The 115343-nt window shown below is 54.9% G+C and carries 87 protein-coding genes, 1 tRNA gene and 3 pseudogenes (2 of these 91 running past the window's edge); 52 read left to right on the top strand and 39 right to left on the bottom strand.

Annotated features, from left to right (window positions below; all coding sequences use genetic code 11):
• On the top strand, nt 1–1304 hold the 3' portion of the coding sequence (locus KRAC_RS62295) for a molybdopterin-dependent oxidoreductase (RefSeq protein ID WP_007911267.1). It extends 316 nt beyond the left edge of the window; 1304 of the gene's 1620 nt are visible here — the last part of the coding sequence; the start codon falls outside the window, past its left edge; its stop codon occupies nt 1302–1304.
• A gap of 64 nt (nt 1305–1368) precedes the next feature.
• Here the strand turns inward: KRAC_RS62295 and KRAC_RS23080 are convergent, their stop codons facing one another.
• From KRAC_RS23080 to KRAC_RS62290, 6 genes are all read right to left on the bottom strand, one after another.
• Nucleotides 1369–2322: a glycine betaine ABC transporter substrate-binding protein gene (locus KRAC_RS23080; protein WP_007911265.1), complete on the bottom strand. Its 954-nt coding sequence runs from the start codon at nt 2320–2322 to the stop codon at nt 1369–1371.
• An 84-nt stretch (nt 2323–2406) separates the two neighbouring features.
• On the bottom strand, nt 2407–3075 hold the full coding sequence (locus KRAC_RS23075) for an ABC transporter permease (protein WP_007911264.1): 669 nt from the start codon (nt 3073–3075) through the stop codon (nt 2407–2409).
• Between the two features lie 24 nt (nt 3076–3099).
• Nucleotides 3100–3756: an ABC transporter permease gene (locus KRAC_RS23070; protein WP_007911262.1), complete on the bottom strand. Its 657-nt coding sequence runs from the start codon at nt 3754–3756 to the stop codon at nt 3100–3102.
• 70 nt (nt 3757–3826) lie between these two features.
• Nucleotides 3827–4846: an ABC transporter ATP-binding protein gene (locus KRAC_RS23065; protein WP_007911260.1), complete on the bottom strand. Its 1020-nt coding sequence runs from the start codon at nt 4844–4846 to the stop codon at nt 3827–3829.
• A 253-nt stretch (nt 4847–5099) separates the two neighbouring features.
• Nucleotides 5100–5477: a cupredoxin domain-containing protein gene (locus KRAC_RS23060; RefSeq protein WP_007911259.1), complete on the bottom strand. Its 378-nt coding sequence runs from the start codon at nt 5475–5477 to the stop codon at nt 5100–5102.
• Nucleotides 5478–5851: 374 nt separating this feature from the next.
• Complete coding sequence (locus KRAC_RS62290) at nt 5852–8308, bottom strand: serine/threonine protein kinase (protein ID WP_007911258.1); 2457 nt, start codon at nt 8306–8308, stop codon at nt 5852–5854.
• Between the two features lie 594 nt (nt 8309–8902).
• Between KRAC_RS62290 and proS the strand changes: the two genes are divergently transcribed.
• Both proS and KRAC_RS23045 read left to right on the top strand, forming a co-directional pair.
• A complete protein-coding gene (gene proS, locus KRAC_RS23050; RefSeq protein ID WP_007911257.1) occupies nt 8903–10354 on the top strand; it encodes a proline--tRNA ligase in 1452 nt (483 codons plus the stop codon).
• Nucleotides 10355–10440: 86 nt separating this feature from the next.
• Complete coding sequence (locus KRAC_RS23045; protein WP_007911256.1) at nt 10441–12177, top strand: proline--tRNA ligase; 1737 nt, start codon at nt 10441–10443, stop codon at nt 12175–12177.
• Between the two features lie 139 nt (nt 12178–12316).
• On the opposite strand, the gene KRAC_RS23040 is transcribed toward KRAC_RS23045, so the two are convergent.
• From KRAC_RS23040 to KRAC_RS62285, 4 genes are all read right to left on the bottom strand, one after another.
• On the bottom strand, nt 12317–13153 hold the full coding sequence (locus KRAC_RS23040; protein WP_007911255.1) for a phosphodiester glycosidase family protein: 837 nt from the start codon (nt 13151–13153) through the stop codon (nt 12317–12319).
• A 151-nt stretch (nt 13154–13304) separates the two neighbouring features.
• Entirely contained in the window at nt 13305–14108 is an 804-nt protein-coding gene (locus KRAC_RS23035; protein WP_007911253.1) for a type 1 glutamine amidotransferase, read from the bottom strand.
• A 6-nt stretch (nt 14109–14114) separates the two neighbouring features.
• Nucleotides 14115–15584, bottom strand: coding sequence for a MurT ligase domain-containing protein (locus KRAC_RS23030; protein WP_040444054.1), 1470 nt, complete (start codon nt 15582–15584; stop codon nt 14115–14117).
• A gap of 224 nt (nt 15585–15808) precedes the next feature.
• Nucleotides 15809–17710, bottom strand: a complete 1902-nt coding sequence (locus KRAC_RS62285; RefSeq protein WP_007911250.1) for a D-alanyl-D-alanine carboxypeptidase family protein — start codon at nt 17708–17710, stop codon at nt 15809–15811.
• Nucleotides 17711–18274: 564 nt separating this feature from the next.
• Between KRAC_RS62285 and KRAC_RS23020 the strand changes: the two genes are divergently transcribed.
• The gene (locus KRAC_RS23020; RefSeq protein ID WP_007911249.1) at nt 18275–18898 is read left to right on the top strand and encodes an RNA polymerase sigma factor; all 624 of its coding nucleotides are present in this window, start codon (nt 18275–18277) and stop codon (nt 18896–18898) included.
• Nucleotides 18899–19074: 176 nt separating this feature from the next.
• Here KRAC_RS23020 and KRAC_RS23015 read toward each other — a convergent pair whose 3' ends face one another.
• Nucleotides 19075–19782, bottom strand: a complete 708-nt coding sequence (locus KRAC_RS23015) for a phosphotransferase enzyme family protein (RefSeq protein ID WP_040444050.1) — start codon at nt 19780–19782, stop codon at nt 19075–19077.
• Between the two features lie 72 nt (nt 19783–19854).
• Here KRAC_RS23015 and KRAC_RS23010 point away from each other — a divergent pair, with 72 nt between their 5' ends.
• Together KRAC_RS23010 and KRAC_RS23005 are read left to right on the top strand one after the other, a co-directional pair.
• Complete coding sequence (locus tag KRAC_RS23010) at nt 19855–20463, top strand: IS607 family transposase (RefSeq protein ID WP_007904019.1); 609 nt, start codon at nt 19855–19857, stop codon at nt 20461–20463.
• Nucleotides 20432–21883 carry an RNA-guided endonuclease TnpB family protein gene (locus KRAC_RS23005; protein ID WP_040444049.1) on the top strand — a complete coding sequence of 484 codons (1452 nt, stop codon included), beginning with the start codon at nt 20432–20434 and terminating at the stop codon, nt 21881–21883. The genes KRAC_RS23010 and KRAC_RS23005 overlap by 32 nt, the downstream gene beginning before the upstream one ends.
• 127 nt (nt 21884–22010) lie before the next feature.
• Here the strand turns inward: KRAC_RS23005 and KRAC_RS23000 are convergent, their stop codons facing one another.
• Nucleotides 22011–22358 carry a phosphotransferase gene (locus tag KRAC_RS23000; protein ID WP_007911243.1) on the bottom strand — a complete coding sequence of 116 codons (348 nt, stop codon included), beginning with the start codon at nt 22356–22358 and terminating at the stop codon, nt 22011–22013.
• Between the two features lie 195 nt (nt 22359–22553).
• Nucleotides 22554–23963 carry an ISKra4-like element ISKra2 family transposase gene (locus KRAC_RS22995; RefSeq protein WP_007911242.1) on the bottom strand — a complete coding sequence of 470 codons (1410 nt, stop codon included), beginning with the start codon at nt 23961–23963 and terminating at the stop codon, nt 22554–22556.
• Nucleotides 23964–24626: 663 nt separating this feature from the next.
• Here KRAC_RS22995 and iscB point away from each other — a divergent pair.
• From iscB to KRAC_RS22960, 7 genes and pseudogenes are all read left to right on the top strand, one after another.
• Nucleotides 24627–25916: an RNA-guided endonuclease IscB gene (gene iscB / locus KRAC_RS22985; RefSeq protein WP_007911240.1), complete on the top strand. Its 1290-nt coding sequence runs from the start codon at nt 24627–24629 to the stop codon at nt 25914–25916.
• A 32-nt stretch (nt 25917–25948) separates the two neighbouring features.
• On the top strand, nt 25949–27334 hold the full coding sequence (locus KRAC_RS22980; protein WP_007911239.1) for a glutamine synthetase family protein: 1386 nt from the start codon (nt 25949–25951) through the stop codon (nt 27332–27334).
• A gap of 208 nt (nt 27335–27542) precedes the next feature.
• Nucleotides 27543–27713: pseudogene (locus KRAC_RS62280) on the top strand (IS607 family transposase); the annotation flags it as partial.
• Nucleotides 27714–27790: 77 nt separating this feature from the next.
• Nucleotides 27791–29086, top strand: coding sequence for an RNA-guided endonuclease InsQ/TnpB family protein (locus KRAC_RS22975; protein ID WP_007911236.1), 1296 nt, complete (start codon nt 27791–27793; stop codon nt 29084–29086).
• A 206-nt stretch (nt 29087–29292) separates the two neighbouring features.
• Nucleotides 29293–29949: an NUDIX domain-containing protein gene (locus KRAC_RS62275; RefSeq protein WP_211221312.1), complete on the top strand. Its 657-nt coding sequence runs from the start codon at nt 29293–29295 to the stop codon at nt 29947–29949.
• Nucleotides 29950–30321: 372 nt separating this feature from the next.
• Nucleotides 30322–30915, top strand: a complete 594-nt coding sequence (locus KRAC_RS22965) for an LOG family protein (RefSeq protein ID WP_007911230.1) — start codon at nt 30322–30324, stop codon at nt 30913–30915.
• A 277-nt stretch (nt 30916–31192) separates the two neighbouring features.
• Complete coding sequence (locus KRAC_RS22960; protein WP_007911228.1) at nt 31193–31603, top strand: response regulator; 411 nt, start codon at nt 31193–31195, stop codon at nt 31601–31603.
• A gap of 60 nt (nt 31604–31663) precedes the next feature.
• Here KRAC_RS22960 and KRAC_RS22955 read toward each other — a convergent pair whose 3' ends face one another.
• Entirely contained in the window at nt 31664–32158 is a 495-nt protein-coding gene (locus KRAC_RS22955; RefSeq protein WP_007911226.1) for an LURP-one-related/scramblase family protein, read from the bottom strand.
• A gap of 263 nt (nt 32159–32421) precedes the next feature.
• Here KRAC_RS22955 and KRAC_RS22950 point away from each other — a divergent pair, with 263 nt between their 5' ends.
• Nucleotides 32422–32982 carry a pentapeptide repeat-containing protein gene (locus KRAC_RS22950; RefSeq protein WP_007911224.1) on the top strand — a complete coding sequence of 187 codons (561 nt, stop codon included), beginning with the start codon at nt 32422–32424 and terminating at the stop codon, nt 32980–32982.
• 93 nt (nt 32983–33075) lie between these two features.
• Here the strand turns inward: KRAC_RS22950 and KRAC_RS22945 are convergent, their stop codons facing one another.
• Entirely contained in the window at nt 33076–34449 is a 1374-nt protein-coding gene (locus KRAC_RS22945; protein ID WP_007911223.1) for an NAD-dependent succinate-semialdehyde dehydrogenase, read from the bottom strand.
• Nucleotides 34450–34700: 251 nt separating this feature from the next.
• On the opposite strand from KRAC_RS22945, the gene KRAC_RS62270 reads away from it, so the two are divergent.
• The gene (locus KRAC_RS62270) at nt 34701–36119 is read left to right on the top strand and encodes a winged helix-turn-helix domain-containing protein (RefSeq protein WP_007911222.1); all 1419 of its coding nucleotides are present in this window, start codon (nt 34701–34703) and stop codon (nt 36117–36119) included.
• Nucleotides 36120–36228: 109 nt separating this feature from the next.
• Nucleotides 36229–37197: a LysR family transcriptional regulator gene (locus KRAC_RS22935; protein WP_007911221.1), complete on the top strand. Its 969-nt coding sequence runs from the start codon at nt 36229–36231 to the stop codon at nt 37195–37197.
• Between the two features lie 6 nt (nt 37198–37203).
• On the opposite strand, the gene KRAC_RS22930 is transcribed toward KRAC_RS22935, so the two are convergent.
• The 5 genes from KRAC_RS22930 to KRAC_RS22905 form a co-directional block, all read right to left on the bottom strand.
• On the bottom strand, nt 37204–38100 hold the full coding sequence (locus KRAC_RS22930; RefSeq protein WP_007911220.1) for an HpcH/HpaI aldolase/citrate lyase family protein: 897 nt from the start codon (nt 38098–38100) through the stop codon (nt 37204–37206).
• A gap of 15 nt (nt 38101–38115) precedes the next feature.
• Nucleotides 38116–39309, bottom strand: coding sequence for an acyl-CoA dehydrogenase family protein (locus KRAC_RS22925; protein WP_007911219.1), 1194 nt, complete (start codon nt 39307–39309; stop codon nt 38116–38118).
• 284 nt (nt 39310–39593) lie between these two features.
• Nucleotides 39594–39815 (bottom strand): hypothetical protein, encoded by a 222-nt coding sequence (locus tag KRAC_RS22915; protein WP_007911215.1) that lies wholly within the window; start codon nt 39813–39815, stop codon nt 39594–39596.
• Between the two features lie 289 nt (nt 39816–40104).
• Nucleotides 40105–40800: a GNAT family N-acetyltransferase gene (locus KRAC_RS62265; protein WP_007911213.1), complete on the bottom strand. Its 696-nt coding sequence runs from the start codon at nt 40798–40800 to the stop codon at nt 40105–40107.
• Between the two features lie 135 nt (nt 40801–40935).
• The gene (locus KRAC_RS22905; RefSeq protein WP_007911212.1) at nt 40936–41631 is read right to left on the bottom strand and encodes a dienelactone hydrolase family protein; all 696 of its coding nucleotides are present in this window, start codon (nt 41629–41631) and stop codon (nt 40936–40938) included.
• Between the two features lie 561 nt (nt 41632–42192).
• Between KRAC_RS22905 and metG the strand changes: the two genes are divergently transcribed.
• Nucleotides 42193–43806, top strand: coding sequence for a methionine--tRNA ligase (gene metG, locus KRAC_RS22900; protein ID WP_007911210.1), 1614 nt, complete (start codon nt 42193–42195; stop codon nt 43804–43806).
• A gap of 49 nt (nt 43807–43855) precedes the next feature.
• On the opposite strand, the gene KRAC_RS22895 is transcribed toward metG, so the two are convergent.
• Both KRAC_RS22895 and KRAC_RS71555 read right to left on the bottom strand, forming a co-directional pair.
• The gene (locus tag KRAC_RS22895) at nt 43856–45634 is read right to left on the bottom strand and encodes a CocE/NonD family hydrolase (RefSeq protein WP_007911209.1); all 1779 of its coding nucleotides are present in this window, start codon (nt 45632–45634) and stop codon (nt 43856–43858) included.
• Nucleotides 45635–46168: 534 nt separating this feature from the next.
• Entirely contained in the window at nt 46169–46333 is a 165-nt protein-coding gene (locus KRAC_RS71555) for an RNA polymerase sigma factor (protein WP_007911206.1), read from the bottom strand.
• Between the two features lie 330 nt (nt 46334–46663).
• Here KRAC_RS71555 and KRAC_RS62260 point away from each other — a divergent pair, with 330 nt between their 5' ends.
• Nucleotides 46664–47350 (top strand): FHA domain-containing protein, encoded by a 687-nt coding sequence (locus KRAC_RS62260; protein ID WP_007911205.1) that lies wholly within the window; start codon nt 46664–46666, stop codon nt 47348–47350.
• Between the two features lie 97 nt (nt 47351–47447).
• On the opposite strand, the gene KRAC_RS22885 is transcribed toward KRAC_RS62260, so the two are convergent.
• Together KRAC_RS22885 and acnA are read right to left on the bottom strand one after the other, a co-directional pair.
• Nucleotides 47448–48284 (bottom strand): nucleotidyl transferase family protein, encoded by an 837-nt coding sequence (locus tag KRAC_RS22885; RefSeq protein WP_157506980.1) that lies wholly within the window; start codon nt 48282–48284, stop codon nt 47448–47450.
• Nucleotides 48285–48354: 70 nt separating this feature from the next.
• A complete protein-coding gene (acnA, locus tag KRAC_RS22880) occupies nt 48355–51186 on the bottom strand; it encodes an aconitate hydratase AcnA (RefSeq protein WP_007911200.1) in 2832 nt (943 codons plus the stop codon).
• Nucleotides 51187–52001: 815 nt separating this feature from the next.
• On the opposite strand from acnA, the gene KRAC_RS22875 reads away from it, so the two are divergent.
• The 3 genes from KRAC_RS22875 to KRAC_RS22865 all read left to right on the top strand — a co-directional run bounded on the left by KRAC_RS22875 (nt 52002) and on the right by KRAC_RS22865 (nt 56541).
• Nucleotides 52002–53663 carry a tetratricopeptide repeat protein gene (locus KRAC_RS22875; RefSeq protein WP_169460931.1) on the top strand — a complete coding sequence of 554 codons (1662 nt, stop codon included), beginning with the start codon at nt 52002–52004 and terminating at the stop codon, nt 53661–53663.
• A 264-nt stretch (nt 53664–53927) separates the two neighbouring features.
• Nucleotides 53928–55589 carry a protein kinase domain-containing protein gene (locus KRAC_RS22870; protein WP_169460930.1) on the top strand — a complete coding sequence of 554 codons (1662 nt, stop codon included), beginning with the start codon at nt 53928–53930 and terminating at the stop codon, nt 55587–55589.
• A gap of 202 nt (nt 55590–55791) precedes the next feature.
• On the top strand, nt 55792–56541 hold the full coding sequence (locus KRAC_RS22865; RefSeq protein WP_420795828.1) for a GNAT family N-acetyltransferase: 750 nt from the start codon (nt 55792–55794) through the stop codon (nt 56539–56541).
• Between the two features lie 70 nt (nt 56542–56611).
• On the opposite strand, the gene KRAC_RS22860 is transcribed toward KRAC_RS22865, so the two are convergent.
• Both KRAC_RS22860 and KRAC_RS22855 read right to left on the bottom strand, forming a co-directional pair.
• Nucleotides 56612–58003 (bottom strand): serine/threonine protein kinase, encoded by a 1392-nt coding sequence (locus tag KRAC_RS22860; protein WP_007911188.1) that lies wholly within the window; start codon nt 58001–58003, stop codon nt 56612–56614.
• A gap of 436 nt (nt 58004–58439) precedes the next feature.
• On the bottom strand, nt 58440–60320 hold the full coding sequence (locus tag KRAC_RS22855; protein WP_007911187.1) for a HEAT repeat domain-containing protein: 1881 nt from the start codon (nt 60318–60320) through the stop codon (nt 58440–58442).
• Between the two features lie 193 nt (nt 60321–60513).
• Between KRAC_RS22855 and KRAC_RS22850 the strand changes: the two genes are divergently transcribed.
• From KRAC_RS22850 to KRAC_RS22840, 3 genes are all read left to right on the top strand, one after another.
• Nucleotides 60514–61905, top strand: coding sequence for a GAF domain-containing sensor histidine kinase (locus tag KRAC_RS22850; RefSeq protein WP_007911186.1), 1392 nt, complete (start codon nt 60514–60516; stop codon nt 61903–61905).
• Between the two features lie 212 nt (nt 61906–62117).
• The gene (locus KRAC_RS22845) at nt 62118–62504 is read left to right on the top strand and encodes a response regulator (RefSeq protein WP_007911185.1); all 387 of its coding nucleotides are present in this window, start codon (nt 62118–62120) and stop codon (nt 62502–62504) included.
• Between the two features lie 512 nt (nt 62505–63016).
• Nucleotides 63017–63214 carry a KGG domain-containing protein gene (locus tag KRAC_RS22840; RefSeq protein ID WP_007911183.1) on the top strand — a complete coding sequence of 66 codons (198 nt, stop codon included), beginning with the start codon at nt 63017–63019 and terminating at the stop codon, nt 63212–63214.
• A 249-nt stretch (nt 63215–63463) separates the two neighbouring features.
• Here KRAC_RS22840 and KRAC_RS62255 read toward each other — a convergent pair whose 3' ends face one another.
• Nucleotides 63464–64654 (bottom strand): M23 family metallopeptidase, encoded by a 1191-nt coding sequence (locus KRAC_RS62255; RefSeq protein WP_007911181.1) that lies wholly within the window; start codon nt 64652–64654, stop codon nt 63464–63466.
• Between the two features lie 334 nt (nt 64655–64988).
• Between KRAC_RS62255 and murJ the strand changes: the two genes are divergently transcribed.
• Together murJ and KRAC_RS71550 are read left to right on the top strand one after the other, a co-directional pair.
• Nucleotides 64989–66539 carry a murein biosynthesis integral membrane protein MurJ gene (gene murJ / locus KRAC_RS22830; protein WP_007911179.1) on the top strand — a complete coding sequence of 517 codons (1551 nt, stop codon included), beginning with the start codon at nt 64989–64991 and terminating at the stop codon, nt 66537–66539.
• 557 nt (nt 66540–67096) lie between these two features.
• Nucleotides 67097–67342 carry a flagellar biosynthesis anti-sigma factor FlgM gene (locus KRAC_RS71550; protein ID WP_157506977.1) on the top strand — a complete coding sequence of 82 codons (246 nt, stop codon included), beginning with the start codon at nt 67097–67099 and terminating at the stop codon, nt 67340–67342.
• 113 nt (nt 67343–67455) lie between these two features.
• On the opposite strand, the gene KRAC_RS22820 is transcribed toward KRAC_RS71550, so the two are convergent.
• The 5 genes and pseudogenes from KRAC_RS22820 to KRAC_RS22800 form a co-directional block, all read right to left on the bottom strand.
• Nucleotides 67456–68463: a radical SAM protein gene (locus KRAC_RS22820; RefSeq protein WP_007911174.1), complete on the bottom strand. Its 1008-nt coding sequence runs from the start codon at nt 68461–68463 to the stop codon at nt 67456–67458.
• Complete coding sequence (locus KRAC_RS22815; RefSeq protein ID WP_007911172.1) at nt 68460–69173, bottom strand: TIGR04282 family arsenosugar biosynthesis glycosyltransferase; 714 nt, start codon at nt 69171–69173, stop codon at nt 68460–68462. Before KRAC_RS22815 ends, KRAC_RS22820 begins: the two co-directional genes overlap by 4 nt.
• Nucleotides 69146–69877, bottom strand: coding sequence for a glycosyltransferase family 2 protein (locus KRAC_RS22810; protein ID WP_007911170.1), 732 nt, complete (start codon nt 69875–69877; stop codon nt 69146–69148). Before KRAC_RS22810 ends, KRAC_RS22815 begins: the two co-directional genes overlap by 28 nt.
• A gap of 817 nt (nt 69878–70694) precedes the next feature.
• Nucleotides 70695–71267, bottom strand: coding sequence for an SMI1/KNR4 family protein (locus KRAC_RS22805; RefSeq protein ID WP_157506974.1), 573 nt, complete (start codon nt 71265–71267; stop codon nt 70695–70697).
• A 105-nt stretch (nt 71268–71372) separates the two neighbouring features.
• Nucleotides 71373–72983, bottom strand: a pseudogene (locus KRAC_RS22800) (ISL3 family transposase).
• Nucleotides 72984–73031: 48 nt separating this feature from the next.
• On the opposite strand from KRAC_RS22800, the gene KRAC_RS22795 reads away from it, so the two are divergent.
• Complete coding sequence (locus KRAC_RS22795; protein WP_007911168.1) at nt 73032–74090, top strand: recombinase family protein; 1059 nt, start codon at nt 73032–73034, stop codon at nt 74088–74090.
• 285 nt (nt 74091–74375) lie between these two features.
• Nucleotides 74376–75818, top strand: a complete 1443-nt coding sequence (locus tag KRAC_RS22790) for a putrescine aminotransferase (protein ID WP_007911164.1) — start codon at nt 74376–74378, stop codon at nt 75816–75818.
• 79 nt (nt 75819–75897) lie between these two features.
• Here KRAC_RS22790 and KRAC_RS22785 read toward each other — a convergent pair whose 3' ends face one another.
• Both KRAC_RS22785 and KRAC_RS71545 read right to left on the bottom strand, forming a co-directional pair.
• On the bottom strand, nt 75898–76851 hold the full coding sequence (locus KRAC_RS22785) for a uroporphyrinogen decarboxylase family protein (RefSeq protein WP_007911163.1): 954 nt from the start codon (nt 76849–76851) through the stop codon (nt 75898–75900).
• 13 nt (nt 76852–76864) lie between these two features.
• Complete coding sequence (locus KRAC_RS71545) at nt 76865–77095, bottom strand: hypothetical protein (RefSeq protein WP_007911162.1); 231 nt, start codon at nt 77093–77095, stop codon at nt 76865–76867.
• Between the two features lie 275 nt (nt 77096–77370).
• On the opposite strand from KRAC_RS71545, the gene ade reads away from it, so the two are divergent.
• From ade to KRAC_RS62250, 6 genes are all read left to right on the top strand, one after another.
• Nucleotides 77371–79101, top strand: a complete 1731-nt coding sequence (gene ade, locus KRAC_RS22775) for an adenine deaminase (RefSeq protein WP_007911161.1) — start codon at nt 77371–77373, stop codon at nt 79099–79101.
• Between the two features lie 6 nt (nt 79102–79107).
• Entirely contained in the window at nt 79108–80094 is a 987-nt protein-coding gene (locus KRAC_RS22770) for an FAD binding domain-containing protein (RefSeq protein ID WP_007911160.1), read from the top strand.
• Nucleotides 80094–83042, top strand: coding sequence for a molybdopterin-dependent oxidoreductase (locus KRAC_RS22765; protein ID WP_007911159.1), 2949 nt, complete (start codon nt 80094–80096; stop codon nt 83040–83042). The genes KRAC_RS22770 and KRAC_RS22765 overlap by 1 nt, the downstream gene beginning before the upstream one ends.
• A gap of 172 nt (nt 83043–83214) precedes the next feature.
• A complete protein-coding gene (locus KRAC_RS22760) occupies nt 83215–84555 on the top strand; it encodes an ABC transporter substrate-binding protein (RefSeq protein WP_007911157.1) in 1341 nt (446 codons plus the stop codon).
• A gap of 188 nt (nt 84556–84743) precedes the next feature.
• Nucleotides 84744–85283 carry a DUF402 domain-containing protein gene (locus tag KRAC_RS22755; protein WP_007911156.1) on the top strand — a complete coding sequence of 180 codons (540 nt, stop codon included), beginning with the start codon at nt 84744–84746 and terminating at the stop codon, nt 85281–85283.
• A gap of 441 nt (nt 85284–85724) precedes the next feature.
• Nucleotides 85725–87851 carry a serine/threonine protein kinase gene (locus KRAC_RS62250; RefSeq protein ID WP_007911155.1) on the top strand — a complete coding sequence of 709 codons (2127 nt, stop codon included), beginning with the start codon at nt 85725–85727 and terminating at the stop codon, nt 87849–87851.
• Nucleotides 87852–87920: 69 nt separating this feature from the next.
• Here KRAC_RS62250 and KRAC_RS22745 read toward each other — a convergent pair whose 3' ends face one another.
• From KRAC_RS22745 to KRAC_RS22735, 3 genes are read right to left on the bottom strand one after another with little or no spacing between them, the layout of a single operon-like run.
• Entirely contained in the window at nt 87921–88721 is an 801-nt protein-coding gene (locus tag KRAC_RS22745; RefSeq protein WP_007911154.1) for a class I SAM-dependent methyltransferase, read from the bottom strand.
• 17 nt (nt 88722–88738) lie between these two features.
• Nucleotides 88739–89404 carry a response regulator gene (locus KRAC_RS22740; RefSeq protein ID WP_007911153.1) on the bottom strand — a complete coding sequence of 222 codons (666 nt, stop codon included), beginning with the start codon at nt 89402–89404 and terminating at the stop codon, nt 88739–88741.
• 16 nt (nt 89405–89420) lie between these two features.
• Nucleotides 89421–91400: a sensor histidine kinase gene (locus tag KRAC_RS22735; RefSeq protein ID WP_007911152.1), complete on the bottom strand. Its 1980-nt coding sequence runs from the start codon at nt 91398–91400 to the stop codon at nt 89421–89423.
• A 559-nt stretch (nt 91401–91959) separates the two neighbouring features.
• Between KRAC_RS22735 and KRAC_RS22730 the strand changes: the two genes are divergently transcribed.
• Both KRAC_RS22730 and KRAC_RS22725 read left to right on the top strand, forming a co-directional pair.
• Nucleotides 91960–92382: a hypothetical protein gene (locus KRAC_RS22730; protein WP_007911151.1), complete on the top strand. Its 423-nt coding sequence runs from the start codon at nt 91960–91962 to the stop codon at nt 92380–92382.
• Between the two features lie 378 nt (nt 92383–92760).
• Nucleotides 92761–93780 (top strand): tyrosine-type recombinase/integrase, encoded by a 1020-nt coding sequence (locus KRAC_RS22725; RefSeq protein WP_007911150.1) that lies wholly within the window; start codon nt 92761–92763, stop codon nt 93778–93780.
• Nucleotides 93781–93851: 71 nt separating this feature from the next.
• Here the strand turns inward: KRAC_RS22725 and KRAC_RS22720 are convergent, their stop codons facing one another.
• Nucleotides 93852–94508 (bottom strand): hypothetical protein, encoded by a 657-nt coding sequence (locus tag KRAC_RS22720; RefSeq protein WP_007911149.1) that lies wholly within the window; start codon nt 94506–94508, stop codon nt 93852–93854.
• 51 nt (nt 94509–94559) lie between these two features.
• The gene (locus KRAC_RS22715) at nt 94560–96026 is read right to left on the bottom strand and encodes a ComEC/Rec2 family competence protein (protein ID WP_157506971.1); all 1467 of its coding nucleotides are present in this window, start codon (nt 96024–96026) and stop codon (nt 94560–94562) included.
• Between the two features lie 135 nt (nt 96027–96161).
• Between KRAC_RS22715 and KRAC_RS76225 the strand changes: the two genes are divergently transcribed.
• The 16 genes and pseudogenes from KRAC_RS76225 to KRAC_RS22635 form a co-directional block, all read left to right on the top strand.
• Nucleotides 96162–96488, top strand: coding sequence for a hypothetical protein (locus tag KRAC_RS76225; RefSeq protein WP_244422228.1), 327 nt, complete (start codon nt 96162–96164; stop codon nt 96486–96488).
• On the top strand, nt 96427–96864 hold the full coding sequence (locus tag KRAC_RS76220) for a hypothetical protein (RefSeq protein ID WP_040444031.1): 438 nt from the start codon (nt 96427–96429) through the stop codon (nt 96862–96864). The genes KRAC_RS76225 and KRAC_RS76220 overlap by 62 nt, the downstream gene beginning before the upstream one ends.
• A 582-nt stretch (nt 96865–97446) precedes the next feature.
• The gene (gene ltrA / locus KRAC_RS22705; RefSeq protein WP_007905969.1) at nt 97447–99243 is read left to right on the top strand and encodes a group II intron reverse transcriptase/maturase; all 1797 of its coding nucleotides are present in this window, start codon (nt 97447–97449) and stop codon (nt 99241–99243) included.
• On the top strand, nt 99236–99817 hold the full coding sequence (locus KRAC_RS22700) for an IS200/IS605 family accessory protein TnpB-related protein (protein WP_052568522.1): 582 nt from the start codon (nt 99236–99238) through the stop codon (nt 99815–99817). Before ltrA ends, KRAC_RS22700 begins: the two co-directional genes overlap by 8 nt.
• A gap of 646 nt (nt 99818–100463) precedes the next feature.
• Nucleotides 100464–100535, top strand: a tRNA-Arg gene (locus KRAC_RS22695).
• A gap of 729 nt (nt 100536–101264) precedes the next feature.
• Entirely contained in the window at nt 101265–102614 is a 1350-nt protein-coding gene (locus KRAC_RS22690; RefSeq protein ID WP_040444030.1) for an ISL3 family transposase, read from the top strand.
• A 793-nt stretch (nt 102615–103407) separates the two neighbouring features.
• Nucleotides 103408–103989, top strand: coding sequence for a TetR/AcrR family transcriptional regulator (locus tag KRAC_RS22675; protein WP_007911144.1), 582 nt, complete (start codon nt 103408–103410; stop codon nt 103987–103989).
• Nucleotides 103990–104079: 90 nt separating this feature from the next.
• Nucleotides 104080–104757: a cysteine hydrolase family protein gene (locus KRAC_RS22670; RefSeq protein ID WP_007911135.1), complete on the top strand. Its 678-nt coding sequence runs from the start codon at nt 104080–104082 to the stop codon at nt 104755–104757.
• 94 nt (nt 104758–104851) lie between these two features.
• Complete coding sequence (locus tag KRAC_RS22665) at nt 104852–105154, top strand: muconolactone Delta-isomerase (RefSeq protein WP_007911133.1); 303 nt, start codon at nt 104852–104854, stop codon at nt 105152–105154.
• 147 nt (nt 105155–105301) lie between these two features.
• Nucleotides 105302–106039, top strand: a complete 738-nt coding sequence (locus KRAC_RS22660; RefSeq protein WP_007911130.1) for an SDR family NAD(P)-dependent oxidoreductase — start codon at nt 105302–105304, stop codon at nt 106037–106039.
• 547 nt (nt 106040–106586) lie between these two features.
• Complete coding sequence (locus tag KRAC_RS22655) at nt 106587–109145, top strand: PAS domain S-box protein (protein WP_007911128.1); 2559 nt, start codon at nt 106587–106589, stop codon at nt 109143–109145.
• 787 nt (nt 109146–109932) lie between these two features.
• Nucleotides 109933–110493 (top strand): RNA polymerase sigma factor, encoded by a 561-nt coding sequence (locus KRAC_RS22650; protein ID WP_075164338.1) that lies wholly within the window; start codon nt 109933–109935, stop codon nt 110491–110493.
• Nucleotides 110486–112054, top strand: a complete 1569-nt coding sequence (locus tag KRAC_RS22645; RefSeq protein WP_007911107.1) for a PQQ-like beta-propeller repeat protein — start codon at nt 110486–110488, stop codon at nt 112052–112054. Before KRAC_RS22650 ends, KRAC_RS22645 begins: the two co-directional genes overlap by 8 nt.
• A gap of 1016 nt (nt 112055–113070) precedes the next feature.
• On the top strand, nt 113071–113727 hold the full coding sequence (locus KRAC_RS22640) for a DedA family protein (RefSeq protein ID WP_007911106.1): 657 nt from the start codon (nt 113071–113073) through the stop codon (nt 113725–113727).
• Nucleotides 113728–113896: 169 nt separating this feature from the next.
• A pseudogene (locus tag KRAC_RS62245) lies at nt 113897–114037 on the top strand (MerR family DNA-binding transcriptional regulator); the annotation flags it as partial.
• A 77-nt stretch (nt 114038–114114) separates the two neighbouring features.
• On the top strand, nt 114115–115343 hold the 5' portion of the coding sequence (locus tag KRAC_RS22635) for an RNA-guided endonuclease InsQ/TnpB family protein (RefSeq protein ID WP_007911105.1). Its footprint extends 67 nt past the window's final position; only the first 1229 of its 1296 coding nucleotides appear in the window; the start codon lies at nt 114115–114117; its stop codon lies off the right edge, out of view.

Genomic DNA, 115343 nt, shown 5'->3' with positions numbered 1-115343 from the left:
GCCTGGTGTATGCCTTCCTGGTCCGGGTGCGGCTCCCCGCGCAAGGTGCGCGACCTGGGCGTAGAGAGTGGGTTGTCGCGCTGCTGCTGACCCTGCTTATGACCCTCACAGGCGTATTGCTCTTCAATGACGAGGTGCGACAGAACCACTACGGTCTACCTGTCCTATGGGCAACCTTCGTGACTGACCTGGCGTTCCTGCTCGATTTCGCTGTGTACGGTATCGCGCTCTGTCTCCTCTACCGCCTGCTCCTGCCAAAGCAAGCGGCTGAGAATGAGGAAGAGGGTGTACGCAGGCGCAGGCAGGCGCTCTCGCGTGTGGGCATGGCTGCGCTGGGCCTGGTGAGCGCGGGCGGTGCGGCGGGCCTGCTACGGGGCTATCTCAACGAGTACGCGGCCTATGATGGCATCAAGACGGTCTCCAATGGGGAGAAGACTGTTCCCATTACACCTAATGACGGACACTACATCGTCACGCAGAACACTGTTGACCCTAATCCTAATATTAACCTGTGGCGCCTGGAGGTGAATGGGCTGGTCAAGCGCGGAGGCACCTATACCTATGATGAGGTGCAGCGCCTGCCCTCGACCTCGCGCGCGATCACCCTGGAGTGTATCGCCAATGGTCCAGGTGGGCATTTGATGGGAACCGCCATCTGGCAGGGAGTCACACTCAAAACCTTGCTTGAGCAACATGGAGGCGCGCAGCCCGAGGCCACGCATGTCGCCTTCTATAGCGTCGATGGCTATACTGTCAGCCTACCGCTCAAAGAGGTTCTGGAGGCGGATGCCCTGCTCGCCTGGCGTATGAACGGGGCGGAGGTTCCGCAGAAGCATGGCTACCCCATGCGTGTGTTGATTCCCGGGCGCTACGGTGAGGAGAATCCCAAGTGGCTCACGCGCGTCGAACTGACCAATCATTTTGTCGGCGGCCTCTATTCAGACCAGGGCTGGTATAATGGTCCGCTCCATATGACCAGTCGCATTGACTATCCGCGAGGAAGCGTTGCCGTGGGGGCAAGCGTTGAGGTTGGTGGTATCGCCTATGGGGGCGACAAAGACGTCCAGCGTGTCGAGGTTAGCACCGACGATGGACAGACATGGAATGATGCCACGCTCACCACGCGGCTCTCCAAAGATGCCTGGGTCTTCTGGACCTGGCAGTGGAGGCCGCAGCAGGCGGGCCGCTACACGCTGGCCTGCCGGATGACCAACGGTTTAGGCGAGGTGCAAACGGGGAAGATCCAGGGCACAGTCCCCAAAGGCTCGACCGGCTACCACAAGGTCACTATTGAGGTGAAATAAAACAAAAAGAGAGGATGTGGAGGCGACGCTGCCCACACACCCTCTCTCTTTGTAATGTGTTTGCTTAGAGCAGGCCCTGCTGCTTCAGGAAATCGGTGGCGACCAGGGTCACAGCACGTGAGACCGAGGCTCCATCGCTTTTCTTCTGCGCCACCTGAGTCTGCAACTGAATGCTGACATCGGTGGTCAGTTTGGGCGCCAGGGGATTGAGCACCGAGGCGATATCAGGATACTTCTGGGCGATATCGTTGCGCACCACAGGGGCGGGATTGAAGGCCGGGAAGCCGTTCTTATCGTCCTTCAAGAAGACGAAGCCACCCTGGGGCACGGTCGCGTCCGTACCGTAGCAGACGGTGATCTGGGCCTTGTCGCTTTTCACAGCATCGAAGCCCAGGGCATAGTCGACGGTCTGGGTACTCTTGAAGCTCTTAGTAGTGAGACCATAGACCTTCTGTAGACCGTCAACGAACGAGACACCATCGCTGGGTGAGGTCAGCGCCAACTGCGAAGCCTTGGCCTTCACATCCGAGATAGAGGTGATACCAAGCTTCTGTGAGGTCTCTTTCGAGGTGCAGAGCGCATAGCCATCGTTGAGCGGGGCTGCATCCAGCCAGGTCAATTTATAGTTCTTATCGAAGCCATCCTTTACCGCCAGGTAATCCTTCTGGGGATCATAGGTGGTGGGCACCTGCAACTTGTTCAGGCCAGTGGCCGTGAACTCAGGATAGATATCGATTGAGCCACTACTGATGGCTTGAAATACGATATTGCTATTGCCCAGGGCGGGTTTCTCCGTGACCTTGTAGCCAGCTTTTTGCAGCAGGAGCGTATACATCTTGGTGAGCAATTGCGACTCTACGTCCAGTTTGCCGCCGACGACAAGGTTGCCTTTGGTGGTGCTGCCGCTGCCAGTGTTGCTGGAGGATGAATTGCCGCTTGTGCCACAGGCTGAGAGCAGCATCAGCAGGACCAGGATCAAGGCCCCAGCAGATTTGGTTTTTAGTGAACGTAAGGACATAAAAAAACTTCTCCTTGTTTGGAAAATCACAAAGAATAGATCGTGTTTGCTCTCCAGGGAAGGAGAGCAAACACGAGGGATCGATCAGGAAACCTGAGACTGCGGCGTGCTGCTCGACTCGCGCAACCCTGCGGGAGTGAGCACACGTTGCAGAATCTCCATGAAGCCCTCTACAATCAAGGCGATAATCGCGACCGGGATCGCACCAGCGAGAATCTCGGTGTTGTCGAGTTTGTAGAGGCCATCGACAATATAGACGCCATACCCATCGGCACCAATAAAGGCGGCAAGCGTCGCGGTAGCAATAATCTGGATCGCGGACGTGCGAATGCCGGCGGCAATAATGGGCATCACGAGTGGGGCCTGGACGCGGCGAATAATTTGCCAGGTGGTCATACCCATGCCCCTGGCGGCGTCGATCATGGCCGCATCGATGCTACGCAGCCCGGTATAGGTGTTGAGCAAAATGGGTGGAATGCCCAGAATGATCAGTGCCACCGCCGCAGGTGTAAAGCCCAGGCCTAGATAGGGCAGAACCGCGATTAAGAAGGCAATGATCGGGATGGCGCGCATCAAGCCACTAAGGTTGATGGCGATAAAGCCTAGAATGGCGCTGCGTGAGACCACGACCCCCAGGCCGACACCGATCACAATAGCGATCACAATGGTAAAGGCGCAGATTTGCAGGTAGGTCGTCGTCTCATAGAGAAAGTTATGCGACGGATCGGCGATATAATTCCAGATGCTGTTCATACGTAAGACCTCTCTTCCTCTCCCTTATGCCACCGAAAGCGCGCTACGACCACGGTTGAGCAGGGTTTGGACGCCCAGCAGTAGCAGGTCGGTCACAATCGCGAACAGGCTGAGCAGAATAGCTCCTGCCAGGACAGCATCCATATCGCGGCTGGTGATGTTTTTAAAGATCAGGTCTCCCAGGCCGCCCTCACCTACCAGGGATGCCAGGGCCGCGATACCGATAATGGTTACCGTTGCGATGCGTATGCCCGCGATAATTACCGGTAGCGCCAGGGGTAGGGTCACGCGAAAGAGGAGCTGCGTTCCGTTCATACCCATCGCGCGTGCCGTCTCAATTAAGAGCGGATCGATGCCATTGAGCGCGGCGGAGGTATTGCGAATCAGCACCAGTTGTGTGTAGAGAATGAGCGGAATAATAGCCGTCGTAAAGCTCAGACCCGTAATGGAGATGAGCACTCCTAGCAAGGCCAGACCGGGAATGGTATACAGCAGGTCCATAAACGTAATCACGGGCAGCGCCAGCTTGCGATAGCGCGACACCAGGATTCCAAGTGGGATCGCGATAACCAGCGAGATCAGCATACTGACTCCCACCAGGAAGGCATGTTGTGAAAGCAGGTTTGGGATGCTCTCTGGGTCCGTCAGATCATAATTGTAAGCGCTTAGTAAATAATGCATAACACTCCTCGTCCTTCAAAAGCGCAATGGAATACATCATCGCGGCATGTGTAAGCCTTGCGAGACAGAATCAGGCGCGAGACCCTTCTGGCTGGTTAGGCTGGGACTGCTGGCCGCGATGGCGTGAAATCTCGCGGTTAATGCTGGCAAGGGTGATGTTGCCTTGAGGTTGAGTGGAGTCAGAGCTGGTGACGGTGAGTGCGGGAGAGCCGGTGGAGAGGAGTTGAAGCATTGCATCAAGCAGAGTTGCATCTGGTGAGCAGGTAGCCGCATCGCCCCAGTGTGCCGACGAAACCGCCTCAGGCCGGTTATCAAGCGCTGTTGAAACGGGCAGGTATTGTAGCTGGCGCAGCGTATTATCCGCGCCCACGAGCTGACTGACAAACCCATTAGCAGGACGCGCGAGCAGTTCCACAGGCGAGCCGATCTGTACCAGCTTGCCCTCAGACATGACGGCGATCTGGTTGCCCAGCTTAAATGCCTCATCGATATCATGTGAGACGAAGAGAATGGTCTTATGTACGTCGCGTTGAATGCGCTGAAGTTCGTCCTGCATGCGCGCGCGTGTAATTGCGTCCAGGGCGCCAAAGGGCTCGTCCATGAGTAGAATCGCCGGGTCGGTAGCCAGGGCGCGGGCCAGGCCAACACGCTGCTGCTGTCCACCAGAGAGCTGGCGTGGGAAGCGCTTGCGATAATCCGCCGGTGGCAGCCCCACCAGGTCCAATAGCTCATCAACGCGCTTGTTAAGGCGCTGTTTCTCCCAGCCCCCAGCGATTTCAGCGGTGACGCGGACATTTTCCCCTACCGTCATATGGGGGAAGAGACCCACCTGCTGAATAACATAGCCAATGCGGCGGCGCAACTGGATAGTGTTCTCCTTGAGCACATTCTTGCCATCGATGATGATCGCACCCGAGGTCGGCTCAATCAAACGATTTACCATACGCAGAAGGGTGGTCTTACCGGAGCCAGAGGTGCCAACAAGCACGCAGGTACTTCCTTCAGGTACTTCAAAGCTAACGGCATCGACGGCCGGTTTTTGCGTCTTGGGATAGAGCTTGGTAATCTCTTGAAAGGCAATGGTCGCCATAAATAAAACAACTCCCTCGTCTTAGCTTACTATCTTTAAAATACCGAAAAGACCAATAGCCCCGGGCTAGCTGGCACAGAAAATTGCTCACCACAGTCTATAACACAATGGATGAGCCATTTTATGCCCAAAAAAACCTCTCTATATTATACGAAACGGCTTATAATTTGGTTGAGATATGTCGTTGCCTGGCGGCTAGCAAGCAAAAAGCAGCGGGAGGGGCTTGCCCCTCCCGCTGCTTTTTGCTTGCTAGCTATTTCACCACGACGGTAAGGTTCATCCCTGGATGGACGGTGCAGTAGAAATGAAAGGTTCCGGCGGTATTAAAGGGGCCAACGGCCTGGCTGTCGTTCCCATTAAATTGGACATTGACCTGGGGAGCGCCATTTTCGGTAAGGGCCTTGGCCGTGTTATCCTGCCAGGTCCCGTTCGCGATAACGTGTACCATGGAGACATCATTGACAATATTGACCTTCTCGCCTTTATGGATGGTGATGGAGGCGGGTTCAAAGGTCAGTTCTTTCATATGGACGCTATTGGGGAGGTTGCTCGTGTTGCCTCCCGTAGCGCAGGCCGCAAAGAGCGTGGCGACTGTGCAACAGAAGAGGAGTAGTGCGATCAGCTTTTTCACAGTTCAAGAATCTCCTGGAAATTAATAGAATGGCAGGGCCTACCCACAAGGCGGCACCCTGCGCAGATGATGTGCTTTTGTGGTCCTGGTCCTATTATAAGTATCGGTTAGCACCGGCGTCTACCTGAGAGATGTTCAGTTCGCACCTGAAAAACTCTCAGGTAAGCACCCGAGTAAATAGGAACGGACAAGTAGTGTAGTGGGTATGTACTGCTACTAATTAATGTGTTTCCCAAATGTAAGAGAGCAAGCGCCTGTAGGGTCTATGCTGGCATGGACTGTGAGCGAAGTGACCTTATCTGTGCCAGGGCATCGGCCCGCGGGCCGGGCGAGTCCTTGCTAGCATGGACCCTACAACTTGCCGGATGTACCAATTAGTAGAGGGTCCAGCCCACGAGGCGCATATCTGTGCCATCGGAGATATCCGCGAAGGCGGTCAGATTGCCCGTATCGAGGAGTCCATAGTACATCTTGCGGTTGGCGCTATGGGGATTGGTCTCTTGCAAGGCAAAAAGCTTGCTATCCTGTGAGACATTCGACCAGGCATACTGAGAATAGGGGCAGAGTGACTGACCGCCGGTTGTGTCATTAGAGAGGCGTGTGAGGCCCGTTCCATCGGTATTCATCCGCCAGAGACCGTTCTTGCTGGTATCCCCGCTGCCGTTCTCGACCAGGAGTAGCAGCGTGGTGGGAGAGATGGCGCGTAGCATGGTGACGACCTGATCGAGATGTGCGATGGGTTGCGGAGTGCCACCCGTTGAGGGCAGAACGCTAATTGTAGTTGGCTCGTTGGCTGAAAGTCCATTGCTGGTGTCGCAACTGGCGACAAAGAGCTTTGTCGTATCGTAGCTCACATCAAAACTGCCACAGTTCCAATTCTGGCTGAAGAGCTTTTGCAGGTTGGCATCATGTTGATCAGGGCCTTGCGTGATATCCAATGTATACAGGTCGCTGCGAGGAGCATCCGCGTTAGGGATAAACGAGGTCAAAAGGATGTGGGTATTGTCCAGCCAGGTGACTGGCATATACGCCAGGTTACTTTGTGGTTGCAGGAGAAGTTGTAGCTTCCCAGAAGCCAGGTTGAGCTGGTAGAGTGATGGCTTGCCGCCATTACTGGGGTACTGATTAAAGACCAGGTTCTGGCTATTGTATGAAAGCTGCATATCGCCTATATGAGTATTGGCAGGGGCACAATAGAGCGTCTGTTGTTCCTGCCCGTCCACGCGGACCAGGCGGAGTTGACTGATACCATTGGTACGCAAGATATAAGTGATCCATTGACCATCTCGTGTAAGTTCGCCCTCGTCAATATGCAGGTTGGGTATGCCTATGATAGGTGTGCCTCTGGCGTTATCATCGATATCACGGCGTTTGAGTGTTCCCCGGGTTGGAGCGCTGTCCGGACCTTCATTGACGATATACACAACCTGGCGATGATTACCCGGTGTGATCGATTGAATGCTTGCGGCCCGGGCGACGTTGCCAGCGGGACAGTCCGTTGTGATGGCGGCTGGTGCAGGTTTTCCCCCAATCGTAGGTGTGGAAGGAATGGAGGTCGGGGTGGTATGGGTTACGATTTGTGGTGTGTTGGATTGGCGGTTGCCGATGTAGCCAGTGCTGTAAAGGATGGCGGCGATACTGGTGGCAAGCGCGATCCCAATAAAGAGATAGGTGAAAAGCGGGAAGCGATTGGCTTTCTGCGCAGGTGGAGGTGTCGGCAGAGTAGATGCGGGTGTTGACTGCCTGGTTGAGGGTTGAGATTGGGCCTGTATGGCCGTGGCCTGCTCCTGTATCTGGCGTATCTCGGATGATGGAGGACGTGAACTATTCATCGATCCGGCGGGAGCAGGGACATGTCGGAAGGGCGTGCTGCCAGCATTGGGCAGCATGGGGGTTGCCAGCTGGGTCTGGAACGGGTTTACTGGAAGTGGCGTCCCATTGTTCAGTGCTGTGGGTGTGTTCGTGTGTGTCTTGATAGGTGTTCCAGTTTGAATCGCCTCTTCCAGGGCCTTGCGAAAGGCGGCAACCGATTGGAAGCGTCGCGCGGGATCTTTCTCCAGAGATTTGAGCACTACTGCCTCAAGTTCAGGCGAGATCGCAGGGTTCAGTATGTGGAGAGGGCGTGGAGGCTCATACAGGTGTCTCACCATGAGGGCGACTGAATCATCAGCGTAGAAGGGGCGCTGACCCGTCAGCAGCTCATAGAGCACGATACCAAGCGAGTAGATATCGCTCGTTTTATCAGGCCGGCTCTGAATCTGCTCCGGCGCCATATAATCAGGCGTGCCCTTGATGGCGAAGCTATCTGTGTGCGTGACATCCCCTGCCAGAGACTTATTTGCCGTGTGCTCTACAATCTTGACGAGGCCGAAATCGGAGAGCATAAGCGTCTTCTCATTCTTGAAGAGGATATTGCCAGGTTTAATATCGCGATGAATCAGACCTTGTTGGTGAGCATATTCCAGCGCATTGAGAACTTGATAGATAAAAGCGAGTGTCTGCTCAAGAGGGAGTGATCCCTGGTGTTGTTGTAGATACTCTCTAAGAGAGCCACCGGGCATATAGGGCATAGCCAGGTAGGCGCAAGTAGCCTGTTCGCCATACTCATACACTGGGAGAATGTGGGGGTGGTCCAGGCGTGCCAGAACGCGTGCCTCTCGCGTGAAATGAGCAAGGAATTCTGCTGTATTGGATGCCTGGTGGTTGGGTTCGAAGACTTTTACCGCGACCTGGCGATGTAGATGAATGTCTTCTGCCAGATAAACAGTCGCGGTACCACCTCGGCCCAGTTCGCTTAGCAGGCGATAGTGGCCTAATATTGTTCCTAGCATGCTCTTACATCCAGTTAATAGATAAAATTTAACTATCTCAATTCGCGTTTATTATAGCAGATATGTACTTAGCGTAAAAGAAAGGGATGCAGTTGTGCATCTTACTATAGCTATCTATTATGCGTAGATAACAAACGAAAACTCACATTCTTAATATTGAGTGAGGTGGTGTCGATTGACGGCCGCAGGCCGTCAATCGACACCACCTCACTCAATATTAACGCTATTGCGCTTGACAGGGGAGAATGAATTGTGTATGCTTGACCCTATACAAAACTAAAGAGCACAAAATCAAAGAGCGAACGCGCTGATCAGGATCAGTAGGCGTGTCGGTGTACTCTAGCAGCGAGCCGAGAGAGTGAAAGTCGGTAGAGATGCCTCGTCGAACCCACCTGGGAGCGTCAGTGATAAACTGACCGGAGTCCTTCACCGTTATACTGGAAGGGGCGGTTCAACAGCGACCGTCAGAGTGGAGATGTGCCGCGAGACATATTTCAAATAAGGTGGTACCACGGGCCAATAACCTCGTCCTTATCTAGGGCGAGTTTTTTTATTGTCTTTATTCTTGGGATTTGGACGCCGAGAGGGGATGCTATGAGCCAGAAGGAAAAGTTTGTCGAAGAACTTGTCGATCAAGAGGATGATTTCTCTGCCTGGTATAACCAAATTGTACGCAAGGCGGAGCTAGCGGACTACGCGCCTGTGCGCGGTTGTATGATTATTCGCCCCTATGGGTACGCGCTCTGGGAGCATATTCAGTCGCTGCTGGACCAGCGTTTTAAAGATACCGGCGTCATGAACGCTTACTTTCCCCTGCTCATCCCGCGCAGCTTCCTGGAGAAAGAGGCCGAGCATGTCGAGGGCTTCGCCCCCGAACTGGCCTGGGTGACGCGCGGCGGCGGCGAAGAACTGGAGGAACCCCTGGCGATTCGCCCGACCAGCGAGACGATCATCGGGCATAGCTACTCCCGTTGGGTGCAGAGCTATCGTGACCTGCCGCTGCTCATCAACCAGTGGAACAACGTGATGCGCTGGGAGAAACGCACGACCCTCTTCCTACGCACCTCCGAGTTCCTCTGGCAGGAGGGCCATACCGCGCACCGCACTCTGGAAGAGGCCGAGGAGCGCACGCGCATGATGCTGGAGGTCTACCGCGACTTTGCCGAGAACGAGGCGGCTATCCCCGTGATTCCGGGCCGTAAGACCGAGAATGAGAAGTTCGCCGGTGCCCTGCGCACATACTCCATTGAGGCCCTGATGGGCGATGGCAAGGCCTTGCAGTCCGCGACCAGCCACAACCTGGGGCAGAATTTCGCCAAAAGCTTCGACATTCAGTTCCTGGACGCCGACGGCGAGCGCAAATACTGCGCCACCACAAGCTGGGGCCTGAGCACACGTATGATCGGTGGCATCATCATGGTGCATGGCGACCCGTCTGGCTTGATTCTGCCGCCGCGCCTGGCACCGTTCCAGGTCGTTATCGTTCCTATCTGGCGTAAGGACCAGGACCGCGCCGTTGTCTTCGAGGCCGTCGAACGCTTGCAGAAGATGCTCAAGGGTAAGGTACGTGTCAAGGTGGACGATAGCGATAACACCCCGGGCTGGAAGTACAACGAGTGGGAGATGCGCGGTGTTCCCCTGCGCCTGGAGATTGGCCCCCGCGACGTGCAGAACAACAACGTCGTGCTGGTCAGCCGTCTTGATCGTTCAAAGGAGTTCGTCTCTATCGACAACCTGGAGACCCGCCTGCCCGAGAAGTTGGATGAGATCCAGAAGGCACTCTACCAGCGTGCCCTGGAGCATCGCGAGAAGAACACGCACTATACCGAGGACTACGAGGAGTTTAAGCGCATCATCGCCGAGAAGCGCGGCTTTGTGCGCGTCAAGTGGGCCGAGGATAGCGCCGCCGAGCAGGCCATCAAGGACGAGACCAAGGCCACCATTCGTGTCATCCCCTTTGACCAGCCCGAGGGCGGCGTCAAGGGCAAGTGTATCTACACTGGCAAGCCCGCCACCTGCGAAGCCATCTTCGCCCGCGCGTATTAATATGCTCTGAAGATTGAAGGCCCTGGTTGCCCTAGGGCAACCAGGGCCTTCAATCTTCAGAACGAATTTGGACTAGGAGAGAAATTATGCGTTATTCACAGCTTTTGGGGGGAACGCTGCGCGAGCGTGCACATGATGTTGAGAGTACGAACCTGGATCTATTAACCCGGGGTGGCTTTGTACGCCAGCTTACCTCTGGTGTGTATAGCATGCTACCACTGGGCGAGCGTGTTATGCGCAAGCTCACAGAGATAATACGCGCAGAGATGGAGAGGATAGGAGGTCAGGAGGTCTCGATGCCTGTGCTACAACCGCGCGAGATCTGGGAGGCCAGGCCGCAGTCGGGGAAGGCCAGTCGAGCGGAGGGGTATGGCCCGGTCCTCTTTAGCCTGCATGATCGCCGCGAGCGCGAGCTTGTCCTGGGGCCGACGCACGAAGAGATCTGCACTCTCCTGGCACAAGAGTTTATTCGTAGCTATCGAGATCTGCCGCGCCTGGTCTTCCAGGTTCAGCGCAAGTTCCGCGACGAGCCGCGTGCGCGTGGAGGTCTTTTGCGCCTGCGCGAGTTTCTCATGAAGGACCTCTATAGCTTTGACGCCGACGAAGAGGGCTTGAACGCCAACTTTGAACTCGTGCGCGAGGCCTATTGCCGTATCTTTGCACGCTGTGGCCTGGATTTTATCGTCGTCGAGGCCGATAGCGGCGCTATCGGAGGCAAGGAATCGCTGGAGTTTATCGCCCTGACTGAGGCGGGAGAAGACACTATTCTGCGCTGCACTGGTTGTGGCTACGCCGCCAACGTCGAAAAGGCCGAGTTCGTGCGCCCGGAGCGTGTCTCCGCAGAGGAGCAGACACTGGAGGAGGTCTACACGCCGAACTGCAAGTCGATCAGCGACCTGGCGGATTTCCTGAGCATATCCGAGGACGAGACCATGAAGGTGGTCTGCTATAGAGCAGGTGGGCAGTTGGTAATGGCCGTGGTGCGCGGTGACCTGGAGATCAATGAGATCAAGCTGACCAATGTCATCACAAAGCGGGGTCTCAACGCCACTGATTTGCGCCTGGCAACGGGGGAAGAGCTGGAACGTGCGGGCATCGTCGCGGGCTATGCCTCACCCCTGGGCGAGAACAAGGCCCTACTGATCGTCGCCGATCACTCCCTTCGTTCAGGCAACAATTTTGTCGCCGGAGCTAATCGCGCCGAGCATCACCTCAAGAACGTCAACTATCCGCGTGATTTCCGCGTTGATACCTGGGCGGATATTGCCTCAGCCTATGAGGGGGCCGCCTGTGTACGTTGTGGTGGACGCTTGCATGCCCTGCGTGGCTGTGAACTGGGGCATATCTTCAAGCTTGGCACCATCTATTCCGACCTCTTTAATGCTACCTTCCTGGATGCCGAGGGGCGCACACAGCCGCTGATCATGGCCTCGTATGGCATTGGTATCTCGCGCCTGCTGGCCTGCATTGTCGAGCAGCAGCATGATGCGCGAGGCCTAACCTGGCCGCTGGCGGTCGCGCCATATGCCGTCTCGCTGGTGGGAATTGATCTGGTGAAAGAGGAGATCGGTCGCGCGGCCGAACAGCTCTATGCCGATCTCTGCGCGGCAGGCGTCGAGGTACTCTTCGATGATAGGCACGAATCGGCGGGCATCAAGTTTAACGATGCCGACCTGCTAGGCCTACCGCTACGCGTCGTCGTCAGCAAGCGCTCCCTCAAACAGGGAGGCGTGGAGCTGAAGGTCCGCACAAGCCAGGAGAGCCAAATCGTTTCATTGAGTGAAGCACTGAACGAGATTCAACAAGTTCTGATGCAACTATAATTAACCTGGTATGCAAGATGTCGCAAAACGGGGTCCAGGGGCAGCGCCTCTGGCGGGGTTTGGGGTGTTCCCAAATTCCTTCTCCCTATAAAAAGAAACAGGGGCTTGCCTTGCGACAAGCCCCTGTTTCTTTTTATACCTATTTGACTGCGACGACGATGGGAAGGGCGGTTATTGCATCGATGGTGACCTTCTCATTATTGGCGCTATCCTTGACGTAGATGCCGGTGGAGGCACCTCCATCCAGGTTGAGTGCTGTCTGGAGCGAGAGGTCCGACGAGGCCAGCAGGTCTGCTGTCTCGTCCAGCGAGAACGATACCCCTGAGCTGATGATAAAGAGTAGGCGCCCCTGTTTATCCTGGGCCACAATGGTGCGGCGCTCGGTCGCTCCATTCGCGTTAAACTGGGTGCGCTGTCCATTCTCAATCATCATTGGCGAGGACTGCGTGGCTTGCTGAAGCTGTTCGTTGTCGGGATCATAGGGATGCGCACTCAGCGAGCGCAGGCGAATGTTTCCCTGGCTATCGACGGAGAGCATGCCGCCGAAGGCGCTATACGATTGGCCATGTGCCTCGCCGTTGCTAACAAGCAGCCCCGTAGGGTGATTGTTATTATCAAAGTAGCCGCCATTGATTAGCACGTGTGCGCCAGTCTCCTTGGTCCACTCGCGCACAGAGAGTGGCTGCGTTGGCTGGTAATGCACGCTGAGATGAATCTGGACTGGATTCATGCGTACGATGACCATCGTATCTTCGTTGTTGCTGGGACCCTTCCAGCGTTCGTAGCGCAGCTCTATGCCAGGCGAGACTGTTTGCCAGACATTGAGTTGTTGGTCCGAACCATTCGCCGAGTTCTGCGAATTGGTGATAGGTGTCCCATTCACGCTGATATTGGGCAGCGCTGAGCAGGCCATCAGGAGGCTGCCCAGCAGCGTGAGTACGCACGTAAGCAACAGTGTGCGCCTGGCGGCTGGCATGAGAAAATCCCTTTCTTGCATTATGCTGGAATGATGTGCAGGAATGGCAGGACGACGCTGCTAAAGCACGCGTCTACATATGACGTACCATGATATGTAGACGCGTGCTTTAGCAGCGTCGTCTTGCACTTTCTGCTTCCAGTTCAACTGGTTACCTGCGCCAGCCAGTTGCCTCGATGGCCGAGACAGTTCCCTTAAACTCCATCGCCAGCTTATATGCGGCGGCGTGAGCAGCCAGTTCGGTCTCATCGCTGAGCGGGGCCAGGTCCACCTTGCCGTAGCGGCGCTCCAGCGCCTTCATGATCAGGAAATCGGTGAACCAGGGATTCTTCGGCAGCAGAGGGCCATGCAGGTAGGTGCCATACACATTATTATAGTTTGCACCCTCGAAACCGTCTTTTCCATTATTGCCCCAGCCCGAAACAACCTTACCCAGGGGCTTGGCCTTGGGTCCCAAGTAGGTGCGTCCGCTGTGGTTCTCATAGCCAACCAGGATCTGTTTGCCCAGGGAACCCAGGTCGCATTCAAGCGCCATGTGCGTCATGAAGCGTTCGGGGTCGCCCTCGGTATGTAGATCGAGGACCCCTGCCCCCTTCAGCTCGGGACCATGGACGCTCTTATAGCTATGGCCCAGCAACTGATAGCCCGCGCAGACTGCCAGGAAGGCAGTTCCAGCCTCGGCGGCCTCGCGCAGGGAGGGGGCCTTCTCCTGAATGTCCTTGGAGGCAATCTCCATCTCGCGGTCGGCGCCGCCATGGAAAAGGATCATATCATATTGGGTAAAGTCAGGCGTCTGTTTGACGTATACGGGATCGACCTCGACCGAGATGCCGCGCCATTTGCTGCGCTTCTCAATCGAGAAGAGGTTTCCACGGTCGGCGGCCACGCACATCAAGGTTGGATAGAGGTGGGCGATCTTAATAACCATGCGTGAATCTGATGTCTGCTCGCTCATGTTAATTTACTCCTCCCAGTAGTGTTTGACCCAACCGTGTTTCTGCATTATTTTACGCAGTTCCTGTGTTGGTGTATAGCCGCTTAGGATATATAGGGAGCCACCCGGTTCGACATTTTTCAATGCAGCCTCTAAGGCACCCTCGTATTCATGGATGACAGAGATCTTACTGGGAGAGAACTCGGCATACTTCAAGCGCAGCGCCAGCTCCTCGGCCTTATTGCCACAGCAGATGGCATCAAGGACATCGGGCACGATCTCTTCAATATCGCAGTCCCAGAGCCAGGCAAAGTCCTGCCCATCAACCACGGTATGGCTCATCGAGAAGAGCATATGCTTCTTGCCACTATGCTTGGCGATCAAGCGCATGATCAGGTTGAAGGAGGTTGGATTCTTGACGAAGGAGAGGTAGATGTTCTTATCGCCAGCCTGAATCTTCTCCAGGCGACCAAAGGCCGGACGCAGGGTCGAGAAGGCTTGCGTGGCTTTCTCAATTGCGAACTCCGTAGCAAAGGCGGCGCCGATAGCGGCGGCGGCATTATAGACGTTATGGATACCAGGTAGCGGCACCGCGAACTCCAGTTCACCCAGGGGGGTGCGCATCGTCACCTGTGAGGGACCTTCGCCATCTTCAGCCAGGCGTGCGGATGTGACCGCGAAGTCGAGTTGGGGCAGGGTATAGCCGCAGGTGGGACAGCGGTAGAGGCCCAGGTGGGAGAGGTAGGCAACCTCGTACGCCAGGTCGCTATCGCAGTGGATACAGCGAATGATGTCGGCTGACTGCTCAGGCACGGGCGTGCCAACCTCTTTGGTCTCCAGGCCAAAGTAGAGGCGGCGAGCCTTGGAGTTGAGCGCGAAGTTGGCGACCTGGGGATCATTGCCGTTGAGCAGGATCGTCGAGGTCTCCGGCAGATTCTCAAGCATCTTGTTGAGCGCATTGGCGACGGAATACATCTCGCCATAGCGGTCAAGCTGATCGCGGAAGAGATTGGTAATAATCACCACGTCGGGCTGAATTTCGGGGACCGCTGCGGGAATGGTCCCCTCATCGATCTCAAAGAGGAGGACATCGCTATCCAGGCGCCCGAAGATGTCGGCGAAATTGACGGCGACCGATGTAACACCTTGCAGCAGGTTCGAGCCAGTGCGGTTCTGAGAGACGCGCTGCCCATTGGAGCTAGCCAGGGCGGCAGTCATGCGTGCCGTCGTCGTCTTACCATTACTACCCGTAATCACAATCTTCTTAGCGCTGCTGGCGCCAACTACTTCTTTTAATACATTAGGATCAATACGGCGCGCGACCATACCAGGGAGGCTGGTGCCACCGCCGATACGCAACAGGCGCCCAGACGCGCTTGCCAGTTTCCCTGCTGAAATAGCCAGGGCGAGACGCGCCCGGCCCAGGCCGGTGGGCGCTTGCGCCGCGTTGTCCTGCTCTGGTGCCTGCTTTGTCGAGAGTTCGTGTTCTATTTGCATAATACTTTTACCACCGTCCCTAATAGGCATCAAGGAGTTCAATGCATGAATATTAGGAGAATAATCCAATAGTGCAGCCTGGTGGCAGTATAGCAAACCAGGGGACACATCGACAAGGGACATAGTCACAATGGTAGTGTGAAATTACTTACTATGTTGTGGGTGTGGAGCGCCCTGGCAGGTAGCCTTTGGCTACCTGCCAGGGCGCTCCACACCCACAACATCTAGATCTTCCTGCATTGTTTGGCGCCGGAGGTGTTGCAGGCGATGGTTGCGTGCTCAAAATTCTGGCTGATGGTGGCGTTATCGTTTGGTTTGGGGCTGCTTATAGGAAAGCCAATTTTGTTCAGGCCACCATTTTTGTCAAAGAATTGTTGGATGGGGCCGCTGGTGCTATAGCCGGTGAAGACGTAGTAGCGTCCTCCATTGGCCATAGGGATAGTGTTCTCCTTCTTGTCCTTGGTAAAGTAGTTCCAATCGGTGTCATAAGGAATGGGGTGTTTGAGGTCTTCGATGGCGGGCGAGATCCAGTCATAGGTATTGAAGCCCCAGTTCATTAAGTCGCGCATATCAGTCCACCAGTCGCTGGTATGCAGGGTAACACCGATGAGGTGATGTTGATTGCGTACGCAAGAGATGACCTGGTTAAAGTTCTTCTCGCCATCCCAGCCTGGCTTGCCACCGTCGACGCCTGGATACCACCAGAGGAACTGGTTGCCGTTGTACATATCGTGGGCGGCATGGTCACCATTGCCTGGAATCAGATAGTGCTGAGTTGCGCTTACCTCGTGAATTAAGGGATCGCTCAAGCTGTATCTGCCGATGTACGCCAGGTCGTGCGCGCTTGAATAGTGGTTGGGCACGATTAAGCCATGGGGATTCATATAGTGCGTATTATGCAGATTCCAGGTTCCTAACTGCTGATTCATTTTAGCCACAAAGGCTGGAACATTGCCACTGAGTGCATCGGCGATAACGATAGCGGCATCATTGCCCGAGACAAGCATCAGGCCATAGAGCAGCTCTTTCAGGGTATAGGTCTCGCCCTTCTTCACCCCCATCAGGGAGCTATCGGCCGAGAGATCGTTCTGGAGATCTCGGTCAATGGCGTCGGTAATGGTGATGCGCTGATCAGGTTTTCCCATGTGCGCGGCCAGATAAGCGGTCATGAGCTTGGTTGTGCTGAGCATGGGGAGGTGCATTAAGGGATTTTGCGCGTAGAGCGTCTTCCCTGTATCGGCATCCAGCACATAGGCCGCATTGGCATAGACAGGTGGCGAGGGATGGTCAGTTGTGGGCGCTTCGACCACGACCTGGTTAGGATCCACCGTTGGCGTCATCGCATTGCCGAGATTAAGCGGATTGGGTAGGGTGATGGCAGAGGAATTATTGCCACGGATGTAGTTGAATCCCAGCGGCAGGAGCACCAGGATGAGGAGTGCCACGGCGATAAATAGAAGCACGTTGCGATCTTTGAAGAACGCGGGCAAAGGGAGCCGAGGCTCAGGCGCTTCTCGCAAGGGGCGACGATAGCGCGGCGCACGCGTAGGTGTAGGTGCTGTTGGCTCATAGACACTGGTATATTTACGTGCTTGAGGGCGAGGAGTGGCTACCGCGCGCTGGTGAGCCGTACGTGGGGTGCGAGGCAAGCGCGAGGGTCTGTCCTCGGGATCCTCCTCCTCTTCCTCTGGTAGCAAACGGGTTGTGCCGCTGACCACGACAAGGTCGCGCGCCTCGCCAGGAGTTTTACTGGTGGCATGAGTGTGTGTATCGGGTTCGACAAGCTCTTCCTCTTCAAAAGGAAGATCTATAGTCTCTTCTTCCTCGTCCGCGAAGAACTCTTCAGGTGCGTCATTATCTTCCTCATCATCGAAATCCTCTGCGTATGTGGCATTATCCTGCCCATAGGAGGCGCGTACCTGCTCTAGCGTTTGCGGGCGCGAGGCGCGTCTGACACTTGGCTGGTCGGTATATTCGCCCGTGTGATAGACATAGTGACGCCTGGGACGGCGGCGTGGGGTGGTCGCGGTATCCTGGTCCTCATATAGAGAGTCGTCATCGTCGTCTGTCGGGGCTGGTGGATAATATCTCGATTGCTCATCATCTTGTGATGGAATGTCAGGCATGAGCCGAGTCTCCTCAGATAAATTATGTCGGGTGTTCGTCGTTGTAAATAGATAAGTCCTGGCTATACCTGGGCTTTTAAATGAGTAAGAGGGTGCTCTAGATGTCTTAATATTTTGCCTATATTACCCGGGCTTCTGGCTATTGCCAACATTATATGCCCAGTAATGTATCTTATGCAATAGTGTTGCATCAGGTATCACTAGGATTCCTGAGTATTGCACCAGGTGTCACGGAATTCTTGCTTGTCCCTCCCCCTTGAGTACCAGCGCTTCCTTCTCCCCAGGTAAGTATTGTGTGGAAAATAGAGCTTCGCCTTATTTTCCACACAATACTTACCTGAGCGCCGCAGGCGCGAAGGGTTCCCTCTCTAAGGGAGTGTATAGTATTACCTTCTGGCTTGCATTTTTGCGGGTGAATACTATGACTTTTTGGAGAGAAAACGGCCTCATTTACAAAACTTTTTGAAGAACTTAAAAAAATCTTGAGGTTTGTCTGGTAGTGTAGGGGGTAGAGCAAAATGTCTATTCCAGAGTTCTGTCTGGCGACTATATTCAGGAAAATGTATGATGAAAACAACACACGCACATGTCTATGCTGCACCTGCGTCACTTGCAGATGATATATTGCTTGAACACATAGAGAATGGCGACCAGGCGGCCTTTGAAACCTTGATGCAACGCTATTCGGCCATTTTATGTAAGTTTGTCTATACGCATATCAGCGATTATGAGCAGACGCGCGATATTGTCCAGAGCGTCTTTATGCAGCTTTACATTTATGTGCCCAAATTGCGGGCCAACTGGTCGCGTCAGACCTCACACGCGCCCTTGAAGTCCTGGCTCTTCCAGGTCGCGGCCAATCGCTGTACCGATGAATTGCGCAAGCGGCGCCCGTTGCTCTTTTGTGAACTCGATGTGCCGCTGGAGGACGATGAAAACTCCTGGCCCTATACGATTGCCGATAATCATCCCCAGCCCGATGAAGAACTGGAGCGTAAAGATATACGCACGGCCCTTCGGCGCGCTATTCTGGCCTTACCCCCTCGTTTTCGCTCAATTGTACTTTTGCGCTATCAGGAAGAACTGACCTTTAGCGAAATTGGGCGCATCCTGGGCATGCCAGAGAACACAGCTAAGACCTACTTTCAGCGCGCCCGCCCTCTCTTGCGTGCCGCTCTCACCTCTTAAGGATGTATGTTGTGGAGGGGCGAATGTCATGCGCCGCAAGCGGCGCATGACATTCGCCCCTCCACAACATACACAGCGGGTGCGGCAAGTTTTTTGCACGGACATCGATGAGACTGCTTTCAAAATAGAGGCAAAACAGGCAACGTCTTTCACGTTCCTTTTTGTATCCCCTCTGGTCATACTGCCTGTACAAACAGATCAGTCAATTGGGTAACGTGTTCAAGTATCCAGTGCGCGTCTGTCATTTTTTCGACGTGCTTGATGACCTCGTTGGCAGGGTTGGGGAACACATGCGTTTCTGCAATCCAATACAAGGGAACACGTGCCATTTCCAGGGGGCGTGCTCGTATTTCCTGTGCCGTTAGTGGCATGAAGGTTGCTTCATTGTAGGAGGCAAGCAGTTCTTTGACTCGGTGCCAGCAACTCACGGCTGCGATGTGCCCCTGTCCCTGTTTGCTGAGCCACCAATACAAGGTGTAGGCAAGTTCAAACACTCGCTCTCTGATGCGCATGAAATCGAAGTCCAGCATCGCTACTGGCTGCTCATGGAGAAACAGCAGATTCCCTCCACCATAATCGCCATGGGTCAACTGCCTCGGGAGATGTTCTTGTGTCTTGTCCCACTGCTTTTGCAAAGTGATGAGCATTTGCATCGCCTCTGTATACAGAGAAAGAGCTTGCCGTGTTTGCTGAGTCTTGACCTGTTGGAGTAACTGGGAGCTTTCTTCTGCTGCCTGACGTGTCCAGGCGAGAAGCATCTCGGGAGTGCCATATTTGCTCACGACGGGATCGATCAGATGGATATTGGTCGCCTCTGTTCCCAAAAAGGCGTGTAATTTTCCTAGCAGGGAAAAAGCTATGACATTGCGTTCCCAGGTATCCATTTTGTATAAGCAACCATCACAAAGTATCATCATCTCTTGCATATCTCAAGCAGATAGAGTATACTTGGACGTATGAAGTTATCGAGTTATGCCAAGAAGATTGGGATCAGTTATAACAGCGCCTGGCGTATGTGGAAACGCGGCCAGATTCCCGGCTATCAATTGCCCACCGGCACCGTGATCATTGATCCGCCAGAGCTTCGCTCGGTTCCGGTCCACGCCGTCGCTGTGTATGCTCGTGTTTCAAGCAGCGAAAACAAAGACAACCTGGAAAGGCAAGCCGAGCGGCTGGTGACCTGGTGCAATGCCCAAGGCTGGTCGGTCAGCAAAGTCGTCAAAGAGTGCGGCAGTGGCATCAACGATCAGCGGCCCAAGTTTCTGGCGCTGCTGGCAGATCCCAAAATCGGGCAGATCGTGGTTGAACACAAAGATCGCGCTTCTCGCTTTGGCGTGGCCTATATTCAGACCTTGTTGGCTATGCAAGGACGGAAACTGGTCATCGTCAACACCGCTGATACTGCCGAAGATGATCTCATGGGCGATTTTATCAGCATCATTCCCTCGTTTTGCGCTCGTCTTTATGGTCGCAGACGAGCCAAACGCAAGACGGAACAAGTGCTAGCGGCTTTGCAGCAGAATGGACCCGCCCGTGAGCAAGAAGCCCCAAAAAGCCTCGCTTGATGAGAAAAAAAAGCGCAAGCGCAAAAAGAAGACGAAGCAGACCATCACTCGAGCGGTGACCCATATCCGTCTCATTGAGGCCAATCCTGGCAAACTTGAGGCGCTCGATCAGCTTGTGGCGGTTTACTTGCCGCTGTGCCAACAGTACACCACCCTGTTTTGCGAGGCCGAGACAAGCCCGGACAAGTACCAAGAAACCGTCTTCAAAACCGATCTTTCCGACCGCTTGCATCGAGTGGCAATACAGCAAGCCGCAGGCATTGCCAAAAGCGTTCGCACCAATCGAGCGAACGCCTATCAGGCGTACCTGGAAGATGTGGCTGATTACGCTCAGGCCAAGGCTCAGGCGGAAGGCCGGATGTCCGCCTTCAAACGCCGCGAACCGACCTGGACCGAATGGGATCTCCCTGTGCTGCGTGTGCCAGTCATCCAAGCCAATGTCAACGTGGTGGTGCTCGAGAAGTCGGAGGACTCCACGTTCGACTACTGGCTGCGCGTGTCCACCTTAGATGTCGGGAATCCGCTTCGAGTCCCAGTCAAACTCGCCTCCTATCACAAACGAGCACTCGAAGGCCGCACGCTCAATGCATCCACAACACTTCACAAGCGCAATGGAGTCTGGTGGCTGACGCTCTCCTTTGACGAGGACGTTCCTCTTCAAACCAAGCCTGACGCCCCTACAGTAGGCGTCGATGTGGGCATTGCCCATTTCCTCACGACCTCCACCAATAAAGCGTATGGCAGTTTTCATGGCAAGATGGCCCGACAGCACAAGCACGATCGGGAAAAGCGTCGCCGCAAGGCGAAACTGCGAGCCTGTCTGGAAAAGAAAGGCGTCCCAAAGGGCAAGCTTCCTTCGACAAGTTCTGAAACGTCGCAACGCTTGAGCCGTCACGTCAAGCAAGAGATCAACCGGGCGATCAATGCGTTGGTCAAAGATCATCGAGATGCCAGACTCATTTATGAGGACCTCAATGTGGCCTCGATGCGCTTCAAAGCAAGGGTGATGAACAGTTATCTGTATGCTTCTCACCTGGGGCATATCCCAGAGCAGCTGGCCTGGGCCGCCGCCAAACAGGGCATGGCAGCCCACACGGTCCGAGCCGCCTATTCCTCTCAGGAATGCCCCCGCTGCCATTATGTCGATCGCGCTAATCGGCCGAACCAGAAAACCTTCAAGTGCCTGGTCTGTGATTACGCAGACCAGGCCGACCGCAAAGCCGCACAGACGCTCGCGGGACGCTGGGGGGATCGGAAACTGGCGGCATGTCGCTCGACCTCGGAGGTCAAGGCGCTCCTCATGACGCGGCATGAAGCGTGGAAACAGCAGAATCAGCAGAGGATCCAGGATGCCGGGCCTCCCGTCCAGTTGAGCTTCTGGGATCCCCCAGAGATGTTCCTGGAATCATCTCACGAGTGAGCATCTCTCAGTAGAGAGAGGTGCATAGGATGCTCGTAGTGCATCCTCCCGCCTAGTCCGCTGTTTGGTAAACAGGCGTAGGTTAAAGTGAGAAGGATAATCATTGCAATAGATGGTTATGCTTTGATCAACTATCAGCTTCTCCATCATGAGCAATGAACGGCTCCAGCTCTAGCAGATGATCGTGGTAGCGCAGGATCGTCTCGCCAGAGATGGAAGGCTTTGGCAAGGGCACTGGAAAGCCTGCATGAGCCAGGAGACGCTTAACTTGATGCAGTTGCGAAAGACGCAACTGCGTGACCCAAGGGCGATAGAGACGAAGCACATACTTACCCCTCTCTGTTTGCAACAAGAGATTGAGATTGTAGGCTCCCCCTAGATCCCTGACGAGGCTCACCGAGCCGAGACGATACTGTTCACTAAGGAAGGAGACGTCACACAGTTGCGCTCTAGGGGCATATCCATCCTGTTTCATCTAAGTCCTTTTCCCACTCTATTGCACGTGATAGGCAGTTTCTGTCGTCTTGCCACAGTGTAGCACACGTGGGCAGGATATGTTACAGAGACATTGCCAAAAAGTTGGGTAAAATGACACAATGCAACGCGTGAAAGGATATGGGCTCAGTCTCGCGCAAAAAAACTTGCCACACCCATACACAGCGGGTGAGCGTCATCTTTTTGCAATGGATTTGGGACGACAAGCCAACACTCGTTTCCATGGATGATGGGTTGAAGGGCGTGAGGAACCAGGTAAGGTGGCAGCAGGTGCCATTGGACGAGGGGGAGGGGGAAGTGGCTTGGGAGTAGGGGAACGAAAGCGAAGGAGCGAGAGCATCAAGGAAGAGACCATCTGCTCAAGACGAGGTGTCGCTCGCTCGTTGCGACGCTGCTCCCGTTGACGGAGTTGCTCCTGCTCAATCTCTTGCCAGCAGAGATCCCATCGCTCATTACAGACGGCGTTGCGTAAGGTGAGCATGGGATTGACATGACTGGGCTCCCAATGCATACCTGCTCCTTTGAGGCGGGCTTGCACCACCACTTTATTGGCGCTTTCCACCATCCCTGACCCAATCGGCCAGCCTGCGGCTTGAAACTGGGGATACTGCATCAAGGCTTCGCGTTTGAGAAAATAGCCGACCTGTTCACGCACCCCTTCCTGTTGGGCGATCTGAGCTGGTAAACGAGCAAGCAGCCAGATGAGCAAACGGGGACCTCGATGTTTGAGTCGATGGCAGGCACGCTCCAGCAGGTCGTCAGGCAGAACGAGGCCGGCTTGTTGGAGCGCTTGGATGAGCAGATGGAGATGCTCTGCTGCATGAGGAAAATCCAAGATGCGCAACGCTTGGGGACAGTGGAGATTGAGGAAGCCCTGCAACCACTCGGCACCATCAGTGACTGCTCCGATTTCTTGAGCCTGCCGGACCCCTCGCTCTCGCATCTCCACATCAGCCAAAGTCGCAAAGGTCTGAGCATCACACATGCGAGAAAAATAGGAGAGATGACTGACCGTGACCTCTTGTGCTCCAGCCGGACTGGTGGAGGGTTCGACTTCTCCAAAAGCCACCGTTCGAACCTCTGCCCACTGCCCTTTGAGCAAAGGCACATAGGCCCCATCGGCGCTGATGGCCAGGCGCTTGGTAGGCTTGCTCACAGATGGTGACGAGGCGAAAGGTTCCGAGGCCAGAACCGTTTGCACCGCCAGGGCCAAGGCACCTGCCTGCTCACTCTGTCGACGCGCGCTCGCTTCACTGACCTGAACCCCGAGCAGACGTTGCATCATCTCAGCAGCTCGCGCAAAAGGCATCCAGCTCGAAAGATGGACCAGATGCTCGTGTTGCAACGATGTCAAGTTCCTCCCTCTTGGGAGAGCTAACTCCTCATCGAGGGGGAAAAAGCCCTGTCCCACACGTGGGGCAAGTTCCGTACGTTCTGCTGAGCGTGATCTCTTGTCCTCCTGCTCCTTGCAGACGGCGGGGTCGTTTCCCACGGGCTTGCAGTGGGGTGCCACACACGGGACAGGTGGGGCGCTCTTGGGCTGAGGTACCACTCCAGTCACGTTGCGCACTTGCTTGAGCTGCATCTTGAATCACTTGGGCTTCCAGTCGACTCAGGCGCTGATGCACTTCCTGTTCAATCTCACGTAAGGTCACCTTGGGATGGTCTCGCCGCCAGGCTTTGATATCAGTGAGAATCTGTGCGCTGAGTTGTTGCCAGCCTTGATCAGTCTCTTCGCTCATGTTTTTCCCTTCCCCTCTTGAGAATGAACACATCTTCGCAGAAGAGGGGGCTTTTGTCTAGCCCAATTGCAAAAACATGACGCTCACCCATACACAGATACACAGCCATCCACTTGACGGCTGATAGGCACCATGCTACGCTGCAATCATTAACTTCAATCTTTTTTCCAGAATAGAAGCACAGTCGCAAGAGGGCTTAAGAGCAGCCAAGCGTGAAGAAAGGATACAAGTGCTGGTCAGGTACCCCATGCCTCTGCGGCAGGGGCTTGTGAGAGCAAGCCTGAATCTGACCAGACTCAGCCCTGGGCCTTCTGCTTCGGTGGGAGGTTATCGAGCTACGATAGTATTGGGAAGTGTTGACGTTCCTACCTCCGGGTGCGTGCCAGCCTGGAGCTCTAGAATCTCTGGGTTAAACAGGTGGAGAGGGGTGAAGCCAGTGCTCAGAGAAAAGTACCGCCCACTATCTTTGTCGAGGCAACCATTACCCTAGCAATAGGAGGCTCAACTTGAGCAACGTGTTTGTCATTGATACAAACTACAAACCCTTAAATCCGGTGCATCCAGCACGTGCGAGGCTCTTGCTCACGCAGGGGAAAGCCGCCGTGTTTCGTCGATATCCGTTTACCATTGTGCTGAAACGGAGTGTCGAACAACCAGAGGTACAGCCATTGCGGCTCAAGCTTGATCCTGGCAGTAAAACCACGGGAATTGCTTTGGTTAATGATGCGAACGGAAAGATTGTGTTCGCGGCAGAACTTGAGCACCGTGGACACGCCGTCAAAGACAGTCTTGAGAGCCGCCGTGCAAGTCGTCGGGGGCGCAGGCAGCGCAAAACACGCTACCGAAAACCACGATTCAACAATCGACGGAGAAAGAAGGGATGGTTGCCACCCTCGTTAGAAAGTCGGATTGCCAACATTGAGACCTGGGTTGCTCGCCTCTGTCGCTTTGCTCCCATTCGTGCGCTTAGCCAGGAGCTGGTCAAGTTTGATCTGCAACTGATGGAGAACCCTGATCTTGCTGGCATCGAATATCAGCAAGGCACCCTGCAAGGCTATGAAGTCAGGGAATACTTGCTTGACAAATGGGAGCGCACCTGCGCCTATTGTGGGGCGCAGAAGGTTCCCTTGCAAGTCGAGCACATTTATTCTCGCGCCAAACATGGTACCAAGAGGATAAGTAACCTCACCCTGGCCTGTGAGCCATGTAATCTCGCCAAAGGAACGCAGGATATCACGGTGTTTCTTGCCACGAAACCGGAGGTGCTCAAGCGTCTTCTCGCTCAGGTCAAAAAGCCCCTCAAGGATGCAAGCGCTGTCAATAGCACACGCTTTGCTTTACTGGAACGACTCAAAGCCTTTGGTTTGCCGGTCGAGTGCGGCAGTGGAGGACTCACCAAGTATAACCGGACCACGAGGGGATTGCCCAAAACACATTGGCTTGATGCGGCTTGCGTGGGTAAGAGCACCCCTGTTGTGCTTTCGCAGAAGGGAGTCATCCCACTGCGGATCAAAGCCACAGGACATGGACGGAGGCAAATGTGTGTGCCTGACAAGTATGGTTTCCCCAAGCAACACAAAAAGCGCAAAAAGACATTTCTTGGGTACCAGACGGGCGATATGGTCAAAGCTAGAACCCCCAAAGGCGTGTTTGAAGGACGGATAGCCCTTCGCCATCGGCCTTCGTTTCGACTCGAGAAGGTTGATATTCACCCCAAATATATGCGGTGTGTGCAACGAGCTGATGGCTATGAGTATACACAGAAAGGAGGGTGTGATGTTGCTCCCCAGGTCTAAAGCCAGGGGTTCCCACATCACACAATTTTAAAATGGACCTTGCCGAGATTAAGCACCTTATCGAGGATGGGCAGATCGAGTATATCAAGTTGGGCACGCCCGATATTGATGGCGTCTTTCGGGGAAAGCGTGTAGACGCGCGCTTCTTCCTTGACTCTGTGGAGGATGGTTTCGCGCAGTCAGACGTTATCTTTGGCTGGGATATCGCGGAGAATGTCCTCCCCAATTTGCATATCAGCAACTGGGAGCGCGGCTTTACCGATTTTGTGATGAAGCCGGATCTCTCAACCTTTGCCCTGGTTCCCTGGGAGCAGAATGTGGCCTCCTGTATCTGCGATATGTGGAATGAGCAGGGGGAGCAGATCATCGTCTCGCCCCGGCATGTGCTCAAAAATATCATCGAGCGCGCCCGGCAAATGGGCTATGCCGCGATGGCGGCGTCTGAGCTAGAGGTCCGTTATTTCCGTGAAGACCAGGCCTCGCTACGCGACAAGAACTTTGGTACGCACCTGGTCCCCCTCAATCCCGGTACGAACTGCTACGTCATCAGCCATGCCACGACCGATGAGCCGCTGATCGGGCATATCGCACGCATGATGCGCGACTATGGCGTAGACATTGAAGGGTATACCCGCGAGCATGGTCCCGGCATGTACGAAATGAACATGCGCTACACCGATATCCTGACCGCTGGCGACCGCACGATGCTCTTTAAAAATGGCGTCAAAGAGATCAGCCATCAGCTTGGCTATCTCGCCACCTTTATGGCCAAGTGGAACGACCAGGAGGATGGTAGCAGCGGGCACACACACGTCAGCCTGTGGGATCTCAATAAAGAGCGCAACGTCTTCTGGGAGCAGGAGGCCGAGGGGCATATGTCGCAGACTATGCGTCACTTCGTCGCCGGTGTCCTGGCCAAGATGCCTGAGTTGATGGCTATCTATGCCCCAACCATTAACTCTTACAAACGCTATGTGGCAGGTTCCTGGGCACCTACTAATACGACCTGGGGCATGGATAATCGCACCTGTTCCATTCGCGTTATCAATACCCATAAGCGCGCTATCCGCATCGAGAACCGTGTGCCCGGCTGCGACGCTAACTTCTACCTGGTTTTTGCTGCCACGCTGGCCAGTGGCCTCTATGGCATTGAGCACCAGCTGGAATTGCCACCACGTCTGGATGGGAATGCCTACCAGTCTGGTAAGCTGGATCAGGCGCTCAAGCGTGGAGATATCAAGACACTGGCTCGCAACCTGAGCGAGGCCGCCGACCTGCTGGAGGGTAGCGAGATGGCTCGCGAGTACTTTGGTTCGTACTTTGTCGATCACTTTGTCACGACCCGCCGCTGGGAAGTCAGCGAGTTTGAGAAGGCCGTCACCGATTGGGAGCGCCGCCGCTACTTTGAACTGATCTAGTATAGATCTGGTAGTAGGTAGTGTGAAAGAGCCTGGGCAGCCGTAGACTGCCCAGGCTCTTTCACACTACCTACTACTCTCATGCTCTTTTTGTGCGCAAAAAGTAGAACTTATCGTGTTGTGCTACGTATATGAGAATTAAAGCGTATAAGAAGGAGATACATACCAGGTATTGACAACGTGTGTGAAAGTAAGTGAGAATAAGGAGATGTACGCAGTCGTACCGTTTGCCAAGCAGGTGGATGTCAGCGTGAAAACAGTGCAGCGCTGGGACCGAGAAAGCAGGCTCAAAGCCAAAGGAACGCTTTCTGGGCGTCGCTCCTCTCATGAGGTCGATCTGACCACGGCGCTCAACCTTCCGAAGCTGCCAGCCGCTCGCTGAACGATCGCCACTTGCCGGGTGTCGAGTCCTGCTCAACTGGAATTCCCGCAAAGCGGGAGAAAAGGCGCTCAAGGATGAAAACCGCGCACAAGATCCGGATGAACCCCACCCCTGAACAGGTGGAGTATCTCAAACGAGCCTGTGGCACGAGGCGCTTTATCTACAACTGGGGACGGGAGCAGTGGGAGAAGCAGTATCAGGCGTATACAGCTGAGCAGGAAACCGTTCCCCAAGAGCAGCGCGTGCTCAAACCGCCACATGCTCTCGCACTCAAGAAGCAATTCAACCAGATCCGGGAGCAGGAGTATCCGTGGACCTATCAGGTGACGAAGTGTGTGGTGGAGGGTGCGTTCGATGACCTCAAAAACGCCTATGACAACTTCTTTGCGGGCCGAGCGAACTACCCGCAGTACAAGAAAAAGGGGAAGTCGCACGAGTCGTTTTATCTCTCCAACGATAAATTCACCTTGGGAAGCCATTGGATCTCCATTCCCGGACTTGGCCGCTTCATCCTCGATCAGCGCCAAACGAAGAAGGACCGAGGCAAGCTCTTACGCAGACTGGGAACGGTGAACGTCGCCGAAAAACTGCGCTTCGTCGAAAAGGGGAAAGCCACCACTCCCACGAAGAAGCGAAACACGCGCAAGCACGTCGTGTGCGAACGGGTCAAGATCCTGGGGGCGACGGTCTGCTGTGAAGCGGGGCACTGGTACGTCTCCATCCAAGGAGACATCACACGGGAGCGCCCCACAACGCCCGAAGTAGTGGTGGGGGTAGATGTGGGCGTAAAGCACGCTGCTGTGGTGAGCGATGGGCGCAGGCTTGAGAACCAAAGGCCTTTAGCGCTCCATCTCAAGAAACTCGGCAAGCTGCAACGCCAACTCAGTAAGAAACAGAAGACGAAAGACCCGCAAACCAGGCGAACCGTGTTCAGTAAGAATTACGAGAAGCAACGACTCAAGGTCGCACGCAAGCATCAGCAGATCGCCAACATCCGGCGGGATGTGCAGCACAAGTTCACGACCGAACTGGCGCGCACCTGTGGGGCCATCGGCATCGAAGACCTCAACATCCTGGGGATGATGGCCAACCAGAAGCTCTCGCGTGCCGTGGCCGATGCCGCGATGGGGCAACTGTTGCAGTTCCTCAAGACCAAGGTCGCCAACGCCGGGGGCGGTCTCTTCATCGCCTCGCGCTGGTTCCCTTCGACCAAACGCTGTTCGTGCTGTGGGCAGGTCAAAAAGCGGATGCCGCTCAAACACCGCACCTATGAGTGCTTGGCCTGTGGGCTGGTCATCGACCGGGATCTCAATGCCGCCTTGAATTTGCTGTGGTTGGCAACACAACAGCTTCGCCAGCTTCACGCGTAAAGCTGGCCGTCCTGGAGAGTGGCTACCGCCGGACGTAAAATGCCTGGGGAGTTGATGTGAGACCAAAACGGGAGGGCTGATCCAAAGGTTCCCGTGCGCTGGCTATCGACGATGAAGCAGGAAGAACTGACCGTTCGGGGGTGTTTACACACCTTCGAGTATGAGAAAGGTAGCAGAAGCAATTGTCTCAAGAATGTGTTGAGAAGGTGACGGCGTTTATTACACGTGAGCACCGGGGGCGGAGAGAACTGCTTGTCTTTGACCACGGCTTGTCGGGGACCCAGGTTCCGGCGGGAACGGTGGAGTATGGCGAGGCGCTAGAGGCTGCGGTACTCAGGGAGGTACAGGAGGAGACTGGGTATAACGGACACCTTTTGCGGTATCTAGGTCAGGAAACGCTGGACCTGGGAGAAGCGCAACGCATGGTGGTCAAGCATGCATTGCTGCGCCAGGCTCCCTTCGCTGATGCTGAGGTGGTCGCGCCAGAAGAGATATTAGGCAATGCCCTACGTCGCGGTTTAACCGTGCGCCTGGAGCGCCAGCAGGAGGGCTGGGCCTATGTCTATCTAGAAGAATTTAATCTTGAGGTAGAGCCGCCACGTATCATAAGAAGCGTAGGAGGCTGGGTGCCGGGTGATACCTTATCCAGATGGGTGCGGCGCAGCTTTTTTCAGATCCAATTATATGATGAAACACCAGAGCGGTGGGAGCAGTTTGCGGAGGGACCAGAACAATATCAATATACGTTCCATCTCTACTGGCAACCCCTGGAGCCTATGCCGCACCTTGTTGCTCCACAGCAAGCATGGTTAGCTCGCTTTTATACTCACTTGTTTGAACATTCAGTAGGCTTGTCTAGTTGATTCTAGCGTCAAAGGAGGCCGCCATGAGCAGAGTTGTTATGTATCGTCTCTGGTTTACCTTTGTCATTCTGGCTGTGGTCGTACTGACATTATTAAGTCTCCTGGGCCTGTTACCTCACTTTTAGCTCTTGTTTAAACGTTTTGCAGGGGCTACCTATGTATGGAGTGTGGACTCTGTAGTGCGCTATGCCTTTATTTGCGGATGGAATCCTGCTTGCTTTCTGGATAACTGTAATGTCTAATGGAGGAAGAGTGCCTTGTGGTTTTGAACCCTGGAGCACTCTTCCTTCGTTTCAGTACAGAAGCGCTATCCAACACATGCCCTGCGGCGACGTGTTGCGCGTATAAGACCCTTTTCCCTGGAGGTAAGTTTTGCAAAGGATATGTGTCTATTGTGGATCGCATGCAGGTAACCGGACGGAGTATCAAGAAGCGGCCTATACGCTCGGCGCGGAAATGGCGGCGCGAGGCATTGGCCTGGTCTATGGCGGCGCGCGCGTAGGCTTGATGGGGGCCGTAGCGGATGGCGTGCTCTCTCGTGGTGGCGAGGTAATTGGTGTCCTGCCGCGCGCGCTCTTCGATATTGAGGTCGCCCATAAAGGGCTGACCCAACTCTATGAAGTGGAGAGCATGCATGAGCGCAAGGCCCTGATGGAGAAGCTCTCCGATGGCTTTATCGCGCTTCCTGGCGGCTACGGCACCTTCGACGAACTCTTTGAAATGATCACCTGGGCGCAACTGGGCATCCACAATAAACCGCTGGGCCTGCTAAACACAGCCGAATTTTTCAATCCCCTGCTGGCACTGGTTGAGCACGCAGCGCAGGAAGGCTTTATTTCGCAATATCATTCCTCTCTGCTCCTCGTGAATGCCGAGGGTGCAGCCCTGATCGAGACCATGCTTTCGACACCAGCCCGCCCCCACCTCTCAAAATTCGCCGACGAGCCACGCCCTATCGAGCCCTGAGCGCTGGATCAGCGTGTCTAGTAAAAGGTAGTGTTGTTGCGTGTGTTGCGGGCGGAGCCCGCAACACACGCAACAACACTACCTTACCCTTTGAGCACCGCAGGCGCGAAAAGAATAGTTTTTAAAAGCATGCAAGATGTGTTACAATGAAAACAAGCTTTTGCTATATACTCGCGAAAGCCTGCTGCATGCTCTCTTTATACGTCATACATGCATTAGTTTTATAATCTAGTACTACGTTGCATACATTTATATTCAGGTGAACAAAGGTTGAACAATGCGTGGCTCGACAGGAGGGCAAGAAGCGAGCAAGATCATTCTAGTCGTTGAGGACGATGAGCAGCATGCACTCGTGCTGGCGCAGATCATTTCGCAGCTGAGGCCGCATCGCGTTTTTCACGCTTCTGATGGACCCACAACGCTCAAATTTACGGAACACCTTAAGCCGGACCTGTTTATTCTTGATTATTGGCTCCCCACGATGAACGGGATTGAGCTGTATGAGCGCCTGCGTCTCCGTAAGGAGCTACAGGACATTCCCGTGATCATCATCAGTGGTTTCTTGCCATTGGACGAGATCCATGCCAGGGGGATCGAGAGCTTACCCAAGCCATTTGATTTGAACGAGCTACTATTGAAAATTGACACTTTATTGGGTGAGCAGCCAGAATCCTCTCCCCATGCTTAAGAAGCCAAAAAGCGCCCCTCACGAGTGATCCCAAGGGGCGCTTTTGTGTTGAGAGCAGGCTTAGTCTTTGCCGCCATCCTCGCGAATCTCATCAAGAATGACCGCGAGCGCAATGATGAAGGGCCCATCAACGCCTGGGGCGACATCAACCGTGTAGTGATCGCTCATAAAGGCAAACTCCTTTGTGATATGCCCCAGGAGCCGCCCATAGTGATCAATGATGTTAAAGTCCCACTCGTGAAACTGGCCCTGAATTTGCAGGACCATGCCATCGCTGGTCGTGACCTCGAAGCGCGCCCCATAGGTCGCCTCCTCTTTGCGATGCACGCTGCCAAGTTCCGCGCCCTGGCTAAAGAGATCGTAGTGGGTCGTGTAGTCCAGGAGACGCTGTCTGATTTCAATGACCTCTTCACCATTGGTAGCATCGACAATATGAAAATGATCTTTGATGCGAAATAAATGTCCCTTGACCTCATAGGCGACGTTGTTATGCTCGTCACGAACCACGAAGTCATCCTTGAGCGTGAGTGCTCGCTCTTTTACATGATAGCGCATGCGAATAGTACCTCCATATAGCTCGCAAACTGCCTGCGCCGTTTGCATAATTGAAAAGCCTCACTATATTGTACGCTCTCACCCAGTCAAAGTAGGGTATTGGCAGGACATATGTATTTCCACTCACTCCAAGGAAGCAGGCTAAGATACCCCTCTTGAGTGATGTTTTTCTCACGCTCTACACGTATACTCAGCACAGGTCTCTGGCAAGACACAGTGCTAGAGAGAGTCCACTGACCAGTGTGGGTTGCTAGGAGGAAATTATGGCAGTACAAGAACAGTTGGACGCGTTACTGGCGGATGAGGCGACGTGGCGGCGTTGGCGTGCTGAGCACCAGGAGGTGCGCCCGGACCTGTATGGTGCAGATCTCCGCCGGGCATCTCTGCGTGGTTTTGATTTGCGCGATGTCGATTTGGAGGCGGCGGATCTCAGGGACGCTGATGTCAGTGAGGCTGACTTGCGCTGCGCCAACTTGAAGGCGGCACAACTCATGCGCACCAATTTTCAGAACGCGGACTTGCGAGGCGCCTTTCTCTCGCGAGCCGAGTGCCATAACGCAAACTTCACGGGGGCCAACCTGGCTGGGGCCCACCTGCGCTTTACCTCGTTCTTTGGCGCGAATATGAAGGGCGTCGATCTCAGTGGCGCCGACCTCGTTGGCGCCGACCTCCATGAAGCCAATCTGGAGTACGCCAATTTCTCGAATGCCGATGTCGAGGATGCCGATATTAGCCGCGCCAAACTCGACGAGGCCGTGCTCAATAATGTCGATGTCAATGCCTTCCTCTATGGCTGGCCGGAAGGCCCAGGTCCCCTGGTATAAAGTGGATAAACTGATGAAACGAAACGGCATGCGCCGCAGGCGCATGCCGTTTCGTTTCATCAGTTTATCCACACCCAGTGTCTACTCACTTGCTTATCGCTTTGGACCAATCCATACCGTTTGTACATTGACGAACTCGCGAATGCCGAAGGACGAGAGCTCTCGTCCATATCCACTATGTTTGATTCCTCCAAATGGCAAACGCGGGTCGCTTGCTGTCATACCGTTCAGAAATATAGCACCACTTTCTAAACGGCTAGCGAGTTTACGAGCCTGTTCAATATCGCGTGTCCAGAGGTTGCCGCCAAGGCCAAAATCCGAGTTATTGGCCAGCTCAATCGCATGTTCCGTGTCGCGTGCGGTGACCACTGCCGCCACAGGGCCGAAAGTTTCCTCACGGAAGAGCGGCATCTCAGGGGTTACGCCTGTGACGATCGTTGGTGCATAGAAGTAGCCCTTGCCCTCCAGACGCTTTCCTCCAAGTAAGAGCCGTGCCCCCATCTCTAGCGACTTGCGCACCTGCTGCTCCAGGTTCTCGCGCAGGTCAGCGCGCGCCAGGGGACCCATCTGAGTCTCGCGTTGTAGGGGATCTCCAACTTTTAACTGCGAGGTGGCCTGCGCGAATTTCTCCTCAAAGGCTTTGGCGACAGACTCTACCACAATAAAGCGTTTGGCGGCGATGCAGCTCTGCCCGGCGTTTTGGAAGCGTGCCTTGACGGCTGTCTGCGCGGCGGCGTCCAGGTCGGCATCCTCCAGGACGATAAAGGCATCGGAGCCACCCAGTTCTAGCACCGTCTTCTTTAAAACCTGGCCGCTGGTAGAAGCTACTTGAATACCGGCCTCCTCGCTCCCGGTCAGCGTCACGGAGGCGATGCGTGGGTCCTTAATCAGGGTATGGGTTTCGGAGCCTGGAACGAGGACGGTTCTGAAGACGCCCTCGGGGAAGCCACAGCGCTGGAAGATGCGCTCAATCTCTAACGCGACTCCCGAGACGTTGGAGGCATGTTTTAACACCGCTGTATTGCCTGCCATCAGCGATGGCGCGGCGAAGCGAAAAACTTGCCAGTAGGGGAAGTTCCAGGGCATGAGCGCGAGCACCACACCCAGGGGGCGAAAGGCGACATAGCTCTCTTGCGCATCGGTCGCGATGCGCTCATCGCGCAGGAATTGTTCCGCGTTCTCCGCGTAGTAGGTACAGTTCCAGGCACACTTCTCGACCTCAGCCTCCGACTCGGCGATGGATTTCCCCATCTCGCTGGTGGCCAGTTGGGCCAGTTCGGCCTTATGCTCACGTAAATAGGAGGCTAAATGCTGGAAATGGCGTCCACGCTCAGCAAAGGAGAGGGCGCGCCACTCCCGAAATGCCTTGTGCGCCTGGTCCAGAGCCTCATTGACCTGGGCCTCAGTATACGGTGTGTATGTTTCAATAAGCTCTTCATTAGCTGGATTAATTGATTGCATACTCATGACTTGGCACCTCCTGTATTTCAGTTGCATTGTATCTCTTCGTCAAGAGAAGTTGCAATGTCTCGCAAGGAGAAAAAGAACCAGCCAAATTAGCCCTTAGGGATAACATTTTTTATCCTCTCATGAAAAGCGTCTAGGTAAGTGAGGGAGAATGTTTTTGTCATAAAATACCCTTAATACAATGTCTTGATAGAAGAGAGGAAATATTCTCTATGGTGCCATGCTAAGGTGTGAAAAAGGAATGAGAGACAGTGGATAACAAACTTGAAAGACCTTTGCAATTCCGCTGGCAGGATGCCGAAAATGTCATGAATGTCTTACGTGCTGGAAATTCCTGCGCTCTATTGGGGATGGATGGCGTGGGAAAAAGTCGATTCATGCAGCACCTGGTCATGCCCGCAGTGCTTGAGCATTATCTTGGTGAGAAGTCCAAACACATGCATTGCCTCTTGCTCAGTGCCCATGAACTGACAAGCATATCGGCTCTGGCCTGTTACCGGCGCATGGCCTTGCTCTTGAACGAGGTCATGCGCCGGTACGGTCTTCCACCTGCCGAGGAAAATCCTCTGCTCCTCACCAATGAGGATATCGCCAGTACACTCTTGCTCCAGCGCGTAGAGCAGCTTATGCAGCAGGATGAGCAACTGACACTGGTCTACTTCTTTGATGAGTTGGATAGTGTCTATACCCAGGTTGAGCCACAGTTCCTGCGCTTCTTGCAAGCTTTGCGCTACCGGGCGCAGGGGCGCGTCTGCTATGTTCTGGCGAGTAATAATCCGCCGAAATTGCTCGGTGAGACGCGGACACGCAAACAGATGAGTGACGCCTTCTCTGAACTGGTAAATGGGCGCGTGCTTGGCGTCAGGCCCCTTGAGCGGGAGGATGCTTATCTACTCATCGAGAGGGGACTACCCGCCGCCTTGCATGAAGGCTTTCCTCTTTCTCTTGTGACCCTACAACGCCTGCTCTTCGAGGTAACGGGTGGGCATCATGGCCTGTTGCGTACCACGCTGTTATTGCTTGAACAGGGCCAGGTGGCGCTTCAGGAACGAGAGAGTATCACGACCCTGAGCGAGAAGTTACTGCGCAATGGAACGATTAACAGTAAATGTGAACAGCTCTGGGAGAGTCTCAGCGAACCGGAGCAGCAGTGCTTAAAACAGTTGCAAAAGGGTCAGCTTGTCAAAGCCACGGTCTCGCAACAGTTAACCAATCGCCAGGTAAACGATATCTTCGCGTGGCTACAACTCAAGGGTGTGCTGGTGGAGTCGTCGCGTAGTAAGACCTATCGCTGCTTCTCCCCCCTCCTGGCGACCTATATATCACACCAATTCTCCGCCGCCTCGCCCGGGCTTCAGATTGATTTTACACGCTATCGTTGCTGGATTGATGGTGTGCTCCAAACCGATTACTTGCGCCCGCACGAGCTTCGCCTGTTACGTTACCTGGCAGACCATGCGGGCGAGGTCTGTTCGCGTCGCGACACTACGCGCGCCGTATACAACGAGGCATATAGTTCGGCGACGGACGATGCGCGCCTGGATGCCCTGGTGGAACGTACGCGCAGGCACATGGGTGACGATCCACGCGCGCCCCGCTTCCTGATCACAGTGCGCGGCGCGGGCCACCAGCTGAATGAATACCTATCACGGGACCCCCAGACTGAGTGAGGGAAAAGTTGCTCGGGGTGAGCACTCAAAAATACTGTGGGTGCCGTATTCCACGCGCGCGTAGCCGGGCGGGTGTGGTAAACTTCGATAGGAGAGGCATCTGGTTCTAGTGTTCCAAACGCAGGGGGTACGTGTGCGCAATATCAATCTGCATCAACTAGCCACCTTTCAGGTTGTCGCGAAACACTGTAGCTATGTACGGGCCGCCGAGGAACTGCATTTTAGTCAGCCAGCCGTCTCGGCGCAGATCCGCCAATTAGAGGAAATGCTAGGCGTTAAGCTCTTTGATAAAATTGGGCGCCGGACACATCTGACACAGGCGGGCGAGGAATTGTATCTCTATAGCCAGAAAATTTTTACTCTGATTGATGAGACACTGGATACGATGGAGGCGCTCCGTAGCCCCCACTATGGGCGTTTAAGCGTCGGCGCGGATACGACCGTGGGCACCTATGTCATCCCCAAGCTGCTGGGGAAATTTCGCCAGATGTATCCACAGGTTGAGATCACGTTGGAGGTCTTCAACCATAACTACCTGGTAGATGCGCTGGTACATAACCGGATCGACATGGGGATTATGGGACGTATTCCGAGCGATGTTCCCATGTTTGTCGCGCCCTTCGCCGCCAACGAACTGGTCATTGTCGGCACCCCTTCCCACCGCCTGGCAAATTGCGAGGGCGTTCCCCTGACTGAATTGGCACGCGAACATTTTCTCATGCGTGAGGAGGGATCGGGGACGCGAGCAGCCCTGGAAACGGTCTTTCGCGACGCGGGCCTGCCTCTGCTGGTGAGCATGCAGGTTGGAAATAATAGCGCTATCAAGCAAGGGGTTCAGGCGGGTCTGGGCATCGCCCTCATCTCGCGCGTCGCCATCGATATGGAGTTGGAGACCAATCGCCTGGTCATGCTGGATGTGGATGGCTTCCCCGTGATGCGCCAGTGGCGCCTGTTCCACCTCAAGGAGAAGAACCTTTCGGCCACGGCCCGCGCCTTCAAGCTCTTCCTCCTGCAACATACCAACCTTCCCCTGAATGAACTTCCGCCCCTCCTTCAAAAGCAGGTGCAATATCAATAGTGGCGTCTAGAGGCCGAGCAGGTCAGCTTTGCGCAAAGTATTCTGGATGCTGCGTACGATGGCCGCGTCAACCATCTTGCCATTGACGGCGATGGCACCTACGCCCCGGGCCTGGGCCTCGCGATATGCCTGGTCAATGGCGCGGGCCTCGGCGATCTCTGCGGCTGTTGGCGCGAAGACCTGGTTGGCGATCTCTAACTGGGATGGGTGAATGGCCCATTTGCCGACGAAGCCAAGCGCGCGAGCGCGTAAGCATTCGCGCCGGTAGCCTTCGGGGTCCTTGAAGTTCGCATAGGCGCCATCGATGGCGTCAATGCCTGCCGCGCGCGCCGCGATGGCGATTTTGTTACGTGCGTAATACCAGGTGTCGGGGTAAATCTCAAAGGAACCATCAATACCACGGCTATCTACGCCCTGCGAGGCGCTATAGTCGCCGGGGCCAAAGATCAAGGCCTCCAGACGTGGGCTGACGCGGGCGATCTCCTCTATATGCAGCATGGCCTCGACCTCTTCGATAAAGGCCTCTAGCCGAATGGGACGCGTGCGGTGCAGACGCTTTTCAATCTGGGTGAGCAGGACATCGACCCACCAGATATCGCGCGCGGCCTTGACCTTGGGGATGATTAAGATGTCGAGACGCTCCCCGGCCTCCTCCACGACGGTGATAATATCCTGGTAGGCATACTCGCTCTCCAGGTTATTGATACGCACGGCGCGCGTCTTCTTCCCCCAGTCAAGGGTGGTCAGGGCCTCAACAATTTTACCCCGCGCCTCGCCCTTGGCATCGGGCGAGACCGCGTCTTCTAGATCGAGGATGACCAGGTCGGCCTGGCTCGCCGCCGCTTTCCGCAGCATATACTCATTGCTGCCCGGCGTAGACAGCTCTGAACGTCGTAGTCGCATGCCTGTCTTCCTTACTTACTCTTGTTCCAGGGCATCTTTGGCGAGGGACGAGAGGGTCACATCATCCATGGGAGGATGATGCAGGCCGGCGCGCACATCGCGGTAGTAGCGCTGGAGGGGGAAGTTGAGCGAGAGGCTGGCCCCACCCACCAGGCGCATGGCCAGGTCAACGATCTCAACCGCGTGGTTTGTCACCAGGTACTTGGCGGCGGCGAACTGGCTCGCGGGCACGCTCTCGGGGTCCTGGCTGAACTGCTCGGCGATGCCGAAGAAGACGGCATTGCATTGCAGAAGTGCCAGTTCCATCTTCGCGATCTTCTCCTGCACGTGTGGGATGGCGGCGATGGACTGCTGCTTGATTGAATTGGGGCGGCGCCGGCGCGCGAAGTTGACGGCCTCGTTGCGCGCCGCCTGGGCAATACCCAGGTAGACCGCCACGGTGGGGAAGGACCAGGCGCTCAGGCGTAGTTTAGCCCCGGGATTGGCTGGAAGTTCGCGCTCCATATAGGCTTCAGCCGGAACACGGATATGCTCTAGAATCACGTCATTGCTGCCAGAGCCGCGCATGCCAACGGTGTTCCAGGTATCTTCAATACGCAGACCCTCGGCGGTGCGTGGAATCAGGAACTGGCCGCGCTCGGCCTCGATGGGTTCCAGGTTGGTCTCGTCTTCAATGGCGCAGCTCGTGAGGAAGAAGGAGAGGGCATGGCTTCCAGTGGTAAAGGTTTTGCGCCCATCGATGATCCATGAGCCATCTTCCTGGCGGCGCGCGACTGTTGTGGGCAGGCCTCCACGACTGGGACTCCCGGTGGCAGGCTCGCTCAGCGCGGCGTTAAGCATGGCTCCGTCTTCCACCACTGCGCGGCAGATATTGGCGAAGAACTCGTTGTACTCATCACCTGCGTTCTCGGCCATCTTCGCGATATTGGCGATATGCATACTGGCGGCCAACGCGGTCGAGGCATCGCCCTGAGCCAGGCGGTACTGTGCCAGCACCACATCGATCAGACTGGCCCCCAGGCCGCCATATTCTTTGGGGACGCTGAGTTTGAGATAGCCTGCGTCGCGCAGGTCATCATAGTTTTGCAGTGGGAAGATGCCCGCCCAGTCGTTCTCGTGGGCACGTTTGGCAAAGGTTTCAGCTAATTCTCCGGCGAGGGTAAGAAGGTACTGTTGCTGCTCCGTTTTGGGGTACAGAGGAAAAGTCATCTATGAAAAACTCCTTAGTTTGGCTCCATGAGGATAAGATAGTCGTTCTCTCTGCCTTATTGTATAACAATATCTGGGTAGGTGGTATGGCGGATGCTGCCAGCCACAGGCTGGCAGCATCCGCCATACCACCTACCCAGGCGAGCGCCGTAGGCGGGAGCAGTCACGCCAAAGAGGTAAAAAAAAGAGGGAGAAGACCTCCACCAGAATGGAGTCTCTCCCTCTTTTCTGAAAGTGAGGGCGCTGGGTAGTTCAGAACAGCACAAGAGATGGGTGCCTGCTAGTTATCCCATGACCTGGTTGTAGAGGTCATAGATCGCAAGTGTTGCCTCTGACTCACCGATATGTCGCGCTAATTGCCCTTGATACTGGTCCACACGTCTCATACGAAGATCCATAATCTCATGCTTGGCCGTGCCCCAGGCCAGTCCGTTGAGTCCCTGTTTGATCGCCTCATATTCTTCGGCGATACGCTGGCGTAGGAGGGCGATTTCGCTTTGATGCATAGGATGGTGCCTTCTTTCCTGGAAAAGAGCAGTGCGACGCTACCAGGATGTTGCCGCAACAACGGCGTTTGTTCGTTGTACTTTTCTAAACGGGGACTATACCATGTTTTTTCGTAATCTGCATGTTTTAGGGGTGTTTTAATACTATCTTTATGTTTGACTCCTCGCGCCTGCGGCGCTCGCAATAAAATAGTGTGGATGGTGAACGGCATTCGCCGTTCACCATCCACACTATTTTATTAGGTAAGTTGTAGGGTCCAAGCTAGCTTGGACTTCTCGGGGCTGGTGGTCAAGTGAGGGTGAGTTGGAGGGCGTGGGCGAAGGGGCGGTAGCCGGCGCAGTGAGCCAGGCGGAGGGAGGCGTGATTGCTGGCCAGGGCACTATAGATGGGAAGCAGGCCTTCTTGCGTGATGGCTTCGGCCCAGAGGAGAGTAGCCGCCAGTGCGTAACCCTTGCGGCGGGCCTCGGGAAGCGTCTCAATGCCGAGTTCGCAGGCGTCTGGTGTGTGCCGCGAGCTATGGGCTACGCTCACAAGGCGATCATGCTCCACAACGCCAAAGACTGGTTGCTGTTGGGGCGCGCTAAAATAGTCTACATCTTCTGGCAAGAAGGTAGCGATGATATGGCGTTCTTCGGGCGAGATGCGCCGGGCGAGCCTTCGTGCCTCAGCGAGATCCATAGTAGGCGTAGCTGTCTGTACAAGCGCGACCTCACGGCTGGCGCTCACTCCCTGTGAAACTGCCTCTACTTCTGTAGCTGCCTGTAGCTGCCTGACATGTTGAAGGAGTTGCTCGCCCTGTTGGGGAGTGACATCAGAGCGCCAGATGTAGAGCTGTTCATTAGTGGGCTGGAGTGTAGCGATGCAGAGGTGCCAGGGCGGTTGGTATGGCGCTGGTACGATGGTATGTGTCTGCGTGAGTGGAGGAATCTGGAAATACCAGACTGCCTCAAGGTGGCGACGCAATAGAGTGTGAGTATCAAGCATGAAATAGCGATCCTTTTATTTCTGATAGATGGTGTAGCACGCCCTGGTAGCCAGCGGCTGCCAGGGCGTGCTACACCATCTATCAGGGCAAGCACCGAGGCGCGAGGAGTTTAAGCCCAAAAGTTGCATACCAGGTTACTTTAAATGCTCTTTCAGGAAATTGATGGCCCGTGGCCAGGCGTCGGCGGCCGCCGCTTCATTGCCCATGCCGTGATCTGGATTGAGGAAGGCGTGGCCGGCGTCATAGACCTTAACGGTAAAGTCTTTCCCGGCATCTTTGTAGAGCTTCTCAATCTTCTGTATTTGCTCTGGGGGAATACCTTCGTCCTGGCTGCCATAGACGGCGAAGACGGGCGCATTAACGCGCGCGACCTCTTCAGACCTGGGATCATAGCCGCCGCCATAGAATGGCACCAGCGCGCCCAGGTCGGGATAGTGCGCCGCCGTGGTATATGCCAGGAAGCCTCCAAAGCAGAAGCCCATCAGACCCAGCTTCTTGGGTTCTACGTTATCCATATTTTTCACGGTGTTAAGCGCGCCAATGATCTCGTTGACCGCGCGATCCACATTTTTGCGTGTTGCCATCATCAGGCGCATAGCGTCGTTGGGTTCAGAGGCAATCTTGCCATGAAAGAGGTCAGGCACGGCGACGACAAAGCCTTCAAGTGCCAGTTTCTGCGCCAGGTCGCGGATATGAGGTTCGATCCCCCACCATTCCTGAATCAGGACAACGCCAGGATGCTTAGCATCGTCATCAGGCTGGGCGATGAAAGCATAGGCACCCTCACCATTGACGGGTAGCTTCACATGCGAAGTGTGAATTACAGCCATTGTCAGCTCCTTTTCATATAGGCGTATTAGACTGAAATAGCGTTATGGATAACAGAGGGCCAGGAATAAGCGCTTGGGCTGTAGTGTTATCCATCGCTAGATACACTTTTTACAGGTAGATTATATACTATGGAGACGATACAAATGCCCCTGGCGTGCACACGGCTCCCTCAATTTCTTCAGGTTTTGCGCCGATAACTCTTCATTCTGCTGCTTGACACTGCATGGCTTTGTCTGTACACTGAAGAAGGTAGGTAGATGTAGAGTTTTTCGTCAACTACCCTACCAAGAGTATAGCATTTAAGAGAGAACACGATGACCCTGCAACAGAAAAACATGTACATGTCAATGTGTGTTGCTATGGACCAGATGTCGATGATGATGGCATCGGGCCGGGTATCGCTGTTCCTCTCGACCCCTGACTACGCTCAGACCTGTTGAGGTGAGCGCAGGGGATAGAAAAGCAAAAGAAGAGGCGTGAGCGATACCGCTCACGCCTCTTCTTTTGCTTTTCTCCAGGTGATGTGACGCTAGTTTTTCTGGACGACAAGAGGTAAAACCATGAATGTGAAACAACCGCTAGAGAGTTTGTCTGAATGTGTAGAAGGAGTTGCCGGGACCGGGCGCTTCGGGCGCTTTTATATTACGACCGCGATTGATTACCCTAATGCTGCGCCTCATGTGGGGCACGCGCTGGAGAAGGTCATCGCGGACATACAGGCTCGCTATCATCGTTTACTGGGCGATGATACGTTTTTTAGCACGGGTCTGGACGAGAATAGTCTGCACGTTTTGCGCGCGGCTCGCGAGGCCAATGTCGAGCCTCATGCATGGGTCGCAGCCCTGGAGGCGCGCTTCCGCGAGGAGTGGCGCAAACTGGATATCAGCTATGATCGCTGGATTCGTACGACGGAGGAGGCGCACCGGAAAGTCGCGGAAGAGATTTTTCGCCGCGCCTGGGCGCGCGGAGATATCTACCGCACCACCTATTCAGGCTGGTATTGTCCCAACTGTAACAACTTCTATAAGGACGAAGATTTGCGCGACGGGCATTGTCCCGATCATCCTTCAATCTCGCCCGAGTGGCTGAACGAAGAGAACTACTTCTTCGCCCTCTCGCGCTACGAGGACCAGTTGCGCACATATATTGAGGAGCATCCTGACTTTATTGTTCCAACTTCGCGCCGGGCCGAGGTGCTGGGCGTGATCAAGCAGGGGTTGAGGGATTTCTCCATCTCGCGCCAGGTGCGTCCTGGATTGGAGAACTGGGGGATTCCCGTTCCCGAGGATCCACAGCAGGTGCTCTACGTCTGGTTTGATGCCCTGACAAACTACCTGACCACGATTGGCTTTCTCCAGGATGAGGAGCGTTTTGCGCGTTACTGGCCCGCGGACGCTCATGTGATTGGCAAGGATATCACGCGTTTCCACTGTCTCTACTGGCCCGCCATTCTCCTCTCGGCGGGGCTGCCACTGCCCAGGCAGGTTGCCGTGCATGGCTTTATCACGCTGGAGGGGAGGCGTTTCTCCAAGTCGTCGGGAAATGTTATCGCGCCGAGTGCGCTTGTGGACGTAGTTGGTAGCGATGCGCTACGTTATTACCTGCTACGCAACCTCTCGCTGACGGCTGATGGCAACTTCACGCGTGAGGGTCTCTTGCGCGCCTATAACGATGAACTGGGGAATGACCTGGGGAACCTGCTACAACGCCTGGTGGTACTCATCAAGCGCTTTCGTGGCGGAACCATTCCTCGTCCAGGTAGTGTGACGCCTCTGGAGGAAGAGGTACAGGCTCTGGTAGCACAGGGCGGAGCACTGGTGGGCCGCGCCCTGGAGGAATGGGAGCCAGGGCGCGCTCTGGAGGAGGCGTGGCGCTGTGTGCGGCGCGTCAATCTGTATATCGAACAGAGTGAGCCGTGGAAGCTTGCCAAACAGCCCGGGCAGGAGGAGCGCCTGGATACCGTGCTCTACACGGCGGCGGAGGCTCTGCGCCTGCTCTCGCTCTGGCTCGCGCCCTTTATCCCCGCCACCTCGCGCCGCCTGCGTGAGCAGCTAGGCCTGGAGCCTCTAGCGAATGGAGCATGGCGCACAGAGGGGCACTGGGGTGCATGCGAACTCACCCAGGTCGTTCCCGGTGGCGTACTCTTCCCCCGCCTGGAAGGCATTGAGGTATAAAAGATGACCATGAGGGTCTGGGCAATGCCCGGACCCTCATGGTCATCTTTTATGCACTTGCAGGTATGATGGGGAGCAGGATGTGAGAGGGGTGCTCAGTATCGTGCAGGATGGTCTGGTGTGCCTCCTGGAACTCGGCATCGCTTCCCAGTGGCTGGCCCGTGTTGGGGTTACGGTCCCAGCGCGGGAAGCTGCTGCTAGTGATGTCAACGCGGATGCGATGTCCTTGCTTGAAGAGGTTACTGGTGGCCCAGAGGTCGATGACGTACTCATAGGCCTTGCCAGGCTCGATTAGCGAAGAAGCCTCACCCTGAGCAAAGTTCCGGTGACGTGCGCGAATGATGCCATCAGTCAGGTTCTGCGCATAGCCATCGGGATGCACATCAACTAGGCGTGCCACAAAGTCCGTATCGGGCGCGCTTGATGTTGCCCACAGGTGAACCGTGATAGGCCCGGTGACCTCTACATCCTGCTCAAGCTCAGGTGTGCTATAGACCAGGACATCCTCGCGCTGCTCAATGGAGCGCTGATCGTAGGGGCCGGAGCGATACTCAGGTGTCATCAGCAGTGCGCCGCCACGGGTGGGCACTGGATTGGCTGGATCATAGATGTAGTTATCAGGCTCCTCGCTCTCAGGTGCCGTGGTACTGAGCGCGCCGTCGCCAGCAAGGGTATTGGCGTGTCCGGAACTATGCAGGTAGTAGCGCGTCTCGACGGCGCGTGCTAGCGGCCATTCCTGCTCGTCGCGCCAGGTGTTGGCACCCATCACAAAGAGTTTAATGGGGGCCTCGCTCTCAATGTCGTTCTCCACCTGTTTCAGGTAGTGGTCGAACCAGCGTACCTGGAGGCTGACCAGGTCGATCTTGAGGTCGATGAAGGCCGCGCTGGCTCCCATCCCAAAGTTAAGCTCCCCGATGGGATTCATCATCCCGCCATGGCTCCAGGGGCCAACAAGCAGCTTGCTCTGGCGTGCCTCGGGCGTGGTTCCCTGCTCACGCATAATTCGGAAGTTCTCGATGGTATCCTTGAGGAAGATATCATACCAACCCGCGATGCTGAAAGTCGGGACCGTTACCTTCTCATGCTGACCCAGAATGGTCATATATTCAACGCGCTCGCGCTGCATCTCATACTCAAACGCATCAAAGAAGGCGGGTGAGACATCGTTGCGCTTGAGCGGGGCGAACTCACTCAGAGGGAGCGAGGCATAACCCTGAGTACCCAGCGCGTCTATATCGTGAATAAGCTGGTAGAGCGCGGCCCCCAGTTTGCGCGGATCGGCCTCGCCCCGGTAGCGGCGCATCAAGACATCGATGCCCATCGACATTTGCCACTGGGCGGTGGTCCCCAGCTCCAGGGCACCTCCACGAAAGGTCACACCATTGAGAGGATCATTCCAAGTTTGCACTGGCACAGCGGCCTTCAGAGCTGGTGGCTGCTGGGTCATGGCCGCCCACTGGGTGAAGCCGAAATAGGAGATACCAAACATACCTACAATGCCATTGCTGTAGTGTAGCTTAGAGGCCCATTCTACCGTATCGTAGCCGTCCTCGGCCTCGAAGCGCATGGGGTCCCATTCGCCCCCAGAGGTAAAGCGCCCACGCGTATCCTGCACAATGACGACATAGCCCCGGCGCGCGACCTGGAGTGGATCTAGCAGCGAAGAGCCAATGGGGAGATCCTTGCCATAGGGGAGGCGCGTCAGGAGAACGGGCCATTTCCCTTCGCCGGCGGGTCGATACACATTGGCGCGCAAGATCGTGCCATCGCGCATTTGCGCTGGAACGTCAAAATCAATGGCAACCTGGTGCCCTGCTTGCTGTGTCATACGCAGTATGCTCCTTTGCAAAAAATGAGTAACTTCTTATATGAAAACTAACGGAAATGTCGCGCCATTATATGTATGTATATGCATCTATGTATCATACAACGCTCCGGGCAGAGGTAGCTAGCTTCTCTAGTACGAGTCTTCACGTCTACATAGTCTAGAGCTTATCCGAAAGAAGATATGGATCACCAGAAACAAAACACGAAGAGCAGAACACCTTGAGAAACATCTCAATCTGTTCTGCTCTTTCCCACTTCCCTATGGTAGAATACGCTCAAGCATTTTCACGACGACGCGTAAGCAACATATTTCTACCTCCATATAGTCAGTTACCCCACGTCTCAAGACAAGGATTTGAAGGGCTTTACGGCGCGTTTTGATACCTGTTATGCCGCTTTCGGCAAGGTGCTTACCTTGAACCAGGTTTTGCCGCCATCGGCTGTCCTATAAAAATCGATAACACTGCTTGATGTCTGTGTAAGAGCAAAGCCAGCACGTACAGTGAGAAAGCTATAATCAATAAGTGTTCCATTCCTATTCCAATGCGGCGACAAATACTTCTAGCATCAGGTCCTCCGCATCCTCTAACGAGGGCGTATGCAGGCGAAGGTAGCCAAGAATAGCCTTACCGTGCTGGTCAAAGAGCGTCGCATGGAGAGGAGTATATTGAATGTTTTCATCCCTTTGTTCTAGCTGCATGTGCGTTCCTTTGCTACACTAATTTCGCTAGTAATATCACCACAGAAAAGAAAACGTGACATTCCCCTACAGGCTTTGTATTGATGCATGCAAGGCGAACCAGGGCGTATACTAAAGGGAGCAGGCGAAAGTGATGCAATTGAGAGGGTGGCGAAGAGCGCATTATTATAGTCAAGAAACAATAAGTGTATTTTCTTGTAATAGCTAAAACGTACAATTTGGAAAAACTTGACACCCTTCGATGCAATTCGTTATACTCAGTTGGCATGTGACGATGAGGCCCTTGTGCCGGTATGTTTATCGGCGTTTAGCTAGCGTTGGTGGAGTGTTATGGATCAGGATTTTTCAACGAGTGCATATCTGCTCATCCAAAAGGGACCGCTCGTGGGGAAACGGGTAGAATTATGGAAGGATTGTACCACTATCGGGCGCAGTCGGGAGTGTGATATTTTTCTGGAAGATATTACTGTCCATCGGAAACAAGCCAGAATCCTGCGTCTCCCCGAGGGGTTTGTGCTACGTGATGATCATGGCAGTGGCGATAGCTTTGTCAACGATCAGCCTACGCAAGAGCAACTCCTCTCCAATGGCGATGAGCTTAAATTTGGCCATACTCAGATGGCCTTTTATGATAGCGAGGGGACCCGCCCCTTCAAACTGGCCTCCTCACGTGGACGAGAATCCCTTATTGGCAAGGAGCCTGATTCGCAACCCGTCTCGGCTGCTTACCTCTATCCTTCTGGCGGCCAGAGTTCCATGCGTCAATTAGAGGTTGTATCCAATATGACCATCGGACGGAGCCGGGAATGCGATATTTTTCTGGAAGACCTCGCGGTGAGTCGCCACCATGCCTCGATTCATGAGGTTGCCGGAGGTATGTACGAGTTAATTGATCAACGCTCCGCGACGGGAACCTATATCAATGGGCGACGCATAATGCAGCAGGTATTACGTGATGGCGATATTGTGCAAATCGGCTCGATCCGCTTTACCTTCCGCCAGGTCAATCCTTCATAAATATACGAGTGTTAGGTGTGACGCGGGTTGGCAACTGAAGGCTGCCAACCCGCGTCACACCTAACACTCTACTCCCATACCCTTTTGTATTCTTGCTTTAGCTTGGTGGAGTTCCTAGTAGACGAGTTAGCTCCCTTACGCGCTTCGCATAGACATCGATTGTCTCTCCATTTGTGGTATGAAGTGGAGGGGCATAGGCTCGCGTGCGCCACATAAAGCGCCAGACCTCGTGTGGAATAGCCTGAGTGTAGCCCGTGTCCTGGTTGCGGATGTGGGTCGCGGAGATCTCACGATAGGCATTGCTAAGTGGGAGTGGCTCGATGTAGCGCGCGAAGCGTGTGTTCTCCTCCTGCTGTAAAAGCGCCTGCAATGCCTCTGGCCCATCCTCTCCACGTGGTGCGACCAGGAGTTTGGCCAGGGCAAAGAGTTCCTGGAGCGCGGCGTCGCGATCCGTATAGTAGTGAGGATCGAGGATCTGCACAATCTTATCAAAGCCTATCAGAAAGTAAATCGTGCGCACGCGAGGAAAACTCTGCCGTATGGCCTGCGCCTGTTCCACGTAAAGGCCCCGGTTGAAGAGCAGAATGCCAGATCCGGAGAAGCGCCTCATTAACCGATCCAGGAGCGCGAGGCGATCCAGAAAGAGGGGGCGCGAGATATTTTCCTTATCGACGGTCTGCTTGCTCATCGCGGCATAGAGGCACATAGGCGCATGGCTTCGTGTATAAGAGTAAGCCTGCTTGAGCATAGCCAGGTGGGCCAGGGTCGGCGGATTAAAAGAACCAGTGAAAACAATGAGATCGCTAGTGGGCCTGGGGGAGCCGGGCAGCGGCAAGACGAGTGGTTTGCCCCGTGGATCAAGCGTATCAAGGCTCTGCTGGATGGCGCGCAGATAGCGCCGGTTATGTGGTGTCAGATAGAGATGTTCGCTCATGCTCTTAATACCGTTGTACATGAGACAAAGGCAGGACGCGGGACCCCGCGTCCTGCCTTTGTCTATACTGCTAGTCCTGCGCGAGGCGGCGTAGCACGGTGAGCAAGATGCCACCGTTCTTATAATAGGTGACGTCAATCGCGCTATCCAGGCGGGCGACGGTCTCGAAGGTGAAGGTAGAACCATCTTCACGCGTGGCCTTTACGGTCACGGTTTGGCGTGGTTTGAGGTTCTGCTCAATCCCCAGAATATCGTAGGTCTCGTGACCGGTCAGGCCCAGAGACTCTTTGCTCTCGCCAGAGCGGAACTGGAGGGGCAGGATGCCCATGCCGACGAGGTTGCTGCGATGGATACGCTCAAAGCTCTCGGCAATTACGGCCAGTACACCCAGCAGCAAGGGACCTTTGGCCGCCCAGTCACGGGAGCTACCGGAACCATACTCCTTGCCTGCGATGATCAATAGCGGTGTTCCCTCCTGCTGATAGCGCATAGAGGCATCATAAATGGTGGTCTCTTCGCCATCGGGCAGGTGAACGGTGTAGTAGCCCTCTTTGCCATTGGTCAGGCGGTTGCGCAGACGAATGTTGCCAAAGGTACCGCGCATCATCACCTCGTGGTTGCCACGGCGCGCGCCATACGTATTGAAGTCGCGGCGCTGCACACCATGCTCAAGCAGGTATTGACCAGCCGGACTATTGGGAGCAAAGCTGCCCGCGGGCGAGATGTGATCGGTCGTGATGGAGTCATCGAGTACGGCCAGCACGCGTGCGTTATGAATGTCCTTCACGGGCGTGGGCTGATCACTCATGTTCTGGAAGAAAGGCGGCTCGCGCACATAGGTCGATTCAGGATCCCACTCGAAGAGCTGCCCGGTTGAATTGGAGAGCGCCTGCCACTGCTCGTCGCCCTCGAAGACGCGGCTATAGTTCTCAGCGTAGACCTCGGGCGTAACCGACTTGGTCACTAGCTGGCGAATCTCTTCCTGGCTGGGCCAGATATCGCGCAGGTAGACCTGCTCGCCTTTGTCGTTGGTGCCCAGCGGCTCATGTGCCAGGTCGATATCGACAGTACCTGCCAGGGCGTAGGCCACGACCAGGGGCGGCGATGCCAGGAAGCTTGCGCGCACCTGGGGATGGATGCGTCCTTCAAAGTTGCGGTTTCCGCTCAGCACGGCGGCGACAACCAGATCATTCTCCTGAACGGCCTCGGCAACTGGCTCGGGTAGCGGACCGCTATTGCCGATACAGGTGGTACAACCATAGCCCACGAGGTTGAAGCGTAGCTCCTCAAGGGAGGAGAGGAGGTCCGCGTTGCGCAGGTAGTCAATAACTGCGCGTGAGCCAGGGGCCAGGCTAGTCTTGACAGCCGGGTTGACTTTGAGGCCTTTTTCAACGGCGCGCTTGGCGAGCAAACCTGCCGCGACCATAACGGAGGGGTTGGAGGTATTGGTGCAGCTGGTGATGGCCGCGATAGCGACCGAGCCATGACGCAGGTGTGTCTGCTGCCCGTCCAGGTTGACCAGGATATCTTTTCCCTCAAGCACGCTATGACCATTGCCATTGCCGTTGGCTAGCTGGCTCTCCGCGTCCTCTTTCTGCTCAACTGAGCTAGGAGTCGCGATGCCGCCTTCGTTGCCCAGGCGATTGATAGGACTCTCGACTGTCACATTGGTGGCGGCGGCCTTGAAGCGATCGGCATAGGCGTTGCGGAACGCTGTACCCAGCGACTGCATGGCGACGCGATCCTGTGGGCGACGGGGACCAGCCAGGCTAGGCTCAATCGTGCTCAGATCCAACTCCAGCAAGTCGTCGAATTGTGGCTCAGGTGTTTCATCGGTACGGAAGAGACCCTGGGCCTTGGTATAGCGCTCCACCAGGTCAACCAGCTTGGGATCGCGACCCGTGTCTCGCAGGTAGCGGATGGTCTCGGCATCGACCGGGAAGAGCGTCGCGGTCGCGCCAAACTCGGGCGACATATTAGAGATCGTCGCGCGGTCGGCCAGCGCCAGGTAGCTCAGGCCAGGACCGGTGAACTCGACAAACTTGCCTACCACGCCGCGTTTGCGCAGTATCTGCGTGACCGTCAGAACCAGGTCGGTCGCGGTCGCGCCCTCTGGCAGCGCGCCGGTCAGGCGCATACCGATGACTTCGGGAGTTAACAGGTAGAGGGGTTGCCCCAGCAGCACGGCCTCGGCCTCGATACCGCCGACGCCCCAGCCCAGCACGCCCAGACCGTTGATCATCGTCGTATGCGAGTCGGTGCCAACCAGGGTATCGGGATAGGCGACCTGCATCCCATCATCCTCTTTCATCATCACGACCGAGGCCAGGTACTCCAGGTTGACCTGGTGGACAATACCTGTTCCGGGTGGAACGACGCGGAAATTGCTGAATGCCTGCTGCGCCCAGCGGAGGAGGGCATAGCGCTCGCTATTGCGCTCATATTCACGCTCGACGTTCTGCGCAAAGGCCATGCGTGAGCCAAAGGCATCGACCTGAACCGAGTGGTCAATCACCAGGTCGGCGGGCACGAGCGGATTGATCTTCTCAGGATTACCCTGCATCCGAGCCACAGCCGAGCGCATCGCGGCCAGGTCGGCGACGGCAGGTACCCCGGTGAAATCTTGCAAGAGTACACGCCCGGGGAGGAAGGGATACTCGGCCTCATTTCCCGTGGCCTTACCAGGCGTCCAGTTAGCGAGCGAGAGGACATCCTCCGTCTTTATCAGGTCGCCATCAGCATGGCGGAGCAGGTTTTCGAGGATGATGCGTACCGTAAAAGGCAGGTGATCTAAATTCTGTACGTCATGCTGCTCAAGCGCGCTGAGACGGAAGTAGTGGGTGGTCTCGTGGGCGCCTTCGAGTGGCGTACGGGCGTTAAATACATCTTTGTATGCCGTCATAAAAAAATCCTTTAATGGAGTGAACTAATGGGGAGGGAGACTTGTCGTTGCAGAATGAGCTTGCGTAACAACTGGGAGCAACGGTCGCCCTGTGACCTTATATATCTATAACTCCTGTTATTATATAACAGTTCCACGCCAAGATGTACGCTTGTCATAGCTGTTCCTTTTCATCCTGGCTCGCAAGCCCACCGGGGTAAGAGGGATGGGTCTGGGGCACCGGACGGTGCCCCAGACCCATCCCTCTTACCCCGAGCGCCACAGGCTCAAAAGGTCAAGGACTGGCTTGAGCAGTGATCAGGAGGGATCATTGTAGGCAGTGGGCCAGAAGTGAGGAGGAGATGATGCACAGATGCAGCGAATGGCCTGGCTGTTTCGTATAACCAGTATCAGCCTTCCCAGGTTTGAAAAACAGGTCGTATCGAGATTCTAATTCAAGCAGATGTTGCCCCTCGCATATACTGAATAGAGGAGGGTAATCATCGAGATCGCTTGCAAGTGTGTCTGTTCCTTGCTATAGTCCTTGGTGAACAGTTATAAGCAGACCGTAAAAAGGCTGGGTGTGCAGGTCCATCTGCAAAAGTTCGACCTGCCAGACGTTTACCAGATAAGGTATGTGTCGGGCGAGGATGAGTAGTGGTGTATAATGCAGGCAAATATAGTATTTTCTTTCCTGTTTTCATAATGTACTACAAAGGGTAGCATATTATATTGACAAGGTCATAACGTTTTCGCTACAGTAGTGGCAATAAAGCCTTTTGTATGTCAATAGTTAGAAATAGTGCGCAGGCTAGGGAGGAAGCGTGTCTATGGGGATGTGTCTAGATTTAGAGGGGTGTGGCTTCGCCAATCGAGAAAAGGCGCGCTTTTGCGCCCATTGCGGTATTCCCTTAGAAGGAACATTTTTACAGGGACGTTATGAGGTCCAGGAGCTTGCGCTTAAAGAGCGTAAGACAGTCACTTTGTGCGCGCTAGATCGCCATCAGGGACAGTCTGTGCTCGTGCGTGCTTTAATACCCCAGAGCGCGACCGAGGACGAGCGTGAGGAGTTCCTTCAGGATGCCGAGCTTGCGGCCTCGCTCTCGGAGCGTGTTGAAGATCCGGGGAGTGTGCGTGTCCTGGATTATGGTCAGGATGGCCCCCTGGTATTTTTGATCAAGGCGGAACAGCGGGGGGGACGAGGAAATAGCCAGCAGGAGCACTCTCAACTGGCCTGGAATGCCTCGGCTGGTGGCGAAGAGTTCGCGCTGGATATCAATGGCGACGATGATGCCACCGTGCTACGTATGCCTGCGCTCTCGCAACTAAAAAACGCGAAGCGACCACAGGAGAGTCAGCCCGATCCATTAACGCGCGGCCATGTGGCGTATGAGCAGGGGGAGTATGAGGCCGCCTTGCGCTACTATGAACAAGCTATCGAGCAGGATGTAGTTTCGATTGAAGCCTGGGCGGGTAAGGGCGCGGCCCTTTTAAGCCTGGAACAACTGGATGAGGCTTTGTTGGCTTATGATCACACTATCTCGCTCTGCCCAAACGATCCAGAACTGTGGACCTCGCGCGCCAATGTGTTGCATGAGCTACGTCGCTTCGACGAAGAAATGGATTGCTATGAGCAGGCGTTGCGCTACGACCCGAACTATATTTATGCCTGGAGTGGACGTGGTATGGCCCTGGCGGAGCAGGAGAAGTCTGAAGAGGCATTGATGGCCTTTGACAAGGCGCTGCTCCTCGATCCCCGTCAGAGCGTTGTCTGGCAGGCCATGAGCGATACGCTCTATAGCCTCCACCGCTATGAAGAGGCCTTGATCGCTGTCAATCGTGTCTTTGAAATCGATGCCAACAATGTCTCCGCCCTGGACACCAAAGGCAATATTTTGCGTCGCCTGGGCGATGCGGCAGAGGCTCTCCCTCTACATGAGGAGGCCCTGGAGCTTGAGCAGGAGAACGCGACGCTCTGGTTTGATAAAGGCAATGACCTGCGCGACTTGAAGCGCTATGAGGAGGCCCTGGCGGCATATGACCATGCTCTGACGCTTGACCAAACTATGGCAGGGGCGTGGTATAATCGAGGAAATGTTCTTGCTGCTCAGCAGAAATTCGAAGACGCCCTGGCTTCTTATGATTATGCCCTGCAATATGACGACGGCCTGACTTCTGCCTGGTACAATAAAGGCAGCTTGCTGCACGAATTGCAACGGTATGAAGAGGCCCTTATGGCTTTTGACAGGGCACTGGCGGGAGATATCCACTACATTGCGGCCTGGAATAATAAAGGTTTGTCGCTGTATGCACTTGGCCGTTTGGATGAGGCACTGGCCGCGCTTGACCAGGCAACCTCGTTTGCGCCAGATGAGCCAGACGCCTGGTATAACCGGGCGGTTGTTTTACAGCGCCTGGGGAGGAAGCAGGAGGCCATCTCATGCCAGGAGTGGGCGCGCTCACTGGAGCAGCGAGCGAATGGAAGCGAAGCCTCATAACAGGCTCGTGGGTGGTGTGTGGAGCGTAGACCGAGCCAACATATCACTGGTGGTTGCTGCCGGACAGTGGATCGAATCAGGCTGCTTTTAGGTAGATGAGAAAAAGCATCTGCCCGCGGTAAATTTTGAACCTACGACTCGGAGGAGGGAATGCGACGCTGCGCCGATCAAGTTGATTGTGGCTATGAAAACCGGGACAGCGATTTATTTTGCCGTGCCTGTTCCTTACCACTCATACATACTATGTTAGTGGGTCGATACCGTGTGGATGCTTTGCTTAGTAAAGGCGGCTACGCGGCAGTTTTTCGTGGGGTAGATCGTAACCTCTCGCGCTATATTGCGATCAAGGTCCTGCTTCCAAGTCGAACGACGAACAGTGAGCACGAGCACTTCCTGCGCGAAGCCCGTATTGCCGCGACCCTCGACCATCAAAATATCGCGCCAATCCTCGACTATGGCCGCGATGGCCCTAGTGTATTTCTGGTGATGCCTCTCTATACAGCCGGCTCACTTAGAACGCGTCTCGCGCAGGCCAATGGCCCTTTGCCTCTCTCCGAGGCCAAGAGCAGTTTCTTGCAGCTTGCGGGCGCATTGAGCTATGCACATACTCGCCCGCGCCCGGTTATTCATCGTGACATCAAGCCAGAGAATATTTTGTTACACCAGGATGATCACCGCATGGTGATTACAGATTTCGGCATTGCGCGCGCGCTCGAACCGGGGGAGCGTGTCGGTCGAACGGTGACGGTGCGCGGCACGGTGGGTTATATGGCCCCCGAGCAGACCAGTGGCGTCGTAGATCCAAGAAGCGACCAGTATGGGAGCGCCATTGTCCTCTATGAGATGCTAACTGGCTACCATCCCCTGGACCCCGCCGGGGGAACGGTTCCTCCGGTTTCATCGCTCAATCCAGATCTGCCCCAGGCGCTGGACGAGGTCGTCATGCGTGCCATGACCTCTAAACCCGATGGCCGCTTTAGCGATATGCAGCAGTTTATGCAGGCTTTTGAGCAGTCCTTTACCACGAGCACCAAGATCCAGCGTGTTCGCTACCAGGTTTCGCCACAGCAGGTCCAGCCAGAGGCGCATACACAGCCAACCTCGCGCCCGGCCACGCGCTCCTCGTCGGCACCTCTGAACATGAGCAACACGGGCAAGTCGCAGAGCGTTTCTGCCGCGCAACGTCGCTCAAATGCCAGTACTGTGAGCATTACTGAAAAATGCCAGGAGGGCGATCGCTTTCTTGAGCAACAGCACTACTCACAGGCCTTACAGGCCTACGAAGAGGCCCTGGGCATGGATCCGCTGAATTTCTATGCCTGGAATGGCAAGGGCACGGCTCTCTATAACCAGGGATACTACCGCAAGGCCCTGGACGCGTATCTGTACGCGACGGAGATTGATTCAGGCAACGCGGTGGTCTGGGTAAGCGCTGGCCTGGTTCTGATGCGCCTCCAACGCTATCAGCAGGCCCTGGTCCACTTTGAGCGCGCACTCTCACTCGATGCACAGTATGTAGCGGCCTGGAACGGGAAGGGCGACGCACAACTGGATATGAATCTCCCGGAGGAGGCTCTGGCCTCTTATCAACAGGCGCTGGCGCTGGACCCCAGGAGCTTTCAGGCCTGGAACGGGTTGGGCAATGTGCATTCCAGTCTGCTCGACTACACCGGGGCCGTGGATGCCTATACGCGCGCGCTGACAGTCAACCCTCGTAGCGCGGTGGCCTGGTGCAATAAAGCCGAGGCACTCTCGCGCCTGGGCCATAACCGGGCCGCGCTGGATGCGCTCAACGAAGCCACCGAGATGGATAAAGGGTATACACGGGCCTGGCTCTTAAAGGCCGAGGTCTATGAATCCCTGGGTAATACACAAGAGGCGCAGAAAGCGCGTAAGCGTGCCAGGGCCTGGAGCATGAAAGCCTAGCAGGGTTATGGGATGTGGGGTGGAAATGCCACAGGCATTTCCACCCCACATCCCATAACCCTGCTCAGGACGCAAGCGCTGTAAGTACCTCTAGCGATGTTAAAGTAGTGGTGCTGTATGTTGAAAGGTTGTATAGCGACGATCTATGCATATTGAAGCTCTACATGATAAAGAGAAGATCGAAAAATATCTATTAAAGAATGTGGGTTTGTATCTCTATCATCTGGGTGACCTAGATGACTTCTTCTGGCCCTATACCTGCTGGTATGCCCTGGTAGAGGGTCAGGAGATCTACCAGTTGGCCTTGCTCTACATTGGTGGTCAGACCCCTGTCCTGCTGGCTCTGACCGACCAGGATGAGGAGCGTATGCGCCTCTTTATGCGCCTGCTATTGCCACTCTTGCCCTCGCAGTTGGATGCGCACCTCTCGCCCTGGGTACTGGATATAATAGAGGAGGCATATACGCTACGCTCTTATGGAAAGCATATGAAAATGCTTCTCCAGGATTCCAGGCGGCTGCAAACTATCAACACCTCCCAAACATTATCTTTAGGTCCGCGCGACCTTCCTGAAATTGAGGAGTTCTACCGGGTCAGTTATCCTAATAATTTCTTTGATCCAAGGATGCTTGAGACAGGCTGTTTCTGCGGTATTCGTGCTGCTACAGTTGGTGAGCGCGCGGGTGCATTACAGAGTATTGCTGGTATCCATGTCTATTCTGAACCTTATAAGGCTGCCGCTCTTGGAAGCGTAGCCACGCATCCCCAATGGCGAGGGAGAGGGCTGGGAACAGAGGTCTGTGCGCGCCTGAGTCAGGAGTTGCTCACGCGGGTAGAGCACATTGGCCTGAATGTCAAGGCCGATAATATTGCGGCTTTGCGCTGCTATGAGCGTCTCGGCTATCGAACTATCGCGACCTACGAGGAGGCATCCTTAACGCGTAAAGTGTAGGAATACAGAGCCATCTTACAGCAGGGGAGGCTGAAATCGTCGCACAGCGGAAGCTTGCTCCCCCGCTGTGTTATCTGCCATGGCCCAGCAGGAGCATGGTGAGTAGCATGCCTGTCGTGAGTAAAAGTAAAAAGACGAGGCCCACAATAATTACTCCAAAGGCCGTCGATTGCTGGAGCAAGTGCAGCGGGAGCGTTCGTAATTGGAGACTCCGAGAGGAGATGCCAGCAGGCAACATCGAGGAAAGTCTGGGATGCTGCTCGACAATAGTTTCCAGCGAGGACTGCTGTGGCAATGGTGCCTCCTCTTGTATGGCTGCTGCGTGCACGGTCGCGGAAGAGATGGTAGGTAGCTGCTCGGGACCATGGGCTTTGCCGATAACCTTGTCCAGGGGGGGCATGGGCAGCGTCGTCGCTTCGCGCTGTTTATCGATAACAAACGCGGCCTCCTCCATATGTATGTCGCCTCTACTGTCAAGGGCACGCCCCTGGGCGTACATCTTGACCTGCGTTCGCTCCTGGAGAACGGTGTCATAGGCCTGTGCAAATGCCATTATGTTGGGGTAGCGTTGCTCAGGTTTCTTTGCCAGTGCGCGAAGAAAGACTTCGTCGAGCTCTGATGGCAGTGAGGGGATGTGCGCGCTGGGAGGTGTTGGGGAGGTGTTATGATGGTGATGCAGGAGCTGTGACGCCGTGCCTTCAAAGACCGCGCGCCCAGTGATGAGCTGGTACATCATAACCGCCAGAGCGTATTGGTCCGCGGCGGGACCCACATACACCGAGGTTGCCAGGGTGGGATCATCGAACTGCTCCGGGGCCATGTACAGCGGTGTCCCAACCGAGCGATGCAGGGAGCGCCCATTGCGGTAGAATGCGGCCAGGCCAAAGTCGGCCAGGAGTAGCTTGGGTCGTCCATGAGGAAAGATATGTTGCAGATTGAGGTGCTGCATACCCTTAGGATAGCCACGCTCAACGCGAATCAGGAAGTTCGTTGGCTTAATGTCGCGGTGGATAATCCCATGATCATGTGCGAATTGCAGGGCCGCCGCCGCCTGTAACAGGTAGTAGCCACCCTCTTCAGCCGAGATAGGCCAGCCAAAGCCATACTGTTGTGTGCGCTTTTGTAGCCAGTTCCAGAGTGAGCCTTCGGACATAAAAGGCATGACGAGATAGGTAATGCCCTGCCCATCCTGCTCAAGGACCTCATCCCCAAAGTGATAGAGCGACAAAATATTTTCATGATCAAGTTCTGCAACCGCGCGTGCCTCACGTTCAAAACGTGCTGCTGCCTGCTTGCCTTCTGGTGTGTTGGGCACGGCCCGCAGGTCTCCACAAACGACTTTGATAGCCACTTTGCGCCCAATACGCATGTGCTGTGCTAAGTAGATGTCACCCATCCCTCCACTCTCGGCCAGGCGGATCAGGCGATAACCACCGAGAGTCTTCCCCACCAACATATTCATCCAACAATCCCTTATCTTCTTCTGCGGAAACCAACACCACGCTTGCCGTGCCCCCGAAGAGGGTAGACAGCGTAGCGCTCAAATTTCCGAATAGGCAGTACGCGCAGAAGATGAGAGCACGGTCCTCCATAAAGGCGCCTGCTCACATATTTGTAACAATACGCTTTTCTATAAATATTATACATTCGGTATGGAAAAATAGATATCAACAAGTGTGAAATTGTTACAAAAGTCACGGTATATGTTGGTAATAATCGATATCTGGAATTAAAGCATTTGATTTTAAAATATATACAAATACAGTCCATATAGAAAATAAAAGTATAGAGATCTATCATCTGGGGATGAAAACGGTCAATATTTCTCGCAAAATCGTGGCTATTTGTGGTGTGTGATGTGGAAAGGCCGCCGGCTTTTCCACATCATACACCACAAATTACCCCTCTTTTTTGAGCTGGTGGAGTGCCAGGAGGGCGGCTTGTGTCACCGCGGGATGTGTGATAAGCAGTTGTTGCAGGAGAGGTGCGGCTTCCTGGTCATGATACTGAGCGCTGACCTGGCAGGCCAGGCCGGCTACTGCCGCGTTCTGATCGCTGAGGGCCTGGCGAACGCTTGTCCGGCTTTGGGCTTCGCTGCCTGTGGCATCAAGGATACGTAGTGTCTCTAGAGCGGCCAGGCGTACACGTGGATCGAGATCGTTTAGCCCCTGATAGCTTAATGTTTGTGCTTCGGGCGTGGGAAGCTGGCGGCAGGCTTGAAGCATTGCCACAAACAGCAGGCTCCCCGCATAGTCTGTCGCCTGTGGCTCCAGGAGCGCCTCCTTGAGTGGAGAGCGCCGACGCCTGCCGGAGGGATCGATGACGTTCGCCATCAGCTTCTGTAGCGCAGGGACAGCGCGCAGGTCACCAAATTGTCCAAGAGCCAGGCAGACGCTGCTCAGCGCCCGAGCCTGCTCCTGGTGTCCCAGCGTACGGACGCTATCCAGGTAGAGCAATAGAGGGTCTACGGCGCGAGTCTCGCCAAGCTCAGCCAGGGCCTGGGCGAGGAGGGGCTGGAGGGTAGCCTGCTGGGAACAGAGGGCGGTAAAGAGCAGTTCGCGCCCGCTGTGTTGCATCCATGCTTCAATTTCAGGCATCATGGGGAGGCAGGGATAGATCTGAGCTACAAGATTGCTCTCCAGGGCATGGCCCTGGTTGATGGCCTGCCAGTAGCGAGCACAGAGCGCTCCCAGGGCATGAAGGGCGAGTGCTGCCTGCCATGATGGCAGCTGCCTTGCACTTTTGAAGAGCGCGCTGGCCTGGTCTGCGAGCGAGCGCGTAAAGAGGCGTGGGACCGCTTCCTGGTACGGGGATGGCTCTTTACTCTCCTCTATCACATAATAGAGCACAAGCGCCGCCTGCGCGGCGAGCCGGGGCTGCTGCCTGTTCTGCTCCAGGTAGGGTGCCAGGTCGAGCGCGTGATAGAGTGCGCTCGCCGCATAGTGCTCCAGGCCGGGCATCTTAGCGATCCCATGCGTCAGCAAGAATTCCGCAAATGGTGCATGCCCAAGGGCCAGGCATTGTTCAAGAATGGCGAGCCTGTTCCAGCCCCTGGTCTCGCAGAGAGTTTGCAACAGGACCTGTTGCGCCTGATTGTGCCCCAGGTGTGCCAGAGCCCGCGCTGCGTAGAATGAGGTCGAGGGATCATGGAGCAGGGCCTGTAGCATCGGCAGTGTGTCCTGGGCGTCTCTGGCGGGCGAGTCCGCTGCTGGTGTGCCTACCTGTTTATAGTAGCCAAGCAAGAGGATGGCGATGCGACGAGCGTAGTTATGAGGCTGTGTGGTAGAATCATCACCTGGTGTCTGAGAGGAAACATCGCCTTGCTGGATAAGATAAAGCCAGGCAGGAAGCAAGTGTCCCCGGCGGTCGATTTCAAAGAGGGTAGCGAGGAGGTGAGGGTGCCAGAGAGAGAAGGGGCCGACTGGTAGGAGTTCAGTGAGGCGCGCAGCGACCTCCTCGGGTAGCGCTTTCCGCCAGCTCAAGCGGGTCAGAAGACAGGTGATCTCTCTCCGCAAAGCATTCAAGCTGGCCTTGTGCACTGGTGTCTCTACATCAAGCAGAGGTTGTACCTGGTGGAGGAGTCTGTACTCCAGCGCGCCCGTTGAAAAGCTTGCCAGGTCGTCTGGTAATTCTGATAATGGCTCCCGGGCATGCTGTATGTCAGGGGCCTCTGGTTTAAGCATATGCACAATATGTGTATGGTCTTCAACTTCGTGTTTCTCCATCAGTGACGGTATATCAGCCTCTAGAGGCGCTTGTTTAGAGCTTGTATCTGGCATCCCCATCCTCCCCATCTCTTTTTGAATGTTGTATGTACAATTATAATTTTAAGGGAATATATGCTCATTGTACCTTTTTGGCTCGTTTCGGTCAAGAATAAAAACGAGGCGGAAATAGTGTTCGCTTGCCCTTATTTGCATTTATACTAAACTAGATAGAATTTGTACATGTGTGGCTGGTGCGAGGTATGATATGTCTTCGGCTGAAGCTCTATTCGCGCGCGTAATTGTGGAGATTCGCGCGCTCATTAATTGTGATATTGTTTATCTGGACCTGGTGTGTACTGAGACTGCACTGGCTCATCCCCTGCTTCAGCGTCTCTGCGCCCGAGAAGATCTTCAACGTACATATGGCAAACCAGGAAACTGGGATGAGGAGATGGAAGGTGCCTTGCGAGCGCTCTATGACATTACCACGCAGATGGGCGTACCCTGGATTAGCAATGCGGCGCGCTTGCCTGGTCAGGCGTCTGTTGGCAGTCTGGCGGTTGTCCCGGTCTCGAGTTCTGGTGGGGTGTTGGGAATGCTGGTGTGTTGCCATACCCGGCCTGAGTTCTTTCATCCCGGAATTATGCATCTCTTACAACACTACCTGGCGACCGGATCGCGCCGGCTGCTTGAGGGACTGATAGAATTGTATGGAGAGAGCTGTGTCAGGCGATATCAAGACACCAGCGCGCAGCTTATGCAAGAGCAGCATCATTTTCTCGCCCTTCTTTGCCATGAACTGCGCCGCCCATTGACGGCCCTCAAGGGCTATACCGAGCTTTATATGACCTATGGCGATGATCCAGGTGCGCAGGAGGCCAGTTTAGAGAGCTTAGATTGGCGCGCCTACTTACGCATGGTTCAGGAGAAGACACAGCAACTGGAGTTATTGCTAAACGATGTACAGGATGTGGCGCGAGTCAGCCAGGGGCAACTACGTATGAGCCTGGATGCGGTAGATATTGTGAGCCTCTGTCGGCAAATGATTACATCTGAGCAAGAGCGCCTGGACCAGGTAAGCCCGGGTCAGTATCGCCTTTCTTTGGAGGTCGCGGAAGTCGCGGAAGTCGCGCGCGAGATGCCACCTGCCTGGGTGGACCCAGCGCGTGTACGCCAGGCGCTGGCTAATTTGCTTGATAATGCCATCAAATACTCTCCTCAAGGAGGGTTGATCGAGATATTGGTGACCGATCATGCTCCCTATAGCGGATCTTCTTACTCCCTTGTGACAACGCATACAGAGCGTGAGCGCTCGGCGGAGAACCACTATCTCTATGTGACTGTCCATGATCACGGGGTCGGTATCCCCCGCCACCTGCAGCAAGCACTTTTTCGACCCTTCACGCGCCTGGAACACGATATGCATGAGCGCGTGCCGGGAAATGGGTTGGGACTCTACCTTGTGCAGAGCCTGGTTGAGCAGATGCATGGGCAGGTATGGCTTCAGAGTGACGAAGGGCGCGGCACGAGTATTACGCTAGCCCTGCCCATCGCGCCCATGCCTATGACAGATGAGAAAATGCCTCAACCAGAGTATCGGCAACCTCAACGCGCTAAAGCCCCGACTCCAGACGAAATAGTACTGCATATGCCATAAAGCAGCAGTACCTGGCCAAGGAACGCTCACAAAGGTATGTCTGGTGATAGGCTGGCGCTGCCAGCCTATCACCAGACATACCTTTACCCCTTCTCAGGCTAGATGGTAGAATGAAGTAGGCTCACGCTTGTTTGGCACTTGCTAAATAAAGCACAGTTTGTTATAGTGTGCGTGTATATTCCTCATATTTGATGTTTTCGAAGGGAAGAGTTATGCGAGTAGGTCTGCTTGAAGACGATATAGCCATTCAAGAAATGGTCATGCTCGTGCTACAAGATGAAGGCTATCTGGTGGCGGCCTATGCCGACGCTGAGGCATGCCTGGACGCCCTCACCAATACAGCATCAGACTTCGAACCCGTTGATCTATTAATCGTCGATTGGCGCTTGAATGGAACGATGTCGGGCTTCGAGGTGATCAAGCAGATGCGTGGCTTTCCCCACCTGGCCTCCTTGCCTATTATTTTAACTACCGCGGCAACGTTCACCGATATCGAGGCCCTGCGCGACCTCCGGGTCTCCCTGCTCGAAAAGCCTTTCTCAGTCGACGAGATTATTTCTCTAATTAAAAGTGTTACAGGACCACTGGCGTCGTCATAGCCCTAAATGTCCTATGCGCTTCGTCACGCACCCTCCTTCTAGCCTTAAAAAGCTTAGCCTTTTTTAAGTTTTCTCTGGCGCCTCTTCTCGCCTATGCCTTTTTTCTTCTCTCCTGACCATAGATACGTCCCTGTAAGCTCATCCTTTCCTTAGAAATGCTTAAGTAAACCTTAGAGAACGCTGAAAATTTTCTGGCAGGGGTTGCCCCCTCTTTGGGGTTGCTGTTATGCTTTAACTGTTAACGAACACAGCAAGCTGTTGTAAGTTCATCCAGGTGGACAGATAGTTGCTGGGTTTACGAAGAAAGCTTCACCTCTGCTGTATCCAAAACGTTACATGCGTCGTGTTTAGTGTATGAGGTATACAACAGCTTGACTCTAAAGTAAAAATAGAGCGAGCAAGGAGCTTATCTTCCATTGCGAGAGTTGGAGAGGTTGTCTGTTTCAGCTCTCTAGTGTGGTTCGCAAGCATTGACGACGAGAAGTCACTAGAAACTGAAGAGGAGAAAATCGATGCAGTCACAAAAAGGTCGCGGTCGTGGTTTCGCTTCTATGAGTCCCGAAAAGAAAAAAGAAATTGCGAGCAAAGGCGGAAAAGCGGCTCATGCTCTCGGCACAGCCCACAAGTGGACCAGTGAAGAGGCCCAGGCTGCCGGGCGTAAGGGTGGCTCAATCAGTCGCCGCCGTTCGAAGTACAACGTACAGGCGTAGCCTTTAGTGCTCATGTATGGGCATACGCATGCCTGTATTCGCATACAATACTGCTGCCTGTACTAAAGTAGAGCAATTCAAAAGAGGCCGATGCTGCTTTCCGGCCTCTTTTCTTTTTTCTCAGCTTACCCCATATGCAGGTTTTTCCTACCGCCTACGGCGGCAACAGAAAGAGGAATTGGGGACACCCAAACCCCGCCAGGGGCGCTGCCCCTGGACCCCGTTGCAAGCTAAGGAAGTGTCATGAAACTAAGGAAGTGTCATGTAAAGCGTCGGATCTTTAAAGTGATTATTATCCACCACCATAAAATGCACATGGGGACCAGAAGAGGCCCCGGTGCTCCCCTCATACGCGACGACATCCCCTTTATTGACGTTTTGTCCCACATGGACGATATAGCTAGCCAGGTGCCCATAGACGGTCGCGATATAGCGCCCATGATTAATCTTGACGGCATTCCCCAGGCCCGACCAATCCCAGCCTACCCAGATAACCTGCCCGCTATCAGATGCCATAACCGGGTTGCCATACGCCGTTGCCAGGTCGATTCCAGTATGCGGCTTGACGCAACTGCACCAGGTCTGATACTCGGGTAAGCCAAAGCCCTGGGTGATCCTCTCCCCTTTCATTGGCGGCTGCATATCGCCTGTGCCCATGACTCCACTGTCAGTGACCGCCGTGGCACAGATCCCCCACAGGCCCATATAAGGGGCATTGCAGGATCCCTCCAGGGTCGTCAAGGCAGGCGTGGCGGTGGGGGTCGCGATATGCTGGGCTGGACTGAAGGGATTTTGCGCGTCGCTCAACAACAGGTTGCCAATACCTTGCAGGAGTGGCGCGTTCGAGTTGCCAAGTGGTGTGGTGACGACCACAGTCAAGAGTAAAATAATCAGCATACTCACCATGGAGATAACAAACTTCCGTGAGCGGCTCCGTGGTGTGGGCACTGGTGGCAGTGGCGTGGTCTTTACGACGCGAGGCGTGCCGGGAATGTACGTGAGGGGACGTGTCCCCGCTTTAAACGTCGCGTGTCCCGATTGAGAGGACATGGTGCCGAGTGGGCGTGTGGTGAGCGGCGAGGTGGCGGAGCGAGGAGGGGTATTGAGTGCGGGGAGCGGCCTGCTCTCTTCGGTAGAGACGGAAGAGAGTTGGCGCGTGATTCTCTGCCCCTGCCTTGCTACTGGCGCATCCTGCGGTGTCTGTAAGGGGCCTCTGGGCGTCTGTTTTGGCCACTCTGCCATATCAGGCGTTCCTTGTGGTGCGCCAAAAGGGACGAGGGGTGTCCCGGGCATATATGGGGTGGGCTGTGGCGGCTGAAAGGAGGGAGAGGGCGCATTGCCCCATGGAGTTGGCATGGGGATTTGTGGGGGCACAGGCACAGGATTCTCGCTCTGCTTTGAGCGCGAGGCGGGCGTTTTTTTCTTCGTGGATGAAAACATAATTAAAATCCTCGCTGATGGCGTTGCCGTCGCGTTTTTCTTTTACCTTCTAATGTAGCTGATAAACTCGGCCTTTACTAGCCTCTCCGGCTATGGATAGCTGAAAAAGGCTATTTTGTTTCCTTATAAGGCCATATGTCAGAAAATGAAGATATATGAAAATAGCACGAGATGATGACGTTTTATTCATAGCTGCCAAAAATAATGGCGATCAAAGCTTGTTTAGGATGAGGTGAAACAGGGAAGGGAAAAGATCCTATTTGAGGTTGGGAGGCTATATACCCTGCTCTTTATACCCGCAAAGTAGGACAGGGAGAAAGTAATAATATTATTTATGCCTGAACAAAAAAAACAGCATGCGTTGACAAAGGTGTGGGGTGGTCGTGTCTTTCGCGTGTGGGGTGGCCGTGTCTTTCGTTTTAATATCCGCAATTTTCGTTTGAGTGGAGGGCTGACCTCACGACGCTTTAGTATCGTAGAGGCCGCTCTGCTCTTGATGATTGGTATCCTGGCTTCAAGGGGTCTGGGTGTCATCCGCCAGGGCCTTTTTAACGCCTTCTTTGGTACCGGTCCCGAGGCCAATGCCTTCTATGCTGCGATCCGTCTACCGGATGCTCTCTTCAACCTGATCGCGGGCGGCGCGCTGAGCCACGCCTTTATCCCGGTTTTTCTGGCGTATGAGAAGAGGAAGGGACAGGAGGCAGCCTGGAAGCTCTCCAGTCTGGTCTTTAATGTCATGCTGCTGGTCTTGACGCTTGTCGTGATCGGGGGCGAGTTTTTTGTACCAACCTTTACGCGTTCGCTCCTGGTCCCAGGCTATAGCGAGGCCGAGAAGGTCCTAACAATCTCGCTAACACGCATACTGCTCTTTCAGCCTCTATTGCTCTGCCTGGGAACGATTGTCACCGGCGTCTTAAATAGTAAGCGCCAGTTCCTGTTGCCCGCCTTCTCCATCGCGATTTATAACTTGGGCCAGATTGCCGGGTTGGCCTGTACGCGCTTCATTCCTGGCATAGGCATCTATGGCCCCACCTATGGCGTGCTGGTGGCCTCGTTCTTGCAGGTCGCGGTGCAGGCTATCCCGCTCTTCAGGCAAGGGGTGCGCTACTCGTTTACCTGGAATTTTCGCCATCCAGGTCTGGTGGAGGTCCTGAGACTCCTGGGGCCCAATTCGCTCGCGCTTGCCGTGGCCTACCTGGCCCTTATCATCGAGACTTATTTCGTCTCCTTCCTGCCCGATTCCGCCAGCCTGGCGGCGCTACATAACGCCGATATGTTACAGGCCCTCCCTTTCTCTCTACTCTCGCAGGCCATCGGCCAGGCGCTTCTGCCGCATATGACGATCCATGCCGCCGCAGGACGCTATGTGCGCATGCGCTACATGGCCTTGAGGGTCATGGGCGCCTCCATTTTATTGACGCTACCCGCGGCGATAGGCTTAGCCGTTACGGGTCAATGGATTATCCGCCTGATCTTCCAGCATGGAGCCTTCGATGCCCACTCGACCGCGCTGACCTACCTGGCGCTATTGGGATATGTCTTTGCCATTCCTGGGGTCACGGCAGGCGACATGATTAGCCGTGGCTTCCTGGCCTTGAAGGATGCCACGACCCCGCTCTTTACCGGTATCCTCTCCCTGCTCTGTCGCGTGGGCACCATTATCGTGCTCATCGGTGTACTACCACGCGCTTACGTCATTCTCGCGATCCCCCTGGGCTACGCGCTAGGGTCCTCGGTAGAAGCGTTCACTCTGGCCTCACTCCTGCTCTGGCGCCTGGGCAAGAAGGCCCGCCTGGATGCAGGGATGCAGCGCCTCCTACGCTATCGCCGCTACCTCGCCCGCACGCGCCAGGAAGTCCTCGCCAGCCCGTCCTCATCCCTCTGAGCAAAGGGCCAGCGTTCCCTTATCCCTCAGCACAAGGGAGATGTGCCGTACCTCTTTATCCCTTTGACGGATTGTAATATGAAGTGCGACACCAAGGGATAGTGTGTGGGCATGAGTTGCGGGCTCCGCTCGCAACTCATGCCCACACACTTTATACCTGTGAGCGCCGCTGGCGCGAAAGGAAAGGACCAATGATAGGGGCCTTCGCCCCTAGAGCTAAGGACCTTCCTCTCTACACACAAGGCATGTGCTTTTCTACACTGCTATTATAGGATCAGGGGCCGATATAGATAGGTGTGGGGAGAGATGGGAAGTGGACTTTTGGGTTATAGGTGTGGCCATCTGGAAGGTATGAGGTGTACAAGCCCCTGATCACCTTGGGGAGGGCTGCAAAAACACGATATAAGAAGATTGGGAGAAAGGAGTGTGCGGCTCAACTCCTGCCTATGCATTGCTCTTCGATGATAGAGAGCATAGGACAGATTAGGGGTAGCTGCTCTGTTAGTTACATGAAAGCACGCGCCGTACGTATAGATACAGCCGTTGAAACAACGGGAATGGTTTCATCACAACCACAGGCTAGGCTGCACTCCAGTCCACCTGTAGGGGAGAGTATCGCAGCCCTCCAGGTACGTATTCAAGTGCAACGTGATGAAAAGGCCCGCCTCGCCAGAGTGGAGCAAATCAAGTCACAGGTAGATGCGGGAACATATCAATTGGATAATCAGGCAACGGTATATGGCCTGTTAGGTTCGCCTCTTGACTGGGGCTTTGTGTGCATGAGTGCACCAGACATCGACTAATGCCAACAGCCGCACACAGGGAGACATGAACTTCCTTTCTTACAACGGGGATTGAGCAACGTGGGGACTGGCGAGAAGGGTATCCGCAAGGCGGGTACCCTTCTCTTTCTTTGCTAGTAGCTCCAGTTAAGGCCGCACTGGGAGCAGTGACGGGCGGGATGCTCGCTCTCAAAGGCGCGGCGGAAGGCCTCATAGCGTTCCCCAAACCAGATTTGCTCGATGGATTCCTGGAAGACATTGCCCAGCACGCGCTCCTCGCGGTATTCGCGCGCGCTGCGATGCCCAAAGGGAGCAAAGCAGCAGGAGAGCACATTGCCGCTGGAGGTGATGTAGGTCAGATTGTAGGGGCGTGTGCAGCCGGACCAGGGGCGCTCCCCAAAGTCGCGTAGAATACTCTGCATCGGCGTCGCGGACCCGGCGGCGTTGAAACGGATGCCCAGCTCTTTGCACAACTCTTCGCTACGGCGTACCAGGGCCAGCTCTTCCTGACTTGAGCGGCGGAAGAGCGACTGTTTTGAGGCCGCCAATCCCTCTTCAAAGTAGACCAGGCGCTGCATATAGACCTCGGGGATACCCGCCTCGGCCGCCAGCTCAACCAGGTGCGGCAGCTCGTGCAGGTTTTCGCGCATGGCGGTGAACCAGAGCGAGATGGCTGGCTTGCTGGCGTCACGCGCCTTCTGCAATTGCACAAAGGCTCGAACGTTGCGCCAGATTTTCTCAAAGGCATCGACGCCTCGCACATGCGCGTAGGTCTCGCGGCTGGAGCCGTCCATCGAGAGGCGATACTCGTCGAGGCCGGCATCGATAAGCTCCCCGCCCTTCTTCTCAGTCAGCGCGATGCCATTGGAGTTGAAGAGCACATAGGTGCCGCGATCCTTTAAATAGCGCACCATTTTAGGCAGGTTTTTATTTAACAGTGGCTCGCCCAACCCATGCAGCACGACGCGGTCGAGCACCGGAAACTGATCGACGATCTTGCAAAACTCGTCGAAGGGCAGATCGCGGTCCTCTTCACGCGAGAGCAGCGTGCGTGGACACTGCTGGCAGAACTCATTACAGCGGCTGGTGGGCTCGATATAGATGGAGCGTGGCAGCGTAAGAACAGGTGTCGTGATCGTCATACGGACTCCTTTGTGCGGCTAAAGGCCTTGGTGAGCGCGGGATGCGTGACTAAGTGAGCGGCAGTGATTGGCGCCAGGCCTGGTTTTGCCTGGAGTATCTCCGCTAGCTTAAGCAGGTCGGGTAGTTCATCTACGTCCTGAAGTTGTTCCACGAGGTGGACAGAGAGCCGCTGCCGGTGCGCGGCATCAATCGTCATCTGTGTTACCACATCGGTACTCATGGGAATGCCACTAAAGATGTCGTGCGCCTGGCGCATGCCCAGGAGGTAGTAACCACCATCCTCGGCTGGCCCCAGCACAACATCTGTTGTATTCAGGCGCTCGTTTACTTCATCAATAATTTGACGCCTGATATGTGGTGAGTCAGAGCCAAGCAGGATCGTCTTGTGAAACCCCCAGCGCTCCGTCCAGCGAAAGATATGATGTAAGCGTGTATTGAAATCCTGGCCCTCCTGGGGAAAGCTGCGCATGTGTTGTCCCTTGCCAGGAACAAGCTCCTCTAATAGCGCGTTGTAATCGACATACGCGGGCGAATAAGCCCAGTGTAAGGTATAGGGGGCATCGGTCTCACTAAAACGCAGGGCCAGGTCCTTCAAGAAGGCGCGATAGAGTAGCACTGTTGCCTCATTCCCAATGGAGCGTGCCAGGCGCGTCTTGGTTTTTCCAGGCTCGGGGGCGCGCGCTATAATGACGAGCGCTGTGTCATCCATGCAGTCCTCCTTGTTGATGCATACCGGAGCGTGGTGCTGAGCATATAGTAGGCTGCCTTGACGCTGCCAACAAGCGTACCTGCGACCTTGGAGCATCCATGACTGCGCTGGCGGTAGTGAATAGGAACCTCCAGGATGCGATAACGCGCCCGTGCTGCCTTGACCAGCATCTCCACAGGCCAGCCAAAGGTCATCTCGCTCATATTCAGCCGTGCCAGTTGCTCGCACCGAATGGCGCGAAATGAGCCGATATCGTGGAGGGTGGCATCATAGAGGAGGGTGATCATTCGGCTGACCAGCCAGTTGCCCAGACGGGCCTGGGGCGGGATCGCCCCCTTCTCTGCTTGTTTGCTTACGCGCGACCCCATCACCAGGTCGGCCTGCCGCGAGAGGATCGGGGCCAGCATCTCGGGAATATCGGCAGGATCATCACTGCCATCCCCATCCATAAAGAGGGCGATTTCCGCGCCCAGACGGCGCGCCTCCTGTAGCCCCCGAAAGCAGGCGCGCCCATAGCCACGCTCCGCCGTCTGAACGACGATAGCTCCCGCCGCACGCGCCACCTCGGCCGTTCTATCGGTGCTGCCATTATCAACAACAATCTGCCAGTTAATGGTATCGTGGGGGAGGGTTGGAAGCAGGTGCCTGAGGGCCTCCTCTTCATTGAGCGCGGGAATGATAAGCGCCACCTTTTGGGCTGTCATGAGCAACTCCTTACAAGACTACAAGCCAAATAGCATGATCGGCGCAGCGGATCACACCGCACCACTCTCTCCTTTTCACGTCCAGCCAGGAAGATTTTTACAGCGGAAAGCAGAAAACAGAAATTTCCTAGTGCAAAAACATTTGATCTATTCGGCTTTTCCTTGTTATACTCTTTTTGCTGATCCAGGCTGGATGCGGGAGGCGACTGCTGAGCTATCGGACTATTTCTTCGATCCGTCTGAGGATCCTGCACTAGGGCTATAACAGCCAGCCATGCTCTTCCGTTTCGTCTCGCAAGCTCGTCTCTGAGTAGGATAGATGGGCGTGCGGCACTCGCATTCGCGAGTGCCGCACGCCCATCTATCCTACCCTTGAGCGCCGCAGGCGCGAAAGCTGACCTTTGCTCCTCTTGCTTTGTGAGGAAGCGTGAGGTATACTGATATTATAGTAAACCTCAAGTAATCGATTTAACTTACTCCACTAAACAGGCTCTACAAGCTTATTTTCCCCTTCAACACTAATCACACATCATCCACATAAGTCTAGAAAAGACCAGCAAAATATATTGCATAAGGTGTCAGAATTAGGTGTCAATTTTATCCCTTCATAAAAGCTCCATAACACTTTATGGCAAGCCCTTTAAAGACCAATTACTATGCATGTCAAAGCACATAAAAATAACCGATACTGGACTAAGCCAAATATCGAGTAAGGTGTCATTAAGCTGTAAATCCCAATATTAAACGGATCTGTCCCACTTTTGGTGATGGCTGAGCTACCTAATACAAAGTGCGAGAGAAGCAAATGGATAGCTGGTCAATACCATTCTGAGGCGCTCGGAGGGGATTCTGGATCAAACTCATAGTTGTATGCCTCCATATCATCTGCGGCCTTTGCAACAAACGCCTGGAAACTGGGGGCAATGAGATCAGGCGTTTGAAGTGCGTGGGGGGCAAAAACGATCTGCCCAACCTGACCTCCTGGGCCAGGCACCATATCCAGACAGAAAAATTCACTTCCATATCCACCCCAGAGAAACGGAATTCGCTGAGGATGCCACAAAAAAGGTTGAACTGGCCAGGTACCATTATTGCCGTCGTCGTGCTTTGTTCCCGGCCTAGCTAGTGCCACTACCTCGCGCGGAATGCCTACTATCTGGTTGAGGGAGAGTGTTATATGCTCGCTACACCCGAGAGGAGCAAGTAAACACCCCCCGTTATGCAAGCGGTAGCACGTTTTGAAGTCCTCCGGAAGGGGAACGCCGAGTGCTTTTTCTGCCTGGAGCAGTTCCTCTTCAGAAGCCCCTGGACGAAGCAGGTCCAAGAGGTGAGGTGAGTGGGTGGCGAACCCCTGCTCAATCCGCTGCCACAGGATGCTCATCGATTCCATCGTCTTTCTGCCTTTCTTTTGCCCGAGCATGACCACATGCCTTTCTCCACCTTTCTTTTTCAGAACGCTCCACGTGGTCATGCTCTTCTCATCAAGACGGATTTTTTACAAAGCATGGAGAACCCGCTGGCGCAGCAAAGGAAAGCCAGCTCGCCCATAGCCCATACGGTTGATCAGCTTGAGTTTATTCACCTTTCCTTCAACGATCCCATTGCTTTCGGGTCGCGTCAGCCCCGCTTGCACCGCCGCTTTATCTCGTTCAATCCCCAGAACGAAGCTCTGAAATTCGGGGATCTGACTGGCAACGGCTTTGGCCAGCCACGTATCAAGGTTTTCTCCGGTGCGTGTGCGCAGCATTTTGGCAAACTCCTGCACGAGAGTGTACGTCAGATCCAATTCGGGATGGCTTTGGCGGAGCTGAAGAATGGTCCCTCGTTCCTCTTGATCCAAGTCTTCGGTTCGCCGCAGGAAAAGAAACATCACCTGCCGCACTGGGAGAGGAGCTGGGGAGAGCCTGGCTCCTTTGCATGTGTTCTTTTTGCCTCCGGGAAGCCGGCGAATCAGGTGATCCCGCACACTCGCATATGATCCCTTGTAGCCTCGCGCCACGATCTCTTGATGAAGGTAAACCATATTGTGGCATCCCGACTCCCACCGCTGAAACAGATACGGCAGATACGGGCCGATGCGGCTGACATAGGGGCCGCGCGTGGTTTCAGGATACGCGCCTGCAGCAAGCCAGTTACTGACCGTGCTCGAACTGATGCCCACACGCTCGGCAATAGCAGCTTGGCTCATTCCAAGGTTGCGCAAAGAGACCACCTGCTCATACCGGGCGAGGCGCTCTTCCCGGTATGCTTGTTGCTGGCGCTCGACCTTGGGAGAGCGTCTAACCGATTGAGGAGCTTGCTCAATGGGAAGGTGTTCCTCAAGGATGTCTTGGGTTTGAGCCTTTCGCTTCGCCGCCAGGTGGCGTGCCAAGCATCCTTCCACTGCCTCCCCCAAATTTTTCAATATATGGAAGCGATCGGCACACTGAACCGCCTGGGGAGCACCCGTAGCTGCGGCAGAGGCATAGTCTCCCCCACGATCCCGGCTCACCAGCTCGATTTCTGGGTGCGCCGCCATCCACGTCTTAGCCGACTCTTTGGTTCGATCTGGCAGCACGTCGAGCACCTGGTGCGTGTGAAGGTCCACAATGATCGTCCCAAATTTGCGTCCCCGCCTGAAGGAGAAGTCGTCAATGCCCATCTGTGGAACATGTCCGACGGCTTTGGGAGGCAGGGCCATGATCCGTCGCAGAATGGTCTGCCGTGAGGTCTGGATGCCTAAACGATCTGTGACCCGCAAGCCAAGCCTGCCGCCGGTCGCCAGACCAATGATCTGCACGAGTTGACACAGCCGCTTCGTCACGCGTGCAAACGGGTCAACAAACGGGGCAAGGCGCTCTGCAAAGATTTTGCGTGGGCAAGTGCTTTCCTCGCAAAAGTATTTACGGACACGAATAAGTAAATGAATGGATTATCCTGTGCAGGGCAGATCGGCAACGTGGCGTGTGTAATAACTATGCACACGCCTGGCCGCGCTCCTACACAACGGACAACACGGGAATACTTGAGTCGAAACCAGGGTCACGGTAAGTACATCGTCTCGTTTCTCGAGTCCCACCAAGTGGAATCCCTCGGGCAAGGCCAGAACTGGCTTCACTTCCCTCATCGCGCGTCTGATCCTCCTCTGAAGTACGGTCTCTCTCCAGAGAAGCATATGTCAATCGATGGGTTGAAGCAAACAAACAAGCGGCATCACCGAGAGTGTGCCAGATCCCACGAAGAATTCGATAAGGGCAAAGGCCCGCATGCACTCTTGCGGGAAATCACCGTAAAAGATCCCTCCCGGAAATGGACGAGAGGCGCTATCCACCAAATACTGGCAGACCCCCGCCGTACTGGAAAGAAAGCCAGGGCATTTACACGGCACCAGAAAGACGCTAAAAAACCGTTCGAGACGGTAGAGCTACCGGAAGGCACCTACCCAGAGATCATAGCGCCTGAACTGTTTGAGCGGAACCAGGCACGACTGAGCGTAAAACGGGCAGAGGCAGCGCGGCAATGTGAAGAACCTGAACGGTTCCTGTTGCGTGCTGGCTACATCAGGTGCGAAATCTGCAGCTGCAATATGCATGTGAACGCATCAAAGAGCAGGCACGCACCTATATACTTCTGCAAGGAAGATGGGCATAGCAATACCATCAACTCAGAAAAGATCGACACGCTCGTATGGGGCTACATGATTAAGCTGGCTGATGAAATAGGGCTGATTGAGCAGGCTATCCAGTTGGCGACTAATAATAACAGCAGCCTCCGTGAGATAACGGCCATTGAGAATAGCATTGTAAATTCCCAAAAAAAGATAAGCCAGTATACAGAAGACATTGCCAACCCCGCCTTGAAAGGACAAGCAAGGGATGTTATATTAGGATTACTTAGTGACGAATACACAAACCTACAGATAAAGCAAGAAGAAAAATCGCTTGTTGAAGCAGGCATAATTGATATGGAACGCTTAGCTGTTGAAGCTGAGAAAATCCTTACATGGTGCAAGACAGTCAAAGAAGCCAGGGAGGAACTATCCTACCAGGGGAAAAGAGACTTTTTACGGATACTCGGTATAAAAGTCTTTATCGGCAAGTCTGACAAGCGTCGTGATGACTTGATATGGAGGATAGAGGCTAACCTTCCAGAAATCCAGGAGCTGATTATGAGCAGTACACACAAACGGGAAAGCGTGGCTAGTGTCATGCACCTCTCCACTTGTTACCCCTGATCTCTTCATGCCTTTTCCCCATGCATAATCTCTCGGAATCCTGAGTACACAGAGCTATATAGCCGTGATGTAGGGTTCCGCTGCAGAAACTATTCTCCTACGCTATTCGATAATTAGGCGAGTGTGGCTGTGCACATTTGTGCGTGTGCACCTAGCCGGCTTGATTATATATCCATTTCCATAAGCAACCCTTAAGGAAACAGTCTCTGTTTTGCTGTTGTGTTTCCGGTGCGCGGTCCGGGATGGAATTGGTTGTGTTTGCTCGCGCTTCCCGAAAGGATTTTTATGAGTGATGGTAGTTTACTTAAGGCTTTAAATGTTTCACGTCGCTATCTCGATGTGGTACAAAAACCTCAACTTGAGCGCAAAGAGGCCCAGTGGTTGATCGAGACTACGGTCGAGAACTTTGCGAAGTATTACAATAGCGGTTTTATTGAATACCGCAAATCGGTCGCGGAGGCCGAAGATGTGGCCGCGGTGGAGTGGAATGGGCGGGGCGCCACCTTTAAAGATGTGTTGGGGCGCGAGTTCATTGATTGCCTGGGTGGCTTTGGCATTTTCAACCTGGGCTGGTCGCATCCAAAAGTTATTGCCGCGGTCCAGGCGCAACTGGGCAAGAGTGCTCTGCCCACACAGGAATTGCTTGATCCGTTGCGTGGCATGCTGGCGCACCTGCTGGCAGAGGTCACGCCGGGCGATATCCAGTATAGCTTCTTTGTCGGGAGTGGAACCGAGGCCGTTGAGGGCGCGATGAAGCTTGCCAAACTGTATACGGGCAAGAGTGGCTTTATCGCCGCGGTCCGTGGCTTCCATGGTAAGACGGCTGGATCGCTTGCGCTGACAGGGAAAGCGGTCTTCAGACGACCCGCGCTCCCGCTCCACCCCAATGTCTATCACGTCCCCTATGGCGATGCTCAGGCTGTCGAGCAGCAACTCCGCATCGCACGCGAAGTGGGCAACGATATCGCCGCCGTTGTGATGGAGCCCATTCAGGGTGAGGCGGGCGCGATTGTGCCCCCCGATGACTTCTGGCCGAGCCTGCGCCGCATCTGTGACGAATATGAAGTGCTTTTGATCGCGGATGAAGTGCAGACCGGCATGGGACGGACAGGCAAGTTCTGGGGTGTTGAGCACTGGAACGTGGCGCCAGATATTATTACTTCCGCCAAGGCGCTCGGTGGTGGGGTGATGCCCATTGGGACCTTTATGGCGACGCCAAAGATCTGGCAGGTCTTCAACGAAAATCCTTTCATTCATACTTCAACCACGGGTGGCAACCCCCTGGCATGTGCCGCCGCGCTTGCCGCGATCAATGTGACCCTGGAGGAGGGCATCGTTGAGCAGGCCGCGGAGAAGGGGGCCTACTTCAAACGCCAGTTGGAGGGCCTCGCCGAGCGCTATAGTGATATCTATCGTGGGATTAGCGGTAAGGGTCTCTTGCTCGGCCAGCATTTTGTCAATGATGAGACTGGCTATGCCGTGGCGTCGGGCCTCTTCAAGCGCGGCGTGCTTATCTCAGGGACGCTCAATAACTCACGCGTAATTCGCGTCGAACCCCCGCTGATTATCAGTTATCGCGAGATCGACACGATTCTTGATCGCCTGGAGGATACGCTGCGCTCGCTGCGCGGCCGGGTGGTGACGCCTCTCCCCGTTGCCGGGAGCGAGCCTATGCCCTTCTCAGCCATGTCGCTCTACCCCTCCAATCCCTGGGCCGCTTTCGCCTAGAAATTAGGAATGGTGAAATGTGCGCGCATGGGTAACGGGCCTGGCCCGTTACCCATGCGCGCACATTTCACCATAACCCCTAGCGCGGATTGTCGATGAGTTTGCGCGTGGTATGTAACCACTGCTCGGGGGCGTCGTCGGGGATGGAGCAGCCGTTGGCGAGGATCAATTTGTGTCCTTTGGTCTGGATGATGGCGGAGAGCATTTCGTTCTCAATCTCGGTCTCGCTGCCATGTGTCAGGGGGCCGCGCTCAAAGAGTCCACCCATCAGGCACTTCTCGGTCAGGGTTCGCGCCTCCTCCAGGTTTGGACCCGTCAGGCGATCACTCCAACTTAGGACCTGCGCGGGATAGCGATCAAAGAACTCAAAGTAGATCTGGTCCGCACCCTGGTTTGGATCAGCGTGGATATGGATGGTGTTGAGCCAGCCGCCATTGGCGCCGCGCAAGGCCTGTATGTCATAGGGATAGCCAACCGCCGCATACTCATCCAGGGTCAGATCGGCCGTGGTCGCGCCCATGCATGAGAAGAAGATGCCATTGGCACCCGCCTCAAGCGCCGCCTCCATCAGTTTATACAGGTTGGCCGCTATCGTCCCCAGGCCCTCGCCAAGCAGGTCAGGCTGTTGTTTGGCAGCCTTCAGTGCCTGCTCTTTACCCAGGAAGCGTATGGCATAAGTCAGTGGGCTAAAGAGGGTGAGCAGGATGGGATAGTCGTCACCCAGCATCCCGCGCAGAGTACGGACACAGGTGACCTGTTCACGAAAGCTCGGCGTATCCAGGTCCAGGCGGGGCAAGAAGCGCATCTGCTCGACCGTTATCTGCTCCGTGTCTGGCGCTGGATAGGGGAGATCGGGCATAATCTTCGCGATATCTAGCTTAAAGGTGTCGACAAAAAAGTGCTTGGTCAATTCGGCCAGGCGTGTGCCCGATCCCTCAGGCCGAAAGTGGTGCCAGAAGCAAAGTGGCACACGATCCACCTCTTGGCCTGCCACCGCGGCGCGAACACGTTCTCCAGGGGTCATGGTGCTCATGGCGTCTCCCTTCCTACTCATAGCTGTCGTCTGACATCTCTTTGGTAGCGCTAGATTCAGTTGAGCGTGGTGTGATGGCGATTGGCCCCAGGCCCTGCTCATAACGGCTGCGGTCATAGTCTGAGCGCTTGCGCGCCCGCGATAAGAGTTGTTCGTCGAGCCAGTTGGCGATCAGCACGCCAACCGTGGCCCCGCCTATAAGGGCGGCGATCTTGGCCAGCGAGGACGATGTCGAATTACTCATGATCTCTTCGATCCTTTCTGGACCTCTTACAAGATGACTAAACACTGCGTGCACGTTGCTTTTCCGGCCTTTGATGGTGTGGTACAGTAACCGCGTACGCAAGTAGCGGGCTACCACCTCGTTACTACTAATACGATGGAGCCTATCAATCCGTTGGCTCACCCATAATGGTGATGTACACTGACAAATTATATGAATGGCCTCTCCATGTGCTAAAATCTGCTACTGAGTTCTAAAAATGTCGTCGTTTTGTCATTGTCGATGAGGGATGTGGTATGGAGAATTTGCGGCGCCGTATCCAGGTCGCGCGGGGAGAGCAGTCCGGGGATCTTTTGTTGCGCAATGCGCGCCTGGTGAATGTGTGTAGCGGCGAGTGCTATCTGGCCGATGTGGTTTTGGCCGATGGATATATCGCGGGTATAGCTGCCCCTGGATCAGGCTATCAAGCAAAAGAAGAGCGTGATCTGGAGGAACGCTGGCTCGCGCCTGGCCTGATCGATGGACATATGCATATCGAGAGTACGATGCTCCAACTCTCCGAGTTCGCGCGCCTGGTTGTTCCACGTGGCGTGACGGCGGTGATGCTCGATCCACACGAGTTCGCCAATGTCCTGGGGCGCGAGGGCATCGAGTATGTGCTCGATGCCGGAAAGGATCTCCCGCTCACCAGCTATGTGCTGCTCTCTTCATGCGTCCCTGCCTCGAGCTATGAAAGCCCCTATAAGGTCATGCATGCTGAAGATCTCCTGCCCTTGCTCTCACATGAGCGCGTTCTTGGCCTGGCGGAGATGATGAATATGCCAGGTGTGCTGACGCTGGACGAGCAGGTCCTCGCCAAAATTGAGGCGACGTATCGGCATGGGCAGGTGGTAGACGGCCACGCACCGGGGCTACGTGGCAAGGACCTGAGCGCCTATGCCGCCGCTGGCGTACATTCCGACCACGAATGCACGACGCCGGAGGAGGCCCGCGAGCGTATCCGCCTCGGGATGTGGTTGATGATTCGTGAAGGCTCGGCGGCGCGCAATCTCGAAGCGCTGTTGCCCCTGGTACATGAATTGCGCCCACCACGTGTCTTCTTTGTAACCGATGATCGCGATCCGCAGGACCTGGTCGCGCGTGGGCATATCGATTCCATGGTGCGCCGCGCTATCGAGTTGGGCCTGGAGCCTGTGGAGGCCATTCGCCTGGCATCCTATAATACGGCGCAGTATTTCCGCCTGTATGATCGCGGGGCGCTGGCCCCCGGCTTCGTCGCCGATATGGTGGTGCTCGATGACCTGAAGACCTTTAACGTCGAGTCGGTCTATAAAGATGGTAAACTGGTGGCATGCGCGGGCCAACTCACGGTTCCCGCTGGTGGCGCACAGATGCGAGAAGCTCCTAATACCATCCATATTGGTAATCTCACGCTTGACAAATTCAAGCTTCCGGGCCAGCCCGGGAAGGTCGAAGTCATTGGCATTGAGCCTGACCAGATCACGACACTGCACCTGCAAGAGGAGGCGCCGTGCCTGGATGGTGAGCTTGTTGCCGATCCAGCGCGGGATCTGCTCAAACTGGCGGTCATCGAGCGGCATCATGCCAGCGGTCGCGTTGGGCTGGGGCTGGTGAAGGGCCTGGGCCTCAAGCGCGGTGCCCTGGCCTCGAGCGTGGCCCATGACGCGCATAACCTGGTGATCGCGGGTACCAATGATCAGGATATGCTACACGCCGCGCGTGCGCTGGAAGAGATGGGTGGCGGCTTTGCCTGTGTGGTAGATGGCGTGGTGCGTGCGCGGGTACCCCTGCCGCTTGGAGGGCTGGTCTCGCTGGAGCCTGTCTCCGTACTTTTGCGGCAGTTGCAGGCCCTGGATGCTACGGCGGCAGAGCTTGGCTGTGCCCTGGCGCACCCTTGTATGACCTTGAGCTTTCTCTCGCTTTCGGTGATTCCGGCACTAAAACTTACAGACCAGGGACTGGTCGATGTTGAAACGTTTACATTGCTTCCTCTTCAACGAAGGTAATCGTACATGCTACTAAAGCTTGTTGAATATCATTGGGCGGAACATATTGAGGATGCCCTCCTCCTGCTGGGGCGGTTGGATGTGAAAACCGTTCCCCTGGCTGGGGGGACATATTTATTGGGTGTGAGGGATGAGCATATTCAGGCGGTTGTGGATCTACGTGATCTGCAGCTCGCGTATATTGAGGATAGCTCCAACAATAACTCTAACTATCTTCGCATTGGAGCCATGACCACCTTACAGACGCTCTCAGAGGCTCCTCAACTCAAAGGCATAGGCATTGATGTGTTTTCACAGGCCGCGCACGCCTCCGCCTCATCGCGCCTGATCCGCAATAGCGCGACCATTGGGGGCACCGTTGCGACGGGTCCAGTCTCCCAGGCCGATCTCTTGACGGCCCTGGTGGCGCTAGATGCCGAGATAGTCGTACGCTCAGGCTCGCGCACACAGGTGAATCTCAGTGGAGGGTCGACGGATCGCCCCGGCCTGGCCCTCTCCGGCGTGGTCTTCAAGGGTCGACAGGAGCGTCGCATCGCCAGTAGCACGTTTGAGTTAGAGCGCCGCCCCAACGAGTTGATTACCGAGATCGCCATTCCGCGTCCACTCACCGCCTGTGGTACCTCTTTTCAGCGTGTGAGCCGTGCCCCCTCTGACGCCGCCCTTCTGAACGCTGTCGCTCTCGTCGAGATCGAGAACGGTCTCTATAAGCGTGTGCGCCTGGCCTTTGGTGGTGTGAACATGGAGCCCGTACGCGTAACAGCCATCGAGCAGCAATTGGAGGGTCAGCCCGCGGCCCAGCCGGTTAGCTCAAACACGCTCCAGGCCATTGTGCGCAATGGCATCCCCCTCTTCCGACCTCCAACGGATGTGCGCGTAAGTGGAAGTTATCGACGCGTCAGCGGCGCAAACCTGGCGTTTCATGCATTAGAAGAGGCGATCAATAGCGCGCACTGGCGTAGTAGCGTCGCCTCAGGCACAGGGAGAGATGTCTAATGGAACTAGAGCTACAGATTAATGGCGTCATCACCAGTTTGCAGGTGGAGGCGAATGAGACGCTGCTCTCCCTCCTGCGGCGCGAAGGGTACTATGGGATCCGGCAGGGCTGCGAGACGGGCGATTGTGGCGCCTGCACGGTAGTTGTAGATGGCGTGGCTCGTTCAGCTTGTGTGATGCTGGCGGCTCAGGCCGGCGGCTGTTCCTTGACCACGGTCGAGGGTCTACCCAGCGCACAGGGCTTGAGTACCCTGCAACGCTCCTTCGTCGAGGTCGGGGCCGCTCCCTGTGGCTTCTGTTCTTCGGGTATGCTGCTTTCAGCCTATGCCTTACTCCAGCGCAACAACCATCCAAGTGACGATGAGGTGCGCGAGGCTCTCTCGGGCAACCTCTGCCGCTGTGGCGGATATGAGAAGCCTGTGCAGGCCGTCTTGCGTGCCGCCGCCTTGCTACATGGCGAAGAGGTTGAGGAGGTAACCCCCAACGTCGTGCGCCAGAGCGAGCAGAATCCCCTGGCCGCTCTGGGCATGGATCGCCAGCTTACCGCAAATGGCGCGACCGATCGCTTGCCCGTGATTACCAGTGGGATGAGCGCCAACGCCGATACCGAGTACGCCATCGTCGGCAAGTCGTTGCCGATGTACAATGCCGCGCAGCTTGTGAGCGGCACGCCAACCTTTGTGACCGATATCGAGCGGCGTGGTATGCTGCACGCGCGCCTGCTGACCAGTCCCCACGCTCATGCCGTCATTCGTGATATAGATGTCGCGGAGGCCAGGGCCGTCTCCGGCGTACATGCCGTATTGACATATAAAGATGTGTCGCGCTCTCCCTATTCCAGCGTCGAGCGTGGGCTATTGGAGAGTGGCCCATATGACCAGTTCTTACTCGATTATGTCCTGCGCTATGCGGGGGACCGCGTGGCGCTCGTCGTCGCGGAATCACCTGAGATAGCTGAAGAGGCCCTGGGGCTGATTCAGGTTGAGTATGAAGTCAAGCCTGCGCTGCTCGATCCCCGCCAGGCGCTGGAACAGAATGCACCGCGTGTGCATCCTGAGTCGGAGGCGCGAGGTATTTTCGATGCCGCCCATAATATCGCGACACGTGTGCGCAACGAGGTCGGCGATGTCGATAAGGGCTTCGAGGAGGCCGACGTGATCGTCGAGGGTGAGTATATAGTGCCAATGGCACAGCCCGCCCCACTTGAGACCCATCGCGTGGTAACCTATATCGACGCGGATGGGGTGCTGGTTGTCAGGACCAATACACAGAGTCCGCATCATGTGCGACGCACCCTGGCGCGCCTGCTTAATCTACCCCTACGCAAGGTGCGTGTCATCCGCCCCGAGGTCGGTGGCGGCTTTGGTAGCAAGCAAGCTGTGGTGCTAGAAGACCTCTGCGCGCTGGCGACCCAGGTGACGGGGCGACCCGTGACCCTGGCCTTCTCCCGTAGCGAGGAGTTTACTAGTGGCCCCGTCTGGCCAAACTATATCATTCGCCTCAAGACTGGCGTCAAACAAGATGGCAAGCTGGTAGCCAACCAGATGGCGCTTCTGACCAGTACTGGTGCCTACGCCACGCATCCTCTTACCGCGCCCGAGGGCGTGGTTTCACAGGCTCTCTCGCTCTATCCCTGCGCGAATATGCGCTATGTCGCCGAGGTACTCTATACCAACACACCGCCCTCCAGTGCCTTGAGAGGCTATAGCTCCGCGCAGGAGGCCTTCGCCCTTGAGAGCCATCTGGACGAGATCGCGCGTCGCCTGCGCTTGGACGCTCTTGAATTGCGTCGCCGTAACTGGCTGCGCACAGGTGATGAGCTTGTCCTGGCCAAGGTCGCTACCGCGGGCCAGGATGTCGGCTCCCTGCTCGTGGAGAGCAGCGGGCTGGCCGAATGCCTGCGCCTGGTCGAGGAGAAGCTGGGCTGGCATATCAAGCGCGGAGTGGTCAACAATGGACGCCTGCGCCGTGGCGTGGGCGTAGCTCTGACGATGCAGGGCAGCCCCCTGCCTCCAGCCTCCACCAGTGGCGCGACCATGAAGCTTAACGAGGACGGGTCCTTTGATGTCTTCGTTGGCGCCGGTAGCTGCGAGGATAACGAGCGCACCCTGCTGGCCCAGGTCGCTGCTGAGACCCTGGGCGTGGCTCTGGAGAGCATAGTCATCTATACTGAAGATACAGCTGTGACGCCCACGGCCATAGGTGAGGGGGTCACCTCGACGCTCTACCTTGGCGGTGGCGCTGTGCGCAAGGCCGCCGAACAAATGCGCCGCCAGATCCTGGCCATCGCAGGCCGAATGCTCAACGCCTTGCCCGAGTCCTTGAAGATGAGCGACGGCCTGATCTCTGGCGCGGGTGAGCAGGATTTCACCGTTGCCCAGGTCGCGGCCTACGCGCTCTATGTCGAGAATCGCCAGTTGATGACCAGCGCCTCCTGGCGCCTAGCGCAGGTGCCTCTGACCTTCGCCGTGGTTGGTGCGGAGGTAGAGGTTGATACTGAGACCGGCGGTGTGCGTGTGGAGCAGATTCTCGCCGCCGTGGATGCCGGACGCGTCATCAATCCCCTGCTCACCGAGACACGTATTCAGGGATCGCTTGCTCAGGGCCTGGGCAGCGCCTTAAGCGAAGAATTGCTCTATGACGCGAAGGGGCAGCCGCTCACAAAGCACCTGGGTGACTATCATCTGTATAACGCGGTTGATATGCCGCGCACTCAGGTCTACCTGGTCGAGACGACCGAGCCTGCCGGGCCTTTTGGGGCCAAAGCCGTCTCCGAGGTCGCCATGGGCGCGGTCGCCCCGGCCATCGCCAACGCCGTGGCCTCCGCCACCGGAATCCGCTTGCCATCGCTCCCCCTGACCCCTGAGCGCATCTTACGCGCATGGCACGCGCAACTCCAGGCCCAGGCGCAAGCCCAGTCCCCCGCCCAGGAACCCATCCGCTCCTAAAAATTGATATTCAATAAATAAATATGAGATATGGAGATGCTTGCGGCATCTCCATATCTCATATTTATTTATTGAAAGACGCGCATATGCTATTTTATCTCCCATGCTAAAACAAAGTAGGTGCATGGCCCGGGTGGCGTGAGGGAAATTAGTTTTAGCAAGGGGGAAGAACATGGCTTATCGCTGGTCGCGTGTCCCTATGGCGGCATGCTTTTGCCTTGTACTTCTATTTATGCCATTGAGTGGATGTGGCTTCAATGAGAGTGCCAGGCATGCGCAGACGGGTCTTCTTGGTATCTTGGACCCGGGCGCGACATACACGGTCGATTTCTGGGAAGCTTTCCCCAGCGGAGCTAACAAAGACACGGTTGAGCAGCTCGCTCAGCAATATATGGATCAGCATTCTAATGTCACCATCAATCTCCAGGCCTTTGACTCCTATGATACCTTGAAGACCAGGCTTACGGCGGCCATCGCGGCCCATAAGCCTCCCACTATGGCCCAGGTCTATGAGAGCTGGGCCGCGCAATACCAGCAGACCAACGCACTCGCTCCGCTCCAGTCCTATCTCTCCGGTGAGAACGGCTTAAGCCAGGCCGATATCGCTGATTTCTACCCCACGCTCTGGCGTGATGGCCAGCTCGCTGGCACCCAGTATATGCTGCCCTTCAACAAGAGCGTTGAGGTGCTCTACTATAACGCCGATCTCTTGAAGGCGGCAGGCATCAAACCGCCGGATACCATGAGTGAACTGGAGGCTGCTATTAAGAAGGTCTCCAAGGGCGACGGCTCGCGCTGGGGTCTCTCCTTTACGCCCCAGGTCGATGAGTGGGCAACCTTCTATAAAGCCTTTGGAGGCGGTGACTTTATTAGTGCGGACAGAAAGATGACTACCTTTAGCGAGGGCGCGAACGCGAAACCCGCCCTGCAAGCCATGGATGACCTGGCTCCCCTGGCCGACTCTGGCGCGATTCATATCACCCGTGAGGACGCCTGGCAGAACGATTTTACCTCGGGCAAGGCGGCCTTCGCCATCGGCTCCGTCTCGCATTACCCCTACCTGCTTAAGAGCATACATAATAAGCTGCATATAGGCCAGGTTCCGCTGCCTGCCGGCTCCGGTGGGCGCTATACTTCGCTCTACGGTACAAATCTCGCCCTCTTCTCCGACAGCGACAACGCGGCCCGGAACGCGGCCTGGGACTTTATGAAGTTTCTCGTCAGCCCCGAAGCTAATGCGAACTTCGTCCAGGCCACGGGCTATATTCCCGTGCGTAAGTCCGTCTATGAGGGCGCACCCCTCAAGGCCTTCTACACACGTTATCCTGAGCGCAAAGTCGGCCCCGAATCCATCGCCTACGGCTTCGTCCCCAGCATTCTCCCCGCCTGGGACCAATGCCGCTCAACCATCACCACCAGCTACACCAGCGCCCTTACCGGCCAGCTTTCCTCAGACTCCGCCCTCCAAAAGATGGCCAACACCTGCAACTACGCCTTGGCCTTAGATTCTTAAGAGAAAGAAGTTAATAAATGGATGAGAGTGGTCCTGGCGGAGCCAGGACCACTCTCATCCATTTATTAATCCCTCTGCGCGCCGCAGGCGCGAAGAGATATGCTATACTTGGCAGAAATTGCTAGAAAGAAAATGCTAGAAAACAAATGCGATACATTCGCAAAAACTATGAGTATAGGGTCCCTATAATGAAAACGTGGCAGGTAGATCACCCGGACGGACCAGATCTACAAAAGAAACGCTTTGCCATGACGCGCATCGACTCGCGCGAGTTCTCAGGCTATGTAAGCCTGCTCTTACTGGAGCAAGTGCGCGAGCCGCTCATGGTAACGTTGCCAGGGACGGAAGTGTGCATAGCCGACGATGGCTTCCTTTGGTTGCAACACTTCCCGGCTGGCGCGCGTTATGCCGTCACCTCTATCTTTAATGCGCAGCGCGAACTGGTGCGCTGGCGCGTAGATATTGTGGCGCGTCACTATCTTAATGAACAGGGCATGCTCACTTGCGAGGGCCTCTATCTTACTATCGACGTTTCGCCCCTGGGGGAGATTCACCTACTGGGGATCGTTGACCTGGACGAGGCACTGCGCAAGCAAGCGGTGAGCTCGGTTATGTATGAGACGGCCTGGCGTGAAGCCGACCACCTGATGCTAGCATTGGAGGAAGATGCCTTCCCCCTGCTCTGGCTCGGTGAAGAGGACCTGGAGCGCCTGTTACCAATGCTATAACCAATGCTAAAACTCTCTTTCTTTTCTTTTATTCTTCCTATCGAAAACCTGAGCGCGAAGCGCTAGCCACGATAGTGGCGTTGGTTTTCGCATAAGGAGCTATGTAAAAAAACTCCACCACGGTTTGTAGGGACGCAAGCTGATTTCGTTTCAACCTGAGGGAGACCCGAACGGCGCATCGTTGTACATGCGTTAGTTCGGGCCTCTTTTTTTTGGCACAATTGTGTAGGTTGTGAGTTTGCTAACAGCACAGTTGATCGCTACGTGGTATGCTGCTAATTGCCCTGGATGCCTGCCCTGCGCCCTTTATTTTTCATGCATAGGCAAAACAGGCAAGTGAGCGTGCAATAGTCGACGCGTACAGTATAATAGTGCGTAAGTCTCGTTCGTTTGAGAGAGAACTCACTCATCACAGAAATAAATTCTTTCGGGAGAAAAGTTATGGTAGACCTGGAAGGAAGGACCCTTGACCGCTACGAATTGCGGCAAATCATCGGTAAAGGTGGTATGGCGGACGTATACGAGGGATACGACACCCGCTTCCAGCGTATCGTGGCGGTCAAAGTATTTAAACGCGACGATGAAGAGATGCGCCGCCGCTTCGAGCGCGAAGCCCGGGTAATGGCACAGTTACGCCATCCTTATCTTATTCCTATTTTTGACGCGGGTAGCAACAGCGTTGATGGCTACGAGTGCTACTATTTGGTGATGCCCTATCTTGAAGGAGGGACGCTGCGCACCCACCTGCGCCGCTCGCCGCTCAAGCCAGAGGAGGCCGCCCGTATCTTGCGCGATATCGGCTCCGCTCTCGATTATATCCATGCGCGCGGCATCATCCATCGCGATATCAAGTCTTCAAATGTCCTGCTGGACAACGAGGGGCGTTGTTATCTTGCTGATTTTGGCATCGCTCGCAGCACCGGCGACGTGACCCAACTCACCTCAACCGGCTTCTTGATGGGTACGGTTGACTACATGGCACCCGAACTCTTCGAGGAGGACCGCAAGGCCGACGCTCGTAGCGATCTCTATGGCCTGGGTGTGCTACTCTTTGAGATGGTCACTGGCCGTGTCCCCTTTGAGGCTGCGAACCAGATCGCCGTTGTTTCGCTGCACATCAATAAGCAGCCGCCATCGCCACGACGCTATGCCTCAAACCTGCCCGTCGCCGCCGAGAAGGTCATTCTCAAGTCTCTGGAGAAGCGCCCGGAGCTACGCTATTCTAGCGCGACCGAGATGGCCGATGCCTTCACCAATGCGCTCCAGGAGCAGCCGCAGGCTAAACCGGAGCCGAAAGGGGCCACCTTCCACTCCGACCGCACGGTCCGGGGAGAGCCCCCCGCTGGAACCATGCATTCGGCGCGCACTGAGCGCGCTGATGCGGCCCCCGCCGAGCCCTCCATCCATTCGCTGCGTACCGAGCGCGCCGATGGTCCGCTGGTATTGCCATCACCGCCCCCCGGGCAGCGCGCAGCCGAACCCAACCGGGGCCAGCCTCCTTACCAAGCGGCGCATTCGCCCCAGAATTATGCCCCGCACGCTGGCACTCCCACACGCGAGCAGGCGCCCCGAACTTCTCAGCAGAACTACGGGCAACAGGGTTATGGGCAGCCTCAGTCTCGCCAGTATCCTCCAGAGCAGCAGCGCTACGGGCAGCAGGATCGCTATGATCAGCCCCAGGCACGTTCTGCCTCCTCACCCCAGCACCAGGCGCCGCGTCCACGTCCCGCCGCGCCCACGCCCCCACCCGAGCCACCCTCTCCCAATCGCGGCTACATCATGGTCGGTGTCGCCCTTCTCATCTTGCTCATCATCGCCGTTCCCGCCTATATGCTCTTGAAGAACGGCACGCCAGGCACCAGCAACAACGGCACAAACGGCTCGAGCGCCACGGCGATCAGCACCCAGGACCCTGGCGCGGCCCAGACAGCCCAGGCGCAGGCGCAGGCCACTCAGCAGGCCCAGGCGACAGCCTCGGTCATCAGAACCGCGACCGCGACCAACCCCGTCTATCAGGACCCCCTGACAGACGCTGGCAGCGAGGCGGGATGGGAATCAAGCTCCAGTTGTTCCTTCATTCCTAATGAGGGCTATCACGTGACGGTGGCCAAGGGTTTTCTAGGCTCAAGCTCAAGTAAGGGTTGCTCGGAGAGCCAGAAACAGTTTGGTGACCAGACCATTAGCGTAGATATGCTCATCAAGAGCGGCGATGGCGGCGGTGGCGTCTACTTCCGTGTCGCCAAGAGCGTTATTGGAACCTACGCGGGCTATCTCTTTCAGATTGGACCCGATGGACACTACAAAATCTCTTCTTCGGGGAACTTCTCCACTGGCTCTACTCCCTTGAAAGAGGATAACATTACCACAGGTTTCCACACGGGTCCTGGCGTCAAGAATACGCTCCAAATCATCGCTCACGGGACAACGCTCTCATTCTATGTCAACAACACCTTTGTCGCATCGCTCAGCAATGCTGACCATCCAGATCAAGGTGTCATCGCCTTTCTCGCGAACGCACAGAAGGAAGATGCCGACGTCGTCTATAGCAACCTGAAAGTGTTTAATTGATTCAGATGAAAAAAGGAGTGCCCCTGGCCAGCCACAGGCTGGCCAGGGGCACTCCTTTTTTCATCTAAATCAGCCATGTACTACAAAGAGGCCCGCGACCTTCTGAATGCGCACGGCTCCCTGCGTGGCGATCTGCCTCTCAATGATTTCCGCCAGTGTGGCCTTCTGCTCATCTGTCAGATCCTTGCCCGCGCTGCCCGAGAGTATATAGTCGATCAACGGTTCGGCCTCGGTGACCACGAGCTGATCTTCGTTGCGAATGACCTCTACGCTGGCGAAATGTTGGCGTAACTCCTCCTCTCCCATCTCCAGGTGAAAGCTGAGCTGTCCCTGTTCGCCCCATAAATAATTGCCCGCGACCTGGTGGAAGAGCTCTCTGATTTCCTTGAGGTTGTCGCGCCCATTGGTCGCGGCATAGAAGCGCCCTGTGGGCTTGAGGACGCGCTGGATCTCAGCCAGGGCCTTCTGACGGTCAGGCACATGATAGAGCATATGATTGGCGATCACCATATCCAGGCTCTGGTCTGGTAAGGGAATGGCCTGCGCGTCTATAACCTGAAAGGTGAAGGGATAAGAACTCTTCGCCAACGTCTGCCGGGCCTCATCCAGCATGCCAGCGGAGAAGTCGGAGAGTGTGATAGAAGAATCTGAGGGTAAACGATCCAGGTTCCGCTGCCAGAGATGCGCGGGACCACATCCCAGCTCAAGCACTTTAGCGCCAGGGGTAAATGCCAGGTGATCGAAGATCCAGCGGTGCCAGTCATACTTATTCTGGCTAAAGCGTTGGTGAAGCTGGATGCGAACATTCAACTTCTCAGCGTTCTGATACTGATTGCCTAACAGGTATTGTTGATTGGCGATATCGCTCATAAATTATTCTCTTTCTCTTATTTATTTTTCTCCTCGTGCTGCTGGGATTGGCGTGGTGGCACAAGGTTGTGTTCGACGGCGTAGACGGCGGCCTCGCTGCGTCGCGTCAGGCCCAGCTTTTCGAGGATATGGCTGACATGATTGCGCGCCGTCTTCTCGCTCATGGAGAGCCCTTCGGCGATCTGCTTGTTGGTATAGCCACGGGCGACGAGGGCCAGGACTTCGCGTTCGCGCTCGGTAATGGCCTCCTTAGGCGCATTTGCCGTCGCGGTCGTGAGCGCTTGCTGCCTCTGTTTGGGATCGAGCAGCGAGGCCCCGGTGGCGACCCGGCGAATGGCCTTGAGCAGTTCGGCACGACTCACGTTTTTGAGCAGGTAGCCGCTGGCCCCGGCGAGCGTGGAGGCGAGGATAGCGCGCTCATCTGTGTAGGAGGTAATCATCAAGATATTGACCTGAGGATCGCGGCTCTTAATCTCGCGGCAGGCCTCGATCCCGCTCATCTTCTCCATGCGCACATCCATCAGGATCACCTGGGGGGCGAGGACACCGACCTTGGCGACGGCCTCAGCGCCATTGCTAGCCTCGCCCACAATGGTAATATCCGGCTCAAGCTCGAACGCGGCGCGCATACCCAGGCGTACCACTTCATGATCATCAACCAGCATCAAACGTATCTTGCTCATCTGGAGCCTCCTCTGCTCAGTGCTTCTCCGAAAACTTGTGTGCGCTCGCGCTAGCCGCGAGAGCGGTGTTGGTTTTTGCATGAGATAATGGAATCCAGACGCGGACCAGCAGGCCACTCGCCTGCCCGGGAAGAATATCCAGGGTCCCGCCCAGTTCAGTCGCGCGCTCGCGCATGCCTGTGAGTCCATGCCCCGAGTAGAAGCGCGTGCCGCTTCTGGCTGGCTCGGGCAACCCCTTACCGTTATCGCCTATCTCGACCAGGATGTCTTCTGGACCCTGGCGCAGCGCCACCTCTATCCGTGTGGCCTCGGCATGCTTATATGCGTTGGTCAGCGCCTCCTGGACGATGCGGAAGAAGGCTGCGTACACCCGCTCGCGCTGGCGTGCATACTCATTATCGCCGTCGGTGGATGCCTCCTCGCCTTCCACACGCAGGCTGGTTGGCACCTCGCTAATCGTCTCAAACTCGCGTAACTGCCCCTGAATGATGTCTTGCAGGCTCAGGTGCTCCTGATTGAGCGGTTTGAGCGAGAACATATAGCTACGCGTCTCCCACAGCGCCTGTTTGGAGATGGTCACCAGCTTTTGTAAACGCTCCTCAAGAGGGTTGAGTTGCTCTGCCTCCTCCTCTGATGCCTCCATCAAGCGTTGGGTATAGGCGATGCAGGTCTCAGCGCTGATCTTGAGAATATAAATCAATTGGGCCACGCCATCATGGATCTCACGCGCGATGCGGTTGCGCTCCTCCTGGGCGGTCAGCAGGATGGTCTGCTCGGTCAGGCGGATATTCTCCAGGGCTGTGAGCAACTGTGTGCCAGCGATTACCAGAAAGTCTTCCTGTTTCTCATCAATGGGGCGGTGGCTCTCCACACCCAGGATTAGCTGGACTTCGCCTTGTTTGGCGAAGGGGAGGTAGAGCTGGTGGGGAAAACGTGGAGGATAGAGATGGGGCACAGGAGGCTCAATTCTTGTCAGCCGCTCCCCCGTCTGGCGCACCTGTTCAAACAGCTCACCAGGAAGCGATACCTCGCTCTCATGCGGGAGATGTGCAGGCGAGGTATAGATCTCTAGCTGCTGCGGGCGGGGCGCCTCAGTATCGGCCATATCCGTATCCAATTCGGGTGTGTGAGGCACCAGGGCGAGCGCCAGGCTCTCAAAACGCCCGCCCTGACGGAGCTGCTCGGCACTCTTCGTAAGCAAGTGTTGGCGTTCATAGGCCGCCTGGATGAGCACATTGCCCAGGTCGAGCTGCGCCTTCTGCTGCCGCACGTTCGCCTGCTCGCTCTGCAAACTTCGCACATAGCGATCCAGCAAGGAGATAATTAAGGCCGCCACCAGCGCCGCCACCGGCGTATCAACCAGCGAACCCACGACATCGATCACATTGGGGGTATAGAGGGGATCGGCATAGGTGGGCCGGAAAAGTATGCCCAACACGATAAAGAGATCGTAGCCCAGGGCCGCGCCCAGTCCTCCACGATAGCCATAGGCCAGTGCTGCCGCGAAGGCCGTTGAGATCCCATAGCGATAGAAGGGCGAGGAGGTGCCAAAGTAGGGATGCAAGGCGAAGGGGCCGCTCAGGTAGGTCACCAGTCCACAGACCAGTAAATCAATGCCGTAGAGAATAAGATTGCTATAGGGGTTGCGCAGGCGAGCCAGGGCAGTTGGAATCGGCTCTTCCTCGTCGATCTCACTGCGTGGAGGAGGGGCGAAGGGCAGGCGCAGACGAGGGAAAAAGTGGCGTGCGACTGGGGAGTATAGTGTCACGATCAGCGTCTGCAACAGCGTAACAAAGAGGAGCACGACGCTGATCCCATACGCAGGATATTTTGTATAGGGTTCTCGTGAGCCAACAATTAGTACCAGGGCGTAGAGCCACATACTCCAACGCCATATCAGGAAGAAGTAGCTCGGCGTCGCGCGCAGCCTCTGCCCCGCCGTATCCGCTAGAAAGCGCTTGTAGATGCGCGCAAATATTGATGTATGTAACTTCATGAATGCCGCCTTTGCAGTTTCAAATACGCTTTCTCTTACCTCTGGCTCTGCTTAGTATCGCGTCTCTCCCCCTTGCTTGTCAACCTCTCGCGCCTGCGGCGCTCGCAGGTAAGTATGTTGGGGTGGGGCGAGGGCATCCGCCCTCGCCCCACCCCAACATACTTACCCCAGTAGCGGCCTGGAAGCGCTGTATGGGCCATGCAAGCATGGCCTAAAAGGCTCGCGATCCAGAACGAGACTACCCCGTGCCTACTCCTCAAAGGAGTGGTATGCTGGCGCGCGGGCCGCGGCCCGCGCGCCAGCATACCACTCCCTATAAGGCGAGCTTGCGAGCCGGGGGAATGTTTCAGGTATGATGGTATGTTATGGTGAATAGAAATATGATATTTGTTGGCAAATGGTATGGGTTATGTGGTATGGTATGGGTACACGCACCCTGTTTCCGTCTAGCTGAGGCTGAAAAAGAATGTATCATCAGAAGCATCATTTTTTCTTCCCGTGATTCAGGCGGAGAGCAGACAAAGCATTGTACATTTGAGAGAAGGGACGGTTTCTTATCGTGAAAAATGCCGAGCGCAAACGTGCAAATCTCATGGCTACCCTTGGCGATCTTAACCGGCCTATGCGTGTGCGCCCCGTCCGCTATATGGGACGTGAATGGTGGGCAGTTGATGCCGATGATACGTGGCCTGGCATGGTGATGGATCTCCGTCGCCTGGGCTTTGAGGCCGCGGCTCTAGAGGATAAGGTGTTGGTGCGTGAGAGTATGCCGACCATGTATGAGTCGAGCTACGAAGGCGGCCAGGACCCAACGGGCCTCAAACCTTTTCCCGCCGTTCATCCAACGATCACGATCCGCAAGGAGTCCTATTCGACTCGTGATTCCGACCTGTCATATCTCGATGAGTATGACGAGGAGGAAGAGGAAGAAGAAGAGGATCTGCTTGACGCCGAGGATCTGGACCGCGACGAGGAAGAGTAAGGCATAGCTCCTTTCAGCCATCGGCACAAGGGGTTGTCTTTCAATCGTGTGAGCGGAGCTAGCCGCTGCGAAGCGGCGTTCACGATTGTTTTTTAAGGGTATGCCGCGCAAAACCGATAATGCCTATTAAGATAACATGCCCCGCCATTCAATGGGGAATAGCTGGTCGTGGTATCTAAAATACAGAAGAGCGCTCACACCTTTATGAGTACCCACTCATAAAGGTGTGAGCGCTCTTCTTTGTCCTCTGTCCACGCCTCCCCTTACTCATGCTGCCCTCACATAGGCACTCTACATTCAGAAGGGCAGCAATCAGGTATGCTATAATGAAATGTAGAGTGCAGTTGACGTAAGATCCCGGAAAAGTGAGGATTGACCATGCAGAAGGATCCGCAGCAGGAGATACCGAGAGAAGCAGTTCTTGCGGACGCGGAGAGAGCGCACCATAATGGACAGGTAGCCGCCCCTGTGGGGAACTCTACCGCCCTTCAGGAGCTGCCTGGCGCCGAGGAGACACCTTTCCCGCCGGTAAGCCAGGGCAGCCCTCTAACCGATCAGTCGAGCCTGGCCGAATGCGTTGTCCCCTACCGGCAAGAATTGATGTTGCGTGGCAAGTCAAATTATACGGTCACGTGCTTTCTTTCAGACCTGAAGATGTTTAGTGACTTCGTCGGACCAGACACGCCTGTTGGACGTCTCTCCAAAGAGAACCTGGCTGACTGGCTGGTAAAGTTGAAATACGGCTCGGGCCATACGGCGGCCCCCAAGACCATGGCACGCCGGGTTACCTTTCTAAAGAACTTTTTCTCCTGGCTGGCGAGCGCCAACGCGATTCGCGAGGACCCCGCAGCCAGCCTGACCCTGGAGCGTCCCCTTCCGCCGCTGCCCGAACTCTTATTTGCCGAAGAGGTCCATGCTCTGTTAGAGGCTGCGTCTGAAGATCCCCGGTGTCAGTGCCTGGTATACCTGGTGCTATTTGCTGGTTTGAAGAAAGAAGAGGTTATGCGCTTGCGCGTGCATCACATCGATCTCAGCGATCCACGCGAACCCCTGGTCACGGTGCAATTCCCGGCCTCGACTGGCAAGCAGCACCGCGAGCGGCGCCTCCCTCTGCCACCAGAGTTCGCCAATATCTTTCGGAGCTATCAGCAGCAGTATCGCGTGGGCGACGAGGTCTTCAAATGCACTGACCGTAACCTGAACTACATCCTGGCGCGTGCCGTCAAGGCCGCGGAGATCAAGAAGCGCGTCACCCTCCAACTGTTGCGCGATACCTTCGCCGTGGAACAGCTACGCTCCGGCATCGCCCCCGAGGCTCTACGCGAGAAACTAGGCCTCTCCGACGAAGCCTGGCTCGAATCCCGCGAAAAGTACCGCCGCCTCGCCTTCCCCAAGTAAATAATACTGTCAAATAAATTGTGGAGTCCGTGCCTGGCACGGACTCCACAATTTATTTGACAGTATTATTTTTAATGCGTGAAGGGTGGGGGCGTCTGCATGGGGGGCTGCTGGGTATAGGCCACGTATTGTGCCTGGGCGAGCTGGCGGTTGAGCATGCCATTGAGCAGGATGGCGTTGATAATAATTGCCAGGATCGCCAGGGGTCCCAGGCAGAGCAGGCCAATGCCAAAGGTAAAGATGGTCCCCAGAATCACAACTGGCCAGTAGATGAAGATGCTGCCAAGCAGCAAGGCCAGTCCTACAGATGTCTTGCCTGCCGTGAGCCAGCCTACACCAAAGACCCCGAAAAGCGAGAGGAAGATCTCGATGATGAGTGCGCCATCGTTCTTGCGTGGCAGCGTAGGGATTGGCTGGGCCTGATAGGTGACATAGGTATAGGCCGTCTGGTGTCCTGGGTAGGAGCGATGGCGTGGATCTGAGGGGCCATAGCCATAGGAGCGTGCCTCGGTTCGCGGTATCTTGGGTGGGGCAATCTTCTCCTCGTATGGCTCTCCCTGGTAGCCCTCCTCATAGGAGGCGACGGCATTGAGCGTTGCTTCAAACTCGCGCTGATTATATTGTGTACTGGCTGAAACACGCCTCTGACGTGGCTCAAGGTGTGCCCCACAGGTGGGGCAGGTAGTGGTATGGTTCGCGATCTCGGTTCCACAATATTCACAGCGCATATCGTCCGTGTCCTTCTATTTGCCGGGTTAGTCATTGTTAGCTATGTTTCATCAAGAGCTAGAGAACGAATCATTCTCAGTGAAGCTCTGCCATCCCTGCCCTGTGTCGCAAAGCGTCAATGTGCCAGTCCGCGCGATAAAGCGTATAGTGAGAGTACTCAACAGGCCGCCTGTCTCACGCGACAGAAGTGTAGATAACTCCTCACTGCTCGTTGAAGATGCCTGTTTATTCACTCCCCGCCCGGGCGCGCCCGGCGTGACGACGAGCTGTGCTGGCTGTGCCTTCGTCAACAAGGTCGCCAATGCCTGGGGAAAGGGTTTGTTCGCATTGTCTACTACCTGTACGATGTCAGCTTGCAGGTACGTCGGCTCAATATCGTCGAGTAGTCCCTGTAAGGCATAATTACTTGTCGCGGCCTCCTCCAGCAAGAGCAGGCTCAGTCCCGGCGCGGTCAATCGTAAGACTAAGCTGTTATCGCGTGCCTCATCACTGCCCTTGTGCAGCTCCAGAGGCCAGAGTACCTGGATTTGCATATTGGCACCTGACGGAATTATGCTTCCTTGCTGCGCCACCACATAGGGAATGGCGCGTTCACTTATAGTACGCCGCCAGCGGGCGTAGGTTGCGCTGGGGTGAAGCATTCCTGCGTCTACTGCTCTTCCAATAGTGTATCTTGCCGCAACGTCTTGTAAACCCGTAATATGATCCTGAAGTGGAGCTGTAAGCATTACTGTATCGAGAGTGTGTTGCCAGGGCGAGAGAAGGCGATCCAGGGCCAGCCCAACCCCAGCGCTATCAAGCCCTCCATCAATCAGGCTGTTGTGTCCATCTGTGCTCTTGAGAAAGATCGCCGTCCCCGCCTCTGGCTGTGCAGGCGATCCCAGGCTAAAAAAAGTTACCTCGGCCTGATTAGTGGACGCCTGAGCCTGGGCCTGAAATAATGCGAGACTGCAGGTAAGCAAGATGAGTGCCGCCATAAGTAGCCTGACCCGTGGTGGAAGTTGTTGCACCTCTCTACGCTGTCTGGTGAGCGTGCCTCTCTGGCGTGAGGCTTCCCTGGCCTTGTTTATGATCTGTTCTTGTGTGAGAGGCCACAGGTACCACAGGTAATAGAGTGCACCCAGGAGCGCGTAGTAGAGCCATATCAGGAGTGTATCAACATTGCCTACATTCAGGGCAGACCAGGAGAGGTGCGCGCACCAGGAAATAACCACCGCGACATAATGGACAAGAGGCCATGCCAGCTCTCCGCAGAGCTGGAGCAGAAGCGGGCTAAGTACACCAATGGCGCAGAGGAGCGCGCCAAGCACAAGCAGGGTTCCCAGCAGAGGCACAGTAAGCAGATTGGCCAGGGGAGCCACCAGCGAGACAACATGGAAGGTTACCGCCACAATCGGAAGGGTCGCGACCTGCGCCGCCAGGGTCACAGCCAGGAGTTCGCCGAGATAGCCACCACCGGGCAGGCGTTGCAAGGGATGCAGCATACGCGTCAGCGCAGGTGTTAAAAACGTTTCCAAGCAATTATGCCAGATGTTGACAAATGAAGGCGTCTCTGGTAGAGTTCTGTTAGAAAGAATGTTCTTGTGTGAAACAACAAGAGAGAGGCACATCGACACGAAGGACGTGTTGTTGGAAAGGGAGGAGCCCACCAGATGCAGTTGGTCGAACGACATCTCATTCGTCACCAGGATGCACGCTTTGCCGTCATTGACCAGGCGGCCTTTGCCTCCAAAAATCTGTACAACCAGGCCAATTACCACGTCCGGCAAGCCTTCATTCACGAGGGAACTTACCTGCCCTACGCTGCCATCTTCCATCGCCTGAAACACCATGAGGCCTATTGTGCCCTCCCTCGCAAAGTCAGTAATGCCATCCTGATTCAGCTTCACGACAATTGGGTCAGCTTTTTTGCGCGTGATGGAAGCCTACCGCCAAGACCCCACTCCCTTTACAGGACGCCCCAAGATCCCTGGCTATAAAGACAAGACCAAAGGCCGCTTCCTGCTCATCTACGAGAAAAAAGCCCTGGGCAAGAGGGCATTCAAGCGCACGGGCAAGCTCGTCCCATCAGGATTGCCCATCGAGATCGCGACTCAGATTACCTGGCAAGCCATCAGGCAGGTACGCATCGTTCCACGCGCTGATGGCTACATGCTGGAGGTCGTCTATGAGCAGGAGCTCCAACCGGCTGCGGTCAACCCACAGCTTCGAGCAGCCGTGGATGTGGGCGTCAATGTGCTGGCTGCCATTACCAGCGACAAACCTGGTTTTGTGCCTCGTCTGGTGAGTGGCAAACCCCTCAAAAGCCTCAATCAGTGCTACGTGCGATCCGTTCAGCCGAAACTTGCTGGATAAGTAAGGGGAAGGCTGGCAAGACATTGATCAATGTCTTGATAACTGATTATCTGACGTGAGGTGCAATTCCTCACCTGTGAAGTGAGCACGGAAAGACGATGCCCTACGGTAGCGACTGGTCCTCAATCCGTAAAGCGGGTATCCAGGAGAGGAAACTGCTAGTCTGAAGCAGACCCATCTCCGAGTCAGGCGGCTATGGTTAGCAGTTCATTCAACAGAATGAATAACGCGAATGTGCAACGGAACCATCGTTAGGTTGAACAAGTCAAACAGGCTGATAGACTTGACCAAAAGGTAAGGTACCAATCTGCGAAACAATGGAGAAAGTGAAAGGGTAGTGTAGTGATACCCTGCCTCACTCACTAGCGTACCCGGTGGATAGCACAAACCTACGGCAGCGCAAAACAGATAATCGGAACGGAGTAACTCGAAGGTACGCTCTCATTGGAGGTCGATACGATGAGCAGGAAACCATCCGCAAGCTGCCTCCGAGAAGGATTGCCTAAAAAGCCAATGCCTGGGGTAATGCCCAGGATATGCTGACGTAGGCACGGTAACATGGAATGAAGAGAAACGAGTAGTATGGTGAAAACGAAGGCACCCAAGATCAAGCTACCACCTGACCCTGAGAGTGAAAGTTGGAACAAGCTGCCCTGGCGCAAGCTCGAGCAGCATGTTTACCGCCTACAAAAGCGCATCTTCAAAGCCGAGAGCCGTGGCAACACAAGAGCAGTCCACAAACTACAGAAACTTCTGATGAAATCCAGAGCGACAAGGCTTTTAGCGGTTCGACGAGTGACCCAAGACAACCAGGGAAAACGCACAGCAGGCATTGACGGAGTAAAATCAGTCAAACCGGCCCAGCGTTTCACTCTGGCTGAACAAATCCACCCCAAGCAATGGTCTCAATACAAACCCCAACCAGTGCGAAGGATCTATATTCCCAAGCCTGGAAAGGATGAGAAAAGACCCTTGGGGATTCCCATCATGCGAGATCGCTCGCACCAGTGCCTCGTAAAGTTCGCTTTAGAGCCACAATGGGAAGCCAAATTTGAACCCAATAGCTTTGGTTTCCGCCCTGGACGTTCCTGTCATGATGCAATTCAAACCATTCACACCAATATCTGCACACAGGCAAAGTATGTCCTGGATGCCGATATTAAAGGAGCATTTGATCATATTGATCATCAGGCACTTCTCGCCAAACTCGACACCTATCCCGCAGTAAGGCTGCTTGTGAAAGCTTGGCTCAAAGCGGGAATCATTGATAATGGCATATTTGACGAGACCCGGAAAGGAACCCCGCAGGGGGGAGTCATCTCACCATTACTTATGAATATCGCGCTTCATGGTATGGAAACGGACTTGATAGCGGCCTACCGGTGGAAGGAGGGACGACCCAAATTTGTCCGCTACGCCGATGATCTGGTGGTTTTCCATCCCAAGCTCGAAGGCGTCGAAAAAGCAAAAGAAATCCTTTCGGAATGGTTACAGCGCATTGGACTAGAACTCAAGCCGAGCAAGACACGGATCACGCACACCTTGATGGAATATCAGGGAAAAACGGGATTTGATTTCCTTGGTTTCACCATACGCCAGTATCCGATGGGGAAAACACACACCGGAAAGCGGCCTAATGGTCAACCACTTGGCTTCAAGACACTCATCAGACCCAGTAAGGAAGCGATTGCGCACCATGTGAAAGAAACGCATCGTCTGGTAGCAGAGCACCGGAGCATGAAACAGGAAAAGCTCATTAAAGAGTTGAACCCGGTCATTTACGGATGGGCAAACTACTACCGAAGCATCTGTGCAAGAAGGGCATTCAAGCACTGCGACATGGTACTTTTTCGACAACTGGAAAGATGGGCGAATCGCAGGCACCCAAACAAAAATCGACACTGGATTATGCAAAAGTATTGGAAAGTGGATGAAGGAAAGGGATGGATCTTCCGAACCCCCGACCTACAACTACGAAACCACCAACAAACATACATCCGGCGTCATGTAAAAGTGAAAGGAACTGCCAGCCCATATGACGGAAATCTTCTTTACTGGAGCCAGCGACTCAAGAAACACCCGCTTCTTAACGGAGTTAAAGCAAAACTTTTACAGAAGCAAGAGGGAAAATGCCGTTGGTGTGGACTGTACTTCAAAGATGAAGACCTCATAGAGATCGATCACATTACCCCGAAAAGTGAAGGAGGCGGAGAGGAATTGAGCAACAAGTTCGCTCTCCATCGTCATTGCCACGACGAGCGCCACTCGAAAAAGGCCAACGGTACCTACGACAAAGGCCATGTTACTGAGGAGCCGTGTGACGGGAAACTGTCAAGCACGGTTTTGAAGACGAGTAGGAGTGGTGACACTCATGCTTAGTTTTAACAACAAACAGCGGGCCAGGCAGCAGCAACGCCTCGCGCATGAGAACCGATATACTTCACGCCACCTGGATCGTGTGACGACGAAGCGCAATCGCCGTGTGGATGCGTATTTACACATGGCCAGCCGTCGGATCATTGATCTGTTGGTGGGCGAAGGCATCGGGACGCTGGTGATTGGCAAGAATCCCTTCTGGAAACAGAATGTGAACCTGGGGCGCAGGAACAATCAGCAGTTTGTGCAGCTTCCCCATGCCCGTTTCATTGAGCAGTTAACCTACAAAGCGCACCTGGTGGGAATCAGGGTCATCCTTCAGGAAGAAAGCTACACCAGCAAGGCCAGTTTTCTGGACGGCGACCCCATCCCAGCCTATGAGCCGAACGCCGCTGAGAAGCCGGTGTTTTCAGGCAAGCGTGTGACTCGCAGTTGGTATCGTGCCAGGGATGGACGCCTCCTTCATGCAGATATCAACGGATCCTACAACATTTTACGCAAAAGTAACTCCGACCCTTTGCAAGTGGGGCGAGGAGTAGCGGGAGCGGCAGTTCTCCCCAGACGGCTGGCCGTCTGAACGGATGACCTCTAGGCATAGTGGTCATCATTTTAAGATACTGTAAGGAGCAGAATGCCCAGCGTACCCGCAAACGAGAGCTGGAAGCCGACAGTTCACTAGTTAACGCTAGGGATTGCTAATTCTCTTCCGATCCAGGATTCTAACGGCACTCGTGCTCCATCACCACATCTGTCATTTGCATTGATCTTGTTTGGAAATCTCAGTACAATGGGTAGTAAGAAGAGGACAGCGGATAGGAGGGAATATGCGCGCTGCTACTCGCATTCAAGGGCGCTTTGTTTCAACCTGTGGTCTAAAAAAGATCGCAGGCCTTTCAGGAAGCCGCTACCAACTTGTTATCGTTGACTAGGCCGGGCACCCCGTTTCACACCTCATGGGGTGGCATCGTTTACGCCAGCAACAACCCGGGACAGACGGCACTCGGCGCACTTACTTGCTTCCAATAATAGAGATCAAAGTGCTTTTTATGAGTATAGTATGCTTGAGTTAAAACAGTCAATATTTATGGTAATAATAGCTAATATTGTGTAAAATGCGTATGTGGATAAGATGGATGTAGATAGGGCTGGAAGCCGATTTTGCTATGCTCGGACAAGAGTCTTGAAGCCGGTTGACCTTTGTGGTATATTTATATGTGAAGTTCGTTCCCGTAGCTCAGTGGATAGAGCATCGGCCTCCGAAGCCGTGTGCGCTGGTTCGATTCCAGTCGGGAACATTTACGCAGGAGGTGGCTCGCAGAGCCACTTCTTTTTTTGCCCTTTCCTCTAAAAAACGCAAAACTGTATGCCTATTTCTCAAAACCACATGCGTACCTCCTGAAAAACTACGTGCCTTGTCGCCGACAATAGCTACGTTTACCGATGCTCTATCCACTGAGCTACGGGAACGAGCTTCACACCAAGTATACCATACTTTTGACAACTTTTGACAACTTAGTTTTACTTTTAGGGTATTTCTGTCTCTGTGATTTGACAGTCTCTTTGTCCTCACTGGTGACACATATCCTGTCCAGTGGTTAGCTTTACAAGCCAGTTGAGAGCTATACCTGAGTATGGCAGTGCCCTGGTTTTGACGCATAAAAGCGACTATAGTGCAACTTTTGACGGATTTCCTGGTTCTCCGACCGGTTTGGTGGAGGTTGCGGATGTGATAAAATGAAAGGGTTATCATCTATTCGCACATTTTTTCAGAAAGAGCATTCCTTTGTCTCTGCATACTCTCTTTCCACATCTTCGCGGTTTCCGCCTTCTCTCCCTCCGTAGGGAAACGAGCCGTTTCGTTCTCATTTGTGAACGAGTAACACGTACCGCTCGTTGCCCTGTGTGTGGCACTTCCGCTCGCCGTATCCACAGCCGTTACGAACGCACGTGTGGGATCTGTCCATTCAGAACAGGCAAGTTCTCTTGCATCTACGTGTACGCAAGTTCTACTGTGATCAGCCTGATTGTCGCGACGCATTTTCACCGAGCGGCTTTCCCAGGTCACTTCGCCCCATGGTCGTTACACCTTTGGTCTGCGTCAGTTTCTTGGTCAACTTGGTCGGGAACAAGGCGGAGCATCTGGGGCGCGCAGCGCTCAACTCCTGGGTCTAGAAACAACCGAGCGCTCGGTCTTGCGCTTCATCCATACCCTTCCTCTGCCTGCCATTGTTGATCCACAGATCATTGGCATCGATGACTGGGCCTGGAAGCGGCGTGAGCGGTATGGAGCTATCGTCGTGGATCTCGAACGGAACCGACCGATTGCTCTGCTCCCTGATCGCTCACAGAAGACGGTCGCCCAATGGCTCAAGTGCTACCCCACAATCACCATCGTTGCGCGAGATCGGGGTAAGGAGTTTGCAGCCGCGATTACCGAAGCCCTTCCTCACGCCAAGCACGTAGCCGATCGCTGGCACCTGGCCAAAAATCTGACGGGATACCTGGATAAAGTTGTTTCCAGGCGCTGGAAACAACTGACTGGAGTGGTGGACGAAGCTGAGTTGCCACCCGAGCCTGTCCCCGTTTCTTCTCGGGTACGTCGGCCCCGCCAGTCTGTTGGTGAAGCACGCTATCAGCAGGTACTCGCTCTCCAAAAGGCTGGTTTTCCAGCAGGAACCATCGCCAAACGGCTGGGCGTTGGGCAACGGACGATCCATCGCTGGCTCGCACAAGAATATGGTGCCTATGCGGGACCTCGCAAACCGCGACGCAGCCCACTCGACTGGTCAACGCGATATCTGCGGGAACGATGGGAGGCTGGCGAGCACAACGGCTCGCTCCTCTGGGAGGAGTTGAAGGTTCAGGGTTATACGGGATCGAGTCGTAGTGTCTATCGACGTCTCGCCAAATGGCGGGATCATCCGCAGAAGATGGGATTGCCCGCTTCGCCTGAGTCGATTCCTCGCTCACCCTTTGAAGATGTGACCCCAGGCAAGGTTATTGGGTGGATGTTGGCACGTCCGGGAACGCTAACCCCGCAGGCTGAGGCACAACTTGATCAGCTCTGCCAGATGGATGAGCAGCTTTCGCAGGCACGAGAACTAACTCATGGCTTCCTGGACCTGATTCGCCACCACAGCGGTGAGAAGCTCGACACCTGGCTCAAAGATGTGCGTGCATCTCGCATCCGAGAATTCCTCACCTTTGCTCGCAGTGTCGAGCGAGACAAACCGGCGATTCTGGCGGGACTGACGCTTCCCTACAGTACAGGGCCTGTGGAAGGACACATTAACCGCCTGAAACTCATCAAACGAGAAGCGTATGGCCGAGCCGGGCTTTCTTACTTGCAACACCGCTTCTTACCAGCTGCCTGACGAGTTGGATCTACGACGTCTCAGTCCCACCACTGTACACCATGGCTCTCATCTCCTCGGAAAAGCGTGGGAGCCCGCCACGTCCAGCATCGGTTGCTGCCCTGAACCCAGCGGTCCCGTTGAGCATGAAGACGGCCAAACGCTCGCTTCCCAGATGGAGATACGGGAGGTCGCCATAGCCAAATTCTCCTCCGGCGTGTCCCCACACGGTTCCGCATGGTAACGGGTCAGCGATGAGACCAGGCCCATAACCCTCCTCGGCTGGGGGCTCATCAGGAAGGATGTGCATCATCTGTTTGAGTAGTGGACACCGACTCGTATGAGGGTTGACACATATTGCAAGTATCCCTTGCGATAAAAATGGGTCTTCACCAGAAAATCTCCATACTTTCTGATGAAGGCTAATAAAGCGGTGTTGGGTTCCCTCCATTTTCTTCTCCCGATATCCCCTCTAAGCAAGAGAGAAAAGAAGATATTTGAGAAGTATTTGAGGAAAAAGAGGACGAATAAAAGCACCCTCTGGCTCTACAGAAACGTCGAGGAGCGATGTTCCACGAAAATCAAAGGACTCAGGCGAGCTTCTCGGCATTTCTTCAATCAACGCCTCTCTAAAAATCTCTCATTTACCTTTTCCGCATGATTTGCCACCTTCTTAGAGGGAATATTGAGGGGAGAAAATGTTGGGAGCCTAAGGTGCTACATTTTTGGGTGGTGCATTCATCCTTGACTTTTCATTCCAACATGTGATATACTTCCCTTTTCAAATCGTCGGAGAGGAGCACCAGACAAGAGCATGGCGGGAAAAAAAGCCTTTCATCCAGAGCACGCACTGAAAAAAGCGATGGACGTGTTTTGGGAACGGGGATATGAAGGAACGTCAGTCGAGGATCTCGTCCAGGAGACGGGTCTTGGACGCGGAAGCCTGTACGACACCTTTGGAGACAAGCACGCGTTGTATCTTGCCGCACTCGATCGCTATTGCGCCTGGCATGGAGAACATATGGCTTCCTTTCGGAACCAATCAGGATCACTCCAGGAGATTCTGGAAAGCCTTTTCCAGACCTATATTGATCTTTTGCTCAGTGATCCTGCTCGTCGTGGATGCTTTCTCGTCAATGCCAATATCGAACGAGCCCCCTCCGATCCAGAAGTGTTCAAGAGGGTGCAGTCTGGCTACGATGCCATCGAGGAGGTGTTGTATCATCTCCTGATCAAAGCGCAGGCAGCAGGGGAGCTTTCCTGGACGTGTGATCCCCACCAGTTCGCTCATTTCTTCCTGGGGACGCTGATCAGTATTCGCGTGCTTGCGCGGGCCAGGGCTGATCGGAACGTCCTGCTGGATGTGATGAAAACGGCCTTGTTCGCGTTGCACTAAATTTTTTTGACCTCATGTTTGAATATTCATTCAAACATGAGGTTTACCCGTGGGATCTTGAGAAAGGTCTCTTCTGATTGGAGAAAAAGCATGCGTATCGAAGAGAACCAAAGAAGTCGGACAGGACTGCTGTTTGTTGATCCTTATAACGACTTTCTTTCGCCCGGAGGCAAATTGTATCCTCTCGCCAGAGAAGTTGCCGAGTCCGTGGATCTCCTGGCGCATCTGCGCGAGATTGTGAGCGCGGCGCGACAATCCGCCATTCCCATCTTTTTCGTTCCCCATCATCGCTGGGAGCCAGGAGACTACACGACCTGGAAGTATCCAACGCCGCACCAGCTTGCCGATGGCCAGCGTGAGGTGTTTGCGAAAGGAAGATGGGGCGGTGAATTCCATCCCGATTTTCCCGTCCAAAAAGGCGACATTGTGATCAAAGAGCATTGGGCACAAAGCGGTTTTGCCAACACGGACCTGGATCAACAGCTTAAGCAACATGGAATCCAACGCCTGGTGCTCATTGGCATGCTCGCCAATACCTGTATCGAATCGACCAGTCGCTTTGGCATGGAGCTCGGGTACCATGTGACCCTGGTGAAAGATGCGACGGCGGCTTCTAGTCGAGAAGCCATGCATGCGGCGCATGAGATCAACGGACCGACGTTTGCTCATGCGATTCTCACAACGAGTGAGATTGTTTCCCTGTTCCGCTCCCTTGAGGAGAGCGAACCAGTGCGTGCCCTCAAGCTGGAGAACGGAAAGACGGCCTGAAGGTCGGTTGCAAAGCAGCGCAAGGGTGTGCGCCAGGCAGAGGTTCCATTGCCAGATTTTATTCGTGACTCTCACGAGAAAGGAGAAATCCATCATGCTGCTCTTCTTTAAAGTGCGTGTCGAACCCAAGGATCTCTCACCAGATGATCTCTGGAAGATCTGGGAGAAAGAAGCTGATGTTCTGCAGGGAGCGATGGCCGCAGGGAAGGTGGTCGCGGCGTATAAGGTTGCTGGACAGCGGCGCGTCGTCGGGATCTTCAATGTCGAGTCTCACGATGAATTGGATCAGGTCTTGATGGCTGGCTTGCCAATGGCACCGTATCTGGTGTGGGAAGAACTCGTGCCAGTCCGTGAGTATACCAGCTTTGCCGACGACGTCAGGCGGCGTTGGAAGTAAGAGCATGCGTTTCGCTCCCTCTTTCTGGGGAAAGATACCTTTGGGGAGGAGCGGATACCATTGGCGAATGCGTTTTTCACGTGTGAAACGGTGTGACGTGAACGCTCGCAAAAAAACAGCAAAAACATGATGACCAAGGAGAAAGACATGGGGAAGCTCGAAGGAAAAATTGCCCTCATTACTGGTGGCAATAGCGGCATTGGCCTTGAGACAGCGAAGCAGTTTGTCAACGAAGGCGCGTATGTCTTCATCACGGGGCGCCGTGATCTGGAGGTAGCAGCAGCGGCCAGGGAGATCGGAAGGAATGTGACCAGCGTACAAGGAGATGTCTCGAAACCTGACGATCTTGATCGTCTCTTTGCACAAATCAAGCGGGAGAAAGGCAAGCTCGACGTTGTCTTCGCGAATGCTGGTATCTCGAAGATCGCCCCCTTGGGCAAGATAACTGAGGAGCATTACGACTCGCTCTTTAACGGTAATGTGAAAGGTCTGCTTTTAACCGTTCAGAAGGCGCTGCCGCTGATGCCGGATGGGGCCTTGATCATCCTGAATGCGTCCATCGTCGCCAGTAAAGGGTCGCCAGAGTGGAGCGTGTATAGCGCCACAAAAGCCGCCGTGCGTTCGTTCGCGCGGACCTGGACAATGGACTTAAAGGATCGCCGCATTCGCGTGAACGCCGTGAGCCCAGGGTTTATCGACACGCCCGCGTGGTATGCCACCGCAGCGGGCGAGCAACGCTTGCACATGATGTCCGAGAGTATTCCGCTCGGCAGACCTGGAACAGCCGATGAAATCGCCAGGGCCGTGGTGTTTCTCGCCTCCGACGACAGCAGCTACATCACGGGAACCGAAGTGTTTGTGGATGGCGGTTTTGCACAAGTGTAGGCCGTTCATCGTTTCTCTGCGAGGGGAGTGCCTCCGCTCACGGTATTCCCCAAGCTCTCGAGAAAACAAAAGCGGAAAGGTTCTTACCAATACTCAAGTGCCTTCCGTGTGGCAAAAGAAGGCTCGCAGTCGCTTCTGGGAAATCAAACGATGGGTGAGGTATTCTGATCTCTTGAATGCATACACATATGAGGTGTCTCAAGGTCGAAGAAACTCACGAACAATCTGTTTCACCAAAAGCGGCCATGAGTCTTTATCTGGGCTCTTGGACAATTTAGGTGTGTGGAGCTTGTGAATAATGCAGATCACTGCCAAACATCCAGGTCTCTTTTGACCAGAGTGAGCGCGAGAGCACTTGGCTATTTCGCCGGAGAGATGCGATACCTCTTTTGAGAGCTATTCATAAAATCTGCACACCAAACCGGTCGGAGAACCTGCTTGTTTCTCACAGATATCACATCATTTCACTAGACGTGCTTTCGGTTCGAGCAGGAATGCGTCTTCGTTCTCAGGGATGGGGGGATGTGAAAGGGAGAGGTACCACCGTATGTCCAGGATAAAGCGAACAGAGCGTCTCACTCCTGCGTCGAGTGAGACGCTCCTCCACATGCTAGAGACCCTTCCTGATGCGTTGTTTCTCGTCAATGATGCCGAGACGATTAGGTATGTGAACACACGCGCGCAGACCATGATCGGTGCATCACGAGAGCAATTACTGGGGAACCCCTTCTGGCGCGGGGCTCCCCAACTGGTGAGCCCCTCACTCTATCAGGCCGTGCGCAAGACCAGGCAAACCCAGGAACCGACCGAAGTGGAGTATTGGTCTCCTATGACCCGGAACTGGCTGCACGCGCAACTCACTCCAACCGTTGGGGGACTCACGTTGCAATTCCACGAGATGAGCGCACCAACGCCATGCCAGGAGACGTTTCCCCAGGGCGAGCGCCTCTGCATCGATGACCTGGATGGCTTACATACCAGGATCGGGATTCTGACGCCCGAAGGGATCGTGTTGGACATCAACGAGGTGCCGTTAGACGACGCGCAGGTCCGACGCGAGGAGGTGATTGGCAAACCACTGGCCGAGACCCCCTGGTGGTCCTTTGCTCCTGCCAGTCAATCGCGGCTCCGCGCAGCCATCGCGCGAGCCAGCACGGGAGAAACGGTGCGTTTCGAGGCTCAGCTTTGCCCGAGGGAAGGAATGCTCCTTTCCTTTGAGAGCGTGATCACCCCTCACCTGGATGCGGATCACCAGATCGAGTATCTCGTCATCGCCGGCATCGATATCACCGCGCGCAAACGAGCCGAAAGAGACATCCATGCCCTCATCGATGCCATCCCCCAGTTGGTCTGGACGGGGCGACCAGACGGCTATGTTGACTCGTATAATCAACGCTGGCTCGACTATACCGGCCTGACCACTGCACAGGCCCAGGGAGATGGATGGATGCAATGTACGCATCCTGCTGACCGGCAACGCGTCCTGGAGACATGGCAGAGCGCCGTCCAGACCGGCAGGCCGTATGAAACGGAACAGCGCCTGCTCCAGAGCACGACCGGAGAGTATCGCTGGTTCCTGATGCAAGCGGTGCCGTTCAAAGATGCGCAAGGCACGATCCTCAAATATGTTAGCACCTGCACCGACATCGATGAGCAGAAACGGGCGCAGCAGCAGCTCAAAACCAGTGAGGAGAACTGGCGGGTGCTGGCCGAAACGGTGCCACAGCTCGTGTGGACAACGTTGCCAGATGGCCTGGTTGAGTATTGGAGTCAACGGTGGTATGCCTATACTGGTTCCTCCTTTGAACATGCATTGGGCCATGAATGGAGCCAGTTTTTGCACCCTGACGAGTATCAGCACACCCTGACGGTCTGGCATCATGCGCTGGAAACGGGTAAACCCTATGAGATCGAATATCGTCTCAAGGAGGGCCAAACGGGGGAGTATCGCTGGTTCTTAGCCCGCGGCATGCCGGTGCGCGATGAGGCAGGCCAGATCGTCAAGTGGTTTGGCACCTGTACCGATATCGATGAGCATAAACGTATGGAGGAAGCCTTACGAGAGAGCCAGGCACGCGCGAGCGTCTTGATGAACTCCAACATTATCGGGATCTTTGTCGACGAAGGAGAGCAGATTGTGGACGCCAACGACACCTTTCTGCGCATGACTGGCTATACCCGTGAAGATCTGCGGGAAAGGTGCATGAACTGGGTGCACATGACACCTCCAGAGTATCAGGCTCGTACCCAGCAGGCCCATCAGGAACTTGCTGCCCAGCAGTCGATGACGCCCTATGAGAAAGAGTACATGTGTAAAGATGGTAGTCGCCTTCCGGTGCTCGTGTGCGGGGTCGTCTTACAGCATCACCCACTCCAGATGATCGCCTTTGTGCTGGATAACTCCGCGCGCAAGGAACTCGAACAACGCAAGGATGGCTTTATCAGCATGGCCAGCCATGAACTGAGGAACCCGCTCACGGCATTAAAGATGCAGGCCCAACTGGTGAGAAAACGCCTGGAAAAACAAGGCCTGAACGGCGCTGCTGCGGCTCTCTCTGGGGTGGAGGGACCAGTCAAGCAACTTGAACGCCTGATAGGAGAGTTACTGGATGTCTCCAAGATCCAGGCAGGCAGGTTGGAGTATCGGCAGGAGACGGTCGATCTTGATGCGTTGCTCCATGAGGTGGCCGACACCATGCAACAGATACATACGACGCATACCATCGTAGTGCGTGGCGCGGCACCTTGCTCCCTGGTCGGAGACAAAGATCGACTCGGACAGGTCTTCATCAACCTGCTCAGCAATGCGATCAAGTATTCTCCCGCCGCAGAGACGGTCGAGATCGACCTGAGCACCTCAAGAGAGACGGTCACGGTCCGTGTCCGCGATCATGGCTTCGGCATCCCGCGAGAGCAGCGTGACAAGGTTTTTGAACGGTTCTATCGGGCCGCTGGTCCCAAGCAGAAGGCGATCCCCGGCCTGGGCATGGGGCTCTACATTGTGGAGGAGATCGTCAAACGCCATGGGGGAACCATTACCGTGGACAGTGAAGTCGGAAAAGGATCGACCTTTACGGTAACCCTTCCCAGGAAGAGGGATGCCTGAGCAGTGGAAGAACACGACGCGCGTCATCGGGGAGTGTGGTACAGCGAAACAAGAATGTGGTTGAAGGCCAATTCTCGCGCGAGATAGCTTCGGAGAAGCTGTAATGCATGTAAAAAGAGCAGAGAGCGCGCGAAATCTGTAAGCCAGCCCAGAGCTTCGACCACGTTTCTGTTCCGCTGCACCATCTACCCCGTTCACTCCTTTGAGGAACGCAACACTCGTTGCGCGCGACGTCCCAATTTACAAGATGTCGATGGAAGAAGCGACATGGGGAGCGGCATTGCCAGGATGACGAACGCCGATTCCCATGATTCACGTCAATTTCCCATCCTTCAGTTCAAAATCTGACCACCCTTGAGTTAATTTACCATCTGCACACCAAACCGGTCGGAGAACCGATTTCCTGTCCGTTGGTCCATTCTCCCAGAAATAGGCTTCTCTACTTGCATGGGTATGGGCTAGGCGGTCAGGATATGGTTCATACCGGACACAAAATGGTTCAAACGCGTGAAAAAGCAATGAGTAAACCGGCAGAGTCAAAACGGAGGTTACTTTCACCTTGAACGATCCTATTAAGCTCTGCTTGTTGAAATGGCGTATTGGCCATTGAGCCAGGTGCCGGCGAGCCGTTTGCCGAATGACATACCATCTTACCGCTTGCTCTGAAGCTATCATGACATCTGAGCAGATCAGATTGAGCGCGTTAAATTCCTTTCTGCTTTGTAACATCTGGCGGGTGAGCGCGATTATGGAGTGAGATCTCAAACACAGATGAGTAATGAGGTGCATGATGCAACTACTATCCAGTCAGCCTGACCCGGTAGAGACGCCAATCGGCCAACTCTATCGGTGTCACTGGCTTGGGCTTTTGACAGCGATTCGCCAGCGTGTGTCCTCGCAGGAGGACGCGGAAGATATCCTACTTGATGTCTTTCTCGCGGCTATGGAGAACTCAATGCTGACACAAATGAGCGACCAACGCCAGGAGGCCTGGCTGAGGCGTGTGGCCTATAACAAGTGCATCGACTTTCATCGGCGCGGGACTCGGCGTCCCGCGCAACCCCTGAATGACGATATAGAGCAATTGAGCGACGAAAACACGCTTACACCCGAGCGAGCCATTCTGCGTCAAGAGGAACTGGCGCAGCTTCAGGAGCATCTCGCGTCCCTCTCAACGGCTCAGCAGGAGGTGTTGCGCTTACGTTTCGCTGATGAACTGCCCTGTGCGCAGATCGCGGTGCGTATGCACAAAAGCGAGGGAGCAATTCGTACCATGCTTTCGCGCACACTCAATCTATTGCGGGGCATCTATAAGCAACGAAGGGAGGAAGGTAGCCGCCATGAATAAGCACGATGAACAGTTCCAGCCAGAGTTGATCGAAGAGCAGATTGACGCGCTCACGCGGACCGAGCACTCCACCAATCCCACTGCGCGTATGGTAGAGGATTTGCGGCACATCTATATCGATTACGAGGGCGCGGGCGCACGCGTGTGGGAGCGCCTGGCGCGGCATGTCGCCAATGAAACCGAGGTTGTGCATATGACCGATCTGGATGATGTCACTGCGCGCGAGGGTAATAATCCTTTGGCGGACCAGCAGGCGCGGCGTAACAAGGATGGTAGTAGCGTCAAACTGTTGAAGTCAGTCGCGCCACCGGCCCTATCGTCCAGGCGTACCATACCGTCGTGGCTGGCTACGATTGCCGCTATGCTGGTGGTCGGGATACTGGTCAGCACGCTGCTGCTGGTCCTACAAATGACACGCACTAACCAGTCAGGGAGTACGTCGCTAAGTACGGATCATGGGATCTACCTCTTTGAGAAAGATGGTATAGAGAAGCTGGATCTCCAGACGCACAAGGTCCTGTGGCATGTGACGCGCAAGTATCATGGGTTTGCTGATGATCTGTCCCCAGTTTTAGGACCAAAAGCCTACGTTCTGGGCAACAACTTGTATATGTTTGATGAGGTTGATAAGATCACGGCGCTCAACACACAAAATGGGCAGGTGCGCTGGTCCCGCAACTTGACCATGAATGGATGGCTCAGTATACGGCCTGTGCTTCTGAATGGCTCACTCTATATAATAGGGGACTCATTTGGCGGCTTCAGCAATTCATCAGAACCGTTGGCATATGTGTTAGATCCCGCCAGCGGGTCTATTAGAACGAACTATGAACCGTCGAAAAGACCGTTTTCGATGAGCAGCATCGATGGAGATATGCTATCATATTCAACCTTTGAGAAGCAGGCTGGCACGGTCGTCTATGCGCTCAGGCTGTCCGATGGCAAGCTCTTATGGCGTATGCCTTTGGTTGGACCCAAGAACACATTCGAGCTTGGCCCTTTGAGTGTAAAGGGTGGCGTGGTGTACATGACTTTCCGCTCGAAAGATACGAAGCATCCTACACCCGATCTCTTCTACGCGTTCGAGGGGAAAACAGGCAAAGTGCTGTGGAAACAGGCGTTATCTGGCTCGAACAGCGGGGTGAGAGAGTCCTCTCTGATAGGCGATACACTCTACTATACTAACTTTAATGGTAATGTCTATGCGCTGAATGCGCAAACTGGTAAGCAGGTCTGGCAAAAGCCCTATAATGGCCTCTTCGCGAAGACCGCCCCCGATGTGCTCTACATGCATGCAGTTAAGGGTAATGATAGTAGTTTGCCGTATCTGGTCGCTTTGAGCGCGAAGGACGGTAGAGTACTCTGGCAAACGAGTATCCCAGGTTATTACTTCGGTGCTGTCTCCAGCTCTCTTGTGAATCTTGATGGTGTGCTCTACGATGTAGCATTTAGTCATTCCATCGTTGGGGGTAAGGTTCCCGGCGCAATCTCAGCAATACGTGCCAGCGATGGCAAGCTCCTGTGGAAACTGCCTGTGAAGGATGGGGTGATTCTGGCCTGATCCTCTCCCTTTGAGATGACGATGAGCCATCTACGTTTCAGATGATGAACGCTTAACCACATCACCTCAGGTATGCTAACCATGGCGTATCTGAGGTGATGTGCTTTGGGTAACGCTTGAATAGGGCCATTGAGTATGAATGGACTACTACGCAATTTTGCACCATAAATTGTCTAGCGTAGTCGTTGACCGATAAAGTGTCAAAAAAGGACAAACTGATTGGCAAACCACAGTCTCCTTACATACCACTCAAGATAAAGTGCAGAAACAGAAGAAAGCTACAGAATGCCGATTCTTTAGGTTAGATTGGCCTGTAGACTGGCACGAATACCAATGTACAGAAAGTACAGACAATTCTCTAAAAATCAGATATTTTCCCCTTGCAAGGGGTAGGGGAAATACCCTCTAAAACATGTCTGTTGTCCGTACAAGCAGATTCCTCACTATATAATAATAAATAGTTTTTCTTTATTATATATAGGTCGTTTTTAAGGTTGTCGTTATGCTAGGTTGATAGGACAAGAGATGCTATATAAGAGACGTTTGCTTGTACGGACAGGTTAACCCCTTGCAAGGGAATATTTTTATGTGTTTTTTTAGAAAAGTGTCTTTAGTTTCTGTAGTTTGCCTTCGTGAAGCTTCCAGCGCCAAACAAACCTAAAGAAAAAAATTCTGTAGATCTCTTTAGTTTCTTTGGTTCTTTTCGGGGTGTTTTGCGTATAGTCAGGAAAGATAGGGCAATCATTCCTCTTCATTGAAGTCTGCTTGTTGCTGTGTTATGAGGAATGTACCGAATTGGCACCGAAGTTGAAGACATGTTGACGCATCGCCACCCCAATGACGATCTCTCATACTTCCCTCTTTGTCTCCTCTCACTCTCCTCTCATAATTGCTCTGTACAATTGCCAACAATCTACCGATCTTCGGATCGTGGGCTCTTCCCACGACGGAAAATGTGCCTTCCTCATGACTCTGATGCAAATACTTCATCTAAAGAGAGGAAACAAAAAACAGATATGCTTACCAATCTCACAGATACGCTTACCACTCTCATTACGCATTTCTATGTCTCCACAGGTCTCTTCGGGGTTATCCTGGCGATGGCGATTGAAAGCTGTTGTATTCCGCTCCCTAGCGAGATTGTTATGCCGGTGGCGGGTATCCTGATCGCCAGGAGCCTGCTCCTGCCTGGCATGAATGCTCTTGTTGGCCTCGTCATTGTCGCCCTTGCGGGTTCCCTGGGGTGTCTGATTGGCTCGAGTATTGCTTATGGTATTGGATATGCCGGTGGACAACCATTGTTGTTGCGATATGGGCGCTATGTGTTGATTTCTCAGCATGATGCAGAGAAGGCAAATCGCTTTTTTCAGCGCTGGGGGAGTGCCACGGCCTTCTTCTCACGTCTGCTTCCAGTCATTCGCACCTATATCTCGCTCCCAGCAGGAATCACCAGAATGCCTTTTGGGCGTTTCTGTATCTATACCGTTCTTGGTTCCTTTCCCTGGTGTTTGGTATTAGGATACCTTGGCTTCTTGCTGGGAAATCATTTGGAGAGCCTCAGTCCGATTTTTCACGGCCTGGACGCCATTATTGTCATCGCAGTCGCACTCCTGGTCATTGTGTATCTCTACCGCCATATCCGTAATGACCGAAAAGCACGCGCGCACCTTTAAACGTTCTCTTCCTGGGCGTGATTCTCTTTCATACGATCAGTCACCTCACATGGAAACACAGAGAACGAAGACACTACCTCTAAAGGGAGATACATACCAGGTATTGACAACGTGTGCGAAAGTAAGTGAGAATGAGTAGAGGTACGCAGTCGTACCGTTTGCCAAGCAGGTGGATGTCAGCGTGAAAACAGTGCAGCGCTGGGACCGAGAAAGCAGGCTCAAAGCCAAACGAACGCTTTCTGGGCGTCGCTCCTCTCATGAGGTCGATCTGACCACGGCGCTCAACCTTCCGAAACTGCCAGCCGCTCGCTGAACGATCGCCACTTGCCGGGTGTCGAGTCCTGCTCAACTGGAATTCCCGCAAAGCGGGAGAAAAGGCGCTCAAGGATGAAAACCGCGCACAAGATCCGGATGAACCCCACCCCTGAACAGGTGGAGTATCTCAAACGAGCCTGTGGCACGAGGCGCTTTATCTACAACTGGGGACGGGAGCAGTGGGAGAAGCAGTATCAGGCGTATACAGCTGAGCAGGAAACCGTTCCCCAAGAGCAGCGCGTGCTCAAACCGCCGCATGCCCTCGCACTCAAGAAGCAATTCAACCAGATCCGGGAGCAGGAGTATCCGTGGACCTATCAGGTGACGAAGTGTGTGGTGGAGGGTGCGTTCGATGACCTCAAAAACGCCTATGACAACTTCTTCGCGGGGAGAGCGAACTACCCCCAGTACAAGAAAAAGGGGAAGTCGCACGAGTCGTTCTATCTCTCCAACGATAAATTCACCTTGGGAAGCCATTGGATCTCCATTCCCGGACTTGGCCGCTTCATCCTCGATCAGCGCCAAACGAAGAAGGACCGAGGCAAGCTCTTACGCAGACTGGGAACGGTGAACATCGCCGAAAAACTGCGCTTCGTCGAAAAGGGGAAAGCCACCACTCCCACGAAGAAGCGAAACACGCGCAAGCACGTCGTGTGCGAACGGGTCAAGATCCTGGGGGCGACGGTCTGCTGTGAAGCGGGCCACTGGTACGTCTCCATCCAAGGAGACATCACACGGGAGCGCCCCACAACGCCCGAAGCAGTGGTGGGGGTGGATGTGGGCGTAAAGCAAGCTGCTGTGGTGAGCGATGGACGCAGGCTTGAGAACCAAAGGCCATTAGCGCTCCATCTCAAGAAACTCGGCAAGCTGCAACGCCAACTCAGTAAGAAAGAGAAGACGAAAGACCCGCAAACCAGGCGAACCGTGTTCAGTAAGAATTACGAGAAGCAACGACTCAAGGTCGCACGCAAGCATCAGCAGATCGCCAACATCCGGCGGGATGTGCAGCACAAGTTCACGACCGAACTGGCGCGCACCTGTGGAGCCATCGGCATCGAAGACCTCAACATCCTGGGGATGATGGCCAACCGGAAGCTGTCGCGTGCCGTGGCCGATGTCGCGATGGGGCAACTGTTGCAATTCCTCAAGACCAAAGTGGCCAACGCCGGGGGCGGTCTCTTCATCGCCTCGCGCTGGTTCCCTTCGACCAAACGCTGTTCGTGCTGTGGGCAGGTCAAAAAGCGCATGCCGCTCAAACACCGCACCTATCAGTGCGTGGCCTGTGGGCTGGTGATCGACCG

It is taken from the genome of Ktedonobacter racemifer DSM 44963 (genome assembly GCF_000178855.1).
In the GTDB taxonomy this organism is placed as follows: Bacteria; Chloroflexota; Ktedonobacteria; order Ktedonobacterales; family Ktedonobacteraceae; genus Ktedonobacter; species Ktedonobacter racemifer.
This window is presented reverse-complemented; position numbering and strand designations above follow the sequence as displayed.

What these genes read in the sequence shown, in the direction of transcription:
- KRAC_RS23080 (WP_007911265.1), bottom strand. Translation starts at nt 2,322, where the DNA reads ATGTCCTTACGTTCACTAAAAACCAAATCTGCTGGGGCCTTGATCCTG.
- KRAC_RS23075 (WP_007911264.1), bottom strand. Translation starts at nt 3,075, where the DNA reads ATGAACAGCATCTGGAATTATATCGCCGATCCGTCGCATAACTTTCTC.
- KRAC_RS23070 (WP_007911262.1), bottom strand. Translation starts at nt 3,756, where the DNA reads ATGCATTATTTACTAAGCGCTTACAATTATGATCTGACGGACCCAGAG.
- KRAC_RS23065 (WP_007911260.1), bottom strand. Translation starts at nt 4,846, where the DNA reads ATGGCGACCATTGCCTTTCAAGAGATTACCAAGCTCTATCCCAAGACG.
- KRAC_RS62290 (WP_007911258.1), bottom strand. Translation starts at nt 8,308, where the DNA reads ATGCTAGGAACAATATTAGGCCACTATCGCCTGCTAAGCGAACTGGGC.
- proS (WP_007911257.1), top strand. Translation starts at nt 8,903, where the DNA reads ATGAGCCAGAAGGAAAAGTTTGTCGAAGAACTTGTCGATCAAGAGGAT.
- KRAC_RS23045 (WP_007911256.1), top strand. Translation starts at nt 10,441, where the DNA reads ATGCGTTATTCACAGCTTTTGGGGGGAACGCTGCGCGAGCGTGCACAT.
- KRAC_RS23040 (WP_007911255.1), bottom strand. Translation starts at nt 13,153, where the DNA reads ATGCCAGCCGCCAGGCGCACACTGTTGCTTACGTGCGTACTCACGCTG.
- KRAC_RS23035 (WP_007911253.1), bottom strand. Translation starts at nt 14,108, where the DNA reads ATGAGCGAGCAGACATCAGATTCACGCATGGTTATTAAGATCGCCCAC.
- KRAC_RS23030 (WP_040444054.1), bottom strand. Translation starts at nt 15,584, where the DNA reads ATGCAAATAGAACACGAACTCTCGACAAAGCAGGCACCAGAGCAGGAC.
- KRAC_RS62285 (WP_007911250.1), bottom strand. Translation starts at nt 17,710, where the DNA reads ATGCCTGACATTCCATCACAAGATGATGAGCAATCGAGATATTATCCA.
- KRAC_RS23020 (WP_007911249.1), top strand. Translation starts at nt 18,275, where the DNA reads ATGATGAAAACAACACACGCACATGTCTATGCTGCACCTGCGTCACTT.
- KRAC_RS23015 (WP_040444050.1), bottom strand. Translation starts at nt 19,782, where the DNA reads ATGGATACCTGGGAACGCAATGTCATAGCTTTTTCCCTGCTAGGAAAA.
- KRAC_RS23010 (WP_007904019.1), top strand. Translation starts at nt 19,855, where the DNA reads ATGAAGTTATCGAGTTATGCCAAGAAGATTGGGATCAGTTATAACAGC.
- KRAC_RS23000 (WP_007911243.1), bottom strand. Translation starts at nt 22,358, where the DNA reads ATGAAACAGGATGGATATGCCCCTAGAGCGCAACTGTGTGACGTCTCC.
- KRAC_RS22995 (WP_007911242.1), bottom strand. Translation starts at nt 23,963, where the DNA reads ATGCAGCTCAAGCAAGTGCGCAACGTGACTGGAGTGGTACCTCAGCCC.
- KRAC_RS22980 (WP_007911239.1), top strand. Translation starts at nt 25,949, where the DNA reads ATGGACCTTGCCGAGATTAAGCACCTTATCGAGGATGGGCAGATCGAG.
- KRAC_RS22975 (WP_007911236.1), top strand. Translation starts at nt 27,791, where the DNA reads ATGAAAACCGCGCACAAGATCCGGATGAACCCCACCCCTGAACAGGTG.
- KRAC_RS22960 (WP_007911228.1), top strand. Translation starts at nt 31,193, where the DNA reads ATGCGTGGCTCGACAGGAGGGCAAGAAGCGAGCAAGATCATTCTAGTC.
- KRAC_RS22955 (WP_007911226.1), bottom strand. Translation starts at nt 32,158, where the DNA reads ATGCGCTATCATGTAAAAGAGCGAGCACTCACGCTCAAGGATGACTTC.
- KRAC_RS22950 (WP_007911224.1), top strand. Translation starts at nt 32,422, where the DNA reads ATGGCAGTACAAGAACAGTTGGACGCGTTACTGGCGGATGAGGCGACG.
- KRAC_RS22945 (WP_007911223.1), bottom strand. Translation starts at nt 34,449, where the DNA reads ATGAGTATGCAATCAATTAATCCAGCTAATGAAGAGCTTATTGAAACA.
- KRAC_RS22930 (WP_007911220.1), bottom strand. Translation starts at nt 38,100, where the DNA reads ATGCGACTACGACGTTCAGAGCTGTCTACGCCGGGCAGCAATGAGTAT.
- KRAC_RS22925 (WP_007911219.1), bottom strand. Translation starts at nt 39,309, where the DNA reads ATGACTTTTCCTCTGTACCCCAAAACGGAGCAGCAACAGTACCTTCTT.
- KRAC_RS22915 (WP_007911215.1), bottom strand. Translation starts at nt 39,815, where the DNA reads ATGCATCAAAGCGAAATCGCCCTCCTACGCCAGCGTATCGCCGAAGAA.
- KRAC_RS62265 (WP_007911213.1), bottom strand. Translation starts at nt 40,800, where the DNA reads ATGCTTGATACTCACACTCTATTGCGTCGCCACCTTGAGGCAGTCTGG.
- KRAC_RS22905 (WP_007911212.1), bottom strand. Translation starts at nt 41,631, where the DNA reads ATGGCTGTAATTCACACTTCGCATGTGAAGCTACCCGTCAATGGTGAG.
- metG (WP_007911210.1), top strand. Translation starts at nt 42,193, where the DNA reads ATGAATGTGAAACAACCGCTAGAGAGTTTGTCTGAATGTGTAGAAGGA.
- KRAC_RS22895 (WP_007911209.1), bottom strand. Translation starts at nt 45,634, where the DNA reads ATGACACAGCAAGCAGGGCACCAGGTTGCCATTGATTTTGACGTTCCA.
- KRAC_RS71555 (WP_007911206.1), bottom strand. Translation starts at nt 46,333, where the DNA reads ATGCAGCTAGAACAAAGGGATGAAAACATTCAATATACTCCTCTCCAT.
- KRAC_RS62260 (WP_007911205.1), top strand. Translation starts at nt 46,664, where the DNA reads ATGGATCAGGATTTTTCAACGAGTGCATATCTGCTCATCCAAAAGGGA.
- KRAC_RS22885 (WP_157506980.1), bottom strand. Translation starts at nt 48,284, where the DNA reads ATGAGCGAACATCTCTATCTGACACCACATAACCGGCGCTATCTGCGC.
- acnA (WP_007911200.1), bottom strand. Translation starts at nt 51,186, where the DNA reads ATGACGGCATACAAAGATGTATTTAACGCCCGTACGCCACTCGAAGGC.
- KRAC_RS22875 (WP_169460931.1), top strand. Translation starts at nt 52,002, where the DNA reads ATGTGTCTAGATTTAGAGGGGTGTGGCTTCGCCAATCGAGAAAAGGCG.
- KRAC_RS22860 (WP_007911188.1), bottom strand. Translation starts at nt 58,003, where the DNA reads ATGAATATGTTGGTGGGGAAGACTCTCGGTGGTTATCGCCTGATCCGC.
- KRAC_RS22855 (WP_007911187.1), bottom strand. Translation starts at nt 60,320, where the DNA reads ATGCCAGATACAAGCTCTAAACAAGCGCCTCTAGAGGCTGATATACCG.
- KRAC_RS22850 (WP_007911186.1), top strand. Translation starts at nt 60,514, where the DNA reads ATGTCTTCGGCTGAAGCTCTATTCGCGCGCGTAATTGTGGAGATTCGC.
- KRAC_RS22845 (WP_007911185.1), top strand. Translation starts at nt 62,118, where the DNA reads ATGCGAGTAGGTCTGCTTGAAGACGATATAGCCATTCAAGAAATGGTC.
- KRAC_RS22840 (WP_007911183.1), top strand. Translation starts at nt 63,017, where the DNA reads ATGCAGTCACAAAAAGGTCGCGGTCGTGGTTTCGCTTCTATGAGTCCC.
- KRAC_RS62255 (WP_007911181.1), bottom strand. Translation starts at nt 64,654, where the DNA reads ATGTTTTCATCCACGAAGAAAAAAACGCCCGCCTCGCGCTCAAAGCAG.
- murJ (WP_007911179.1), top strand. Translation starts at nt 64,989, where the DNA reads ATGCCTGAACAAAAAAAACAGCATGCGTTGACAAAGGTGTGGGGTGGT.
- KRAC_RS71550 (WP_157506977.1), top strand. Translation starts at nt 67,097, where the DNA reads ATGGTTTCATCACAACCACAGGCTAGGCTGCACTCCAGTCCACCTGTA.
- KRAC_RS22820 (WP_007911174.1), bottom strand. Translation starts at nt 68,463, where the DNA reads ATGACGATCACGACACCTGTTCTTACGCTGCCACGCTCCATCTATATC.
- KRAC_RS22815 (WP_007911172.1), bottom strand. Translation starts at nt 69,173, where the DNA reads ATGGATGACACAGCGCTCGTCATTATAGCGCGCGCCCCCGAGCCTGGA.
- KRAC_RS22810 (WP_007911170.1), bottom strand. Translation starts at nt 69,877, where the DNA reads ATGACAGCCCAAAAGGTGGCGCTTATCATTCCCGCGCTCAATGAAGAG.
- KRAC_RS22805 (WP_157506974.1), bottom strand. Translation starts at nt 71,267, where the DNA reads ATGGAATCGATGAGCATCCTGTGGCAGCGGATTGAGCAGGGGTTCGCC.
- KRAC_RS22795 (WP_007911168.1), top strand. Translation starts at nt 73,032, where the DNA reads ATGTCAATCGATGGGTTGAAGCAAACAAACAAGCGGCATCACCGAGAG.
- KRAC_RS22790 (WP_007911164.1), top strand. Translation starts at nt 74,376, where the DNA reads ATGAGTGATGGTAGTTTACTTAAGGCTTTAAATGTTTCACGTCGCTAT.
- KRAC_RS22785 (WP_007911163.1), bottom strand. Translation starts at nt 76,851, where the DNA reads ATGAGCACCATGACCCCTGGAGAACGTGTTCGCGCCGCGGTGGCAGGC.
- KRAC_RS71545 (WP_007911162.1), bottom strand. Translation starts at nt 77,095, where the DNA reads ATGAGTAATTCGACATCGTCCTCGCTGGCCAAGATCGCCGCCCTTATA.
- ade (WP_007911161.1), top strand. Translation starts at nt 77,371, where the DNA reads ATGGAGAATTTGCGGCGCCGTATCCAGGTCGCGCGGGGAGAGCAGTCC.
- KRAC_RS22770 (WP_007911160.1), top strand. Translation starts at nt 79,108, where the DNA reads ATGCTACTAAAGCTTGTTGAATATCATTGGGCGGAACATATTGAGGAT.
- KRAC_RS22765 (WP_007911159.1), top strand. Translation starts at nt 80,094, where the DNA reads ATGGAACTAGAGCTACAGATTAATGGCGTCATCACCAGTTTGCAGGTG.
- KRAC_RS22760 (WP_007911157.1), top strand. Translation starts at nt 83,215, where the DNA reads ATGGCTTATCGCTGGTCGCGTGTCCCTATGGCGGCATGCTTTTGCCTT.
- KRAC_RS22755 (WP_007911156.1), top strand. Translation starts at nt 84,744, where the DNA reads ATGAAAACGTGGCAGGTAGATCACCCGGACGGACCAGATCTACAAAAG.
- KRAC_RS62250 (WP_007911155.1), top strand. Translation starts at nt 85,725, where the DNA reads ATGGTAGACCTGGAAGGAAGGACCCTTGACCGCTACGAATTGCGGCAA.
- KRAC_RS22745 (WP_007911154.1), bottom strand. Translation starts at nt 88,721, where the DNA reads ATGAGCGATATCGCCAATCAACAATACCTGTTAGGCAATCAGTATCAG.
- KRAC_RS22740 (WP_007911153.1), bottom strand. Translation starts at nt 89,404, where the DNA reads ATGAGCAAGATACGTTTGATGCTGGTTGATGATCATGAAGTGGTACGC.
- KRAC_RS22735 (WP_007911152.1), bottom strand. Translation starts at nt 91,400, where the DNA reads ATGAAGTTACATACATCAATATTTGCGCGCATCTACAAGCGCTTTCTA.
- KRAC_RS22725 (WP_007911150.1), top strand. Translation starts at nt 92,761, where the DNA reads ATGCAGAAGGATCCGCAGCAGGAGATACCGAGAGAAGCAGTTCTTGCG.
- KRAC_RS22720 (WP_007911149.1), bottom strand. Translation starts at nt 94,508, where the DNA reads ATGCGCTGTGAATATTGTGGAACCGAGATCGCGAACCATACCACTACC.
- KRAC_RS76225 (WP_244422228.1), top strand. Translation starts at nt 96,162, where the DNA reads ATGCAGTTGGTCGAACGACATCTCATTCGTCACCAGGATGCACGCTTT.
- KRAC_RS76220 (WP_040444031.1), top strand. Translation starts at nt 96,427, where the DNA reads ATGGAAGCCTACCGCCAAGACCCCACTCCCTTTACAGGACGCCCCAAG.
- ltrA (WP_007905969.1), top strand. Translation starts at nt 97,447, where the DNA reads ATGGTGAAAACGAAGGCACCCAAGATCAAGCTACCACCTGACCCTGAG.
- KRAC_RS22700 (WP_052568522.1), top strand. Translation starts at nt 99,236, where the DNA reads ATGCTTAGTTTTAACAACAAACAGCGGGCCAGGCAGCAGCAACGCCTC.
- KRAC_RS22675 (WP_007911144.1), top strand. Translation starts at nt 103,408, where the DNA reads ATGGCGGGAAAAAAAGCCTTTCATCCAGAGCACGCACTGAAAAAAGCG.
- KRAC_RS22670 (WP_007911135.1), top strand. Translation starts at nt 104,080, where the DNA reads ATGCGTATCGAAGAGAACCAAAGAAGTCGGACAGGACTGCTGTTTGTT.
- KRAC_RS22665 (WP_007911133.1), top strand. Translation starts at nt 104,852, where the DNA reads ATGCTGCTCTTCTTTAAAGTGCGTGTCGAACCCAAGGATCTCTCACCA.
- KRAC_RS22660 (WP_007911130.1), top strand. Translation starts at nt 105,302, where the DNA reads ATGGGGAAGCTCGAAGGAAAAATTGCCCTCATTACTGGTGGCAATAGC.
- KRAC_RS22655 (WP_007911128.1), top strand. Translation starts at nt 106,587, where the DNA reads ATGTCCAGGATAAAGCGAACAGAGCGTCTCACTCCTGCGTCGAGTGAG.
- KRAC_RS22650 (WP_075164338.1), top strand. Translation starts at nt 109,933, where the DNA reads ATGATGCAACTACTATCCAGTCAGCCTGACCCGGTAGAGACGCCAATC.
- KRAC_RS22645 (WP_007911107.1), top strand. Translation starts at nt 110,486, where the DNA reads ATGAATAAGCACGATGAACAGTTCCAGCCAGAGTTGATCGAAGAGCAG.
- KRAC_RS22640 (WP_007911106.1), top strand. Translation starts at nt 113,071, where the DNA reads ATGCTTACCAATCTCACAGATACGCTTACCACTCTCATTACGCATTTC.